This is a genomic window from Marivita sp. (assembly GCF_020055675.1).
Lineage (GTDB): Bacteria > Pseudomonadota > Alphaproteobacteria > Rhodobacterales > Rhodobacteraceae > Marivita.
Map to the genome: position 1 here is coordinate 1 of NZ_JAIPUS010000005.1, position 110942 is coordinate 110942.

General features: G+C 61.3%; 116 protein-coding genes, 1 tRNA gene and 2 pseudogenes (1 of these 119 running past the window's edge). 46 read left to right on the top strand and 73 right to left on the bottom strand.

Annotated elements, in window-relative coordinates; translation table 11 throughout:
* Window positions 1-375: 375 nt before the first annotated feature.
* The 4 genes from msrQ to LCF59_RS05135 all read right to left on the bottom strand — a co-directional run bounded on the left by msrQ (window position 376) and on the right by LCF59_RS05135 (window position 3983).
* The gene (gene msrQ / locus LCF59_RS05120) at window positions 376-990 is read right to left on the bottom strand and encodes a protein-methionine-sulfoxide reductase heme-binding subunit MsrQ (RefSeq protein ID WP_292286263.1); all 615 of its coding nucleotides are present in this window, start codon (window positions 988-990) and stop codon (window positions 376-378) included.
* Window positions 991-1896, bottom strand: coding sequence for a protein-methionine-sulfoxide reductase catalytic subunit MsrP (gene msrP, locus LCF59_RS05125; protein ID WP_292286264.1), 906 nt, complete (start codon window positions 1894-1896; stop codon window positions 991-993).
* Window positions 1897-2186: 290 nt separating this feature from the next.
* Window positions 2187-2342: a hypothetical protein gene (locus LCF59_RS05130; RefSeq protein WP_292286266.1), complete on the bottom strand. Its 156-nt coding sequence runs from the start codon at window positions 2340-2342 to the stop codon at window positions 2187-2189.
* Window positions 2343-2486: 144 nt separating this feature from the next.
* The gene (locus LCF59_RS05135; RefSeq protein ID WP_292286269.1) at window positions 2487-3983 is read right to left on the bottom strand and encodes an FMN-binding glutamate synthase family protein; all 1497 of its coding nucleotides are present in this window, start codon (window positions 3981-3983) and stop codon (window positions 2487-2489) included.
* A 305-nt stretch (window positions 3984-4288) separates the two neighbouring features.
* Here LCF59_RS05135 and LCF59_RS05140 point away from each other — a divergent pair, with 305 nt between their 5' ends.
* From LCF59_RS05140 to LCF59_RS05150, 3 genes are all read left to right on the top strand, one after another.
* Window positions 4289-4774 carry a fasciclin domain-containing protein gene (locus tag LCF59_RS05140; RefSeq protein ID WP_292286270.1) on the top strand — a complete coding sequence of 162 codons (486 nt, stop codon included), beginning with the start codon at window positions 4289-4291 and terminating at the stop codon, window positions 4772-4774.
* A gap of 146 nt (window positions 4775-4920) precedes the next feature.
* A complete protein-coding gene (locus tag LCF59_RS05145; protein ID WP_292286272.1) occupies window positions 4921-5754 on the top strand; it encodes a ParB N-terminal domain-containing protein in 834 nt (277 codons plus the stop codon).
* A 69-nt stretch (window positions 5755-5823) separates the two neighbouring features.
* A complete protein-coding gene (locus LCF59_RS05150) occupies window positions 5824-6558 on the top strand; it encodes a BglII/BstYI family type II restriction endonuclease (protein ID WP_292286274.1) in 735 nt (244 codons plus the stop codon).
* Window positions 6559-6587: 29 nt separating this feature from the next.
* On the opposite strand, the gene LCF59_RS05155 is transcribed toward LCF59_RS05150, so the two are convergent.
* From LCF59_RS05155 to LCF59_RS05170, 4 genes are all read right to left on the bottom strand, one after another.
* Complete coding sequence (locus tag LCF59_RS05155) at window positions 6588-7244, bottom strand: MT-A70 family methyltransferase (protein ID WP_292286276.1); 657 nt, start codon at window positions 7242-7244, stop codon at window positions 6588-6590.
* Window positions 7245-7542: 298 nt separating this feature from the next.
* The gene (gene clpB / locus LCF59_RS05160) at window positions 7543-10158 is read right to left on the bottom strand and encodes an ATP-dependent chaperone ClpB (protein WP_292286278.1); all 2616 of its coding nucleotides are present in this window, start codon (window positions 10156-10158) and stop codon (window positions 7543-7545) included.
* Window positions 10159-10295: 137 nt separating this feature from the next.
* Window positions 10296-10544 carry a hypothetical protein gene (locus LCF59_RS05165; protein ID WP_292286280.1) on the bottom strand — a complete coding sequence of 83 codons (249 nt, stop codon included), beginning with the start codon at window positions 10542-10544 and terminating at the stop codon, window positions 10296-10298.
* Window positions 10544-10954 (bottom strand): hypothetical protein, encoded by a 411-nt coding sequence (locus LCF59_RS05170; protein WP_292286282.1) that lies wholly within the window; start codon window positions 10952-10954, stop codon window positions 10544-10546. The genes LCF59_RS05165 and LCF59_RS05170 overlap by 1 nt, the downstream gene beginning before the upstream one ends.
* Window positions 10955-11060: 106 nt before the next feature.
* Here LCF59_RS05170 and pyrF point away from each other — a divergent pair, with 106 nt between their 5' ends.
* Together pyrF and LCF59_RS05180 are read left to right on the top strand one after the other, a co-directional pair.
* On the top strand, window positions 11061-11750 hold the full coding sequence (gene pyrF / locus LCF59_RS05175) for an orotidine-5'-phosphate decarboxylase (RefSeq protein ID WP_292286284.1): 690 nt from the start codon (window positions 11061-11063) through the stop codon (window positions 11748-11750).
* Window positions 11751-11888: 138 nt separating this feature from the next.
* The gene (locus LCF59_RS05180; protein ID WP_292286285.1) at window positions 11889-13142 is read left to right on the top strand and encodes a DNA polymerase IV; all 1254 of its coding nucleotides are present in this window, start codon (window positions 11889-11891) and stop codon (window positions 13140-13142) included.
* Window positions 13143-13228: 86 nt separating this feature from the next.
* Here the strand turns inward: LCF59_RS05180 and LCF59_RS05185 are convergent, their stop codons facing one another.
* Genes LCF59_RS05185 through LCF59_RS05210 form a run of 6 tightly spaced genes read right to left on the bottom strand, consistent with a single transcriptional unit; the run spans window position 13229 to window position 18209 of the window.
* On the bottom strand, window positions 13229-13546 hold the full coding sequence (locus LCF59_RS05185) for a DUF3775 domain-containing protein (RefSeq protein WP_292286287.1): 318 nt from the start codon (window positions 13544-13546) through the stop codon (window positions 13229-13231).
* Window positions 13547-13606: 60 nt separating this feature from the next.
* Entirely contained in the window at window positions 13607-14338 is a 732-nt protein-coding gene (locus tag LCF59_RS05190; RefSeq protein WP_292286289.1) for an SDR family oxidoreductase, read from the bottom strand.
* Window positions 14335-14901 (bottom strand): DUF3833 family protein, encoded by a 567-nt coding sequence (locus LCF59_RS05195; RefSeq protein WP_292286291.1) that lies wholly within the window; start codon window positions 14899-14901, stop codon window positions 14335-14337. Before LCF59_RS05195 ends, LCF59_RS05190 begins: the two co-directional genes overlap by 4 nt.
* Window positions 14902-14905: 4 nt before the next feature.
* Window positions 14906-16159 carry an MFS transporter gene (locus tag LCF59_RS05200; RefSeq protein WP_292286292.1) on the bottom strand — a complete coding sequence of 418 codons (1254 nt, stop codon included), beginning with the start codon at window positions 16157-16159 and terminating at the stop codon, window positions 14906-14908.
* On the bottom strand, window positions 16159-16914 hold the full coding sequence (locus LCF59_RS05205; RefSeq protein ID WP_292286294.1) for a DUF1365 domain-containing protein: 756 nt from the start codon (window positions 16912-16914) through the stop codon (window positions 16159-16161). Before LCF59_RS05205 ends, LCF59_RS05200 begins: the two co-directional genes overlap by 1 nt.
* Window positions 16911-18209 (bottom strand): NAD(P)/FAD-dependent oxidoreductase, encoded by a 1299-nt coding sequence (locus LCF59_RS05210; protein ID WP_292286296.1) that lies wholly within the window; start codon window positions 18207-18209, stop codon window positions 16911-16913. Before LCF59_RS05210 ends, LCF59_RS05205 begins: the two co-directional genes overlap by 4 nt.
* Before the next feature lie 117 nt (window positions 18210-18326).
* Here LCF59_RS05210 and LCF59_RS05215 point away from each other — a divergent pair, with 117 nt between their 5' ends.
* The 3 genes from LCF59_RS05215 to LCF59_RS05225 are packed head-to-tail and all read left to right on the top strand — an operon-like array spanning window position 18327 to window position 19867.
* Window positions 18327-18983 carry a sigma-70 family RNA polymerase sigma factor gene (locus tag LCF59_RS05215; protein WP_292286298.1) on the top strand — a complete coding sequence of 219 codons (657 nt, stop codon included), beginning with the start codon at window positions 18327-18329 and terminating at the stop codon, window positions 18981-18983.
* Between the two features lie 8 nt (window positions 18984-18991).
* Window positions 18992-19645, top strand: a complete 654-nt coding sequence (locus LCF59_RS05220) for a ChrR family anti-sigma-E factor (protein WP_292286300.1) — start codon at window positions 18992-18994, stop codon at window positions 19643-19645.
* A gap of 15 nt (window positions 19646-19660) precedes the next feature.
* Complete coding sequence (locus LCF59_RS05225) at window positions 19661-19867, top strand: hypothetical protein (RefSeq protein WP_292286302.1); 207 nt, start codon at window positions 19661-19663, stop codon at window positions 19865-19867.
* An 84-nt stretch (window positions 19868-19951) separates the two neighbouring features.
* Here the strand turns inward: LCF59_RS05225 and lpdA are convergent, their stop codons facing one another.
* The 9 genes and pseudogenes from lpdA to LCF59_RS05270 form a co-directional block, all read right to left on the bottom strand.
* Window positions 19952-21739, bottom strand: a complete 1788-nt coding sequence (gene lpdA, locus LCF59_RS05230) for a dihydrolipoyl dehydrogenase (protein WP_292286304.1) — start codon at window positions 21737-21739, stop codon at window positions 19952-19954.
* Between the two features lie 12 nt (window positions 21740-21751).
* Window positions 21752-23050: pseudogene (aceF, locus tag LCF59_RS05235) on the bottom strand (dihydrolipoyllysine-residue acetyltransferase); the annotation flags it as partial.
* Window positions 23051-23054: 4 nt separating this feature from the next.
* Window positions 23055-25715 carry a pyruvate dehydrogenase (acetyl-transferring), homodimeric type gene (aceE, locus tag LCF59_RS05240; protein WP_292286306.1) on the bottom strand — a complete coding sequence of 887 codons (2661 nt, stop codon included), beginning with the start codon at window positions 25713-25715 and terminating at the stop codon, window positions 23055-23057.
* A gap of 395 nt (window positions 25716-26110) precedes the next feature.
* Entirely contained in the window at window positions 26111-26899 is a 789-nt protein-coding gene (locus LCF59_RS05245) for an exodeoxyribonuclease III (protein ID WP_292286308.1), read from the bottom strand.
* Between the two features lie 144 nt (window positions 26900-27043).
* Window positions 27044-27949, bottom strand: coding sequence for a LysR family transcriptional regulator (locus LCF59_RS05250; RefSeq protein WP_292286310.1), 906 nt, complete (start codon window positions 27947-27949; stop codon window positions 27044-27046).
* Between the two features lie 168 nt (window positions 27950-28117).
* Window positions 28118-28678 carry a type 1 glutamine amidotransferase domain-containing protein gene (locus LCF59_RS05255; protein ID WP_292286312.1) on the bottom strand — a complete coding sequence of 187 codons (561 nt, stop codon included), beginning with the start codon at window positions 28676-28678 and terminating at the stop codon, window positions 28118-28120.
* Between the two features lie 87 nt (window positions 28679-28765).
* The gene (locus tag LCF59_RS05260; protein WP_292286315.1) at window positions 28766-30793 is read right to left on the bottom strand and encodes an NADPH-dependent 2,4-dienoyl-CoA reductase; all 2028 of its coding nucleotides are present in this window, start codon (window positions 30791-30793) and stop codon (window positions 28766-28768) included.
* A gap of 79 nt (window positions 30794-30872) precedes the next feature.
* Window positions 30873-32054, bottom strand: coding sequence for a TIGR03862 family flavoprotein (locus LCF59_RS05265; RefSeq protein ID WP_292286317.1), 1182 nt, complete (start codon window positions 32052-32054; stop codon window positions 30873-30875).
* Window positions 32051-33379: a mechanosensitive ion channel domain-containing protein gene (locus tag LCF59_RS05270; RefSeq protein WP_292286319.1), complete on the bottom strand. Its 1329-nt coding sequence runs from the start codon at window positions 33377-33379 to the stop codon at window positions 32051-32053. Before LCF59_RS05270 ends, LCF59_RS05265 begins: the two co-directional genes overlap by 4 nt.
* 91 nt (window positions 33380-33470) lie before the next feature.
* On the opposite strand from LCF59_RS05270, the gene LCF59_RS05275 reads away from it, so the two are divergent.
* Window positions 33471-33776, top strand: coding sequence for an HNH endonuclease (locus LCF59_RS05275; RefSeq protein ID WP_292286321.1), 306 nt, complete (start codon window positions 33471-33473; stop codon window positions 33774-33776).
* 167 nt (window positions 33777-33943) lie between these two features.
* Here LCF59_RS05275 and LCF59_RS05280 read toward each other — a convergent pair whose 3' ends face one another.
* From LCF59_RS05280 to ubiA, 3 genes are read right to left on the bottom strand one after another with little or no spacing between them, the layout of a single operon-like run.
* Window positions 33944-34270 (bottom strand): hypothetical protein, encoded by a 327-nt coding sequence (locus LCF59_RS05280; protein ID WP_292286323.1) that lies wholly within the window; start codon window positions 34268-34270, stop codon window positions 33944-33946.
* Window positions 34257-36173 (bottom strand): OmpA family protein, encoded by a 1917-nt coding sequence (locus LCF59_RS05285; RefSeq protein ID WP_292286325.1) that lies wholly within the window; start codon window positions 36171-36173, stop codon window positions 34257-34259. Before LCF59_RS05285 ends, LCF59_RS05280 begins: the two co-directional genes overlap by 14 nt.
* Before the next feature lie 60 nt (window positions 36174-36233).
* Entirely contained in the window at window positions 36234-37199 is a 966-nt protein-coding gene (gene ubiA, locus LCF59_RS05290) for a 4-hydroxybenzoate octaprenyltransferase (RefSeq protein ID WP_292286326.1), read from the bottom strand.
* 12 nt (window positions 37200-37211) lie between these two features.
* On the opposite strand from ubiA, the gene LCF59_RS05295 reads away from it, so the two are divergent.
* The 3 genes from LCF59_RS05295 (at window position 37212) to LCF59_RS05305 (ending at window position 39960) form a co-directional block, all read left to right on the top strand.
* Entirely contained in the window at window positions 37212-37931 is a 720-nt protein-coding gene (locus LCF59_RS05295) for a 16S rRNA (uracil(1498)-N(3))-methyltransferase (protein WP_292286328.1), read from the top strand.
* A 64-nt stretch (window positions 37932-37995) separates the two neighbouring features.
* Window positions 37996-38526 (top strand): hypothetical protein, encoded by a 531-nt coding sequence (locus LCF59_RS05300; RefSeq protein WP_292286329.1) that lies wholly within the window; start codon window positions 37996-37998, stop codon window positions 38524-38526.
* Between the two features lie 63 nt (window positions 38527-38589).
* The gene (locus LCF59_RS05305; protein ID WP_292286331.1) at window positions 38590-39960 is read left to right on the top strand and encodes a glutamate--cysteine ligase; all 1371 of its coding nucleotides are present in this window, start codon (window positions 38590-38592) and stop codon (window positions 39958-39960) included.
* A gap of 60 nt (window positions 39961-40020) precedes the next feature.
* Here LCF59_RS05305 and LCF59_RS05310 read toward each other — a convergent pair whose 3' ends face one another.
* The 3 genes from LCF59_RS05310 to LCF59_RS05320 form a co-directional block, all read right to left on the bottom strand.
* Window positions 40021-41598 (bottom strand): gamma-glutamyltransferase family protein, encoded by a 1578-nt coding sequence (locus LCF59_RS05310; protein ID WP_292286333.1) that lies wholly within the window; start codon window positions 41596-41598, stop codon window positions 40021-40023.
* A gap of 335 nt (window positions 41599-41933) precedes the next feature.
* Window positions 41934-42362, bottom strand: a complete 429-nt coding sequence (locus tag LCF59_RS05315) for an ATP-binding protein (protein WP_292286335.1) — start codon at window positions 42360-42362, stop codon at window positions 41934-41936.
* Window positions 42343-42681 carry an STAS domain-containing protein gene (locus LCF59_RS05320; RefSeq protein ID WP_292286338.1) on the bottom strand — a complete coding sequence of 113 codons (339 nt, stop codon included), beginning with the start codon at window positions 42679-42681 and terminating at the stop codon, window positions 42343-42345. Before LCF59_RS05320 ends, LCF59_RS05315 begins: the two co-directional genes overlap by 20 nt.
* A gap of 167 nt (window positions 42682-42848) precedes the next feature.
* On the opposite strand from LCF59_RS05320, the pseudogene LCF59_RS05325 reads away from it, so the two are divergent.
* From LCF59_RS05325 to LCF59_RS05340, 4 genes and pseudogenes are all read left to right on the top strand, one after another.
* A pseudogene (locus LCF59_RS05325) lies at window positions 42849-43022 on the top strand (hypothetical protein); the annotation flags it as partial.
* Window positions 43023-43064: 42 nt separating this feature from the next.
* Window positions 43065-43520, top strand: a complete 456-nt coding sequence (locus LCF59_RS05330) for a GAF domain-containing protein (RefSeq protein WP_292286340.1) — start codon at window positions 43065-43067, stop codon at window positions 43518-43520.
* 289 nt (window positions 43521-43809) lie between these two features.
* Window positions 43810-44433 carry a LysE family translocator gene (locus LCF59_RS05335; RefSeq protein WP_292286342.1) on the top strand — a complete coding sequence of 208 codons (624 nt, stop codon included), beginning with the start codon at window positions 43810-43812 and terminating at the stop codon, window positions 44431-44433.
* A 157-nt stretch (window positions 44434-44590) separates the two neighbouring features.
* Window positions 44591-45235, top strand: coding sequence for an RluA family pseudouridine synthase (locus LCF59_RS05340; protein WP_292286343.1), 645 nt, complete (start codon window positions 44591-44593; stop codon window positions 45233-45235).
* Window positions 45236-45343: 108 nt separating this feature from the next.
* On the opposite strand, the gene LCF59_RS05345 is transcribed toward LCF59_RS05340, so the two are convergent.
* Complete coding sequence (locus LCF59_RS05345) at window positions 45344-46783, bottom strand: aldehyde dehydrogenase family protein (protein WP_292286345.1); 1440 nt, start codon at window positions 46781-46783, stop codon at window positions 45344-45346.
* A 129-nt stretch (window positions 46784-46912) separates the two neighbouring features.
* Here LCF59_RS05345 and LCF59_RS05350 point away from each other — a divergent pair, with 129 nt between their 5' ends.
* Window positions 46913-47566 carry a peroxiredoxin gene (locus LCF59_RS05350; RefSeq protein WP_292286347.1) on the top strand — a complete coding sequence of 218 codons (654 nt, stop codon included), beginning with the start codon at window positions 46913-46915 and terminating at the stop codon, window positions 47564-47566.
* Between the two features lie 33 nt (window positions 47567-47599).
* Here the strand turns inward: LCF59_RS05350 and LCF59_RS05355 are convergent, their stop codons facing one another.
* The 4 genes from LCF59_RS05355 to LCF59_RS05370 are packed head-to-tail and all read right to left on the bottom strand — an operon-like array spanning window position 47600 to window position 50543.
* Entirely contained in the window at window positions 47600-48547 is a 948-nt protein-coding gene (locus LCF59_RS05355; RefSeq protein ID WP_292286349.1) for an OmpA family protein, read from the bottom strand.
* Window positions 48519-49091: a peroxidase-related enzyme gene (locus tag LCF59_RS05360; RefSeq protein ID WP_292286350.1), complete on the bottom strand. Its 573-nt coding sequence runs from the start codon at window positions 49089-49091 to the stop codon at window positions 48519-48521. The genes LCF59_RS05355 and LCF59_RS05360 overlap by 29 nt, the downstream gene beginning before the upstream one ends.
* Window positions 49060-49824: a GNAT family N-acetyltransferase gene (locus LCF59_RS05365; protein ID WP_292286351.1), complete on the bottom strand. Its 765-nt coding sequence runs from the start codon at window positions 49822-49824 to the stop codon at window positions 49060-49062. Before LCF59_RS05365 ends, LCF59_RS05360 begins: the two co-directional genes overlap by 32 nt.
* Complete coding sequence (locus tag LCF59_RS05370) at window positions 49821-50543, bottom strand: molybdopterin-binding protein (RefSeq protein WP_292286352.1); 723 nt, start codon at window positions 50541-50543, stop codon at window positions 49821-49823. Before LCF59_RS05370 ends, LCF59_RS05365 begins: the two co-directional genes overlap by 4 nt.
* A 46-nt stretch (window positions 50544-50589) precedes the next feature.
* Here LCF59_RS05370 and sfsA point away from each other — a divergent pair, with 46 nt between their 5' ends.
* The 5 genes from sfsA to LCF59_RS05395 all read left to right on the top strand — a co-directional run bounded on the left by sfsA (window position 50590) and on the right by LCF59_RS05395 (window position 54706).
* On the top strand, window positions 50590-51306 hold the full coding sequence (gene sfsA, locus LCF59_RS05375) for a DNA/RNA nuclease SfsA (RefSeq protein WP_292286354.1): 717 nt from the start codon (window positions 50590-50592) through the stop codon (window positions 51304-51306).
* A gap of 67 nt (window positions 51307-51373) precedes the next feature.
* Window positions 51374-52192, top strand: a complete 819-nt coding sequence (map, locus tag LCF59_RS05380) for a type I methionyl aminopeptidase (protein WP_292286356.1) — start codon at window positions 51374-51376, stop codon at window positions 52190-52192.
* Between the two features lie 167 nt (window positions 52193-52359).
* Complete coding sequence (gene hisC, locus LCF59_RS05385) at window positions 52360-53445, top strand: histidinol-phosphate transaminase (protein ID WP_292286358.1); 1086 nt, start codon at window positions 52360-52362, stop codon at window positions 53443-53445.
* Window positions 53442-54353, top strand: coding sequence for a prephenate/arogenate dehydrogenase family protein (locus tag LCF59_RS05390; RefSeq protein WP_292286360.1), 912 nt, complete (start codon window positions 53442-53444; stop codon window positions 54351-54353). The genes hisC and LCF59_RS05390 overlap by 4 nt, the downstream gene beginning before the upstream one ends.
* A gap of 146 nt (window positions 54354-54499) precedes the next feature.
* On the top strand, window positions 54500-54706 hold the full coding sequence (locus tag LCF59_RS05395) for an extensin family protein (RefSeq protein WP_367273354.1): 207 nt from the start codon (window positions 54500-54502) through the stop codon (window positions 54704-54706).
* A gap of 1 nt (window position 54707) precedes the next feature.
* Here the strand turns inward: LCF59_RS05395 and fliP are convergent, their stop codons facing one another.
* From fliP to fliF, 4 genes are read right to left on the bottom strand one after another with little or no spacing between them, the layout of a single operon-like run.
* On the bottom strand, window positions 54708-55436 hold the full coding sequence (fliP, locus tag LCF59_RS05400; protein ID WP_292286376.1) for a flagellar type III secretion system pore protein FliP: 729 nt from the start codon (window positions 55434-55436) through the stop codon (window positions 54708-54710).
* 3 nt (window positions 55437-55439) lie between these two features.
* A complete protein-coding gene (locus LCF59_RS05405; protein WP_292286377.1) occupies window positions 55440-55733 on the bottom strand; it encodes a FliM/FliN family flagellar motor switch protein in 294 nt (97 codons plus the stop codon).
* Complete coding sequence (locus LCF59_RS05410) at window positions 55726-56328, bottom strand: ABC transporter ATP-binding protein (protein WP_292286378.1); 603 nt, start codon at window positions 56326-56328, stop codon at window positions 55726-55728. The genes LCF59_RS05405 and LCF59_RS05410 overlap by 8 nt, the downstream gene beginning before the upstream one ends.
* A complete protein-coding gene (fliF, locus tag LCF59_RS05415) occupies window positions 56325-57917 on the bottom strand; it encodes a flagellar basal-body MS-ring/collar protein FliF (protein WP_292286379.1) in 1593 nt (530 codons plus the stop codon). The genes LCF59_RS05410 and fliF overlap by 4 nt, the downstream gene beginning before the upstream one ends.
* Before the next feature lie 122 nt (window positions 57918-58039).
* Here fliF and fliL point away from each other — a divergent pair, with 122 nt between their 5' ends.
* The 4 genes from fliL to LCF59_RS05435 are packed head-to-tail and all read left to right on the top strand — an operon-like array spanning window position 58040 to window position 59818.
* Window positions 58040-58537 carry a flagellar basal body-associated FliL family protein gene (gene fliL, locus LCF59_RS05420; protein ID WP_292286380.1) on the top strand — a complete coding sequence of 166 codons (498 nt, stop codon included), beginning with the start codon at window positions 58040-58042 and terminating at the stop codon, window positions 58535-58537.
* An 8-nt stretch (window positions 58538-58545) separates the two neighbouring features.
* A complete protein-coding gene (locus LCF59_RS05425; RefSeq protein ID WP_292286381.1) occupies window positions 58546-58905 on the top strand; it encodes a hypothetical protein in 360 nt (119 codons plus the stop codon).
* Window positions 58902-59510 carry a hypothetical protein gene (locus LCF59_RS05430; RefSeq protein WP_292286382.1) on the top strand — a complete coding sequence of 203 codons (609 nt, stop codon included), beginning with the start codon at window positions 58902-58904 and terminating at the stop codon, window positions 59508-59510. The genes LCF59_RS05425 and LCF59_RS05430 overlap by 4 nt, the downstream gene beginning before the upstream one ends.
* A 23-nt stretch (window positions 59511-59533) precedes the next feature.
* Complete coding sequence (locus LCF59_RS05435) at window positions 59534-59818, top strand: hypothetical protein (protein WP_292286383.1); 285 nt, start codon at window positions 59534-59536, stop codon at window positions 59816-59818.
* Window positions 59819-59884: 66 nt separating this feature from the next.
* Here LCF59_RS05435 and LCF59_RS05440 read toward each other — a convergent pair.
* Window positions 59885-59961: transfer RNA gene (locus LCF59_RS05440), tRNA-Arg, on the bottom strand.
* Window positions 59962-60091: 130 nt separating this feature from the next.
* Between LCF59_RS05440 and LCF59_RS05445 the strand changes: the two genes are divergently transcribed.
* Window positions 60092-61114, top strand: coding sequence for a LacI family DNA-binding transcriptional regulator (locus LCF59_RS05445; RefSeq protein WP_292286525.1), 1023 nt, complete (start codon window positions 60092-60094; stop codon window positions 61112-61114).
* Between the two features lie 49 nt (window positions 61115-61163).
* Here the strand turns inward: LCF59_RS05445 and LCF59_RS05450 are convergent, their stop codons facing one another.
* The 6 genes from LCF59_RS05450 to LCF59_RS05475 form a co-directional block, all read right to left on the bottom strand.
* Complete coding sequence (locus LCF59_RS05450) at window positions 61164-62150, bottom strand: ABC transporter substrate-binding protein (protein ID WP_292286384.1); 987 nt, start codon at window positions 62148-62150, stop codon at window positions 61164-61166.
* Between the two features lie 30 nt (window positions 62151-62180).
* Window positions 62181-63029 (bottom strand): ABC transporter permease, encoded by an 849-nt coding sequence (locus LCF59_RS05455; RefSeq protein WP_292286385.1) that lies wholly within the window; start codon window positions 63027-63029, stop codon window positions 62181-62183.
* On the bottom strand, window positions 63026-63958 hold the full coding sequence (locus LCF59_RS05460) for an ABC transporter permease (protein WP_292286387.1): 933 nt from the start codon (window positions 63956-63958) through the stop codon (window positions 63026-63028). The genes LCF59_RS05455 and LCF59_RS05460 overlap by 4 nt, the downstream gene beginning before the upstream one ends.
* 6 nt (window positions 63959-63964) lie before the next feature.
* A complete protein-coding gene (locus LCF59_RS05465; RefSeq protein ID WP_292286388.1) occupies window positions 63965-64786 on the bottom strand; it encodes an ABC transporter ATP-binding protein in 822 nt (273 codons plus the stop codon).
* Window positions 64786-66240, bottom strand: a complete 1455-nt coding sequence (hydA, locus tag LCF59_RS05470) for a dihydropyrimidinase (protein ID WP_292286390.1) — start codon at window positions 66238-66240, stop codon at window positions 64786-64788. The genes LCF59_RS05465 and hydA overlap by 1 nt, the downstream gene beginning before the upstream one ends.
* 93 nt (window positions 66241-66333) lie before the next feature.
* Window positions 66334-67584 carry a Zn-dependent hydrolase gene (locus tag LCF59_RS05475; protein ID WP_292286392.1) on the bottom strand — a complete coding sequence of 417 codons (1251 nt, stop codon included), beginning with the start codon at window positions 67582-67584 and terminating at the stop codon, window positions 66334-66336.
* Between the two features lie 185 nt (window positions 67585-67769).
* On the opposite strand from LCF59_RS05475, the gene LCF59_RS05480 reads away from it, so the two are divergent.
* Window positions 67770-68384, top strand: a complete 615-nt coding sequence (locus LCF59_RS05480; protein WP_292286394.1) for a TetR family transcriptional regulator C-terminal domain-containing protein — start codon at window positions 67770-67772, stop codon at window positions 68382-68384.
* A 317-nt stretch (window positions 68385-68701) separates the two neighbouring features.
* Here the strand turns inward: LCF59_RS05480 and preA are convergent, their stop codons facing one another.
* Together preA and LCF59_RS05490 are read right to left on the bottom strand one after the other, a co-directional pair.
* The gene (preA, locus tag LCF59_RS05485; protein ID WP_292286396.1) at window positions 68702-70009 is read right to left on the bottom strand and encodes an NAD-dependent dihydropyrimidine dehydrogenase subunit PreA; all 1308 of its coding nucleotides are present in this window, start codon (window positions 70007-70009) and stop codon (window positions 68702-68704) included.
* 16 nt (window positions 70010-70025) lie between these two features.
* Window positions 70026-71351: an NAD(P)-dependent oxidoreductase gene (locus LCF59_RS05490; RefSeq protein WP_292286398.1), complete on the bottom strand. Its 1326-nt coding sequence runs from the start codon at window positions 71349-71351 to the stop codon at window positions 70026-70028.
* A gap of 217 nt (window positions 71352-71568) precedes the next feature.
* Here LCF59_RS05490 and LCF59_RS05495 point away from each other — a divergent pair, with 217 nt between their 5' ends.
* A complete protein-coding gene (locus tag LCF59_RS05495; protein ID WP_292286400.1) occupies window positions 71569-71784 on the top strand; it encodes a DUF1127 domain-containing protein in 216 nt (71 codons plus the stop codon).
* Window positions 71785-71934: 150 nt separating this feature from the next.
* Here LCF59_RS05495 and rpsD read toward each other — a convergent pair whose 3' ends face one another.
* Window positions 71935-72555, bottom strand: a complete 621-nt coding sequence (gene rpsD, locus LCF59_RS05500; protein ID WP_292286402.1) for a 30S ribosomal protein S4 — start codon at window positions 72553-72555, stop codon at window positions 71935-71937.
* 225 nt (window positions 72556-72780) lie between these two features.
* Here rpsD and LCF59_RS05505 point away from each other — a divergent pair, with 225 nt between their 5' ends.
* The 4 genes from LCF59_RS05505 (at window position 72781) to LCF59_RS05520 (ending at window position 76960) form a co-directional block, all read left to right on the top strand.
* Window positions 72781-73608, top strand: a complete 828-nt coding sequence (locus LCF59_RS05505; RefSeq protein ID WP_292286404.1) for an EAL domain-containing protein — start codon at window positions 72781-72783, stop codon at window positions 73606-73608.
* A 176-nt stretch (window positions 73609-73784) separates the two neighbouring features.
* On the top strand, window positions 73785-74960 hold the full coding sequence (locus LCF59_RS05510) for an acetyl-CoA C-acetyltransferase (RefSeq protein WP_292286406.1): 1176 nt from the start codon (window positions 73785-73787) through the stop codon (window positions 74958-74960).
* Between the two features lie 156 nt (window positions 74961-75116).
* Window positions 75117-75839, top strand: coding sequence for an acetoacetyl-CoA reductase (gene phbB / locus LCF59_RS05515; RefSeq protein ID WP_292286408.1), 723 nt, complete (start codon window positions 75117-75119; stop codon window positions 75837-75839).
* Between the two features lie 188 nt (window positions 75840-76027).
* Window positions 76028-76960, top strand: coding sequence for a VOC family protein (locus LCF59_RS05520; RefSeq protein WP_292286410.1), 933 nt, complete (start codon window positions 76028-76030; stop codon window positions 76958-76960).
* Window positions 76961-77061: 101 nt separating this feature from the next.
* On the opposite strand, the gene LCF59_RS05525 is transcribed toward LCF59_RS05520, so the two are convergent.
* The 3 genes from LCF59_RS05525 to LCF59_RS05535 form a co-directional block, all read right to left on the bottom strand.
* Complete coding sequence (locus tag LCF59_RS05525) at window positions 77062-77223, bottom strand: DUF465 domain-containing protein (RefSeq protein ID WP_292286411.1); 162 nt, start codon at window positions 77221-77223, stop codon at window positions 77062-77064.
* Between the two features lie 105 nt (window positions 77224-77328).
* Window positions 77329-78111 carry a methyltransferase gene (locus LCF59_RS05530; protein ID WP_292286413.1) on the bottom strand — a complete coding sequence of 261 codons (783 nt, stop codon included), beginning with the start codon at window positions 78109-78111 and terminating at the stop codon, window positions 77329-77331.
* A complete protein-coding gene (locus LCF59_RS05535; RefSeq protein ID WP_292286415.1) occupies window positions 78101-78316 on the bottom strand; it encodes a DUF2007 domain-containing protein in 216 nt (71 codons plus the stop codon). The genes LCF59_RS05530 and LCF59_RS05535 overlap by 11 nt, the downstream gene beginning before the upstream one ends.
* A gap of 59 nt (window positions 78317-78375) precedes the next feature.
* On the opposite strand from LCF59_RS05535, the gene LCF59_RS05540 reads away from it, so the two are divergent.
* On the top strand, window positions 78376-79371 hold the full coding sequence (locus tag LCF59_RS05540) for a polyprenyl synthetase family protein (protein WP_292286417.1): 996 nt from the start codon (window positions 78376-78378) through the stop codon (window positions 79369-79371).
* Here LCF59_RS05540 and LCF59_RS05545 read toward each other — a convergent pair.
* The 4 genes from LCF59_RS05545 to LCF59_RS05560 form a co-directional block, all read right to left on the bottom strand.
* A complete protein-coding gene (locus LCF59_RS05545) occupies window positions 79364-80266 on the bottom strand; it encodes a 4-(cytidine 5'-diphospho)-2-C-methyl-D-erythritol kinase (protein ID WP_292286419.1) in 903 nt (300 codons plus the stop codon). The two genes, LCF59_RS05540 and LCF59_RS05545, sit on opposite strands and share 8 nt — an antisense overlap.
* Window positions 80253-81977, bottom strand: a complete 1725-nt coding sequence (locus LCF59_RS05550; RefSeq protein WP_292286420.1) for a tetratricopeptide repeat protein — start codon at window positions 81975-81977, stop codon at window positions 80253-80255. The genes LCF59_RS05545 and LCF59_RS05550 overlap by 14 nt, the downstream gene beginning before the upstream one ends.
* Window positions 81978-82076: 99 nt before the next feature.
* On the bottom strand, window positions 82077-83726 hold the full coding sequence (locus LCF59_RS05555; protein WP_292286422.1) for an electron transfer flavoprotein-ubiquinone oxidoreductase: 1650 nt from the start codon (window positions 83724-83726) through the stop codon (window positions 82077-82079).
* A gap of 108 nt (window positions 83727-83834) precedes the next feature.
* Window positions 83835-84506 carry a FadR/GntR family transcriptional regulator gene (locus LCF59_RS05560; RefSeq protein ID WP_292286424.1) on the bottom strand — a complete coding sequence of 224 codons (672 nt, stop codon included), beginning with the start codon at window positions 84504-84506 and terminating at the stop codon, window positions 83835-83837.
* Window positions 84507-84592: 86 nt separating this feature from the next.
* On the opposite strand from LCF59_RS05560, the gene LCF59_RS05565 reads away from it, so the two are divergent.
* From LCF59_RS05565 to LCF59_RS05575, 3 genes are all read left to right on the top strand, one after another.
* A complete protein-coding gene (locus LCF59_RS05565; RefSeq protein WP_292286426.1) occupies window positions 84593-85339 on the top strand; it encodes a sulfite exporter TauE/SafE family protein in 747 nt (248 codons plus the stop codon).
* Window positions 85340-85474: 135 nt separating this feature from the next.
* Window positions 85475-85945, top strand: a complete 471-nt coding sequence (greA, locus tag LCF59_RS05570) for a transcription elongation factor GreA (protein ID WP_292286428.1) — start codon at window positions 85475-85477, stop codon at window positions 85943-85945.
* 16 nt (window positions 85946-85961) lie between these two features.
* Window positions 85962-86969, top strand: a complete 1008-nt coding sequence (locus LCF59_RS05575; RefSeq protein ID WP_292286430.1) for a hypothetical protein — start codon at window positions 85962-85964, stop codon at window positions 86967-86969.
* 111 nt (window positions 86970-87080) lie between these two features.
* Here LCF59_RS05575 and glp read toward each other — a convergent pair whose 3' ends face one another.
* Genes glp through LCF59_RS05595 form a run of 4 tightly spaced genes read right to left on the bottom strand, consistent with a single transcriptional unit; the run spans window position 87081 to window position 91190 of the window.
* Window positions 87081-89198 (bottom strand): gephyrin-like molybdotransferase Glp, encoded by a 2118-nt coding sequence (gene glp / locus LCF59_RS05580; protein WP_292286432.1) that lies wholly within the window; start codon window positions 89196-89198, stop codon window positions 87081-87083.
* Window positions 89195-89686, bottom strand: coding sequence for a molybdopterin-guanine dinucleotide biosynthesis protein B (mobB, locus tag LCF59_RS05585; RefSeq protein WP_292286434.1), 492 nt, complete (start codon window positions 89684-89686; stop codon window positions 89195-89197). Before mobB ends, glp begins: the two co-directional genes overlap by 4 nt.
* Window positions 89683-90315 (bottom strand): molybdenum cofactor guanylyltransferase MobA, encoded by a 633-nt coding sequence (gene mobA / locus LCF59_RS05590; protein WP_292286435.1) that lies wholly within the window; start codon window positions 90313-90315, stop codon window positions 89683-89685. Before mobA ends, mobB begins: the two co-directional genes overlap by 4 nt.
* Window positions 90312-91190 (bottom strand): formate dehydrogenase accessory sulfurtransferase FdhD, encoded by an 879-nt coding sequence (locus LCF59_RS05595; RefSeq protein ID WP_292286436.1) that lies wholly within the window; start codon window positions 91188-91190, stop codon window positions 90312-90314. The genes mobA and LCF59_RS05595 overlap by 4 nt, the downstream gene beginning before the upstream one ends.
* A gap of 80 nt (window positions 91191-91270) precedes the next feature.
* Between LCF59_RS05595 and LCF59_RS05600 the strand changes: the two genes are divergently transcribed.
* Both LCF59_RS05600 and LCF59_RS05605 read left to right on the top strand, forming a co-directional pair.
* Window positions 91271-91960, top strand: a complete 690-nt coding sequence (locus tag LCF59_RS05600) for an AzlC family ABC transporter permease (RefSeq protein ID WP_292286438.1) — start codon at window positions 91271-91273, stop codon at window positions 91958-91960.
* Window positions 91957-92280, top strand: a complete 324-nt coding sequence (locus LCF59_RS05605) for an AzlD domain-containing protein (protein WP_292286440.1) — start codon at window positions 91957-91959, stop codon at window positions 92278-92280. Before LCF59_RS05600 ends, LCF59_RS05605 begins: the two co-directional genes overlap by 4 nt.
* 6 nt (window positions 92281-92286) lie before the next feature.
* On the opposite strand, the gene LCF59_RS05610 is transcribed toward LCF59_RS05605, so the two are convergent.
* The 4 genes from LCF59_RS05610 to mutL form a co-directional block, all read right to left on the bottom strand.
* On the bottom strand, window positions 92287-92913 hold the full coding sequence (locus LCF59_RS05610; RefSeq protein ID WP_292286442.1) for a hypothetical protein: 627 nt from the start codon (window positions 92911-92913) through the stop codon (window positions 92287-92289).
* A 20-nt stretch (window positions 92914-92933) separates the two neighbouring features.
* Window positions 92934-93068, bottom strand: coding sequence for an aa3-type cytochrome c oxidase subunit IV (locus tag LCF59_RS05615; RefSeq protein ID WP_292286444.1), 135 nt, complete (start codon window positions 93066-93068; stop codon window positions 92934-92936).
* A gap of 359 nt (window positions 93069-93427) precedes the next feature.
* Entirely contained in the window at window positions 93428-94594 is a 1167-nt protein-coding gene (locus tag LCF59_RS05620; protein ID WP_292286446.1) for a DNA recombination protein RmuC, read from the bottom strand.
* Window positions 94591-96429 carry a DNA mismatch repair endonuclease MutL gene (mutL, locus tag LCF59_RS05625; protein ID WP_292286448.1) on the bottom strand — a complete coding sequence of 613 codons (1839 nt, stop codon included), beginning with the start codon at window positions 96427-96429 and terminating at the stop codon, window positions 94591-94593. Before mutL ends, LCF59_RS05620 begins: the two co-directional genes overlap by 4 nt.
* 181 nt (window positions 96430-96610) lie before the next feature.
* Between mutL and LCF59_RS05630 the strand changes: the two genes are divergently transcribed.
* From LCF59_RS05630 to LCF59_RS05645, 4 genes are read left to right on the top strand one after another with little or no spacing between them, the layout of a single operon-like run.
* Entirely contained in the window at window positions 96611-97537 is a 927-nt protein-coding gene (locus LCF59_RS05630; protein ID WP_292286450.1) for an AEC family transporter, read from the top strand.
* A 13-nt stretch (window positions 97538-97550) separates the two neighbouring features.
* On the top strand, window positions 97551-98381 hold the full coding sequence (fghA, locus tag LCF59_RS05635; protein WP_292286451.1) for an S-formylglutathione hydrolase: 831 nt from the start codon (window positions 97551-97553) through the stop codon (window positions 98379-98381).
* Window positions 98378-98839 carry a YaiI/YqxD family protein gene (locus LCF59_RS05640; RefSeq protein ID WP_292286453.1) on the top strand — a complete coding sequence of 154 codons (462 nt, stop codon included), beginning with the start codon at window positions 98378-98380 and terminating at the stop codon, window positions 98837-98839. The genes fghA and LCF59_RS05640 overlap by 4 nt, the downstream gene beginning before the upstream one ends.
* A 23-nt stretch (window positions 98840-98862) precedes the next feature.
* Window positions 98863-99780 (top strand): ornithine cyclodeaminase, encoded by a 918-nt coding sequence (locus LCF59_RS05645; protein WP_292286455.1) that lies wholly within the window; start codon window positions 98863-98865, stop codon window positions 99778-99780.
* A gap of 62 nt (window positions 99781-99842) precedes the next feature.
* Here the strand turns inward: LCF59_RS05645 and LCF59_RS05650 are convergent, their stop codons facing one another.
* The 4 genes from LCF59_RS05650 to LCF59_RS05665 all read right to left on the bottom strand — a co-directional run bounded on the left by LCF59_RS05650 (window position 99843) and on the right by LCF59_RS05665 (window position 103798).
* A complete protein-coding gene (locus tag LCF59_RS05650) occupies window positions 99843-101087 on the bottom strand; it encodes an MFS transporter (protein ID WP_292286457.1) in 1245 nt (414 codons plus the stop codon).
* 26 nt (window positions 101088-101113) lie between these two features.
* A complete protein-coding gene (locus LCF59_RS05655; protein ID WP_292286459.1) occupies window positions 101114-101968 on the bottom strand; it encodes an NlpC/P60 family protein in 855 nt (284 codons plus the stop codon).
* Entirely contained in the window at window positions 101968-103353 is a 1386-nt protein-coding gene (locus tag LCF59_RS05660; RefSeq protein WP_292286461.1) for a M17 family metallopeptidase, read from the bottom strand. Before LCF59_RS05660 ends, LCF59_RS05655 begins: the two co-directional genes overlap by 1 nt.
* 61 nt (window positions 103354-103414) lie before the next feature.
* Entirely contained in the window at window positions 103415-103798 is a 384-nt protein-coding gene (locus tag LCF59_RS05665; RefSeq protein ID WP_292286463.1) for a hypothetical protein, read from the bottom strand.
* A gap of 144 nt (window positions 103799-103942) precedes the next feature.
* Here LCF59_RS05665 and LCF59_RS05670 point away from each other — a divergent pair, with 144 nt between their 5' ends.
* On the top strand, window positions 103943-104593 hold the full coding sequence (locus tag LCF59_RS05670) for a carbonic anhydrase (protein ID WP_292286465.1): 651 nt from the start codon (window positions 103943-103945) through the stop codon (window positions 104591-104593).
* On the opposite strand, the gene LCF59_RS05675 is transcribed toward LCF59_RS05670, so the two are convergent.
* From LCF59_RS05675 to LCF59_RS05685, 3 genes are all read right to left on the bottom strand, one after another.
* Entirely contained in the window at window positions 104594-104875 is a 282-nt protein-coding gene (locus tag LCF59_RS05675) for a hypothetical protein (RefSeq protein WP_292286466.1), read from the bottom strand.
* Between the two features lie 274 nt (window positions 104876-105149).
* Window positions 105150-106172, bottom strand: a complete 1023-nt coding sequence (locus LCF59_RS05680) for an aspartate-semialdehyde dehydrogenase (RefSeq protein WP_292286468.1) — start codon at window positions 106170-106172, stop codon at window positions 105150-105152.
* Window positions 106173-106286: 114 nt separating this feature from the next.
* A complete protein-coding gene (locus tag LCF59_RS05685; protein WP_292286470.1) occupies window positions 106287-107129 on the bottom strand; it encodes a TIGR00730 family Rossman fold protein in 843 nt (280 codons plus the stop codon).
* A 174-nt stretch (window positions 107130-107303) separates the two neighbouring features.
* Here LCF59_RS05685 and dapD point away from each other — a divergent pair, with 174 nt between their 5' ends.
* Entirely contained in the window at window positions 107304-108131 is an 828-nt protein-coding gene (gene dapD / locus LCF59_RS05690; RefSeq protein WP_292286472.1) for a 2,3,4,5-tetrahydropyridine-2,6-dicarboxylate N-succinyltransferase, read from the top strand.
* 27 nt (window positions 108132-108158) lie between these two features.
* On the opposite strand, the gene LCF59_RS05695 is transcribed toward dapD, so the two are convergent.
* Window positions 108159-108554 (bottom strand): rhodanese-like domain-containing protein, encoded by a 396-nt coding sequence (locus LCF59_RS05695; protein WP_292286474.1) that lies wholly within the window; start codon window positions 108552-108554, stop codon window positions 108159-108161.
* A gap of 116 nt (window positions 108555-108670) precedes the next feature.
* On the opposite strand from LCF59_RS05695, the gene LCF59_RS05700 reads away from it, so the two are divergent.
* Window positions 108671-109021, top strand: coding sequence for a hypothetical protein (locus LCF59_RS05700; protein ID WP_292286476.1), 351 nt, complete (start codon window positions 108671-108673; stop codon window positions 109019-109021).
* A 10-nt stretch (window positions 109022-109031) separates the two neighbouring features.
* On the opposite strand, the gene LCF59_RS05705 is transcribed toward LCF59_RS05700, so the two are convergent.
* Window positions 109032-110111: a Hint domain-containing protein gene (locus LCF59_RS05705; protein WP_292286478.1), complete on the bottom strand. Its 1080-nt coding sequence runs from the start codon at window positions 110109-110111 to the stop codon at window positions 109032-109034.
* Window positions 110108-110942, bottom strand: partial view of a Hint domain-containing protein gene (locus tag LCF59_RS05710; RefSeq protein ID WP_292286480.1) — the 3' portion only. The gene runs 764 nt beyond the window's last position; the window shows 835 of its 1599 coding nt (coding positions 765-1599); its start codon lies beyond the right edge, outside the window; it ends in the stop codon at window positions 110108-110110. The genes LCF59_RS05705 and LCF59_RS05710 overlap by 4 nt, the downstream gene beginning before the upstream one ends.

Sequence of the window (110942 nt, forward strand, 5' to 3'; positions counted from 1 at the left end):
TATCTCTTCAGATATTATCAATGTCAAAGAGCAACCCAGAAACAAAACCAGACCAGTGCGCCCTAACCGCGGCGCGCCCGCCCTGACAAACCCCTGAATTATCCGCCTTCCGTTCCAACCGACACAAAGCCCGTCGTCCCTTCCACCGTACCAACAACCACCTCAGCGCCGCCGGTGAAGGGGGTTCTACGGTTAGTGCAGAGACTCCGCAAGCAAAAAAATCACCCAATCTGCACTTTTTTCAGCTTTTCGATTCCCTCGTGAAATCATGCGTTTGGCGCAACTTTCGACCCCTCAGGAGCGCGTTGGCGTAATTCTTGCCGGCGCTTGCCTAGATTTGGTGCAAAATGCGAAGACCGCTACAAGAGGTGCGGGTCAGGCCTGCGTGATACGGCCCCATCCCGGCCGGGACGCGGGGCGAATCCGGCTGATGAGAAGGCCGATGATGACAAGCGCGTACAGAACGGGTTCCCATTGGACCCCCTTGACCAGCAGCACGAAATGCAGCGCTCCAAGCAGGGCGGCAGGATAGATCAGCCAATGCAGCTTGCGCCATGTCCGCGTACCCAGCCGGCGCAGGCTGTAGTCATTCGAGGTCACGGCCAATGGCAGCATCATGACAAACGCCGCCATACCGACCGTGATGTACCACCGCTTGACGATATCGGCCCAGACGTTCTGGAACTGCACGTCCAGCACCAGCCATGTCAGCAGATGCGCCAGCAGGTAAAAGAAGGTGATCACCCCGATGGCGCGGCGGAAACGCATAAGGTTGAGGCCTGCCCAGCGCCGCAACGGTGTCACCGCAAGCCCCGCGATCAGCAGCCACAGCGCCCAGAGGCCAAGCTGATGTTCGATCCGTTTCGCCGGATCGACGCCAAGACCCCCGGTCAGACCGAGATAATAGATCCAGGCCACCGGCAGCGGGGCCAGGATATAAAGCGTCCAGGGCGGTACACGCCGCAGCGCGGTGTTCAGCGCGTCAACCACTCAGAAGAACTTCTGCAGGTCCATGCCGTCATAGAGGCTGGCCACCTCGTCCTCGTAGCCATTGAACATCAGCGTCGGCTTTCGCTTGGCAAACAGCCCGCCGCCAAGCCTGCGTTCGGTGGCCTGCGACCAGCGGGGATGATCCACCTTTGGGTTCACATTGCTGTAAAAGCCGTATTCGCGCGGGTTGGCGACATTCCAGCTTGCCGGCGGTTCGTCCTCGACCAGTGACATCCGCACGATCGATTTGATCGACTTGAAGCCATATTTCCATGGCACCACCAACCGCATCGGTGCGCCGTTCTGTTTCGGGATGTCCCGGCCATAGATACCTGTGGCCACCATCGTCAGCGGATGCATCGCCTCGTCCAGCCGCAGGCCTTCGACATAGGGCCACTCCAGAACCGGGCGCGAAACCCCCGGCATTTCGTCCGGCCGCAGCACGGTTTCAAAGGCGACGTATTTCGCGGCGGATTGAACGCCGACCCAATCCAGCAAATCGGCCAGCTCGAACCCGTTCCAGGGCACAACCATTGACCACGCCTCGACACAGCGGAACCGGTATATGCGCTCCTCAAGCGTCATCTGGCTCAGGATGTCGGCAAAGCTGTAATCGCCGGGCTTGTCCACCAAGCCGTCGATCCGCACCGTCCACGGGTCGATCGTCAGCGCATCGGCGTATCGCGGGGGATCTTCCTTGCCGGTGCCAAACTCGTAATAATTGCAGTAATTGCTGATTTCTTCGAATGTGTTCGGTTCGAGCCCGTCCTGCGCGCGGGCGGCCATCGGCAGCGCCCCGGCAATCCCACCAGCAGCCATCCCTGCCATCAGCTGCCGCCGGTTCAGAAAGGTGGAATACGGTGTGACATCCTCGGCTGTCAGGGTGTTGGTCCAACGATACGCCATGAGATCCTCATTCTGGTTCTCAGGAATATATAGCGGGAGATACGGTTACGGCCAAACAAACTTGACTCACGTCTGCGTGGTGGGATCGGGACCATCGGCGCGGTGATATTTGTTGCGTCACGGGTCAGACGCGTCCACGTCGCGGGCGTCAGGGTCCAGCCATCACGCGACATCCCGTGAGCCCGGGTGACCTCACCTTCGGCGGATGTCGGACCGGGGGAAGGACGGGGTACCGCGCCCGCCCCTCGGCTATGCCCTTGCACGTCAAGGCAGCGCCCGGACCCCCGACCCTATGCCATTATGAGAAAGACAATGATCAGGCTGACGACGAGATAGACAAAGGTATTGACCATCCATCTGATCAAGGCCGCTTCGCCTTCCGGGTCGACACCAAGACGTTCACACACCTTGGTTCCCGGCCATAGAAATGCTTCGGACAATGTCATTTCGGCCCTCTCTCTTTTCGATGCTTCGATACGCATCGCTACTCTGTTTAACCGTGCATTTCAAAAGCCAAATATCGGTTTTCGCGGGTTTTGGCCGATCGCCGCTGCCGGTGTCGTTTTTGGCGCGCGCGACGCGGCGACCTCTCAGGTGTGCCGCGATGCCGCGTCCGATGCGGGCCACAAGTCCGACATCAGGATCGTGCGGCCATCCGGCTGGACCACCCGCACGTGGTCGCGCCGCATCAGGCGCGGCTCCGCCACGCCCACCGAATGGGCGATGGTTTCGACCTCCTTGATGATCTCCTGTGCATAGGCCGCCACCCGCAACTCCTTGTCCTCGACCACCAGCCCTGCCTGAAAGCGCGGGTTGTGCGTCGTGATCCCGGTGGGACAGGTGTTCCGGTTGCATTTGAGCGCCTGGATGCAGCCCAGCGAAAACATGAAGCCCCGAGCATTGGTCACGAAATCCGCCCCGGTCGCCAACGCCCAGGCCACGTCACCGGGATTGACGAGCTTGCCGCTTGCCACCAGCGGAACGCGCCCGCGCAGACCGCTGGCATTGCGCAGATTGGCCACCATCGGCAGCGCTTCGCGGATACTCATGCCCACAAGGTCGATCAGCGGCATCGGTGCGGCCCCCGTGCCTCCCTCGCCCCCGTCCAGCGTAATGAAATCCGGGGCCGAGTCCTCTCCCCGATCGCGGATCGCGTCGAACAGCCCGGCCACGCCCTGCTCGGAGCCGACACACATCTTGATCCCGGTCGGCTTGCCCGTGACCTCGCGCACCCGGTCGATCATGTCCAGAAGGTCGCTCCATGCGTCCACTTCGACATGCCGGTTGGGCGAGATGCTGTCCCGGCCCACCGGAATGCCGCGCACACGGGCGATTTCTGGCGTGACCTTGTCCGCCGGCAGAATGCCGCCTTTTCCGGGCTTCGCGCCCTGGCTCAGCTTGATCTCGAACAGGCGCACGGTGGTATGTGCCGCGACGGCGCGCAGCTTGTCTTCGTCCAGGTTCCCCGCCGCATCACGCACACCGTATTTCGCCGTACCGATCTGAAAGACGATGTCGCAGCCGCCCTCGAGGTGGTAGTCGGACAAGCCGCCTTCGCCGGTGTTCATCCAAAGACCCGCCCGCTTGGCCCCGCGGCTCAACGCCCGCACCGCCGGCCTGGAAATCGCGCCATAGCTCATCCCCGAGATATTGAAGAACGATGTGGCCGTATAAGGCACGCGCGCGCCCGGCCCGATCACCATGGGCCCGGAGCTGGCGAACTGGTCATCCACCGGTGGAAACGCCGCGTTCACGAACAGCGGTGTCCCCACGATCGCCGTGTTGCGGGTCGATCCGAAGGCAACCATGCTGCCATGCCCTTCAGAGGACCGCTTCACCCACTCCCGCTGGGCACGGTTGAACGGCAATTCCTCTCGATCCATCGCGAAGAAATACTGGCGGAAGAACTCGCCGAGCATGGAAAACAGCCCCCGGAACCGCCCCAGGACCGGATAGTTGCGCCGGATCGCGTCGCTGGTCTGGGTCCGGTCGACCACGCCCAGAACCACCGCCACCAAAAGGGCAACCCCGATCACCCCAACCAGAAGAATCGCCAGGAACTGCAACGCATACATCGCGACGTCCATAACACCTCACCCTTGCCAGGACCGGCAGACGGCCCCCGAATACTGTCCGCACCACCTGCCACGAAAGCCTAGCGCACGAAACGCCCACAGGGAAAATTTGCCCTGAAAAGACGCCCGTCGATAACGGAAGACTGACAGGAGATCACAACAAGTTAACTTGATTCCGCGAAAGCCACGGGCTTAGCCCGCACACCGATATGGTCAAGCGGCATCGGCGGAAACCCCCGCAGATCCAAACCCGTCCCGGACACGTTTCAGAGGTGGATGTGCAAACCACATCGTAACTTCTCGAAAGGACGACCAACATGTTTCGTAAGACAACACTCGCCCTGACAACCGCAGCCACCATGATGGCCAGCACCGCGTTCGCCGGCGGCCACTCCAAGGATATCGTGGACACCGCCGTCGAGGCAGGGTCCTTCACCACGCTTGTCGCCGCTGTCGACGCGGCAGGTCTCGTCGAGACGCTCAAGAGCGAAGGCCCCTTCACCGTCTTCGCACCGACCGACGACGCGTTTGCCGCCCTGCCCGAGGGCACGGTCGAGGAACTGCTGATGCCCGAGAACAAGGATCAGCTCACGTCGATCCTGACCTACCACGTCGTACCGGGCAAGGTGATGTCCACCGACCTCTCCGACGACATGCAAGCCGAAACCGTGCAGGGCGATACCGTGACAATCGACCTTGATGACGGCGTGATGGTGGACGGTGCCAATGTGACCACAGCCGATATCGAAACCTCCAACGGCGTCATCCACGTGATCGACGCCGTGATCATGCCGGACATGTAATCCCGCAGATCACGACCCGGATCAGGGCGGCCCGCGGGCCGCCCTTTTTACCCGCCGCAATCCTTTCCGAAATCCAAACACAGCGTCCCGCGCAACACCTCCCGGACTGCGCGTATACTGCCCGCCTCAGTTGGAAAGGGCAGACCATGCAACATGACGTACAGACCATCACCCTCACCGATATCGACGCCGACGCGCTGCCAAGGGACCGCGTCGCCCAGGACCCGCAGGCCGATGCCGAGCTGCAAATGTCGATTCTGCGCCACGGCCTCAGACAACCGATCGAGCTTTGGCCACGCCCCGACAGCCCCGGCCGCTACGGGCTGATCTCGGGCCATCGCCGCCTTTCGGCGCTCCGTGCGCTCGAATTCGAAACCATCCCGGCCTTCGTGCGTGCCCCCGAGAGCGTCGCCGATGCGCTCGCTGTCATGGTGACGGAAAACGAAATCCGCACACAGATCTCGCCTTGGGAAAAGGGCACGCTGCTCCAGACCTGCCTTCACGATCGGATCTTCGACACGCCGGACGCCGCCATAGACGCGCTCTTCCCGGCGCTCTCGCGCCAGAAACGCGGCAGGCTGCGCAGCATCATGCTCGTGGTCGACAGCTTCGACGGTCTTTTCACCACGCCCGAAGCCTTGTCCACAGCCCGGATCGAACAGCTTGCCTCGGCCCTGCGCGCGGGATGGGAGGATCTGCTGCTGCACGCCCTTCCGGCCGCACAGACGAACTCGCTTGCCTCGCAATGGGCCGCGTTGGAGCCCGTGCTGATCGAGGCGCTGTCACCCGAGCACGGCACCGCCGCCCCCGGCACCCGGCGCGCTCCGCGGCGGATGGTCGAATTGCGCCACGGGCTGACCATCCGCCGCGAACTCACCCGTTCAGGCTGGGTGCTGCGCTTCACCGGTCCCGATGCCCGATCGCCGGGCCTGATCGACGACGTCATGGATTACGTCGAGCAGATGTTTGTCCCGCAATAAACCGGGCCGGGTGGGCGGGTTTGCCCACCCTCGGCTTGCAGTCCCGCCTGCGTCGTCTAGTGTCCTTGCATGTTCGACAGCCTGCGCCAGAAGGGATTTGATATCGCCGCCCGCAATCACGCGGCGGCGATTCTTTCGGCCGATTTCCCGCGTATCGCCGGAGAGCTGGAAACTGCGCTGCACAACCTGTCGATTCCGGCGGAAGAACTGATCGGATCCGGCGGTGGCGAAGCGGCCTCGACCCAGCGCCTGCGCAAACGGCTTTATGCCGAACATTGGCCCAAGCATAATTTCGATTTCCGCCTGATCGTCGACGGGCACGAAACCGTGTCCAACAGCCACGAGATCGACCATGTCCGCCGTACCGAAGCCGGGACAATCGCGCTCGAAATCGAATGGAACAACAAAGATCCGTTCTTCGACCGCGATCTGGAAAATTTCCAGAGGCTGCACGCCCAATCGGCGATCTCTGTCGGCATCCTCATCACGCGCGGCGCCAGCCTTCAGGACACGATGCGCGGGATCATTCGCCGCTGCATCGAAAAGCACGGTATCCTGGACGAGTCCGACATGGTGTCACGTTTCGGCATGAAGGACCGCACGACGCGCCAGCGCGACAAGGTGCACCGGCTGACCGATCAGCAAACGCCCTTTGCCGAGGCGTTCTCGAAACAGTTCGTCAGCGACAAGTTCGGCGCGGCGACCACCCATTGGCAAAAGCTCGAAGACCGGATCGACCGCGGCGTCGGCAACCCCTGCCCGCTGCTGCTCATCGGCCTGCCCGCCTCGATCATCGCCGAATAACGCGGCGACGTCACACGGACCCGATGCGTTTATTCCGCGGCGACCCCGGAATTGTGCTTGTAGGTTTTCCACGTGGGTTTGTAATCGTCGCTTGCCTGGTTGCCCCAAACGGTCCAACCGGGGCGCACACCGCGCCCGAAAAGCTCCAGATACGGCCCCCAGGAGCAATTCTCGATAATCGTGTATTGCTCATCCGGTTTGCGGCTGTGTTCGCGCTTGCGCGTCTTGAGCACATCCCCGTCAGGCTCATCGGCCTCGATATAGTTCACCTGGCTGCGCCCCGGTCCCAGGGTGCGCACATCCTTGCCGCGCACGCCGAACAGCAGGATTTCGGTCACGTTGCGGAAATAGAATCCGACGCCGCGCCCGTCCGGGCCGCCATCCTTGCGCACTTTTTCCCAGACGATGTTCGACTTGTATTCGAAGCCCCAGGCGTTCAGCACCTGCAATCCTTCGGGCAACAGCGCATTCGGCACCCAGAGATAGCAATGCGCCCGGTCCTCCAGATGCTCGGCCACCGGCAGCGCGCAGATGTCCGCCAGCGTCATTGTCGGATAGCGCGCCAGCCGTTTATGTTCGGGCGCCACCTTGCCGGTCCGGTTCTGGAACCGCCAGGGCGGATCGGCCATGACAGTGGCAAAACGGTCGTCGCCAAGAAAATCGCGCAGATCGTCCACAGCAGTCATGACTCACCTCTCGTTGTGGGGTCGTTCCTGTCTAGATCAATATTTTGTATCGGGCAAACAAAGATGCGTCCTCCTGAAGGCCAGTAAAGCCGGAAAGATCCTAAGATTCGGCAAACGCGGCAGGACACACGCCAGGCGCTTTGCAAAACGTCATCGCCCGACACGACGGAAATCCTTAACACTTTCTGAACCAGTCCCCATAACCCATTGATTTTCCGTGCCGGGCACGCTGTCCCACGCGTGGGACGCAAAAAAGGCGGGGCAACCCCCGCCTTCTCTCGCTACAAGAACAACGATTCTAGTGGACGACCGCATCATCCGGCCGCGGCCGGCTCGAAGCGGCCACCCGATCCCCGATGATGAGCCCGTCGGACCCGACTGACACCGGAACGAGATCCCCGTCCGAGATATCCCCGGCCAACAGCATCTCTGCCATCGGATCCTGGAGCGCCCGCTGGATCACCCGTTTCAGGGGCCGTGCGCCAAAGACCGGATCATAGCCTTCATCGGCCAGCCATTTCCGCGCATCATCGTCGAGCTGCAACTCGATCTTGCGTGCCGCCAGCCGTTTCAGCAGCCGCGCCATCTGGATGTCCACGATGCCATGCATATCCTCGCGCTTGAGCCGGTCGAAGATCACGGTCTCGTCCAGACGATTGAGGAACTCGGGCCGGAAATGCGCCCGAACCGCGTCCATCACGTCCTGTTTCGCCTGCACCGGGTCCGCCCTGTCGGGCAACTGCGACAGCGCCTGCGATCCGAGGTTTGAGGTCAGCACGATCAGCGTCTGCTTGAAGTCCACCGTGCGGCCCTGGCCATCGGTCAGAACCCCGTCATCCAGAACCTGGAGCAGAACGTTGAACACATCCGGATGCGCCTTTTCGACCTCGTCGAACAACACCACCTGGTACGGACGCCGCCGCACGGCTTCGGTCAGGACACCGCCCTCGTCATAGCCGACATAGCCCGGGGGCGCCCCGATCAGGCGCGCCACGGAATGCTTCTCCATGAACTCCGACATGTCGATGCGCACCATCGCGTTGTCATCATCAAAGAGAAACTCCGCCACCGCCTTGGTCAGCTCGGTCTTGCCCACACCGGTCGGTCCAAGAAACAGGAACGACCCAAGCGGCCGGTTCTCGTCGTTGAGCCCGGCACGCGCGCGGCGCACGGCGTTGGCAATGGCTTTGACAGCCTGGTCCTGACCGATGACACGCTTGTGCAGACCTTCTTCCATGCGGAGCAGCTTCTCGCGTTCCCCTTCCAGCATTTTCGATGTCGGGACTCCCGTCCAGCGCTCCACGACGCCAGCGATCTGTTCGGGGCGGACAGCCTCTTCGACCATCACGTCGTCATCCTGCTCTTCTGCCTCGGACAGCTGTTTCTCAAGCTGCGGGATCACGCCGTAAGACAGCTCACCAGCTTTGCCGAGGTTGCCCTCGCGCTTGGCGATTTCAAGCTCGGCGCGGGCGCGATCCAGCTGTTCCTTGACATCACGGGCAGAGGCGAGCTTGTCCCGTTCGGCCTGCCATTTCGCGGTCATCTCGGAGGATTGCTCTTGCAGGTCCGCCAAGTCCCTTTCCAGCTTCTCCAGTCGATCCTTGGAGGCTTGATCATCCTCAAGCCGCAGCGCCTCGACCTCGATCTGTTTTTGCAGAATATCGCGGTCCAGCGCATCCAGCTCCTCTGGTTTTGAATCCACCTCCATCCGCAAACGCGAGGCGGCTTCATCCATCAGGTCGATTGCCTTGTCCGGCAAAAAGCGGTCCGTGATGTAGCGATGCGACAAGGTTGCCGCCGCAACCAGGGCACTGTCCGAAATCCGAACACCGTGGTGCAACTCGTATTTTTCCTTGATGCCGCGCAGGATGCTGATCGTGTCTTCGACCGTTGGCTCCTGGACCACAACAGGCTGGAACCGGCGGGCCAGTGCCGCATCCTTTTCCACATGTTTGCGATACTCGTCCAGCGTGGTGGCGCCGACACAGTGCAGTTCCCCGCGTGCGAGCGCCGGTTTGAGCAGGTTCGACGCATCCATCGCGCCATCGGCTTTGCCGGCGCCGACCAGCGTGTGCATTTCATCGATGAACAAGATGATTTCACCTGCTGCGGAGGTCACTTCCGACAAGATGCCCTTCAGCCGTTCCTCGAATTCACCGCGATATTTCGCACCGGCGATGAGCGCGCCCATGTCGAGCGCGAGAAGCCGCTTGTTGCGCAACGATTCAGGCACGTCTCCGTCGATGATCCGAAGGGCCAGCCCTTCGGCAATCGCGGTTTTCCCGACACCCGGTTCACCGATCAGCACAGGGTTGTTCTTGGTCCGGCGCGACAAGACCTGCATGGCGCGGCGAATCTCGTCGTCGCGACCGATGATCGGGTCGATCTTGCCCTCGCGCGCACGCTCCGTCAGGTCGAGCGTGAATTTCTTCAGCGCCTCGTACTGATCCTCTGCGCTGGCGCTGTCCGCCGTGCGCCCTTTGCGAATGTCGTTGATCGCGGAGTTGAGCTCTTGTGCTGTGACCGCCCCCGCTTCCAACGCCTCTTTTGCCGGGCTTTTCACCATGACAAGCGCCATGAGAATCCGCTCGACGGGAACAAAGCTGTCCCCGGCTTTCTTGGCAATCTTTTCGGCTTCGTCCAGAACCTTGCCGGACGCGGAGTCAAGATACACTTGCCCTGTATCACCCGACACTTTGGGCACTTTGGCCAGCTTCCCGTCTAGCGCCTGGACAACCCTCTCCGGCGCGCCGCCGGCACGCTGGATGAGGTTGGACGCCAACCCCTGTTCGTCGTCCATCAGCGCCTTGAGGATGTGTTCCGGGGCAAGCTTCTGATGGCTTTCCCGCATTGCGATCGTCTGAGCGGCCTGAATAAATCCGCGCGACCGTTCCGTGAACTTCTCCAAGTTCATGGCTTTCTCCTTTTGTTAAGCACCCCTTTTTCTGAAACGCCCGAGATCGGCACGTCCCTGACAGGGCCTTCCTGCAAAGAAATGGGGACAGGGCAGCCGAGGTTCAAGATGTCCGATCCGCGCCCACTGTCGAGACGCTATTCGAGAATGGTTTCGTTGTCCCTGTATTCCGGGCCGGAAGGTGTCGGCACCACGGCGCTGTCGGTGTCAGGGTCCACAACCTCTGACGGTTCCGTATCCGGGGCCACGCCGGTGTCCAACGGGTCGGTGTCGATCTGCTGCGGCTCGGGCGCGACGGGGCCCCCCGTTGGCCGCCCGAGCCACAGCATTGCGCCCACAAGGGCGACGAAGCCCAAGGGAATCAGAACAAATAGATACCGCTTCATCAGGAGCCTCCTTGTGCCTGCACGGTTCCGGTCTCATTGCTGATCGATCCGTCCTCGCGTGAAATCACGTCTGACGGATCCAGAACGCGGTTGTCGTCGTCCGCCACCGTGTTTTCCGGCGCAGCACGCGTGATCCCCGTGAGGTCGGTCGCATCGGCGCTGCCGTCGATCACGGCACCAGCGTCCCGTTCGATGGGAAAGCCCTCTTCGACGACCGCGCCAGCCCCGTCGGGATTGCTCCCGGCACCGGTCGGAGCCTGGCTCATTCCGTCAGTATAAGGGTTGGTCGCCAACGTGCGCCCGGTGCCCGAATACCAGAGGGCGGTTGCGATAAGAAGAGCGACCGAAGCGAGGATTGCCACGGGACGCGCGAGGTTCTTGGCATGGCTGTCTCTCGGGAAATCCGACATGGCTACCTCCTTTGCTACGGATCCAACCACTGCGCCCGAAGGTTGTTCCTTGACCTGAAGCCGCACCCTTGTAAGACGGGGCAGCCTTGACAGAGGGAACACCAAGATGTCCGATGACCGTCTGATTGTTGCGCTCGATGTCCCAAACGCGCTGGCCGGTCTGGAATTGGCCGGTACGCTTGGCGACACGGTGTCATTCTACAAGATCGGCCTGGGGATGCTCACCGGGGGCGGCTTGGCGCTTGCCAATGAACTCAAGCAGGATCACGGCAAACGCATATTCCTGGACATGAAGCTTTTCGACATTGGCGCAACGGTCGAAGCGGCCGTGCGCGGTTTGGCCCAGTTCGATCTGGATTTCCTGACTGTGCACGGCGATCCGCATGTCGTGCGGGCGGCCGTGGAAGGGGCCTCGGGGTCGTCCCTGAAGATCCTCGCGGTGACTGTCCTGACATCGCTGGAACGCAGCGATCTGGATGACGCGCTGATCCGCGACGGGTCGGTGCCCGATCTGGTGACAGAGCGCGCGGGCCGCGCGTTTGATGCCGGGGCGGACGGCGTGATCGCCTCTCCCAACGAGGCTGCGACGATCCGGGCGCTTTCGGAAGCGGCGGGCCGGTTGATCGTGACACCCGGCGTACGACCAGCCGGAACCGACCTGGGGGACCAGAAGCGCGTCGCGACCCCGGCCAACGCGATTGCAAACGGCGCCGATCACATCGTGGTTGGACGCCCCGTCTGGAAGGCGGAAAATCCGCGCGCGGCGGCGCAGGGCATCGTGAACGAAATCGCCTGACGTCAGTCAGTGTCACTGGCGCGCTGACCCGTTTAGCAGGACACTATCATGACCTGCGCACGTGCATCCGGATGATCCACTCTTTTGTCTGCCGCCCGCCGGGTGTACCCTGATGCTGTTCGTTCGGATACCCCAGCCATGCCTGCCCTGTGCCGCGATTGCCTGACCGAATTCGACGCTGGACGGCGTTGCCCGGCGTGCCGCTCGCCGCGCGTGATCGCCCATGCCGAGCTCTATGACCTGAGCATCGCGCATATGGATTGCGACGCGTTCTATGCGTCGGTGGAAAAACGCGACAATCCAGAGCTCGCGGACAAACCAGTGATCATCGGCGGTGGCCGGCGTGGCGTGGTGTCGACGGCCTGCTATGTCGCGCGGATCCGGGGGGTCCGGTCGGCGATGCCGATGTTCCAGGCGCTCAAGCTATGCCCCGACGCAGTAATCGTGAAGCCAAGGATGGAGACCTATGTCGAGGCCTCGCGCGCCATTCGGCAATTGATGGAAGAGCTGACCCCGTCGATCGAGCCGCTGTCACTGGACGAGGCATTCATCGACCTGACCGGCACCGCGCGGCTGCACGGCCATCCGCCGGCGGTGATGCTGGCACGGCTGGTCAAGCGCATGCGCGAGGAATTGCGGATCAGCGGCTCCATCGGGCTGAGCCACAACAAGTTCCTGGCCAAGATCGCCTCCGATCTCGACAAACCGCGTGGCTTTTCAGTGATCGGCAAGGCCGAGACCGAGGCCTTCCTGCGGCCCAAGTCCGTCCGGATGATCTGGGGCGTCGGTACGGCGACGCAAGAGGCGCTGGACCGCGCCGGGATCCGGACCTTCGACGACCTGCTGCGCTGGGAACTTGACGACCTGACCCGCCGCTTCGGCAGCATGGGTCACCGGTTGTGGCACCTTGCCCGCGGGCAGGACCGGCGCCGCGTGTCTGCTCATGCGCCGATGAAGTCGATCTCGAATGAGTCCACGTTCCACGAGGATACAAACGATCCGGACCTGCTGGATGGCCACTTGTGGCGCATGTGCGAAAAGGTGGCGGACCGGGCCAAGGCAAAGGGTCTGGCCGGGCGCGTGGTGACGCTCAAACTCAAGAAATCGAATTTTACACTGGTGACGAAACGCACCTCGCTTGCCGATCCGACCCAGATCGCCGACCGCATTTATCGCACGGCGCGGGCCCTGTTCGATCAAGTGGGAGAGCAGGGACCCTACCGGCTGCTCGGGGCCGGGATCAGCGATCTGAGCGCGGCAGACGGTGCGGATGTCTCCGGCGACCTGCTGGACCCGGACGGCAGGCAACGCGCCAGGGCGGAACGCGCCACCGACGCAATCCGCGAAAGATACGGACCCGACGCGATCCTCAAGGGTCGCGCCCTGCGCTGACGCGCGTCACGCACATTCGGGAAGCGCTTTGCGCACCTCGGACGTGGCTTGTCAAAACGTAAGAGGAGGGCGCAATTCGGACCCGGCTACATCAGCTTGTTTTCCTCGTCGATGGCTGAAATGCCCAGCGCATCCAGCCCCGCTTCGAGGTTGTCGGCCAGATGCGGCGTGCCGATCAGGTAGTCCGCAGTCGGAGTGGTCGCCTCACTGATCGCGGTCCGGAACGCCTCGTCCCATTCATCAACCTCGAACGCGCCGCGCCCGATCCACATGATGGCGACAAGAGCTGCCTGCTCCTCTTCGTCCATCCTGTCGACAAAGCCGCGCATTTCACCTTCGGCACGATCCAGCTCGCGGGCCATGACGATAACTGCAGCCACCTTGTTTGCACTGATATGTTCCATGCCGTTCCTCCGGGTCCATTGCGTTCACAATGGATCCGAAGCGCAGGCGCGACATTGATCTCACGCAAATAGCCGGTAATAGAGCCAGTCCGGCAAGAACTGGCTGCCCCGGAACACCCATGAAAACAGGGTGGGAAAGCTGCGCTTGAAGGACTCGGTGTTCATATGTTCGAACACTTGCTGAGCGGCCTGTTCCGGTTCCATGATGAAAGGCATGTTGAAATCGTTCTTGTCTGTCAGGCGGGTCCGGACAAACCCGGGATTGACCAGTTGCACCTTTACATTGGTCTTGTGCAGGTCGGCATAGAGCGATTCCGCAAGCGTCATCACGGCGGCCTTCGACGCGGTATAGGCTGCGGCACCGGGCAGCCCCCGAAAGCCTGAAAGCGATCCTGTCAGGACGATGTGCCCCCTGTCCTGTTGCACGAATTCAGGAACCACGACCCCCATCAGGCGCATTGCACCGGTGAAGTTCACATCGGCCATCATGGTGGCCTGTGCCGCGTCCCAGTTCTTCGCACCGAAGGGCCAATACACTCCGGCAAGCTGAACGACACCGTCGATCTGGCCCGCGGCAGCGAACGCGGCTTTGATCGACTCCGTGTCGGATACATCCACCGTCACCACTTTGGCACGACCAGGAAGCGCCTCGGCAAGATCGTGAAGCTTGTCTTCGCTTCGGGCCGACAAGACGAGCTCGACGCCCGCCGCGCTCATCTTGTGCGCCAACGCCTCGCCAAGACCTTCGCTAGCCCCGACCAACCAATACCGTTTGCCCGCCCATTCACTCACACTGCTTCCTTTCTTCGCATCGTGGCCACCAATTCGGCCACCTTGATTCCGTATTTGCGGAACTGACTGCGGTTCACGATCGTTCCGTTCGGTGCAAGGTACATCCAGTCCGTGGTATCCAGAATGTGACCGCCCTGTGCCTTTGGCAATTTGTATCTGTATTTCAGTTGCACGGTCGGACCGCTTTGAACTCCCCGGCCTTCACCGACAACATCCTCCGCCAGCGCACGGATGTTCCCATCATTGCCCAGCGTCAGCTTCCATTCGCGCAAGACTTCGTCACCGTTATCATAGGTAAACCGTTCCGTCATGACACCCTGATTACCATTCCATTCGGCCATGAAGTCACCGACAAACCGCGAGGTTACCCGCCCGGTCGGCCCATAGACCACCCCTTCGCAGACAATCGGCCCGTTCAGATGGGTGCGCAGATCGAAGGGCTCGCCCGGCGCGTTGGCATAATCGGCAGGGGATTGGCCGTGAAATCCGAAATACCGTGTTCTGAGGTATCCGAAAATGAGCATCAGGCCTGCTCCGAGGAGTACGAGAAGGACAGTCTCCATGATGTCATTCCTTTCCAATCGGTGTTGCGACCAAAAGGCCGATCGCCACCAGTTTCAAAGCACAGGGCACTCCTGCGTAAAGCAACGTCAATGTCGTCAACGCCACGTCGCTGTTGTCCTCCCCGGAGACAAAGCCGCTGGCCTCCAGGATCGGCAAGAGAGCGATCGCGGCGAAGGCCAAGGTGAACTTGGACACGAACCCCCAGAGCGCGAAACCCTCCGAAGCGTTGGGCGCCACCTCTGCCATGCGCCGGGCAAAGACCGCCGGCAGCAGCGTCAGGTCCGCACCAACTGCCGCCCCCGAGGCAAGACAGATCAGCGCGAACCAGATCGTGTCGCCGCGTCCCAGCATCATCGCGAAACTGAACGCCACAATCGCCAGTATCATCGCAGCCAGCAGCGCCGGCTTGGAGCCTGTACGCTCTGCCAAAGCGCCCCACGCCGGCGCAGCGGCGGCCGCGGCGACAAAGAACAAGAGAAGCAGCGGCCCTTCCCACCCCGGGGCATCCAGCCGGCTTTCGACAAAGAACAGGAACAATGTCGAACTGACAGCGACGGGGGCGGCATTCACCAAGGCTATCATCAACAACCGGCGCGAGATCTTGTCGCGCAAAACGATGCCGAACCCGGCAGAGGGCTCGGTTGTCGCGCCTCGCCATTCGTTGTGCATGGCGATACCCGCGACCAGGCAGGCAAGTGCAAACAAAGCGGCGTATGCGTGGAACTCGGGAATGGCCACAGCAAGGAACACCGACGGCATGACAGACGCGACGCAAACACCCAAAAGCGCCCCGGTCTCGCGCCAGCGCGCCACGCGCAGGTGGCCCGACTCTCCTGGCATTGTCTGCGCCTTCTGCACACCGCGGGCGTAGAAATTGATGGTCAGGAAACTGAACGCGGAAAACACCAGTGTCAGCATGACCGCGAACCACAGGATCGGGTCTGTCGGCGGCGTAACAGCGAAAAGCCCAAGCATTGCCGCGGCCATGATCGCAAGGGTGATCGCAACCGCAAGCCCCTGGAATCGCCGGACGGCCACGGCCAGTTTGCCAAGCAGGGGATCTTGCACGACATCGAGAAGGCGCAGCCCGAACAGGACCGATCCAAGCGCGGCCAGGCTCACGCCGTATTCATCGACATAGAATTTCGGTGCATGAATGTAGATCGGCAATCCCGCCGCAGCGAGAACCGCAGCGAACACGGCATAGCCACCAAGATTCTGTCGGGCCTCCGCAAGGTTCTGCTGAACCGACACCATTACTGGCTGACTTCTTCCATCGGCGGTTCGGGGCGTTTGCGATAGCGCGATCCCTTCCACCACAGCTTGAGCGCCTGCCAATGGATCAACGCCAAAACCCGGCGGGATCCGAAGGGACGGCGCAAGAGTGACCGCAGGATGGATCGATTGGTAATCGGCCTGCGCGGCCCTGTCAGCGTCGCGATCAGACCACCGGATCTCCGGGAATAATCGATCCAGATCCCGATCTGGTCATCCCGGATGTCGAACCGGAATTCATACCCGCCTTCAACCGGCTGAAACGGCGAGACGTGGAAAATCTTGGTCGCCTGCAACCTGTCAGTCGGCATGATCGGCGCATCGTGCGGCTTTTTGCAGAGGTAGGAATGCCTGTCGCCAAAGGTATTCGAGACCTCGGCAATTACGGCAACAAGGTTCTCTTTGACGTCGTAAGCCAACCAGAAGGATACCGGATTGAAGACATGACCCAGAACCCGCGGCTGCGCGAGCAGCACCAACCGCGCCGGGGCATGTACCTGATGCGCATCCAGAACCTCACGCGCCCATGCGGCGCCACGCCCGTCACCCGGCGTGCCGCCATGATCGCGGTCCTGAAGGCTGGCGACATTGCCCGTGTTGCGGGAAAAGAGCCACGGCGTTTTCGCCTCGGCCTCGGCGTCCAGCATCACGTAGTCGATGGAATAGCGGAACGCATTTTCTGTCCCACCCTTGCGACCGTGATAGGTGTGGCCAACGATATGATCGACGGCTGTCATTCTGCGGCCACAGCCGCGGCGCTGCGTGCGCGGATCGCCTCGACGACGTCCACCGCGCTGCCAAGACCGTCCTCGTGAAAGCCGTTCTTCATCCACGCCCCACAGAACCATGTCCGGTGCGTCCCGTTCATGTCGCGCACAATTTCCTGGGCGGCCAACGCATCAAGGTCATAGACCGGATGTCGCAGGGTGCATTCATCATAGATCAGCTCATCGCGGATCGGGCGCGTGCTGTTGAGCGTGACAAAATGCGGGTCGGCCTCGGGGATCGGTTGCAGGCTGTTCATCCAGTAGGTCAGGTCAATGGCGTTCATCTCTTTGCTGGCGCTTTCGGTGTAGTTCCAGGACGACCAGCAAATCCGCTTTTTCGGCATGACCGCTGCATCCGCATGCAAGACGACGCGGTTCGGCTGGTACTGGATCGCCTCCAAGGCGCGTTTTTCCAACGGTGTCGCATCAGACAAAAGGCGCAACGTGTCATCGGAATGGGTGGCAAAGACCACCTCGTCGAATTGTTCCCAGTCGCCCCCCTGCGCCTTGATCTCGACACCCTCTATGCTGCGGCGCACAGCGTCAATCGGCGCACCGGATCTGAGTGTCGCGCCACGCGTCCGCAAGGCCGCCTCCAGCCGGCGCACATATTCGACAGAGCCGCCTTGAACCGTGTACCACTGGTGCTGGCCGGTATAGGACAAAAGCGCGTGGTTCTCCATGAACTGCACAAGCGCGTGCGCCGGAAAATCCATCACCTTTTCCGTCGGTGTCGACCAGATCGCACCCGTCAGCGGAAGCAGGTAATAGTTCTGGAACCATGGACCAGTGCCCAGCTGATCCAGAAAATCCCCAAGACCGAGGTTCCGATCGCGGGTCGCATCCAGCGCGCGGCTGTTGAACCGCTTGATGTCCCGCAGCATTCGCAGGAATTTCGGGTTCACCGCGTTCTTTTTCTGCGCGAAAATCGACGCCACGCTTGCCAGCGCGTATTCGATCCGACCGCCATCTAGGCTGGCTCCAAAGCTCATGTTGCTTTTGGTGACAGGCACATCCAACGTCTTGAACAGCCGGGCAAGATGCGGGTAATTGGCATAGTTGAACACGATGAACCCGGTATCAACCGGCTGATCTGCGTTCTTGCCAGCCATGATCGTCCGGGCATGCCCGCCCAATCGCGGCTCTGCTTCGAACAAGGTGACGTTGTGGTCTTCGGACAGCATATACGCTGCTCCCATCCCCGAAATCCCTGCGCCAATGACGGCAATCTTCTTGGGGTCGCTGGCGCGTGCTTCAAATGGCATGGGCGTCTCTCTGGCTCTTGTGTCTAGTTTTGTTTACGCTGGACCGTCGCGACCGGATGACAAAAGAAAAAGAAAACTTCTTTTGATCCAGACCCAAGGCCCTCGCGTACTCTCTTCATGATGTCTACTGCCGTGCTTTCGTCCGACTGCGACCCTGCGCCCGTTGCCAACAGGCGCGAAATAAGGGACCTGTCGCACGAAGCTGGTGACGGAAAGAAGACTTTGACCAACGGAACGCCGAACAGCATCGGGCCTTGGGTGGAAGAACTCGTGGCCATACGGGACCTGCGTGACGAAACCGCGTTTGTGCGTGTGTTTGAACATTTCGGACCGCGCGTAAAGGCGTTTTTGATGAAGGCAGGAATGGATTCGGCCTTGGCCGAGGAATGCGCGCAAGAAGCGCTCGTGACCGTATGGAACAAATCGCATCTCTACGATGCATCGCGGGCAAGTCCATCGACCTGGATTTTCACGATCGCCCGGAACAAGAAAATCGACGTGCTGCGAAAACAAAAACGGCCTGAACCCGAAGACCTGGTCTGGGGGCCCCAAGCGGAGCCCGAGCAGGAAGACATTATCGGGTTGCAACAGGAGAGCGAGCACCTGGGACGCGCCTTGCGCGACCTGCCATCCAAACAACGGGACCTAATTGAAAAAGCCTATTTCGGGGAACTGTCGCACAGCGAAATCGCGGAACAGACAGGTTTGCCTCTTGGCACGATCAAATCCCGCATCAGATTAGCGCTGGAACGACTGCGCCACCAAATGAAGTGATGATTGCCATGACCATTAAACACCATCTGCCTGACGAGTTGCTTATGGCCTATTCGGCAGGCGAACTATCCGAAGCCGTCAATCTTATCTTGGCAACGCATATTTCGCTGTGTGATGACTGTCGTGCCGCTCTCGCCGGGTATGATGCCGTAGGAGGGGCTGTTCTGGACAGATGCGACAGCGTGCCAATGTCGGCGAGCAGCTTGAACTCGGTGCTTGAATTGATCCACGCACAGGACAGCACAGCGCAAGAAAAAGAATTCCGCGTCCCTGCCAGCGACAGGACACTGCCGGAACCGCTTGCCGCTTATGTCGGGGGCGACTTGGATAGCGTGCACTGGCGGCCGGTCGGCATGGGCGTGAAACAAGCGATCCTGCCCACATCCTCGGATGCAACCGCGCGATTGCTTTATATTCCCGCGGGCACCGCGATCCCGGATCACAGCCACAGCGGGTTGGAACTGACACTGGTTCTTCAGGGCGCGTTTCAGGATGACGATGGTTATTTTGGCCGTGGTGATATCGAGGTGGCAAGCGAGAACCTGCACCATACGCCCGTGGCGGATATCTCGGAGGATTGCATCTGCCTTGCCGTGACCGATGCACCGCTGAAATTCAAAGGCTGGATGCCCCGGATGGCTCAGCCATTCCTCGGGATATAAGCAGCAGCGCCCGGAATGCAGGCGAAATCGATCCTGATCCTTGGTCTGCTTCTATTGGGTATGGCAGGCATTTGCGGTCTAGCAGAGGCAATCTTCTTCGGCGGGTCGGTTAATGAGGCGGGCGTCGTTCAGCAAAGCCTTTTGCTGCCGCTGGCCTTTATCTTCGCAGCGATGGCGATCACGGCTTTTGTCTTCGCACTTCTGCGCGTCTTTCTGAAGTAAAGACCCGAACAGGCTTCCTTGCGACCGAAATACCTCGGCAGAGGCGTCGGGGGCCAAGCCCCCATCCCCTTGGTTTTCATCCGCTCATGATGCCTTTTTCTTCTTCGGTGGCATCAGGTCCGTGATCGTTCCCTCGAACATCTCGGCAGCGAAATTCACGGTTTCCGACAAGGTCGGGTGCGGGTGGATCGTGTGACCAAGATCGACCGCATCTGCGCCCATCTCGATGGCCAGCGCCACTTCGGAGATCAGATCGCCCGCGTTGGTGCCAACGATGCAACCACCGATCACGCGGTCATCCGCCGGATCGAACAGGAGCTTCGTGATCCCCTCGTTCCGCGCGTTGGACAAGGACCGGCCCGAGGCCGCCCAAGGGAAGACACCTTTTTCATAGCTGATGCCGTTCGCCTTGGCCTCGGTTTCGGTCAGACCGCACCAGGCAACTTCCGGATCGGTATAGGCAACCGACGGGATCAGCGCGGCGTCGAAGAACCGCTTCTCACCGGCACAGACCTCGGCCGCGACCTTTCCTTCATGTACCGCCTTATGCGCCAGCATCGGCTGGCCCACCACGTCACCGATGGCGAAAATATGCTCCACACCGGTGCGCTGCTGGTTGTCCACCGCAATAAAGCCGCGCTCGTCCACCGCGACACCGGCCTTCTCGGCGTCGATCAGCTTGCCGTTCGGCTTGCGTCCGACAGCGACCAGCACCTTGTCGAAGGTATCGCTGAAGCTCTCGCCTTTCTCATCCTCGAATGTCACCTTGAGACCGGTCTTCTGCGCCTCGACATTCGTGACCTTGGTCTTGAGAAAGATGTTCTCGTATCGCCCATCGATGCGTTTGTGCAGCGGTTTGACGATATCCTTGTCAGCCCCCGGCATCAGCTGATCCATGAATTCCACGACCGTGATCTTGGAACCCAGAGCATCGTACACGCAGGCCATTTCCAGCCCGATGATGCCACCGCCAAGAACAAGCATCCGCTTCGGGATATCCTTCAAGGCCAAAGCACCGGTGCTGTCGATCACCCGCTCATCATTATGCGGGATAAAGGGCAGGTTCACCGGCTCGGACCCGGCCGCAATGATGCATTGGTCAAAGCTCACGTTGGTTTTGCCATCATCGCCGACAACTTCGATCATGTTCGGCCCGGTGAAGGTGCCATAGCCCTGCGCGACCTTGACCTTGCGGCCCTTGGCCAGCCCCCCCAGACCGCCAGTCAACTGGCCGATCACGTCATCCTTGAATTTGCGGAGCTCATCGAGATCGATTTTGGGTTTGCCGAAGCTCACGCCATGCGCGTTCATGTCTTCGGCCTCGGTGATCACCTTGGCCACATGCAAGAGCGCCTTGGACGGGATACAGCCAACATTGAGGCAGACACCCCCCAGATCGGGATACTTTTCGATCAGGACAACGCTCTTGCCCAGGTCGGCCGCCCGGAACGCGGCGGAATAGCCGCCGGGACCAGACCCCAGGACGACGACCTCTGCGTGGACATCGCCTTTGCCCGATGCGTTGCCGGTCGCCTGCACCGCTTGCGGCGCGTCATCCTGTGGCGGCGACCCGCGGCCGCCATATCCGCCCTTGACCTCGCCGCCCTGCCCCGTTGCATCCTTCGCCGGTGCATCATTGGCGTCAGCGCCTTCGAAGACCATGATGACGTCGCCTTCGGAAACAGTGTCACCTTCCTTGACCTTGATCTCGGTGATCTTTCCGGCCGAGGGGGATGGCACTTCCATCGTCGCCTTGTCCGATTCCAGCTCGATCAGGGGGTCTTCTTCGCTGACCGTGTCGCCGACGCTGACCAGGACGGTCACGACGGGAATGTCGGTGAAATCCCCGATATCGGGTACTTTAACATCCATCGGTTCGCTCCCTTACCACATCAACTTGCGCATATCGCCCAAGAGCGTCTTGAGCGTCACGCAGAAGCGCGCGGCCAAGGCACCATCGACGGCACGGTGATCATAGGACAGGCTCAACGGCTGCATCAGCCGTGGCTCGAACTCCTCGCCATTCCAGACCGGCGCCATCTTGGACCGGGTGAGACCCAGGATCGCCACCTCGGGCGCGTTCACGATCGGGGTAAAGCTGGTGCCGCCGATGCCCCCCAGCGACGAAATGGTAAAGGTCGCGCCCTGCATGTCCTTGGATTTCAGCTCGCCATCGCGTGCCGCCTTGGACAGGGTCATCAGCTCTTTCGAGATATCGACGAGCCCCTTGCGGTCCGCGTCCTTGATCACGGGCACCATCAGGCCGTTCGGCGTGTCCGCAGCAAAGCCGATGTTGTAGAAATCCTTCTTGATCAGCTTGTCACCATCGGGGTGGATCGACGAATTGAACTCCCAATGCTGCTTCAGTGCAGAGACCGAAGCCTTGATGACGAACGAAAGAAGCGTCACGCGATAGCCGTCTTCCTTGGCCATCGTGTCCATTTCCTTGCGGTATTTATCAAGCTCGGTGATGTCCGCCTCGTCGTTATGCGTGACATGCGGAATGTTGAGCCAGGAGCGGTGAAGCGCAGGACCGGACAGTTTCTTGATCCGGCTCATCTCCACGTCTTCGGTCGGGCCAAACTTTGAAAAATCCACCGCCGGGATCGGCGGGATACCCATGCCGCCTTGCGCGGCACCACCAGAGGCCGCCGCCGGAACGGTCTGCGCCTTGAGCGCCTTTTCCACGTCCTCGCGCAGGATACGGCCCTTGCGACCCGAGCCGTTGACCTTTGTCAGGTCCACCTCGACCCGGCGGGCGTAAGCGCGGACAGAGGGCGAGGCGTGAACCTTGCCAAACCCGGCATCCGTTTTGGCGGGCTTGGGCTGTGCAGAGGCCGTGTCAGCCTGTTTCGAAGGTGCGCTGTCTTGGGTTTTCGCCGGCTCGGACTTGGGTTCGGATTTGGGTTCTTCCTTTGGCGCATCATCGGATTCTTCCCCGTCCAGAACGAGTATCAACGATCCTTCGGACACGGAGTCGCCTTCGGAAACCTTGATCTCTTTCACGACACCAGCCGCCGAGCTGGGCACTTCCATCGTCGCCTTGTCGGACTCCAATTCAACGATCGGATCCTCCTCGGCAATCGTGTCGCCCACGCTCACCAGGATGCTGACAATCGGCACATCGGTGAAATCGCCGATATCCGGCACTTTTACATCAATAGTCATGTTCTTTTTCTCCTCCCGCTTACACCAGACGCGGGTTCGGCTTTTCGCCGTCGATGTCGTATTTCTTCAAAGCAGCCTTGAGGTCTTTGTCGGTCACCGCGCCCTCGCGGTAGAGGTCGACCATCGCGGCGGCGGCAATGTGGTTCGCGTCAACCTCGAAGAAGCGCCGCAGGTTCAGGCGGCTATCGGAGCGGCCAAAGCCATCGGTCCCCAGCACCGTGAACCGCCCCGGCACAAAGCCCCGGATCTGTTCGGCGTAATTCTTGATATAATCGGTCGCCGCGATCACCGGCCCCTTGGCGCCGTCAAGCAGTTGCGTGACATAAGGCACCTTTTCTTCGCCCAGCGGGTTCAGACGGTTGTGGCGCAGACAGTCCTGCCCCTCGCGCGCCAGTTCGTTGAGCGAGGTGGCGGACCAGATATCCGAGGTGACGCCGAAATCCTCCTTCAGCATCTCGGACGCCTTGATCGCCTGCACCAGGATCGTGCCCGACCCCATCAGGTTCACATGCTTCTTGCCGGGCCGCGCGGTTTTACGCATCCGGTAAAGGCCCTTGATGATACCCTCTTCGGACCCCATCGGCATTTCGGGATGCTGATAATTCTCGTTCATCAGGGTCAGGTAGAAATACACATCCTCCTGATCGACGAACATGCGCTGCAATCCATGCCGCACAATCACGGCGACCTCGTAACTGAAGGTCGGATCGTAGGTGATGCAGTTCGGAATGGTGCTGGCGAGCACATGACTGTGCCCATCCTCGTGCTGCAATCCTTCGCCGTTCAGCGTGGTCCGGCCAGCGGTTCCACCCAGCATGAAGCCGCGCGCGCGGCTGTCGCCGGCGGCCCAGGCCAGATCGCCGATCCGCTGGAAACCGAACATCGAATAGTAGATGTAGAACGGGATCATCGGCACGCCGTGATTGGAATAGGATGTCGCCGCCGCGATCCAATCCGCCATTGCGCCCGCTTCGTTGATGCCTTCCTGAAGCACCTGGCCGCTTTTGGATTCCTTGTAATACATCATCTGATCGCGGTCTTCGGGCGTATAGCTCTGCCCGAGGGGGTTATAGATCCCCACTGACCGGAAAAGACCCTCCATCCCGAAGGTCCGGCTTTCATCCGGCACGATCGGAACCACGTTCTGGCCGATCTGCTTGTCCCGCAACAGAGTCGTCAGGATGCGCACAAAGGCCATGGTGGTCGAAATCTCGCGATCCCCGGTGCTTTCGAGCTGCCCCTTGAATTTGTCAAGCGACGGGATCTCCAGCTTCGGCGTATCGCGCCATTCGCGCTTGGGGAACGCGCCGCCCAATTCCTTGCGCCGATCGGACATGTACGCCTTCTGCGCATTGTTCAGGCTGACAAAGGGAATGTCCTTTTCCAGCTCTTTGTCGGTCACCGGGATCCGGAAGCGATCCCGCATCGCCTTGAGCTGGTCAAGCTGCATCTTCTTTTGCTGGTGGGTCGTGTTCTGGCCTTCGCCAGCCGTGCCCATGCCGTAGCCTTTGACGGTCTTGACCAGCAAGCAGGTCGGCTGGCCCTCCGCCTGTGTTGCCCGCAAAAACGCATTGTAGACCTTCTTGGGATCATGGCCGCCGCGCCGCAGCGCCCAGATCTGATCGTCGGTCCAATCCTCGACCAGAGCCGCCGTTTCCGGATACTTTCCAAAGAAATGTTCGCGGATATAGGCGCCATCCTTTGATTTGAAGGTCTGGTAATCGCCGTCGATGGTCTCATCCATCAACTGGCGCAGCTTGCCGCTGGCATCCTTTTCCAGCAATTCGTCCCAGCCACGCCCCCAGAGCAGTTTGATCACATCCCAGCCTGCGCCACGGAACCCGCCTTCGAGTTCCTGGACAATCTTGGAGTTGCCGCGCACCGGCCCGTCCAGACGTTGCAGGTTGCAATTGACGACAAAAATCAAGTTGTCCAGCCCCTCGCGCGCCGCAAGGCTGATCGCGCCAAGGCTTTCCGGCTCGTCCATCTCGCCATCACCAAGGAAACACCAGATCTTGCGATCACCCGCGTCGATGAGGCCCCGGTTGTGCATGTATTTCATGAACCGCGCCTGGTAGATCGCCATGAGCGGCCCCAGACCCATCGAAACGGTCGGGAACTGCCAGTAATCCGGCATGAGCCATGGGTGCGGATAGGATGACAGACCGCCGCCATCGACTTCGGAGCGGAACGCCTCGAGCTGTTCGGTGCTGATCCGGCCTTCCATGAAGGACCGCGCGTAAATGCCCGGAATCACGTGGCCCTGGAAAAACACAAGGTCGCCCCCATGGATCGCCGATTTGGACCGCCAGAAATGGTTGAGGCCGATATCGTAAAGCGCCGCAGACGACGCGAACGACGCGATATGCCCGCCGTACTCGCTGCTTTCCTTGTTCCGCTTGACGACTGTCGCCATCGCGTTCCAGCGATTGATCGTCCGGATGCGCCACTCCATCTCGGTATCGCCCGGCATGTCGACTTCGTCGTCGGGATCAATCGTGTTCTGGTAAGGTGTCGTGGCCGAAAACGGTAATCTCGCACCGTGCGCGCGGGCTTGCTGCACCGCTTTGTCCAGCAGGAAATGCGCGCGATCCGCGCCGTCCCGCAGAATGACGTCCTCTACGGCGTCTTTCCATTCCTGGGACTCGACCGTGTCGATATCGTTCGGGGTGTCTTTCATATGCCCTCTTCCCTTGGCCAGACCATTCAGGCCTTTAGTTTACACCTGAACCAATTCCATGGAACAATTGGTCTGTTCGTTTCAACGCGGATTTACCATGCAGGGTCCCCTTAAGGCAGGCGTCCCCGGGCATAGCGTCCATGCATCCGGCGCATATCGTTATAATTCAACATTAAACAAAATATCCTCCCATAAACATCACAGCTCACAGTACGCATTGCGTGTCACGGCCTGCAGGCCTTGACACCAAAGCTCCTTTTTGCACCGCACAGCGTATCGCTTGTGCGATTCATCCCTTTCCGACCCATAGTAAGCGACACAGACCCAGTGTCCTGCAAGCCCCCATTGCCGAAAACCGCGCCAATGAAGCGACCCGCGTGAGAGGCGTGTCAGGATTACAGATCAAAACTGGCAAAGACCGGCGCATGATCACTTGGCTTTTCCCAGCCGCGCACATTGCGCAGAACCCGGCTGGAATGGCCCGCATTGGAGATATCCGACGTCGCCCAGACATGGTCCAGCCGCCGCCCCTTGTCCGCAGCATCCCAATCCTTGGCGCGGTAGCTCCACCAGGAGTAAAGCTGTCCTTCGGGGATATCCTGTCGGGTGATGTCCACCCAGGCACCGGCCTCCTGCGTGTCTGCAAGATGCGCCACCTCGATGGGCGTGTGGCTCACCACCTTGAGTAATTTCTTGTGGGACCACACGTCGTCCTCGCGCGGGGCAATGTTCAAATCTCCGACGAGGATCGATTTTTCGGGCCGCGCGGTCCGGAACCAGTCGCGCATATCGGTCAGGTAATCGAGCTTCTGGCCAAACTTCTCGTTCACCGTGCGGTCAGCGACATCGCCGCCCGCCGGAACGTAGAAATTGTGAATCGTTACACCATTTTCCAGTTGCCCGGCCACGTGGCGTGCATGGCCAAGGCTTGCAAAGTCCTGATCGCCCACGTCCGCGATCGGCAGCTTGGACAGGATCGCGACACCATTGTATCCTTTTTGCCCCCGCGCAACAATGTGGCCATAGCCAAGCGCGCGGAACTGATCCATCGGGATCTTGTCGACCGGGCTTTTGCACTCCTGCAAGCACAGCACATCCGGTGCCTCTTCGGTCAAGAGCCGCGCAACAAGCCCTTCGCGCAATCGCACCGAATTGATGTTCCAGGTGGCAAGGGTGAAGGGCATCGGGCATCTCCGGCAATCTCGGCGTCGCCCGACATTGCCTGTGCCAGCCTCATGTCGCAACCCGGAAACCACGACGAAAAAACGCCCCGGACCTTGGCACCCGGGGCGTCAGTTGTGCCTGCAGACAGACAAGGGAAGTTGTTCCTACCAGTCCTTCGGACCTTTCTCGGCGAATTGATGCACAAGAAAATCAATGAACGCTCGAACCTTCGGCTGTGTGAACCGGCCCGGCGGGTAGACCGCATAGATGCCCTGCGTGTCGATGGGCAGATCGGGCATGGCATCCTCGACCAGCCCCTGTTCCATCGCATCCGCATAAAGAAAGGACGGCAAATATGCGATTCCCAGACCCGCCACGCAGGCGTTGAGCAGCGACTGACCGTCATTCACCGACAGCCAGCCCGCCGTGCGCACCTGGCGCTTTTCGCCGGACGGGGCCGTCACTTTCCAGACATTGCCGCTCGACTGGTTGGAATAATGCAAGAGCTTGTGTTCGTTCAGATCATCGATCCGTCGCGGCCGGCCGTATTTCTCGAAATAGGCGGGAGAGGCGATCATTCGTTTCGTTGTCTCGGTCAGCTTGCGGGCGCGCAGGGTACTGTCCTCCAACTCACCGATCCGCACCGCCATGTCGAACCCTTCCGAGATCAACTCCACGTATCGGTTGTTCAAGACCATGTTCACCGTGATGTCCGAGAAATCCGCGAGGAACTCGCCCAGCACCGGCGACAAATGGTTCACACCGAAATCTGTCGCAACACTGATCCGCAACAACCCCGAAGGCGCCGATTGCATGGACGTGACAAGCGCATCCGCTTCTCCCGCATCGTTGAGCACACGTCGCGCCCGGTCGTAATAGGCCAGCCCGATTTCCGTCGGGCTGACGCGCCGCGTCGTCCGGTTCAATAGTCGCGCGCCAAGACGCGCCTCAAGGCTTGAAACATGCTTGGAGACAGCAGATTTTGAAATGCCCATCTTTTTGGCCGCGTCGGTGAATCCACCCTGGTCCACAACCGTGGCAAAGGCCTCCATTTCGGTAAGACGGTCCATACGTATCCCTCGTGTTCATTGCCACGGGTATGGCGACCAAATCTGGCGCGACTTTGACGAGGAGCCGACAATATCTGGGTTTTCTTGGACAGTGTCACGAAGACGGAAACAACCATCGACACGAAAAGCCGGGCGCATTGGCCCGGCTTTCAAGGTTTTGCAATCGAGTCACGCAGCCTTGCGCTGGTGGGTGCCTTCCTCGATTTCCTCCACGATCTTGCCGACGAACGCCTTGAGGTCGTCCGGCTTGCGGCTGGTCACGATCCCCTGGTCGGCAACGACCTCTGCATCTTTCCAGGCCGCACCGGCGTTTGTCACATCGGTCTTGATCGAATGATAGGAGGTGGCATCGCGCCCCTTGAGGATGCCCGCTTCCAGCAGAACCCATGGCGCATGGCACACGGCGGCGAGTGTCTTGCCTTGATCGTGAAAGGCTTTCACCAGTTCCAGAACGTCTTCATCGACGCGCAGCAGGTCGGGGTTGATCTGACCGCCGGGGATGACAAGCGCATCGTAATCATCCGCGTTTACCTCGGAGATCCTGGTATCGGCCTCGGCCTCGCGGCCCCAGTCGCTGCCTTCCCAGCCCTTGATGGACTTGCCGTCCAGAGTTGCCACATGCAGCGTGGCTCCTTTCGCCCGCAGTTGGTCGCGGGGGAATTCAAGCTCGGACTGTTCAAAGCCATGGGTCGAAATGAGTAGGATTTTCGCGTCATTGATTGCCGGCATGATTGGCCTCCTGATGAGATGAATGTCCAAGCCGGGCGTCCTGCCCCGCCATCTGTTCGGCCAACGCATCAACTGAAACGCCGTTCCCTAAAGCATCGCCGCCAACCGGGTGCCTTGGTCGATGGCCCGTTTCGCATCCAATTCCGCCGCCACATCCGCACCGCCAATCACATGGCAGGCAATGCCTTTCGCCTCGAGCGCATCCGCCAATGACCGCTCGGGCACTTGGCCGGCACAAAGAACGACCGTGTCGCATTCCATGAGCTCGGGGCGCTCTCGGGTCTCACCATGGGAAATATGCAGCCCCTGCGCGTCGATCCGTTCATAATTCACGCCGGACTTCATCTGGACGTCTTTCATTTTCAGGCTCATCCGGTGAATCCAGCCGGTTGTCTTGCCCAAACGCCTGCCGGGTTTTTCCGACTTGCGCTGGAGCAGCGCCACCTGCCGCACAGGCGGCTCGGGCTGCGCGCCCTCTGGATCCAGCCCCGACCGCGCCTCTGCCGGATCGGTGACACCCCACTCGCGCATCCAGTCCGGCAGGCTTTCTGTCGGGCTTTCGCGGTCGTGTACAAGGTATTCCGACACGTCGAACCCGATTCCCCCGGCCCCGATCACGGCTACACGTCTGCCCACCTCGGCCTTGCCGCGCAGCACATCGACATAGCCCACCACGTTCGGCCCCTCCTGACCGGGGATCTGCGGATCGCGCGGCAGAACGCCGGTGGCGATGATCACCTCGTCGAAATCTACAAGATCCTCGGCCGACACATACGTGCCCAGCACAACCGACACGCCGGTTTCGGCCAACATCGTCTGGTACCACTCAACAAAGCCCCGGAACTCTTCCTTTCCAGGAATCTGCTTGGCCATGTTCAACTGACCGCCAATCGCGTCCTCCTTGTCGAACACCGTCACCTGATGGCCACGCTGCGCCGCCGTGATCGCCGCCGACAGCCCCGCCGGTCCCGCTCCGACAATAGCCACGGTCTTGGGTGTGTCCGCGAGCGCAATCACCAGCTCGGTTTCGTGGCAGGCTTTTGGATTCACCAGGCAGGAACTGATCTTCATCTGGAACGTGTGATCCAGACACGCCTGATTGCAGGCGATGCAGGGCGCGATCTGTGCCGCCTTGCCCGTTGCCGCCTTCGCAACGAAATCCGGATCGGACAGAAACGGTCGCGCCATGCTGACCATGTCGGCGCACCCGTTGGCCAGCACCTGCTCGGCCACGTCGGGCGTGTTGATCCGGTTCGACGTGATCACCGGAATGCCCACCTTGCCCATCAGCTTTTTCGTCACCCAAGCAAAGGCCGCGCGCGGCACGCTGGTGGCGATCGTCGGGATGCGCGCTTCGTGCCAGCCGATACCGGTGTTGAGAATCGTCGCCCCGGCCTGTTCAATCGCCTGCGCCAATTGCACGACTTCGTCATGCGTTGACCCGTTGGGCACCAGGTCGATCATCGACAGCCGGTAGATCAAGATGAACTGAGGTCCCACCGCCGCGCGCACGCGGCGCACCACTTCGATGGGCAGGCGCATCCGGTTCTCGTACGATCCACCCCAGCGATCCGTACGTTTGTTGGTATGCGTGACAAGGAACTGGTTGAGGAAATACCCCTCCGACCCCATCACCTCGACCCCGTCGTAACCAGCCTCTTGCGCGCGTTCCGCAGCCGTTACGATGTCCGAGATCTGCTTTTCGATCCCGGCGGCGTCCAGCTCGGTTGGCCGAAAGGGGGAGATCGGGGATTTGATCGGCGAGGGAGCAACGCATTCCTTGCCATAGGCATAACGCCCGGCATGCAGGATCTGCATCGCGATCTTGCCGCCAGCGTCATGCACCCGGTCCGTCACCATCCGGTGATTGGCGATGTCCTGATCGGTGAACAGCCCCGATGCGCCGGGAAACACGCCGCCTTCGCGGTTGGGGGCCATTCCGCCCGTCACAATCAGGCCGACCCCCCCGCGGGCACGGGTTGCATAGAACTCGGCAACCCGGTTCCAGTCGCCGGTCTCTTCCAGATTGGTGTGCATCGACCCCATCAGCACGCGGTTCTTCAGCGTCGTGAACCCGAGGTCGAGCGGTGCCAGCATGTGCGGATAGTCGGTCATGGCGGAACTCCTCTGATAGGGTCACCTGACACGCGCGAAGTTGACGTGTCACGCCCCAACGTCACGTCACGGATTTACATTACGGGCGGTCGTAGTCCGCTGCGTGTCGCCCGGCCCAAAGGCCTGTCGCGAAACAGGCGGTGAGCAGATACCCCCCGGTCGGTGCATCCCAGTCAAGCATTTCACCTGCACAGAAAGTGCCGGGACGGTCGCGCAACATCAACGTGTCGTCAAGCGCATCGAAAGACAGACCACCGGCCGTGCTGATCGCTTCGTCCAGGGGCCGCAATCCTGCGTGCGGCAGAGGCAGCGCCTTGAGCCATTGCGCAAGCTCGCCGAATGCCACCGGCTTGCCCTTGGTCACTTCGTTCCAGAGCGCAATTTTGATCGGCGGCAGGCGCAGCGTATTGCGCAGGATCTTCGCCATGCCTTTCCTGGCTGTATCGGGCAGTTTGGCTGTCACCTCCTCGATTGACAGGTCGGGCAGCAAATCAACCGTCAGCGTTGCCCCCTCGGTGCGCAGCGCCGCGGCCAGCGTATAAATTCCGCCCCCCTCCAGACCATTGGCCGACAGGACCGCTTCCCCGCGCGACACCAGGTCCCCCGCGCGCCATGCCACGGATTTGATCGGCTGACCGAAATGCGGAGTCATGTGTTCGGTCCAGTTGACGCGCAGCCCCACGTTCGATGGCGCAAACGGGGTCACGCCGATCCCGTGTCCCGCGAAACGCGCGGCCCATTGGCCATCCGACCCAAGCCGCGCCCAGCTTGCCCCGCCCAGCGCAAACACCGTGACGCGCGGCGTCAGCACCCGGGGGCCTTCGGGCGTGTCGAAATGGTGGGCGTTGCGGTCCCAATCCAGCCAGCGCCACCGCGTGTGACGTTCCAGCCCCAAGGCGTCCAAGCGATCGAGCCACGCCCGCAAAAGCGGCGACGCTTTCATCGCGTGCGGGAAAAGCCGCCCGGTTGATCCGGCGAAGGTCGCCTGCCCCAGACCTTCCGTCCAGGCGCGCACCTCTTCGGGGCCGAAAGCCTTGAGGCAGGCGCGCATCGTCGGAGACAGACCTTTGCCGTATGATGCGAGGAACGGGCCAAGCGCCTGCATCCTTGTCAGGTTCAGGCCGGACTTTCCCGCCATCAAGAACTTGCGCCCGAGCGATGGCTTTGCTTCGACCAGCGTCACGGTGCGTCCTGCCGTCAAAAGCGCCTCTGCCGCCATCAGCCCCGCCGGGCCACCGCCGATCACAAGCGCGTCTGTCATTCCGCTGCGGGGGCATTGCGCATTTCGATGACGCGATGCGGATAGGGGATTTCGATCTTGTGCTCCTTGAGCGCGTTCCAGATCAGGAACAGCACGTCCGAGGCATATCGGTTCTTCCCGTCATCGATGCCGTTGACCCAGAACTCGACCCCGAAGTCGATGCCGCTGTCGCCAAAACCGCGCAACTCCACGTCGGGTGGCTCGGGCGCGTCCAGCACACCGGGATGTTTCGCAACAGCCGCCGCGATGATGTCGGGCACAAGGTTGATGTCGGTGTCATAGCTGACCGAGAAATCCACTTCGATCCGGTTGGCGCTGCCCTGGTCGGAATAGTTGATGACCCGCGTGGTGATGAAATCCTCGTTCGGAACAACGATCCAACGACCGTCAAAGGTTTCGAGGATCATCGCGCGGGCAGTTGTCTTGACGATGGTCCCCGCCTCGCCGTTGTCGAGTTCGACGAAATCCCCGACGGTCGCCTGTCCTTCGAGCAGCAGGATCACCCCCGAGATGTAGTTCGACGCGATCTTCTGCAGCCCGAACCCCAGGCCGACACCAATCGCACCGCCGAGAACAGCAAGCGAGGTTAGCGGCACGCCCATGATGTTCATCAGGAGCAGAAACGCGATACCGAAGATCAAAAGCTCCGCCGCTTTTGCAGCAAGCTGCCGTGTCGCGGGCCGCATCTCTTGCTGGCGATTGATGTAGGAGGCCGACTGGTCGTTCGACCACCGCCCGGCCCAGAACAGGATCGCACCCGCAATCAACCCGCGCAACAGCGCCATGACCGAGAACGAGATGTTGCCCAAGGACACTGTCGTCGCGCTCAGCTTTTCGGTCAAGAGATCCAGAAGCCCGACAGCGTGCAGCGCCATCGCCGGCAAGAGCACGTAGCGGCCCAGCAGCTTGAGGAACGGATCGGTCACGATATCGCGCACGAGAACCCGCGCGGCAAGAAACAGGAACAAGCGTTTGCCAAATGCGATCACCGTGCCGGTCTCAAACACCGACCGCACCACCTGTTCCCCGATCGCGGCCAGCGCATAGGCGATCAAAGGCATCAACAGAGGCACAACCCTAAGTGCGAACCGGCGAATCGCGGCGAGGACACTTGTGCTGCCCTCAAGCGGGGTCAGAAGCCGCGCCAGGGCCGGGCGCAGCTTGCGCGCGATGGTCAACGCCGCAAGATAGGCCACGACAAGAATCGCGAATTGCGACCAGGCCGCCGGGGACAGAAGCCAGGTCAGTGCGATCTCATAGCCTTGAAGCGCAAATCCAGCCGCCTTTTGCACGACCGGAGGCTGTGCCGACAAATCCCATTGCATGACCGACCCCTTGAATCATTACCATACTGTCGCAGCTAAATGCCCTGAGCCATGCCTTTGCACAAGCCTCTCGCATCGGAGACCTGCCCCTGTGACAAACCCCGACCCGATCTGTCCGCTATGTTTGCGCCCGATCCCGCAGGGTGTGCGGCAAAGCCATCACCACCTGATACCCAAGCTCAAGGGCGGCAAAGGCGGCGAGACGATCCTCGTGCATCACATTTGCCATCAAGAGGTCCACGCCACCCTGACAGAATCGGAACTGGCCCGCGACTATAACACCCCCGGGGCGCTGCGCACGCATCCAAGACTGGCCACGTTTTTCCGTTGGGTCTCCAAACGCCCGCCGGACTTTCACAGCCGCAGCACCGGAGGTCGGCGCAAACGCAAAAGATAGGTCCATCTTGGCTCTATTGGGTCGCAGGCGCACGCTCCGGACCGGACCCGTCATGGAATGACGCGAAGCCTGGGCGTCGGCCCAAGGGAAAGCCTGACCGGGACGAGATCGGGACCGTTCGGGACCTCTACGCGGGTTTCGATCAGGAATTCACAGGCGCGGTGGGCCTAGCCGACATTCATCCTGTCCAACTGCGCGCGCATCTGTTCGGCATCCTGGCGTGCGTCACGCAGACCTTCCATCGCGGCCGACAGCTCTGCTTCTGTCTGGGCTAGCTGGTTCGTCAGCTCTGCCTCGCGCTGCTGCAGGTAGGTGATCGCCTGGTCGCGGGTTTCCTCGGCCTCGTGCAGTTCCTGGCTCATCCGTTCAAGCTGATCCATGTCGGCCTGGCTGACCCGTGTGAACCGATGCACCAGCCAATTGGCGAACCACCCAAGGCAGAACGCGACAAAAAGAATGATCGCGGTTGTGATGACAAACTCAGTCCTGTTCATCGCTGGACCCCTCTGCGTCTTCGCCGTTCTCTGTTTCATCTGTTGACGCGGATTGTTCAACGCTTTCCAGCGTGGTTTCCGTCTCTTCGACAGGTTCGGGGCGGCGCAACTTGAATTCGATCCGCCGGTTGGCTTCGCGGCCCGCTTCGGTGTCGTTGCTGGCGATGGGCTGTTCCTCGCCATAGCCGATCACTTCATAGCTTGCGGTAAGCACCCGCCGCTGCCGCAACGCGTTCACAACGGCCTGCGCGCGCTCCTGGCTCAATTGCTGGTTCATCGATTCGCGACCCTGGCTGTCGGTGTGCCCGGCAATGACCAGGGGGATATCCCCGCAAAGCTGCAAGAGCTCGGCAATTTCGTCCATGATGTCCCGCGTGGCAAGGTCGAGCGTCGCGGATCCCGGTTCGAAGGTGATCTTTCGATCGCCGATTATCTCGACGATCATTGCTTCGCATTCCTCCGGCGTGGGGATGCCAAGAGCCGGGTCCAGTTTCTCCTGGTAGGTCACGGCGATTTCGAAGTCCTCGCTCTCACCCAGCTTGTCCGCCAGCAGCCCGGAGATTTCGGAGCCGGCATCCTGATTGCCCGTATTGCCGGTCACCGACAGCGCGTCTTCCGTGACAATGACCGCCCCGTTCGAGAGCTGCGAAAGCGCCTCGATCCCTGCGAGAACACGGTTCGACCAATCAGCGGGCAGGGTGTCGTCCACCCGCGCGGTCGTGCGCACGGCGGTCGATCCGAAAGCCGCGCGGGCAAAGCTGTCTGCCGTCTGCCGTGCGATCGTGCTGTTGATCCGTCCGCGCAGCTGGACATTGCCTTCGGGGCTGCGCGTGGCAGTGAACTCCGCGATCTCTTCGGGCGCGTCCGATGGCGGCTCGGGCAAGGTTGCCTCAAGCACGAACACCTCGGGCAGGTCGTTTTCCAACTCGCCGACAACGCGGTCGAACACCGCCTGTTCGGTTCCTTGCAGCGCGAAAAGTGCCACATCTGCATCCGCAAACGTGATCGTCCCGCCCCCCATTTCAGAGATCGCTTCGATCCCCAACGCTGCCGCGTCGCTCCACTGGCTGGTGGGCGCGCCAAGTCCAAGACGGCACTGCACCTTGTCCTCCAGACCCGCGTCGGCAGCGGCGGAAAAAATCTGTGCCCGGGCGTCCTTGGTCGGGGCCGTGCAGGCATCGAACCGGGCACCTTCAGCATCGCTGATAAAGCGCAGCGTGTACGGCGAGATCACCGGGCGCGGCGCAGTGAGTTCCAGCGCAAGGCGCACGTCATCGCCTGCGCGGCGGGCCAGATCGGCCTCGACCTTGCGGCGCGTGTCCTCGTTCGCAACCGCGCCTTTCACGGTCACGCTCCCGGCCTCGATAGAGATCTTGGAACGGTCCAGAACCTCCAGGATCGACACCGCGTAATCCAGCGCGTCGTCCCAGCCTTCGGGCACCGGGTAATCCGCCACTTCAAGGAAATCGGACAGGGGCGTATCCGGCACGGCGCGGGCGATGTCTTGCATCAGTTGTTCGCGATTGGTCGCGGTTGGCAACAGTCCGATCAGCGAGACCCCGGCGTCATTGCGCAAAAGCTCGATCGAAAACCGCGGCGGCGCAATCTTGTTGGTGTCGTAAATATCGATCTGGTCGATGACCCGCGCCGTGTCCACCACGCGGCCCGCCGCACTCAGCGCCTGAAAGCGGGCTGCCTCGTTCGGGGCGGTGCCGATCAGAAAGACATGCAGCCCGTCGGTATCCACATCCGCCCAGATCAACGCATCACGATCCAGTTCGGTGCGCACGTCCTTGGCCGAGATTTCCTCGATTGCCCCTGCGGCAACCCATGCCACGCCAAGGCTAAAAACCGCGGCAGCGGCAAACGCGGAGATCAGAATAAAAAGAGAAGACAGGCGCATCAGCGTTCCACGTCAGTCGAAGTTGTTCAAGGCGATACGCCCCAGCGCCCGCAAGTGCAATCACACGAGGACCGATGCGGCAAAAAACAGCGCGGCCAGCAAACCGGCATCCCGATTGGACCGGAACAGCGCCAAAAGCCGGTCATGGTCTTCCAGTTTCAACCGTCGCAACTGCCACATCATGTGCCAGCCCATCGCCCAGGGACCGCCCAGCGCCAGCACCAGCGACAGGATCTCGCCCTGCGGCGCGGCAAGAAGAATCGCGACACCCATCAGCGCGACCGCGAGCACCAGGAACCCGTTCAAATATTTCGGCGTGTCCTCGGCGAACAGCCGCGCTGTCGACTTCACCCCGATCAGCGCGTCATCTTCCTTGTCCTGATGCGCGTAGATCGTGTCGTAGAACAGCGTCCATGCCATCCCGGCAAGATAGAGGAATACGGCCGGCCAACCCAGCGCGCCGGTATGTGCCGTCCACGCCAGCAAAGCGCCCCAATTGAACGCGATGCCAAGAAAGATCTGCGGCCACCAGGTGAACCGCTTGGCAAACGGGTAGATCGCCACCGGAACAAGCGCGACAATCCCCAGCACGATCGCCTGCACCGGAAAGGTCAAAAGGATACAGAACGCCACCAGCGACTGGACCACCGCCCAGACCAGCGCCTGCCGCGCGGTCACCTGGCCCGACGGGATCGGTCGCGACGCGGTGCGCGCCACCGATCCGTCGATGTCGCGATCGGTGATGTCGTTCCAAGTACAGCCCGCACCCCGCATCAGAAACGCGCCGATGCCGCACCCCAGAATGATCCACGCATCAAACGGCCGCGCGTGACCAGTGTGGAACATCGCCAGCAGCACACCCCAGACGCAGGGCAGATAGAGCAACCACGTACCAATCGGCCGGTCCGCCCGGCTCAGCCGAAGATAGGGTCGCGTCCACGCCGGGGCGCGCCTGTCGACCCAATTCCCCTTCACGGCATCGGCGACAGCGCCGTTCCGGTCTGGTGTTGTCTGCGGGCCGCGCATATGTGTTGCTCCATGAGTGCGAAGGTCAGACTTTTTGTAGAGCAGCCCCTCGGTCCGGCACAACCCGTCGCGCTGACGCGGGAGCAGGCGCACTATCTCTTTGGCGTCATGCGGCTTGGCCCAGGCGCGCAGGTCGCGCTGTTCAACGGCGAAGACGGCGAATGGCAGTCCGACGTGGTCGAGGCCGGAAAACGCAAGGGTGTTCTTGTGTGCCGGCAGCAATCGCAACAGCAATCCCGGCCCCCGGACCTCTGGCTGCTCTTCGCGCCGATAAAGAAAGCGCGCACGGATTTCATCGTTGAGAAAGCCACCGAGATGGGCGCACGCCGCATCATCCCGGTCCAGACCGACTTCACCAATTCCGAACGTGTCCGGCAGGACCGCCTGCACGCACACGCCAAGGAGGCGGCGGAACAATGCGGCGGCACTTTCGTGCCGGAGGTGGCCGACCTGACCAAGCTGGACGCACTGCTTGCGGGCTGGGACAGCCAGCGTCGCATTGCCTTTTGCGATGAAACACTGGCGGGTGCGTCCGGCCCGCTACCCGATACACCCGGTCCGTGGGCTATCCTGATCGGACCGGAGGGCGGGTTCTCCGACGCCGAACGCCGACGCCTGCACGCCATGGACGCCGCCTTTGCGATCAGCCTCGGTCCGCGGATCCTGCGCGCCGACACCGCCGCGGTCGCCGCGCTCACCCTCTGGCAATCAACGCTCGGAGACTGGAGATGAGCCATTTTCGATCGACCGAAAATCCCACATCCTTGGAAGGATGTGGCCCCCGGGGGAACCCGTGATGAGCTTTATCCGGCCCGATGTCCAAGACGCCTTGAAACGCTGGCGCGAGGCGCTGATCGGTGGGGCGGTCATGCTGGTGGGTCTGTACTGGGTGTTCGGTGTCAGCCCGGGCTTGCTCACCTATATCGGATATCTTGCGCTCTTTCTCGGGGCTGCGCTGTTTTTTGCCGGGCTGCAACGGGGCCGCGCCCGCATCGGCGGCGGCGGACCCGGTGTCGTGCAAATCGTTGAGCGGCGCATCGGCTATTTCGGCCCGCTCGACGGCGGCATGGTCGATCTGGAGGCCATTACCTCCATCCGGCTCGACCCGACACAGCATCCACGCCACTGGATCATCGCGCAGGACACCGGACCGGCCCTTCACATCCCAGTGAACGCCGAAGGCGCCGACATGCTCTTTGACACCTTCGCAAGCCTTCCGGGTCTCAGCCCCGGTCGCATCACCGCCACTTTGAATGATGACGGCACGGCGCCAATTGTGCTGTGGCGCAGATCAGACCTTGAGAAACGCATCGCGCGCCTGCATTGACACCCTGCGAAATCCGGCCCAAGGCTGGCCGAATTGATACTCGAGGCCGAGCGGAGGCACGCCATGTCCATCCCCCAAACCGGCGGCGGGCCGATCGAACATCCCGATCAGCTCGCGCAATATCTTGCCGAGGGCTGCAAGCCCAAGCAAGACTGGCGCATCGGTACCGAACACGAGAAATTCGGCTTCTGCAAGGATACGCTGCGCCCCCTGCCCTTCGAGGGGGACCGCTCGATCCTCGCCGTACTCAAGGGCTTGCGCGATGGTCACGGATGGGCACCGGTGATGGAAGGCGACCATCTGATCGGCCTTGAAAAGGACGGGGCGAATATCTCGCTCGAACCGGGGGGTCAGCTGGAACTCTCGGGCGCGCCGCTCGAAACCATTCACCAGACCTGTGACGAGGTGAACGATCACCTGCGCGACGTGAAGTCGATCTCCGACAAGATCGGTGTCGGCTTCATCGGCCTCGGCGCCGCCCCGATCTGGACCCATGACGAGATGCCGCTCATGCCCAAGGGCCGCTACAAGCTGATGGACGGCTACATGAAGAAAGTCGGCACCGCCGGCACCACCATGATGCGCCGCACCTGTACAGTTCAGGTAAACCTCGACTTTTCATCCGAGCCGGACATGGTGCAGAAAATGCGCGTCGCCCTGGCCCTGCAACCCGTGGCCAACGCGCTCTTTGCGACGTCGCCGTTCTTCGAGGGCAAGCTGAACGGCCACAAAAGCTGGCGGGGCCGGGTATGGCGGCATCTGGATGACGCGCGCACCGGCATGTTGCCCTTCGTCTTCGACGAGGGATTCGGCTTCGAAGCCTGGGTGCAATACGCGCTCGATGTGCCGATGTATTTCGTCTACCGCGACGGTGTGTACCACGATGCGCTGGGGCAGTCCTTTCGCGACTTTCTAAAGGGCGAACTGCCCGCCCTGCCGGGCGAAATGCCCACCCTGTCGGATTGGGCGGATCACCTGACCACGATCTTCCCCGAAGCCCGGCTCAAGAAATTCATCGAGATGCGCGGAGCCGATGGTGGCCCTTGGCGGCGACTCTGCGCCCTGCCGGCGTTCTGGGTCGGGCTGACCTATGACCAGACGGCGCTCGACGCGGCGTGGGACCTGGCGAAAGGCTGGGATGCCGAGACCCGCGAAGGCTTGCGCGTTGCCGCCTCCGTCGACGGGCTCCAGGCCAGGGTGAACGGTATCGACATGCGCGAGCTGGCCCAGGAGACGCTCAGGATTTCCGAAGCCGGCCTGGCAAACCGGGCTTATCCCGGAGCAGGCGGGCTCGTACCGGATGAGACCCATTTCCTCAACGCCTTGAAGGAAAGCGTGGAGACCGGAGAGACGCTGGCCGACGAACTGATCGACCGGTACAAGGGCGACTGGAACGGCGACCTGAGCCGCATCTATCGCGAATACAGCTACTGACCGGGCGCCCAAGCGGTTTCGAAACCGCTTGGGACGGCATTTCGAAATGCCGTCCCCCGCTCAATACCCAATCGCGCACCCGTCCTTGCGCGGGTCGGATGCCCCTTCCAGCACGCCGCTTTCATGGATCAGGATGGCCTGCGCACCGCCGATGGCAACCTCCGGCGTCTCGATCTCATGCCCCATCTGTGCAAGCGCCGTGCGGACATCGTCGCCGTAGCCGCGCTCCATCATCAGCTTTCCGTTCTCTGCGAAACAGCGTGGCGCATCCAATGCGGCCTGCGGATCCAGCCCGTAATCGGTCATGTTGGTGATCGCGCGCGCATGGCCTGTCGATTGGTATTGCCCGCCCATCACACCGAAGGGCATGGACACGCGGCCTGCATCCCGCAGCATCCCCGGAATGATCGTGTGCATCGGCCGCTTGCCGCCGCCGTACTCGTTTGGATGCCCGTCTTGCAGCGCGAACCCGGCGCCGCGGTTCTGGAACAGGATTCCGAATTTCTCGGATGCGATGCCCGACCCGAACCCGTGGAAGATCGAATAGATCAGGGAAACCGCCATCCGGTCCCTGTCTACCACGGTGATATAGATGGTGTCCTTGTGCACCGCTTCGCTCAGCGCCGCAGGCCCCGGCATTGCGCGCTTCGGGTCGATCAGCGCCGCCAGCCGCTTTGCCGTGTCCATGGACAGCATGTGATCGAGCCGGGTCATGTGATCGGGGTCAGCCACGAAGCGGTTACGCGCGTCATAGGCCAGCTTGGTCGCCTCGGCCTCGATATGCGCGCGCTGCGCCCCGAACGGATCCATCGCGGCAAGATCGAACTGCGACAGGATATTCAACATCAGGATCGCCGTAGCCCCCTGACCGTTCGGCGCATGCTCAAGCAGCTCGCGCCCCTTGTAGGTCCCGCTGATCGGCGCCCCGATCGTGGCTTCGGTCGCGGCGAAATCCGCCGCCGTGTGCACGCCGCCCAGCGCATTCAGCGTGGCCAGCATATCTTCGGCAACCTCGCCGGTGTAAAACCCGTCACGTCCCTGTTTGGCGATCCGCTTCAACACATCGGCCTGCCCCGGCAAGCGGAACAGATCGCCCCGCGTCGGCGTCCGGCCGTTGTCCAGGAAATGTGTTCGCGCATGACCCTGCAAAAGACCCGCGCTCTGGCTCCAGTCCCAGGCCACGCGATCCGCCACAGGCAATCCGGCCTCCATGAGGTGAATGGCCGGGGCCAGGCTGCCAGCCAGGCCCAACCGTCCCCAGCGGTCCGACATGGTACAAAATGCATCAACCGCGCCGGGGATGGTCACCGCCTCCGGACCGTGCAGCGGCACCGCGTCCAGTTTCCGCGCGCGCAGATCTTGTGCCTGCGCCGCCGCCGGAGCGCGCCCTGATCCGTTCACCCCGATGACATCGTCGCCTCCCGCAGGCGAGACCAGCGCAAAGCAATCCCCGCCGATCCCGGTCATCGCCGGTTCTGCCAACCCGAGGAGGACCGCACCCGCGATCGCGGCATCCACGGCATTCCCGCCACGCCTGAGGATGTCGATGGCCGCCGCTGCTGCCACGGGATGCGACGTGGCACACATGCCGTCTGTTGCCATCACCGCGGACCGGCCCGGCATCTGAAAATCACGCATTGGAGACCCCCCTATCAGTTGCGGCCACAATAGGCAGGCAACCGGTCAGGTCAATCGCATCATCAAGCAAGGAGGGGGGTGAGTACCTCGACGCCGCACGCTGGGTGGGGGCTGTTGATGGCGCGACGCCGAGGTGAAGCTATTAGCAGCTACCCTTGCAATATCCCCTCAAACCACGACCAAAGTTCGGAGCGAATACGGCCTTATTGCGACCTTTGAGGAATTTCGCGCAACAGAACCCATTGGAAGAGCGTGATTATTTCAATTTCGAAGACAAGGCTGCCAAAATTGCAGCCATTGGACCTGCGCCCGCGCAATCGAAACCCAGGACACCCTCAGATGTCCAGGATAATGGACAACCGATTCTGTCCGCCCTCGCGCAGATACCCGATGTCGCGCACCAGCGCCCGGATCAGCAACCAGCCATATCCCCCTTCGCTCAGATCGGAGGGGTCCGGCGCCGTGCCATCCGTCACCCGGCCAAACGGCAGCGCCACCCCCCAATCCACGAGCGTCACGCGCAGCACGGAGTCGGTCAATTCCAACCGCAGCGCAACGGCTCCCAGACCATAGGTCGGATACGCATGTTCCGCGATATTGTTGAGCGCTTCCGCCACGACAATCCACAAATTTTCTTGCGCCGTTTCGGCCCGCGTCCCCACCAAAGCCATCTGGATCCGCGACAGGATTTCCGGCGTGACGGGGTCGAGCGCCGGCAGGCACAGTTGCAGCAAGAGGTCGGCGTCAGCGTTTCTTTGTGCCAATTGCCTGATCCGCCGTCTCGTGGATCGCAAACACCGTGTCCATCCGTGTCAAGCGAAACACCTTTTGAACGATCGGCTGCAATGCCGCGAGATCAAGGCTTTGCCCCGGGCGCAATTGCTTCATCGACGCGACAACCGCGCCAAGACCACTCGAATCGATAAATTCCACCTGTTCGAGGTCGAGGATGAACCGCCCCTCTTGTCGAAGTGTCAGATGACGCATCTCCTCCTTGAACTGGAGCGCGACGGGCGCATCGATACGCGGGGCGTTCACCCGGATGACGGTGGCGGTGGGATAGGTGTCGACGTGCAGGTCCATAATGCCTCGGGGGTTTGTTGCGCCGGTCACCCTAGACGCCAATCCTTACCATACGGTATGCAAACCCAAGACGTTTAAACGAAAGACCAGGTGCCTGATGTTGCAATCACTGGTGCGGCATGGACTCTACGACAAATGCGCCATACCTGCTGTCAAAGTTGCGCAATTGCGCACGGATCGGGCACGGGCCGGTGATCGGCGCCTCGGGCGCGCGGATCATTGTCACATTGCTCAACGCGCTTGAAACGCGGGGTCTGACGCGCGGCATTGCCGCGATTTGCATGAGTGGCGGCGAAGGCACCGCGATCGCAACCGAACGGCCTTTTTTCTTTTGGGGCTGAAAACAACTTGGGGACGTGGGGCGGGCTCCCGCGCGGGGCAACATGACGGATTATCCAACGCTTGCAAAAACGATTGCGTCTCTCACCAAGGGTGAAACCGACGCGGTCGCTCTCATGGCCACGGTCGTTTGCGAAGTGCATCATTCAGATGATCGCTTCGACTGGACAGGCTTTTACCGGGTCACAGGCCCGCAAATGCTCAAGATCGGCCCTTATCAAGGCGGTCACGGCTGCTTGCAGATCCCCTTTTCGCGCGGCGTTTGCGGCGCGGCGGCCCGTTCGGGGGAAATACAGCTTGTCCCGGATGTCGGCTCCTTCCCCGGCCATATCGCCTGCGCGTCAAGCACGCGGTCGGAACTTGTTTTACCGGTCTGGAATGCAAAGAACCGCCTGTTGGGCGTATTCGATATCGACAGCGACCAACCCGATGCGTTCGCGCCCGCGGATGCCGATGCCCTCGCCGATATCCTGAAATCGGTCTTTGCGCCCGTTGCATGACCCTGGCACAGAGGTCCGACACGCCAACCGTTGCAAAGAGCGCGTTGTCGCGGCACGGCGAATACCGCTTTGGGTGCGTGCTGTATCACGGGACACGCGTCTTGCTTACCCGGCGGGCCGCTGCAAGACTGATCGCATGAAACCAGCAGACCGGCCTTCGAGCCGCCATCCGATAACGGCGACGGAACGTCTTCGGACGCTTGGACGCGATGCACCAAGGCGGTCCTTGCAATATCAAACGGCCACGATCGATGCGGGCTCTCCCGCGCGATCCAACAGGAGCTGATCCATGCTCGAGCTTGCCGCCGCGATCCCGCCCCTGACCTATATCACCCTCATGGGCGCGGCCCTGCTGCTTTATATCACGCCGGGGGCCGACATGATGTTCACCCTGGCCAGCGGCCTGCGCGGGGGCGCGCGCTCCGGCATCGCCGCAGCGGCGGGAATCGGCTTCGGGGTCATGGGACATGTCCTCATCGCCGCCGCCGGCCTTGCCGTTCTTCTGGTCACCTACCCGATCGCCTATGACGTGCTGCGCTACGCCGGGGCCGCTTACCTGCTCTGGCTGGCCTGGCACAGCTGGACCGATACCACCGACCCGGCCCGCCGACACGGCCGTGGCGACACTTGGCGCGCCCTGCGCCGAGGCTTTCTGACCAATATCCTCAACCCGAAGGTCGGCCTCTTCGTCCTGGCTTTCCTGCCACAATTCGCCGATCCGACCATCGGCCCCATCTGGCAGCAAATCCTTCTGCTCGGGACATTGCTGGCGCTGGGAGAGCTTGCCGCTTACTGCCTGCTCGGGGCCTTCGCTGGGTTCCTCGCCAGCCGCCTCACCCGGGCGTCCCGCCGGCTCAACAAAGCCGCCGCGCTCGTGTTCGGCGGGCTTGCCCTCCGTCTTGCCCTCGATTGACAGTCCGCGCCTTGTTCAGAACAAATCGTGCCCCGAAAGCCGCTGATCGACAAGCGGCGATGTGATCAACCGGGAGGGAACGCTTGTGCCCCGTTCCTGTTTTCGTCCGAAAACAGGAATGCTTGTCCCGCCTCTACAAGCTGCGTAGACCCGCATCATGACCGATTACACGCCACCTGACACGCCATTGGATCTGCTTTACGCGGACCACGAGATCCTCGTTGTCAACAAGCCGGCAGGCTTGCTCTCTGTACCTGGCAAGGGAGCCCAGCTGGCAGATTGCCTGATTGCCAGGCTGGAGGTGGCCTATCCGCAGGTTCTGCTGGTGCATCGGCTGGATCGGGACACATCAGGGGTGATGGTTTTTGCGCTCACGGCCCATGCGCAGCGGCATCTGGGGCTGCAATTCGAGAAACGGTACACGAAAAAAACTTACCTGGCGCGCGTGGCGGGGCGATTGGCGCGGAAAACCGGAACAATCGATCTGCCTCTGATCGTGGATTGGCCGAACCGGCCGCTGCAGAAAGTCGATCACCAAGCCGGAAAACCGGCGCTCACCGAGTGGCGGGTGATGCGGGCGTCGGATGCAGAAAGCCGGGTGCAGCTCTACCCGCGAACCGGGCGCAGCCACCAGTTGCGGGTGCATATGTTGGCGCTTGGGCATCCGATCCTTGGCGATCCGCTTTATGCGCCCGAAACAGCGGAGGCCTATCCGCGGATGATGTTGCATGCGCTAGAATTGCGGTTTCGCCATCCGGATGGCGGTGCCGGTGTCAAATTCCGGGCAAAGCCGCCGTTCTGACTGTTTTTGGGCACCGACGCGTCCGATCCGCGCAGCCAGAGACTGCGCGGATAGCATATCTGGAAAGAGAAGACGCAAGAACTCTGCGCCTTTTCAGACCCGTCCCGATCACTCGGCGGCCCAGCCGGAGACCGCCTTGACTTCAAGAAAGTCCTCTATTCCCCAGACGCCGCCTTCGCGGCCATTGCCCGATTGCTTCATGCCGCCGAACGGCGCGCCGGCCGACCGGCTTTGACCATTCATCTCAACCATGCCCGCGCGCAATTGGCGGGCCATGCGGTGGCGCCGGGCGTCATCCTGGGACTGAACATAGTTGGTCAGCCCATAAACCGTGTCGTTGGCGATCTCGACCGCGTCTTCCTCGGTGTCGAATTTCAGGATCGACAAGACCGGGCCGAAGATCTCCTCGCGCGCGATCGTCATGTCGTTGGTGACATCGGCAAAGACCGTGGGTCGGACATAGTAGCCCTTGTTCAGACCTTCGGGGCGGCCGGTACCACCGGTGACCAACCGGGCGCCTTCGTCGATGCCGGTCTGGATCAGGTCCTGGACTTTCTGCCACTGCATTGCATTGACGACCGGGCCGATATGGCGGCCTTCCTGCGCGGCGGGGCCAACGCTGACCTGTGCAGCGATCTCGCCCGCTTCTTCAACGACACGATCATAGATTGACGCTTCAACCAGCATGCGGCTGGGCGCGTTGCAGGACTGGCCGGTGTTGTTCATCATGTGCAACACACCGCGTTTGACAGCCTTTTCGTCGGCATCGGCGAAGATCAGGTTGGCGCCCTTGCCGCCCAGTTCGAGATGAACCCGTTTGAGCGTGTCGGCGGCGGATTTCGAGATCAGCTTGCCTGCCCGCGACGAGCCAGTGAAGCTGACCATGTCGATATCGGGATGCGCCGAAAGCTGACTGCCAACACCAGCGCCATCCCCGTTCACGAGGTTGAACACCCCCGGCGGGAACCCGGCCTCATGCACCATTTCGGCGAACAGAAGGGCATTGAGGGGGCTTTCCTCGGACGGTTTCAGCACCATCGTGCAGCCCGCGACGGCAGCCGCGCCGACCTTGAGCGTGACCTGGTTCATCGGCCAGTTCCACGGCGTGATGAGCGCGCAAACGCCTACCGCCTCGTAGATGATCCGATCGTTCGGCGCGTGATCGCCAAGGGGGCGATCGAAGTCGAAGGATTTGGCGGCGTCGATGAAGTTCTGCAAGTGGAACGCGCCGGCGCCGGCCTGGCTGGTGCGGGCAAGATCAACGGGGGCGCCCATCTCCATGCTGATGGCCTGCCCCATATCCGTGCTGCGCGATTTGTAGATGTCGAGCAGTCGTTCCAGGCAACCGATGCGCTCGGCGGGCGGCGTGGCCATCCAGCCGGGCAATGCGGCTTTTGCGGCGGCCACGGCGGCATCCGTATCGGCTGCACCACCCAGGGAAATCACCGCGCAGGGTTCCTCGGTGGACGGATCGATGACGTGGTGCTCCCGACCCTCCATGCAGTCCACCCATTCGCCGTTGATGTAGAACTGGCGTTTCTCGATCATCTGTGTATCTCCCTGTCGAGGATTTCAGACGACACTGTGTCACCCCCCAAATGGGGTCGCAAGGGGTGCAAACATCAGATGCTCTGCATATGTAAATGACGACTGAAACCTGCAAAAGGAGGCGATTTCATGAGCCTGCGCATCAATGACGAAATTCCGAACCTGACCGTCGAAACCGACCAGGGCACACTGCAATTGCATGACTGGATCGGCGATAGCTGGGCCATCCTGTTTTCGCATCCAAAGGATTTCACCCCCGTCTGCACCACCGAATTCGGCGCCGTGGCGCAACTGGCCGACGAATGGGAAAAGCGCGGCACCAAGGTGATGGGTATTTCCGTCGACGGTGTCGAAGACCACAAGAAATGGAAGGGCGACATCGAATCGACCTCCGGGTCCAAGGCGGGCTTTCCGATCATCGCCGACGAGGATCTGACCGTGGCCAAGGCGTTTGACATGCTGCCCGCCGAATACGCGCTGCCTGATGGCCGCACACCGGCGGACAGCGCCACCGTGCGCGTGGTGTTCATCATCGGGCCGGACAAGAAGCTGAAGCTGTCGATGACCTATCCGATGACGGTGGGTCGGAACTTTGCCGAAGTGCTTCGGGCGCTGGACGCGCTTCAGACCTCGGCGCGGGAGAACGTGGCGACGCCGGCGAACTGGACCGTGGGCCAGGACGTGATCGTGCCGACCTCGGTCAGCGATGCGGACGCCATCGCCAAATATGGCAAGATCGATACCGTCCTGCCGTACCTGCGCAAGGCCAAGCTGGCGTCTTAAGCCCACATCGGGCGGGGCCGCGTTCGGCCCCGCTTATTCGGCCGGGGTCAGAACCGCCTCGACCCGGCGGTTCGCCTCGCGTCCGGCGACCGTAAGGTTCGTGGCACGGGGCGACAGGTAGCCGACCCCGTCAGATAATACTTGCGTCGGCGCCACCCCACGCGAGACGACGTAAGCGCGGACCGCTTGGGCGCGCTTGCGCGACAAGGCAACATTGGCCTCGAGCGATCCCGTGGCATCGGTATGGCCGACAAACGTGATCTGGCGTTCCGGGTTGGACACCAGATAGGACGCCACCGCATCCAGAGATTGTACCGGGCCACCGCCAAGCGCGGCTGCGCCGCTCGCAAAATCGAGATCGGCCAGAACAACATGGCCCGCACGTTCCAGTTGGGCCACCACATCACCCACCTCTTCCGGGATGGCCATGGCAGGCGCATCCGTGACCGATATGGCGGGACGTCCCGGTGGGCCAACCTCGATCAGTTGCACGAAAACGGTTCCGCCGTCACGGCTGACGAGAAGGCCAAGCGCCTGTGTCGCGTCCGCGGACTTGGCCGAAAGGAAGCGATAGTCCGTAAGATCGACATACATGTTCGGTGCCTGCAGGACGTCGATACCAAAGCGGAAGTCGAAGCCGCCACAATTGCGCGCGATACACTCGAAGATGATTTCAAAGCCGTCCTCCTCGAGCTGGTCGCGGATCGGAAGCATAACCTGTCCGGTTGTGATGCCCGCGCCGGAAACACGCCACGCCGTGCGCCGCACTTCGCCTTCCAGCGTTGCTACCGGCACGCCCTTGCTCTCGGTCCAGGGCGCGATGGGAAGATCATAACTGCCCGCGGCTGTGACCCGCGACACGGTCTCCCGCGCGCCGATGGGCAGGGCCAGCTCAAGCGCTGCCACGGGGCTGGACACGGCCAGCAGAGCGGCAAGCCCCAGTGCCGCCCGGTCAGCGCGACTGAGCGTGATACTCGTCATTGGGGCGCATATCGGTGGCACTGGCCACGCGGTTGGTCATGTTGAAGAAGGCGGCAACGGTCACGATGTCCCAGATGTCGCGATCGGAAAAGCCCGCCTCGCGCAGCGCCGCGCGGTCGATCTCGGCAACTTCGGCGCTGGTTTTCGTGACCTTCTCGGCAAAGGCCAACATCGCACGCTGGCGGAGATCGAGAGCCGCCACGCGCCAATTCATCACGAGCATTTCGCCCAGTTTCGGATCACCGGATAACGCACGCACGGCAGCACCATGCGCGGTGAGGCAATAGAAACATTTGTTGATCGAACTGACGACCACCGCGATCATCTCGCGCTCCAGTTTGCTCAGCCCGCTGCCAGCGAGCATCAGGTCGTTATACATCGCGGTGAAGGCGTTGAGCTTGTCGATATCGAAGGCATAGGCGCGCAGCACGTTAGGCACCATGCCCAGCTTGTCCTGACAGACATCGAAGTAGGCTTGCGTCTCCGGCGGGAGCGGTTCCGCGATCGGCAGGTTAAGTGCCGTCGGACGTGTGTCTTTGGTCATGCGGTTTCGCTCGTGTTGGGCAAATGCGGTAGTGGTACTGTCCCACAACCTGCATGCCGAGGGAAGCGTAGAGCCCATTGGCACCGTCGTTTGCCTGTGTGCAAAGCACGCTCATCCAAACCGCCCCATTGGCCTTGGCCCAATGCGCCGCCTGCCGCATGATCCAGGCTGCGAGGCCCTTTCGCCGATTTTGCGGCGTGATTTCGAGCGCGTGCGCCATCGCGATCCCCTCCCAAATCGCGCAATAGGCGGCGCCGGCGGGTTTGTCGTTGATCCGTCCGAGCAGGCCCGTTTTGGGCGCGTCAGCCCGGTCCATCACGGCGATTCGGTCGCGGCCGATGCCACCGGTGGCCCAAATGTCACGCATGATCGCCAAAGGTTCCCATACAGCGAAGGCGGTGACGCGGGGCACGGTTTTGTCCGTCAAACGATCGATCGGGCAGAGCCAAAGATTCACCGGATCGACGATCTTGTATCCGCGCGCGTCCAACGCGGCGTCCAAGGCCGTTTCGCCCGCGCGGATCATGAACAATGCATCCTGCCCCAGCATCCGCATCGCGGTTTCCGCCGCTGCCAAATCCTCTTCACGCCAATCACCAGCAGCCGTCGCGGCACTGACCCGCTTTCCACCTCCGGCCCCATTGCGCAGTATCCACGGACCAGCGGGCAGCCTGTCGGCCGGGGGCCATGTCGCCTCTGTCACGGCGTACAGGGTCTGGATGTCGGGTCTCACACGCCAAACATGTCGACCAGCCGCGACATCGCATGATCCACTTGGCCGCCGTCGGTGCCGCGCACGACAACATTCGAGCCATACGCGCCGTTCTGCTGAAAAGGGTAGGACCCGAACGACAGATCGGGAAATTCCTGCGCGATCTGGGCCAATGGACCTGCGATATCGCCTTCGCCGCGATCCACGCGCAGGGTTTGCGACAGGATCGGCGCACCGCCTGTCAACGTTGGAATGACACTGGCGACCATCGCCTGGAAAACCGTCGGCACGCCAGCCATGACATGCACGTTGCCGATGGAGAACCCCGGCGCGACAGACACCGGATTTTCGATCAGTGTCGCCCCATCGGGGATGCGCGCCATACGCTTGCGGGCATCGTTGAACTCTTTGCCGCTGCTGGTGTAATAGGCTTGAAGCAGATCGCGGGCGTCGTCGCGCACGTCAATGTGCACACCGAAGGCTTCCGCAACGCAATCGGCGGTAATGTCATCATGCGTTGGCCCGATACCACCCGAGGTAATGACCGTGCCATATCTTTCGCGCAGGTCGGTCAGGGCTGACACGATGGCCGCCCGGTCATCGCTGACAATCCGCACCTCGCGCAAGTCGATGCCCACTTTCGTCAGCTCCTGCGCCAGGTGGTGCATGTTTGCGTCACGCGTGCGGCCCGACAGGATTTCGTCGCCGATCACCAGCATGGCCGCGCTTGGATTGGGCATGTCTGTCTCCTTGAACCTTCATTTTTGTCAGGTATAGGCGGCGACCATGCGCTTTCAAACCCCTCTTGTTCCCGGTGTCCTGGTCCGACGGTACAAACGGTTCCTGGCCGACGTGACCCTTGAGGATGGGCAGCAGGTCACGGCGCATTGCGCCAATCCCGGATCGATGACGGGACTGGCCGTTCCAGGGAGCCGGGTGTGGCTGGAGCCGAACGACGATCCGAAGAAAAAGCTCAAGTTCGGATGGCGGCTTGTCGAACATGGCAACGGTCATTTCACCGGGGTCGATACGGCGGTCCCGAACCGGATGCTGCGCAGCGCGCTCGAGGCGCAAGAGGTGCCGGGTCTGACCGGTCATGACACCCTGCGCGCCGAGGTGCCCTATGGCGAAAAGAGCCGGATCGATTTTCTCCTGTCGCAAATCGGCCTGCCGGACACCTATGTCGAGGTGAAATCCGTCACCCTGATGCGCCAGACCGGGCTTGCCGAATTCCCTGACAGCGTCACGGCGCGCGGTACGAAACATCTGCACGAGTTGACTGAAATGACCCGCCTTGGCCACCGCGCCGTCATGCTGTATCTCGTGCAACGCACCGATTGTGACCGCCTGACGCTGGCCCGTGATATCGACCCGGCCTATGCAGCTGCCTGGCTGCGCGGGACGCGGGCGGGCGTCGAAACCATCGCGATTGGCTGCAAGATCACACCCGATGCGATAACGCTCGGTGACCCAATGCGGATGATCGCGCCTGAACCTGCGTGAAACCGCCCTCTGGCAAAATCCGGTTCGGCGGTCTAATACTCGCAAAAAATACTATCGGAGTTCGACCTTGTTTACCAATGCTGACGGTCGCCTGACACGCGAAGGTATCCGCATTCACGAGCCGTCCGATTTCGCCGGGATGCGCAAGGCCGGAGATCTGGCCGCGCGCATTCTTGATGATGTGGCGGACTTGATCGATGTGGGGCAAACAACAGAAGCCATAGATGATTTCATCCGCATGCGGGTTGAAGACGCCGGCGCAACCTCGGCCACGATTGGCTACAAGGGCTATCAGCACGCGAGCTGCATCAGCGTGAATCATGTTGTCTGTCACGGCATCCCCGGCGATAAAAAGCTGAAAGACGGCGACATACTGAACATTGACGTGACGGTAATCGTCGATGGCTGGTTTGGCGACACAAGCCGCATGTATGTTGCCGGCAAGCTGAGCCGCAAGGCTGAGCGGCTGATCCAGGTCACACACGACGCCCTGTTCCACGGGATCGAGGCTGCGAGGCCGGGCAACACCTTCGGCGACATCGGCCATGCGATCCAGACCTTTGTGGAGGCGAACCGCATGTCCGTGGTCCGCGACTTCTGCGGTCATGGGCTTGGCCGGGTGTTCCACGCGCCGCCCAACGTCCTGCATTACGGGCGCGCCGGTACGGGCCCGCGGCTCGAAGAGGGCATGTTCTTTACCATCGAACCGATGGTCAACCTGGGACGCCCTGAAACCAAGGTGCTTGCCGATGATTGGACCGCTGTGACACGCGACAAATCCCTGTCCGCACAATTCGAGCATTCAATCGGGATCACTTCTGACGGGTGCGAGGTGTTCACCCCGTCCCCTGCGCAGCGGTTTCATCCGACATATCGGCAAAGCTGATCACGCTGGGGCACCCAAGCGCCCTGGCCACTGGACAGCTGCGTTCGGGTGCCGTCCAAATCCGCCCGTCTCGGGCGTCCGGGTTGCTTTAACCCAAGACTGGGTTGGTTTGTCGCTTTCCCTTGGCCGGCAGCACCGCTAAACCGTTGGGCATATCGGAGGCACAGATGACCAAGATCACTCCACAACCCGGCATCATGGATATCGCGCTGTATGTTGGCGGAAAATCCCATGTCGACGGCGTATCCAACGTGGTGAAACTCAGCTCGAACGAAAATCCGTTCGGGCCAAGCCCGGCTGCGCAGGAGGCGGTGCGCCGGTCCGTTCTGGACCTGCATAGATATCCGTCCACCGACCATGCCGGCCTGCGCACGGCCATTGCCGAGGTGCACGGATTGGAGCCCGACCAGATCATCTGCGGCGTTGGCTCGGACGAGATCATCACCTTCCTGTGTCAGGCTTATGCCGGGCCGGGTGACGAGGTGATCCACACCGAACACGGCTTCGCGCTTTACAAGATCTGTGCCCTGGCCGCCGGGGCCACCCCGGTCGAGGTGGCCGAGCAGGAGCGCGTCACCGATGTAGACGCGATCCTGTCTGCATGTACGGACAAGACGCGGCTGGTGTTTGTTGCCAATCCGAACAACCCGACCGGCACCATGATCGGTCTGGCCGAGGTTGAACGTCTGGCCGAAAACCTGCCACCGCAGGCCTTGCTGGTTCTGGACGGGGCCTATGCCGAATTCGTCGATGGCTATGACGGTGGGGCCAAGCTTGTTCATGCGCGGGACAATGTCGTGATGACGCGCACATTTTCGAAGATCTATGGGCTGGGCGGTCTACGCATCGGGTGGGGCTATGGCCCGCGAGACGTCATAGATGTGCTCAACCGCGTGCGTGGCCCATTCAACCTGTCCGGCACCGCACTCGCCGCGGCCGAGGCGGCTGTGCGGGATACCGCCTATGTCGAAAAATGTCGCCTCGAGAACACGCGCATGCGCAGTTGGCTGGCCGAGGCGCTTGCCGAACACGGGGTACCGTCCGACACGTCCATGGCGAACTTCATTCTTGCCCGGCTCTCCGATGAAGCCGAAGCAGACGCCTGTAACCTTTACCTCCAGAAACAGGGTCTGATCGTGCGTCAGGTCGGGTCGTACAATTTGCCCAACGCCTTGCGTATCACCGTCGGAGACGAGGCGAGCTGCCGCCGCGTGGCGCATGCAATCGGCCAGTTCAAGGCAGGTCCCCGATGAGCCCGATTTATGACCGCGTGGCCCTGATCGGGCTGGGCCTGATCGCGTCGTCAATGTTCTGGGGGATGAAGCGGGACGGGCTTGCCGGTCACGTGACCGGCTATGCGCGCAGCTCCGAAACGCGCGACACCGCGCGTCGGATCGGCCTGTGCGACACGATCTGTGACACCGCGGCCGAAGCCGTAAAGGACGCGGACCTGGTTGTGCTGGCCGTGCCGGTCGGTGTCATGGGCCAGGTCGCAAAGGAAATCGGGCCGCATCTCAAACCCGGCGCCACGCTGACCGATGTCGGATCGGTCAAACGGCAGGTGATCGAGGACGTGTCGCCACATATTTCCGAAACGGTGCATTTCGTTCCGGCGCACCCGCTGGCCGGGACCGAGCATTCCGGGCCCGAATCAGGGTTCGCCAGTCTTTTTGACAAGCGTTGGTGTCTGCTTGTGCCTCCCGAAGGCACCGATTCCGCGGCGATCGACAGACTGGGCCAGTTCTGGGAAGGATTGGGATCGTTCACCGACGTGATGGAGCCAGACCATCACGATCTGGTGCTTGCCGTGACCTCGCATTGTCCGCACCTCATCGCCTATACCATGGTCGGCGTTGCCGATGATCTGCGTCGCGTGACCGATAGCGAAGTGATCAAGTATTCCGCCGCAGGTTTCCGGGACTTCACGCGGATTGCCGCGTCTGATCCGACCATGTGGCGGGACGTGTTCCTGACGAACAAGGACGCCACTCTCGAGATCCTCGGCCGCTTCACAGAAGAGTTGTTCGCGCTTCAGCGGGCGATCCGACAAGGCGATGGTGCGTTCCTGCATGAGTATTTTACACGCACCCGGGCAATCCGACGTGGTATCATCGAAGCGGGGCAGGACACGGCGGCTCCCGACTTTGGGCGCTCAAGATAAAGAAATGGCATGCGGTTGATCAGTGCCTTGGTTTGTACTGGTGACCGTATCCCACGCGTGTCTGGCGGGTCCTGAAACCTCATTGAGACCACAGGCACGCGCCGGGCGCGAAGATCAGTGAACACGGCAAGGGCCGCGCGGCCGACATCACGGGCTTTCAGTTGCGGGATGGGACCCGACTTACCTTGCTGCGTGATTGGGACCGGCGCGGAACCGGCTCGATCCTGTGCAAGATGCACGACCGCGCCTGCGGGGTTTTTGGCACGGTCCTCGGCCCGGAGTCGAACCGCTTCCACCGGGACCATTTCCACTTTGACACCGCAGGCTACCGCAGCGGATCGTTCCGCCGGTGATCTATTGGTAGGACCGCACAAGGCTTTGCGCGACCAAGGCCCAGCCATTCGCCACCACGAAAAACGCCAGCTTGAACGGCAAAGACACGATCGCTGGTGGAACCATCATCATCCCCATCGACATGAGGACCGCCGCCACCACCAAGTCGATGATGAGGAACGGCAGGAAGATCATGAAACCGACCTGAAATGCGCGCGACAGTTCGGATAGCAAGAAAGAGGAAACCAGAATTGAAAGAGGCGTGTCAGCATTGGGCGGCTCCAGGATCAGATCGCTCCTGAGCTGTCCGAGTATCGCAAATGTATCGGGATCGACCTGCGCCGCCATGAACACGCGAAACGGCTGGAACCCCCGTTCAAACGCCTCTTCGGTGCCCAGCTCATCATTCAATAGCGGATCAATCCCGAGGGCCCAGGCATCGAGAAGGACAGGTTCCATGACAAAGAAGGTCAGGAAAAGCGCGATGCTCACGATCAGCATGTTCGGCGGTGATTGCTGAAGACCAATAGCCTGCCTCAAGATGGACAAAACCGTGATGATGAATGGAAAACATGTCACAGTGATGACGATTCCCGGTGCGATGCTCAGCACGGTGACCAGCGCGATAAGTTGCAGGGTGGTCGCCGTGACCGACCCGCTCTCGCCAAAGTCGAGCGAAAAGCTCTGGGCCGAAGCAGAGCTTCCCACGAGAAGGCCGATCAGCAGCGTCAATACCAGAAACTGTTTCACCGTCTAATCACTTGAAGCGCCAAAGTCATTCACATCGATCAACCGCACGCTCAATTGCCCGTGCTGTTCTGCCGAGTCGTTGATTTCCAGGACACCCGTCCCGATCAGACGATCACCGACATAAAGTTCGACTGGATCCTCGACGCGCTTGTCGAGCAACAAAACAGATCCTTCTTCCAGTTGCAGAAAATCGCGCACCAATGGGCGCGCGCGCCCAACAGAGACCGTGACTTCGATTGGAACGGTCGTGAAGGTGGCGTCCGTTTTGGTATTTGACGACTCTTTCAGGTTATCCATGTGCGCGACGCTCCGTCTGATCGTAAAGGACCGCATGAACGGCATCGGTGATCTGTCTCGACACATCGGGGAGGTCGATGGACATTTCTTTGCCGCCCAAACGAAGCTCGGCCTGACCCTCCGAAAGCAACGGTGCCTCCGTAACTGTCACTGGAAGGCTGCAAGACGCTGCATTCACCAGATGCGAGACCTGATCCACCGCACCGGTGGCGACCGAAATTTCGACCTGCGTCGTGCCCATGTCGCGTGCAATCTGGGATAGCTGGTCTACCACATGTCCGCCCAGGGTATCCCGCGCCAAGACGGGCAGCATCTTTTGCAGTATTTCTTCAAACAGCGGTGTCAGATTCGCCAATACCTGCGCATGAACCTCATGATAGGTGAAGGAGAGGTCCTGCAAATTCTGCGCCAACCCCTCGGACACATGCGCGACGTCCTCTTCCTTTGCCTTGATCGCGTCATCCCATCCGGCGCGATACCCTGTATCGAATGCCTCCAGTCGCTCTGTCTCGAGCATTTCATCTGAAACGGCCGCTCGACGGGAAGTGGGCGCTGGTGTGCCAAAATTCTCAAGAAAGGTGCTCAGAGTGGTCATCGCAGATCCTCGGGATTGGGTTCGTCCAGCCAGCTTCGCAGGACCTCTACAGTTTCGTCTCGCCGGTCCTCGATCAGTGATTTGAGACGCCCCACAGCATCCGCCGGCGCGGCAGTGCCGGACTGGTTCGCCTGATCGGCAACAGCAGGCAGATTGACCTCGCCGTCATCAGGTTCGATCGTACCGCTCAGAACCGGCAAGTCAGACGACAGGTCTGCATTGTCAGGCGCAGGCAAACCGTCAGGACGCGAAGACGCCAGCAACAAGGGACGAACGACGAACAGCCCCAGAACGATTGAAACGATAGCCAGAACAGCGATCTGGAAAAGTGACATCCTGTCGAACTGACCAACGAACCAGCCCGGTTCCGCTGGCAGGGTGCCACGAGGTTCCACCGGTTCAAAAGACAACGACCTAAGAGTGATGACGTCACCCCGCGCCTCGTTGTAGCCCACGGCGGATGCAACCAGATCCCGCAAGGCCGACAGTTCCTCATCCGGCACTGGGACAAAACTCTGCACACCCTGATCGTCGACCTCGGTCTTTCCGTTCACCATGACAGCCACGGTGAGCCGTTTTATTGCACCGGGAGCTTTTATGATTTCCCGTGTTGTTTGTGACACTTCGTAATTCAAGCGCTCACGGGTTTCGCTGCTCTTTCGCGTCTCGGTTTCACTCTCGTTCGCATCTCCATCCGGAAGGTTGGATGCAACCGTCACTGCGCCCGGCCCGGTGTTTTCCGATTGATCAGATCGTTCCTCGCTATCAGAACTTATGACGAATCTGCTGTCAGGATCAAACCTGCGCTCTGTTATGGACTCGGTGTCAGTGACTGCATCCACGCTGACTTCGACAACGGCGTTTCCCGGGCCGACCCGCGCTTCGATCATTCGCAACACACGTTCGCGCAGGGCTTCTGTCCGGTCCTGTTCGCTGGCGGCGCTGAAGCCCGGGCCGTCGTCCGACAAAAGTCCTGACTGAGCGTCGATCACCGAAACCTCAGCAGGCTCGAGTCCCGCGACAGCCGATGCCACAAGGTGCCGTATCGCCTCGACTTTCGCGCGATCAATCGTCCCGGCCCGCGCCGTCACATGGACTGACGCGCTTGGCGCAAGATCACGTCTGAACGGGTTCTCACTTCCGGTGGCAATGTGAACCCGCGCATTTCCGATATCGGGCGACGCGACAATGGTCCGCGCCAATTCTCCTTCCTTCGCACGTAAATAGGCGGCATCAAACATTTGCGATGTCGTGCCGAAACCGGTGAGCGAATCAAGCAATTCGTAGCCCTGCCCAGAGCTTGCAGGCAGCCCTTCGCTAGCCAGCGTCAACCGAAGTTCATCGCGCGCCGCATCCGATACGAACACCGATGTGCCACGCACCTCGAATGCTGCTCCGCGCTGCTGCAAGGCCTGAACCACCTCGCCCGCCGCCTCCGGTTCAAGGCCGGAATAAAGAAGCGCCATCCGTGGCTGCGTGACAAGACGCGACATGCCGACAACCGCGAGAAAGATCGCGAGCGTCGCGCCGACAACGACCATTTTTCGCATGACGGTCAAATTTCGCCAGACTGGAAATATTTGCTGCACCGATACCCTCCGAAGTCAAAACACTCTGTTTCGTTGACAGGGTCGTTATTGCCGCATCGCGTTAACAATCGGTTAGTGCCTGATCGCTAAGTACGAGACCACAGATTTGGAAATGGGTACATATGGCGGCTGCTGAACAAATGGAATCCGACGCCAACGTATCGGACAGGAGTCCATCTAAGATTTGGCTTATACTGTCCGTGCTTCTCTGCGTTGTTGGCGGCGCTGCGGGTTATTTCGGCGTCTCGAGCGGACTTGTCCCGTTTGGCGCATCCGAAACACGCGACAGATCAGCGGCACCGGCGCCGGTGGAGCGGCCGAATGTTGCATTCGTGGACATTCCAACGCTGGTCATCACTTTGCCTCCGGAAGCACAGAACGAGCACCTACGTTTTGCGGGTCAAATTGAAGTGCCGTCGAAATACAAAAGCGACGTCGAATACCTGATGCCACGTATTCAGGACATGATGAACGGCTACCTGCGCGCTTTGACGGTCGAGGATATCGAAGGTCCCGGTGCATTGTTCAAAATAAGGCTGCACATGTTTCGGCGGATCATCATGGTGGTCGGCCTGGGCAAAGCCAACAGCCTGCTTGTGACAGAATTTATCTTGAAATGAGGGAATCAATGGATCTGGTCGCGGATATCCTCCTTGTCGCGGGCGCACTGGGCGCCGGACTGTACTGTTTTGTTCTGGCACGTCGCCTGTCGCGGTTTACTGACCTTGAAAATGGCGTCGGTGCCGCGGTCGCTGTGCTGTCGGCGCAGGTGACGGACCTTCAACATGCGCTCGATTCTGCGCAAAAGACCGCCACCCATTCGAGCGACAGCCTCGAAGACCTGACAACCCGCGCCGAAGATGCGGCGAAGCGGTTGGAATTGATGGTGGCGTCTTTGCATGATCTCCCGCCATCTCCGCCGGGGGTCGAAAAATCATCGGTGAAAAATGGGCCGGTCTTCTCGCGTCACGGAGGAAACTCACAATGAAGGCAACAAAGATACCCTCCGGGAAACGAAAGAAAAGAACATCAAAAGGTACCCTCACCATCATTGGCGCACTGCTTCTCATGTCCGCCACACTGCGGTTGGCAACCGAAGCGGGACAAGTGATCGCAAGCGAAGACATTGGCGCCCCGACCACAGAAAATGGCCGCCAAGCGTCGATGAGGGATTTGGCGCGTCCAGAGCAGATGGATGCCGCGATTGAAGCCATCAAGGCGCGCGAAGCCAAGTTGATCGACCGCGAAGCCGAAATTGATGAACGCGAGGCCAGCGTTTCGCAAGCCGAGGCAACAATCAAAGCCGAATTGGAAAAACTGAAGACCGCAGAGGAGAACCTGAAGCGAACGATTGAACAGGCATCTTCCGCATCCGAAGACGATATTTCCCAATTGACCGATGTTTACGCCACGATGAAACCCAAACAGGCAGCGGCCCTATTCGAGCAGATGGATTCGAATTTTGCTGCGGGGTTCCTTGCCCGGATGGCCGCGGACAATGCTGCGCGTATCATGGCAGGGATGACACCGGAAAAGGCCTATGAGATCAGTGTCGTTCTGGCTGGTCGCAATGCCGATATACCGCTTGATTGATTGCATTCCAATTTGACATAGGAATGCGTGACGGCAATCAGCGACAGCCAAAAACGTGCCGGAATGCAGTGGCCAACGATCCAGATTTATCCCAAGGACAACACAAAATGCGGCATTGCCGAGCGGCAGATGTGCAGATTTTATATGGGGCAGAATACCAAAAAGGTAGCGTTGGCGAAAGCTATCATGCTTTCAACGGTCCGTCCCGGCACTTGTCGGGTCTGGGTGGTTCCAGCCAGCATTTACCTGAGATTTCGGCCATCGCCCGCAGCAACATGGGAAAAAGCGCCTTTGGCATCAGCGTCTGACGACGCGCACAAATCGGCCGACGCTCTGTTCGTGACGTAGGACAACGATGTTATTTCAGGCAATTTTGGCGATCCCGGCAGGATTCGAACCTGCAACCTGCCCCTTAGGAGGGGGCTGCTCTATCCAGTTGAGCCACGGGACCGTCCAGCATCGGCATAGCGTCTGGACGCGCCGTTGTCATCTGCCAGATCGAATTTTCATCACCTCCGCAATTGCTTGCTGGTGCGTCAAAGATGGGGATAATGTCCGGCAACAGTATTGGGATGATGCCATTGGCCAGTGACGATACCCGACCTCTTACCCTTCGCGATGTGTCCGAAGCCTCGGGAGTGTCAGAGATGACGGTCAGCCGCGTGCTGCGCAATCGGGGCGATGTTTCGCTCGCAACCCGCGAGAAAGTACTGTCGGCGGCAAAATCGCTTGGTTATGTGCCGAACAAGATCGCGGGCGCTTTGGCAAGCCAGAGGGTCAACCTGGTCGCGGTCATCATTCCAAGCCTGCGCAACATGGTTTTTCCAGAGGTCATGTCTGGCATCAGCGCCGTTCTGGAGGAGACCGAATTACAGCCTGTCGTCGGTGTCACCGATTACCTGCCGGAAAAAGAAGAACGCGTTCTTTACGAGATGCTGTCGTGGCGCCCATCAGGCGTGATCATCGCGGGGCTGGAACATACGGACGCGTCGCGGGCGATGTTGCGGGCCAGCGGGATCCCGGTGGTCGAGATCATGGATGTGGACGGGACGCCGATCGATTCGGTGGTGGGCATTTCCCACCGGCGGGCCGGTCGCAAGATGGCCGAAGCGATTTTGAAGGCCGGATATGAAAGGATCGGTTTTCTAGGCACCAAGATGCCGCTAGATCACCGTGCACGAAAGCGGTTCGAAGGGTTCACCGGCGCTTTGGCGAAGAACAGGGTGGAGGTTGCGGATCAGGAGTTTTACTCGGGTGGGTCCGCTCTGGCCAAGGGCGCAGAGATGACCAAAGCGATTCTCGACCGGGATCCTGATTTGGATTTCCTGTATTATTCCAACGACATGATCGCGGCCGGCGGGTTACTGTCACTGCTCGAAAAGGGCACGGAGATTCCCAACAAGATCGGGCTTGCGGGGTTCAATGGCGTTGAATTGTTGGAAGGTCTACCACGTCAATTGGCAACGATGGATGCCTGCCGGACCGAAATTGGGATCAAGGCCGCAGAGATTATTTCTGACCGGGTCAACACCCGAGGCACAGATGCCGCCAAGGTCGTCGAATTGACGCCGAAGATCAGCTATGGAGATACTCTGCGAAGATGAGAGGAAGGGCCTCAAAGGGCCCTTCTTGTGTTCCGTTTGGCAATACGCGTCAGTTCAGCGCATCGGACACCTCGTGCGTCCAAGCAGAATTGCCGGGATCGGCGGTAATCACCGGGTCCGATCCGCCGGCCAGCAGGGTTTCGACCGTGCGCTCAAAATCTTCCGGGGCCAAGGCGCCGTTCGATCCCGCGGTCAGCTTGGCCACTTCGTCCATCATGCGCTTTTGGTGTTTTTCGGACTGCGCGCCGGTCTCGTCATATTCGAGAACGATCATCGCCGCGTCATCCGGGTTTTCCTCGGCCCATTTCCAACCTTTCATCGACGCGGCCACGAAGCGTTGCATCTTGTCGACAAACTCAGGATCGTCCAAGCGGTCTTCGAGAACGTAAAGCCCGTCTTCCAAGGTCGCGACACCCTGATCTTCGTACTTGAAGGTTACCAGCTCATCCGCGCTGACACCGGCATCGATCACCTGCCAGTATTCGTTATAGGTCATTGTCGAAATGCAGTCCGCCTGGCGTTGCAACAGCGGATCCACGTTGAAGCCTTGTTTGAGCACCTCGACACCGGACTCGCTCTTGCCATCGGTGGAGATGCCCATCGCGCTCATCCACGACAGGAACGGGAATTCGTTGCCGAAGAACCAGACCCCCAGCGTGCGGTTCTTGAGGTCGTCCGGCGTTTCGATCCCCGCATCTTTCCAGCAGGTGAGCATCATGCCAGAGCTTTTGAAAGGCTGTGCGATATTGACCAGGGGCAGGCCCTTTTCCCGCGCAGCCAGCGCGGCAGGCATCCACTCTACAGTCACATCGGCCCCGCCTCCGGCAATCACCTGCGTTGGCGCGATGTCCGGGCCGCCGGGTTTGATCGTCACATCCAGATCGGCCTCATCGTAATAGCCGTTTTCCAACGCGACGTAATAGCCCGCGAACTGAGCCTGCGTGACCCACTTCAGTTGCAAAGTCACGTCATCTGCCGCCCAGGCCGGCGCCGCCAGTCCTAGTGCAGCCGCGATACCAAGTAGTTTCGTCGTCATGGTTTACCTCCAAGTTGGCATTTTCATTTTTCAGGTTTGGCGATGCGACGGATGCCAGAACGTCGCTCGCCGTTCGATCCACGCGACGAGCCCGTAGAACGCCGTCCCGGCCATGGCCGCGACCGCGATCTCGGCCCAGACCAAGTCAATCGACAGGCTGCCGACGCCGGTCGAAATGCGAAATCCCATACCCCGCGTGGGAGACCCGAAGTACTCGGCAACGATGGCGCCGATCAGGGCAAGTGTTGTCGCGATTTTCAGACCATTGAACACGAACGGAAGCGCGGCAGGCAGGCGCAACTTCACCAATGTGTCGAAATAAGTCGCAGCATAGGTACGCATCAGGTCACGCTGCATGGCATCCGTTTCCCGCAAGCCCTGCACCGTATTCACAAGGATCGGGAAAAACACCATGACGACGACCACCGCCGCCTTGGACTGCCAGTCAAAACCGAACCAACTCACAAGGATGGGCGCGATGCCGACGATGGGCAGGGCTGCCACGAAATTTCCAATCGGCAAGAGCCCCTTTGTCAAAAACACGGATCGGTCTATCAGGATTGCTGTGAAAAAGGCCGCCAGCACGCCGATCGCAAAGCCGGACAAGGCGCCTTTCAGAACGGTTTGGCGGAAGTCCTGCCACAGGATATCGGTCGAGTTGGCAAATGTCTGCGCCACGTCAGACGGCGCCGGAAGGATCACAGGCGACACGCCAAAACCCCGGACGATGCCTTCCCACAGCATGATCAATGTCAGGCCGAAGAGAGCAGGAATGGCCACCCGCACAACCTTACTATTGCGCCACCGCGAATTGGCCAAGACCGCGTTGGCGGCCCATGCAGCGATCCAGAACGCAAGAGCGAACAGCAACCAATTCATGCCTGCATCCCCATCCGTCGCAGCGTGACCCTTTGGGCAAAATCCAGAAACGTCACCAAGCCCCCGGCCAATATCGCGGCCGCGAAGAGCGCGGCCCAGATCGCGAGCGGCGTGCCGAACTGGTCCCCGATCAGGATACGGGCTCCGAGGCCGGAAATGGCCCCTGTCGGCAATTCACCGACGATTGTTCCGACCAGAGCAGCCGCGATTCCGATCTTGAGCGACGTGAACAGGTACGGCATGGACGCCGGCAAGCGAAGCTTCAGAAACACATGCAGGCCCGACGCCGAGTAGGTGCGCAACAAATCGAGCTGCGCCGCACCCGGCGAGCGCAATCCCTTCACCATGCCCACCAACACCGGGAAGTAGCACAGATAGGCCGAGATAATCGCCTTGGGCACGCCGCGCCCTTCTATCCCGACCTGGCTGGATAGAACGATGATCATCGGGGCGAGGGCAACGATCGGAACTGTCTGGCTGATGATCGCCCAAGGCATCAGGCTCATGCTCACAACGCGGCTATAGACAATCGCAATTGCCCCGGCCATTCCCAGCACGATCCCGAGGAAAAACCCCCAGAGCGTCGATTGCAGCGTGATCCAGCCGTGATAGATCAGCGATCGTTTCGACATTGCTCGCCCGCTGAGCGCCATCTCGCCCGTGGACTTCCAAAGCTCGCGGCCAACCTGCACCGGCGTCGGCAATCGAGGACGATCAAGGCTGTAGCCTTGGGCGACGTGACCGGGGTTGTCGATCATCAACCGCCAGATCGGCTGTTCGAAACGGTCAACGGATGCCGGTGGCACCACCTCTGCTCCGGACCTTTCCGCCACGTCCAGCGCGCCACGGAGGTTCATCGGTGCCACGGCAGCGTACCAGATCGCCACGATGGCGGAGAGAACCGCCAGTATGGGCAAGCTGTTCTTCATACGGCGTCAATCATCATAGGCATGCCCTGCCCGAAGCCCGTCGCGCACGCGATGCGCGACTTGCAAGAATTCAGGCGTATCACGAATATCCAATGGCCGTTCGGCAGGCAGCGGGCTTTCTATGATGTCAGTGATCCGCCCGGGGCGTGGGCTCATCACCACGATCTTGGTGGAGAGATACACCGCTTCGGGGATCGAATGTGTCACAAAGCCAATGGTCTTTTCCGTGCGTGCCCAAAGCTCGAGCAATTGTTCGTTCAAGTGATCGCGCACGATTTCGTCAAGCGCGCCAAACGGCTCATCCATCAGAAGTATGTCGGCATCGAATGCCAACGCCCGCGCAATCGAGGCCCGCTGCTGCATCCCGCCGGAAAGCTGCCACGGGTATTTCTTGCCGAAATTCGACAGTTCCACGAGGTCCAGCACCCGTGCGATTCGTTCGTTCTGCTCGGATTTGGAGTAGCCCATGATCTCCAGGGGCAAGGCGATGTTCTTCTCGATTGTGCGCCAGGGATAAAGCCCCGCCGCCTGAAACACATAACCATAGGCCCGCGCGCGCCGTGCCGCATCCGGCGTCATGCCGTTCACGGTGAGTTGTCCGCCGGTCGGGGTCTCCAGCGCAGCGATGCAGCGGAGAAACGTGGTCTTGCCACAGCCAGACGGTCCAATGAAACTGACGAATTCGCCCTTGTCGATTTCGATATCAATGCCTGACAAGGCATGCACCGGTCCGTCGTTTGTCTGGAAGGTCAGATCAAGATTGCTCGCCGAAATGACCGGGCTACGCGGACTTCGGTCAGGAACCGAAGACTTTGCCAACTGCTGCATCAAACCCCCGTCGCCGGGATCCCCGAGCGGTCCACTGGGCGCGGCGCGGTCAGCTCTTTCCATGTCGACAGCGCGCGGTTCACCGTGCCATTGCCGGACCGCTTCACGAATTGGCCATGCCCTTCCTGCGAGCGCATTTCGCCGTCATGCACCGCTACATGCCCACGGCTGAGCGTGAAACGCGGCAAGCCCTTGACGTGTTTGCCTTCGAACACGTTGTAATCGATGGCGGATTGCTGGTTGGCCGCCGTGATCGTCTTTTCCTTGTTCGGGTCCCAGACCACCAGATCGGCATCGGACCCAACCAGAACGGCGCCCTTCCTAGGATAGCAATTCAGGATCTTTGCGGCGTTTGTCGATGTCACGGCGACAAATTCGTTCAGCGTTAGCCGACCGGTTGCAACCCCATGTGTCCAGAGCATCGGCAAGCGGTCTTCGAGCCCACCCGTGCCGTTCGGGATTTTGGAGAAATCACCCAGGCCATAGCGCTTCTGCTCCGTCGAGAATGCGCAATGGTCGGTGGCGACCACGGACAACGTGCCTGATTGCAGACCCGCCCACAGGCTGTCCTGATGCGTCTTGTTTCTAAACGGCGGCGACATCACGCGACGCGCGGAATGGTCCCAATCTTCGTGGAAATACTCGCTTTCATCCAGCGTTAAATGCTGGATCAGCGGCTCGCCCCAGACGCGCTTGCCCTGCATCTTGGCGCGCCGGATCGCTTCGTGGGATTCCTCGCAAGAGGTATGCACGACATAAAGCGGCACGCCCGCCATATCGGCGATCATGATGGCACGGTTCGTCGCCTCACCCTCGACCTGAGTGGGACGTGAATAGGCGTGCCCTTCGGGTCCGGTATTGCCCTCAGCCAAAAGCTTGGCCGTCAATTCAGCGACCACGTCCCCATTTTCTGCATGGACCATCGCGATCCCGCCCAATTCGGACAACCGGTTGAAAGACGCGAAAAGCTCATCGTCATTGACCATGAGCGCGCCCTTGTAGGCCATGAAGTGCTTGAACGTGTTGATGCCACGATCCTGAATGACGGATTGCATGTCGTTGAAAACCTGCTCACCCCACCATGTCACCGCCATGTGGAACGAATAATCACAGTGCGCGAGGGTCGACTTGTTGTCCCACCGCTTGAGCGCGTCATGCAGGCCTTCTCCCTGGCTTGGCAGACAGAAGTCGACGACCATCGTTGTCCCACCTGCCAGCGCCGCGCGCGTGCCCGAGTCGAAATTATCGGTGGAATAGGTGCCCATGAATGGCATCTCGAGATGCACATGCGGGTCAATACCACCGGGCATGACATAGCAGCCGGTCGCATCCAGAACCTCATCACCTTTCAAGCCTTTGCCGATCTCGGCGATCACCCCGTTCTCGATCAGAACATCTGCCTCGTAGGTCAGGTCCGCCGTGACAACCGTTCCGTTCTTGATCACTGTGGTCATGATATCCCTCTTTGCTGTCCGCGTCTGGACGTCTTTGGATCCCGAATACCTCGGGGAAACCGCGCAAGGCGCGACGGGGGCAGCGCCCCCGACCTAGCTGACGATCTCAGCCGTCTCGACGACGGCATGAAACAGGACATCCGTCCCAGCCGTCGCCCATTCCTTGGAAATCTCTTCCGACTCATTATGCGACAGCCCGTCAACGCAGGGGCACATCACCATCGCCGTGGGGGCCACATCATTGATCCAGCAGGCATCGTGCCCCGCGCCGGAGACAATATCCATATGGCTGTAGCCCAACCGCTCCGCCGCGCTGCGGATCGCGCTGACGCAGCCCTCATCAAAGGCCGGCGGATCGAATTGTCCAACGATATGGCTGTCGAAGGACACCCCGATTTCCTCGCAAAGTTTCGGTGCGCGGTCCATGAACTCGTCGACCATCCCGTTCAACTTTTCGAGCAGATGCGTGCGCATATCGACCGTGAACACCGCCTTGCCCGGAATGATATTGCGGCTGTTGGGCAAGACATCGACATGCCCGATCGCACCGACCGCGTTGGGCTGGTTCTTCATCGCGATTTCGTGCACCAATTCTGTGATCAGCGCCAAACCGCGGCCTGCATTCTTGCGCATGTGCATCGGCGTCGATCCGGTGTGGCTTTCCTTGCCGGTCACGGTACACTCGATCCAGCGCAGGCCCTGGCCGTGAGTGACAACGCCAACATCCTTGCCCTCGGCCTCAAGGATCGGACCCTGTTCAATGTGCAGCTCGAAGAACGCGTGCATCTTGCGGTCGCCGACCTTTTCCGAGCCTTTCCAACCAATCCGCTCAAGCTCTTCACCAAATCTCTTGCCCTTTGCATCCTCTCGATCATAGGCCCAGTGCAGGTCATGCTTGCCCGCGAACACACCGGATGCCAGCATCGCCGGGGCAAACCGTGTCCCCTCTTCGTTGGTCCAGTTCGTCACGATGATCGGGTGACTGGTCTTGATCCCGAGATCGTTCAAGGAGCGCAGGATTTCCAATCCGCCCAGAACGCCGAGCACCCCGTCGTACTTGCCTCCGGTCGGTTGAGTGTCGAGATGCGAGCCGACATAGACCGGAAGCGCATCGGGGTCCGTCCCCTCGCGCCGGGCGAACATGTTGCCGATCTCGTCGAGGCCCATGGTACAGCCGGCGTCTTCGCACCATTTTTGAAACAATGCGCGGCCTTCGGCGTCTTCGTCGGTGAGTGTCTGACGGTTGTTCCCACCCGCCACGCCCGGCCCGATCCTGGCCATTTCCATCAAGCTGTCCCACAGCCGATCCCCGTTGATCCGCAGGTTTTCTCCGGGTGCCGCCATGCCTGTCCCCTTTTGCCGCTGGCCCATGCTGTGCGGCTCTCCTGGAAGGCCCACAGATTTTACCAATTGGTAAAGTTACGATTGCAACGCACTTCTGGCCTGTCAAGCTATGTTATGGAAAGTTCGCCCTCGTCCCGACCGGGACAAAGCCAGTGCCCTGAAATGCAGCAAGGAAGAAACCAACCGTGACGCAACCGGCCCGAAAGCCCAGCCGTATCCAGATCGAAAACCGTCAACGCATCCGCGACGCCGCGCTCGGGCTCTTTGCCACACACGGGTTTCGCGGCACGACGCTTGACCAGATCGCCGGGGCGTGCGGCATGCACAAACCCAATCTGATCTATTATTACGACAGCAAGGAGGCGATCCATATCGACCTTCTGAACACGCTGATGACGGAATGGCTCAGCCCGCTGGACGCAATGGATCCGGAGGGTGATCCGCTTGAAGAAATTCTGGAGTATATCCGCAAAAAGATGGAGATGAGTCGGCTTTATCCACGCGAATCGCGACTCTTTGCCAACGAAATCGTGCAAGGCGCGCCCCGCATGCTGCCGCATCTGGAACGCACGCTGAAACCGTTGTTCGACCAACAATGCAAGATCCTCGAAGACTGGATGGCGGCGGGAAAACTGGCAAGAATGCATCCCGCACACCTGATTTTTTCAATCTGGGCAGTGACCCAGCATTACGCGGATTTCGAAGCACAGATCGCGGTCCTATTGCCCGGCCAAGACCGATTCGCGGACGGCGCTGACCAGTTTGTCGAAACGATGTTTCGGAAACTGCTGACGCCATAGCGCGAACCCCGCAGTCTTGCTGTCTGGATCCTGGCCGAATGCGGGCAAATGTCTTGCAATGACAGATGATTCGATTCTACGCGCCCTCCCCCGGTTGACCGCGCCTTGGCGCGATCAGTCGGTCAATTCACGAGCGGCCAAGCAAAATGGCCTCTTGCAGCGCAAAAAACAACATTCGGCGCGACATCGGGATCACTCTGCCGGTCGCCGAAATGCGGACCCATGAGTTTTCGCCTAAACGAGGTCAGCGATGAATACATCATCGTTTGCCACCGAACACCGGTTCGACACCTCTGCCAGACAAGGGGAACTCCATCCTACTCCGCTGCCGTCTTGACCGCCGGGTTGTTCGGGTGGCTCGTCCAGTCTGCGTGCTCTTCAGCAACAACCTGACCGGTCCGCTCATCGAGGGCCCCCGTCGGCAACTCCTCCATCGTGATGCACTCCTCAACCGGACAGACATTGACACACAGGTTGCAGGCGACACATTCATCGTCCTTGACCGTGAAGACCCGATCCTCTGACATTGCAATCGCCTGGTGGGATGTGTCCTCGCACGCCGCGTAGCACCGGCCACACTGGATACAGAGGTCCTGATCGATCCGTGCCTTGGTCACGTAATTCAGGTTCAGGTTCTGCCAGTCGCTGATATTGGGGACTGCCCGCCCGACGAGTTGTGACGTCGATCCCATCTCCTTTTCGTCCATGTACTGTGACAGGCCCGAGATCATTTCCTGAACGATCTTGAAGCCGTATGTCATCGCCGCAGTGCAGACCTGCACATTGCCAGCCCCCAGCGCCATGAACTCTGCCGCGTCTTTCCACGTTGTCACACCGCCAATACCCGAGATCGGCAGCCCCCGCGTTTCGGGCGTCCGGGCGATTTCGGCCACCATGTTCAAGGCAATCGGCTTGACCGCCGGCCCGCAATACCCGCCATGCGCGCCCTTGCCGTCAATCGTCGGCTCTGGCGCAAAAAGATCGAGATCGACCGACGTGATCGAATTGATCGTGTTGATCAGGCTCACCGCGTCAGCCCCACCCTCGAGCGCGGCCATTGCGGGCTTTCGCACATCGGTAATGTTTGGCGTCAGCTTCACGATGCAGGGCATCCGGGTGTTTTGCTTCACCCAGCGGGTCACCATGGTGATGTATTCGGGCACCTGCCCCACGGCGCTGCCCATACCGCGCTCGGACATGCCATGCGGACAGCCGAAATTCAGCTCCACACCATCCGCCCCGGTCTCTTCGACCAGAGGTAGAATGGCTTTCCACGCCGCTTCCTCGCAAGGCACCATGAGCGAAACGATCATCGCGCGGTCCGGGTAGTCGCGCTTGACCGCCTTGATCTCGCGCAGATTCACCTCCAGCGGGCGGTCGGTGATCAGCTCGATATTGTTCAGTCCGAGAAGCCGCCGATCCGCCCCCCAGATCGCACCGTAGCGCGGACCGTTCACGTTGACGATGGGGGGGCCGTCTTCTCCCAGAGTTTTCCAGACCACGCCGCCCCAGCCAGCCTCAAAGGCGCGGCGGACGTTGTATTCCTTGTCGGTGGGCGGCGCGGAGGCCAGCCAGAATGGGTTCGGGCTCTTGATGCCCACAAAATCGGTCGTCAGGTCAGCCATCTCGGCACCTCCCGGATCAGGCGCGCGTCAACGCGGCGTGAATATCTTCTGCGGCATCACGGCCTTCGGCGACGGCCGACACGGTCAGGTCGTCTCCGCCGACGGCGCAATCGCCCCCGGCCCAGACACCGGGGACCGAGGTACGCCCTGGACCTGTGACCGCGATTTTGCGGCCCTCCAGATCGGGCAGGTTGTCTCCGATCAGCGTTTGCCCGATCGCCTTGAAGACCTGGTCGGCCGCCAGGCGGAATGTCTCGCCCGTCGGTTCAAGCGAATCGTCGGTGAATTCGAACTCGATCTCGCGGACCATCCCGTTGCCATGCACCGCGACGGGTGACGCGTTGGTGATGATCCGCACGCCCTTGGCCGCAGCGAGATCCTGTTCCCAGACGCTCGCGTTCATACGGTCGCGCCCCCGCCTGTACACAAGTGTCACGTTCAGCGCGCCCAGAAGTTTGGACTGAACAGCAGCGTCCACGGCCGTCATGCCGCCACCGATCACGACCACGTCGCGCCCCACTGGCAGAGTGGCCAGATCGGCAGTCTGCCGCAGGTCCGCAATGAAATTGACGGCGTCCAGCACACCCGTTTTTTCCTCACCCGGAGTGGAAAGCGAATTGACGCCGCCCAATCCCATGCCAAGAAAAACAGCATCATGGTCCGCCTGCAGATCGGCCATCTCCACGTCCCGGCCCAAGGCGATCTCGTTGCGGATCTCGATGCCCCCGATCTGCAACAGCCAGTCCACTTCGCGGGCTGCGAAATCCTCGGTCGTCTTGTAGGCGGCGATGCCGTATTCATTCAGACCACCCGCCTTGGGGCGCGCGTCGAACACCACCACGTCATGCCCATTCATGGCCAACCGGTGCGCACATGCCAGCCCGGCCGGTCCGGCCCCGACGACGGCAACCGTCTTGCCAGTCGGGGCCGCCCGGGAGAAAGGATGCACACCTTGCGCCATCAGCGTGTCGGTCGCATGGCGCTGCAAACGGCCGATCTGCACGGGTTCGCCCTCTGCCGCTTCGCGCACACAGGCCTCTTCACACAGCGTTTCGGTGGGACAGACACGGGCGCACATGCCACCCAGGATATTTTGCGTCAGAATCGTTTTTGCCGCCGCTTCGGGGGTGTCCGTTGCGATTTGGCGAATGAACAGGGGAATGTCGATTTCGGTCGGGCAGGCGGTGATGCACGGCGCGTCATGGCAAAAATAACAACGATCCGCGGCAACAAACGCCTCGTGCTCGGTCAGGGGCGCGTGCAAATCCTTGAAACCTTCGTTCAAGTCTTCCGCGTCCAATCGGCCCGGAATAATGCCTTCTTTCAATGCTCTGGCGTCCATTGTCGTCTCCAAGATCAGCGTGAGCCACGCGGAAACGCTGTCATGGGCCAAAAATTTTATCAACTGGTAAAATTTTGGAATGGGCATTTTCCACCCGATGCCGCAGCGCAGCGTTATGCGCTACGGTTGTGGCGGGTATTCCAAAGCAAAGCTACTGACCATGATTTCAAAGACTTAGATATGCATGAGTAGAAATTGAGCAATTCAAAGGCATACCATGGCACATACACAGACATTCCAGGGTCAAAAGCCCAGCTTCCTGGCCAACCTGATCGAGGGTCTGACCCGTGGCATGGGGCAGGTGATGGACGCAAATTCCCGGATTCGCGAAGTCGAACGGCTTCAGATGCTGTCGGACGAGTCGCTGGCCGCCAAAGGCATCAAGCGCGAAGAGATCACGCGGCACGTGTTCCGGGATGTGTTCTGGATGTAATCCGGCACCCAACCCCGGTGATCCGAAAAAGGGCGGCGCAAATTGCGCTGCCTTTTTTTATTGCCTGGTTCACACTGCGGCAAAAGAAAAAGCCGCCCCGAAGAGCGGCTTTGATCTTGTACGGATCGCACGTCTGAAACGTACGGACCCTTAGTTCTGCGCGTAGTATTCGATGACGAGGTTCGGTTCCATGATCACCGGGTACGGCACATCACTGAATGCCGGAGTGCGCACGAATTTCGCGACCATCTTGGAGTGATCCACCTCGAGGTAATCCGGCACATCACGCTCTGCCAGTTGCGTGGCTTCGATCAGCGCAGCGATCTGCTTGGACTTCTCGCGCACCTCGATGACATCGCCTTCCTTGACCCGGTAGGACGGGATGTTCACGCGCTTGCCGTTGACCATGACGTGACCGTGGTTGACGAACTGGCGCGCGGCAAAAACGGTCGCGACGAACTTGGCGCGGTAGACAACCGCGTCGAGGCGGCTCTCCAGAAGACCAATGAGAAGCTCACCGGTGTCGCCGCGCAGACGTTCGGCTTCGGCAAAGATGCGGCGGAATTGCTTTTCGGTCAGATCACCGTAGTAGCCCTTGAGCTTCTGCTTGGCGCGCAGCTGAAGACCAAAGTCGGACGTCTTGCCCTTGCGGCGCTGGCCATGCTGTCCGGGGCCATATTCGCGCCGGTTGACCGGGGATTTCGGACGACCCCAAATGTTTTCACCCATCCGGCGATCGATTTTGTACTTGGCAGACGTGCGTTTGGTCACGGCTGATCTCCTTCTTGAAACGACGCCTTGAACGGCGACTGTGAAGGGCGTTGTCCTCTTGAGGCCGAACCCCATGACAGGCATCCCCTTGCGGGGGCCACCAACACCAACGAAGCCGCGTTTATATGGCAGCGGGTTTCAGAGTCAACACGCGAAATGCGTGCCTGTCTTAAACCTTGTTTAACAGGCTTGTCGCAGGGTGATCGGGCACAGCCGGGAGAGACCATGACTCAGCGCGCGACACCGAAGGCCATTGGCCCATCAGCTCTGGATATGGCGGCGCAGCGCCGGGATCAGAATATCCTGACGCTGGTGGAAACCGCGGTCGCGCACAGGGAGGTGAAACTGGCATTTCAACCGATCGTCCACGCACGGCAACAGACCCATACCGCGTTATACGAAGGGTTGATCCGCGTCGTCGATCCAACGGGCCGCATCATTCCGGCAGCCCAGTTCATCGAGGCGATCGAAGAACGGGAATCCGGGCGCTTGCTCGATTGCCTCGCGCTGGAACACGGACTGCGCACTCTGGCCAAGAACCCCGGTATACGCCTCGCGATCAACCTGTCGGCGCGATCCATCGGGTACCCCAAATGGCGCAAGGTGCTCGACCGGGGCCTGTCGCGCGACCCATCCGCAGCCAACCGGCTGGTTCTTGAAATCACGGAAGCCTCGGCAATGCTGGTGCCCGAGCTTGTGGTGCAAGCCATGCGCGATCTGCAACAACGCGGCATCTGCTTTGCGCTGGATGATTTCGGCGCGGGCTACACTGCTTTGCGATATCTCAGAGAGTTCCAGTTCGACATTCTCAAGATTGACGGTCAGTTCATTCGCGGCGTCGCCACCGATCCGGACAACCAGGTTCTGACCCGTGCAATCATCGCGATCGCCAAGCAGTTCGATATGTACACTGTCGCCGAATTCGTCGAATGCCAGCGTGATGCGCTGGCGCTTGCCGACCTCGGAGTGGATTTCCTGCAGGGTTACTACTTCGCCGCGCCGACGATCACCCCGCCATGGCGTCCTGCTCACGACGGCGGCCCCATGCATTGACCTGCCCGGCATATGTCGACGCTGCGACAGTTTTATCCGCGTGAGACACCCTGTCCGGTATGCGACGGTGCACCATTGCTGTAACAGGGCACGAGAAAGGGTCTGGGGCTACGGGCGCAAATGCGCAATAATTGCCGTGGAATCACGACTGGACCACGACATTGCTGGAGGGACATATGACCAACGTCGTTATCGCATCCGCTGCACGAACGGCCGTTGGGTCGTTCGGCGGCTCTTTCGCAAACACACCCGCACATGATCTGGGAACAGCCGTTCTGAATGCGCTGGTTGATCGTGCGGGAATCGAAAAAGACGCCGTCTCGGAAACGATCCTTGGCCAAGTTCTGACAGCAGCGCAGGGTCAGAACCCGGCCCGTCAAGCGCATGTCAACGCCGGCCTGCCGCTGGAAAGCGCAGCCTGGGGGATCAACCAGGTTTGCGGGTCCGGCCTGCGCGCCGTGGCGCTTGGCGCGCAGCACATCATGCTGGGCGATGCCGAAATTGTCTGCGCCGGCGGTCAGGAAAACATGTCCATGGCGCCGCATGCCGCGAATCTGCGTCAGGGTCACAAGATGGGCGATATGAAATATATCGACACCATGATCCGCGATGGCCTGTGGGATGCATTCAATGGCTATCACATGGGTCAGACGGCAGAAAACGTTGCAGAGAAATGGCAGATCAGCCGCGCCCAGCAGGATGAATTTGCCGTCGCCAGCCAGAACAAGGCCGAAGCGGCGCAGAATGCGGGCAAGTTCGACGACGAAATCATCGCCTTTACCGTCAAGACCCGCAAGGGTGAGACCGTGGTCGGCAAGGACGAGTACATCCGCCACGGAGCGACACTGGAGTCTCTGCAAAAGCTGCGCCCGGCCTTCACAAAGGACGGGTCGGTGACGGCAGCGAATGCCTCGGGCCTGAACGATGGCGCCGCCGGTGTCCTGCTCATGTCCGCCGAAAACGCGGAAAAGCGCGGCGTCAAACCAATTGCGCGGATCGCATCCTACGCGACCGCGGGTCTGGACCCCTCGATCATGGGTGTCGGCCCGATCCATGCATCGCGCAAGGCGCTGGACAAAGCCGGATGGTCGGTTGGCGATCTTGACCTCGTCGAGGCGAATGAGGCTTTCGCGGCCCAGGCCTGTGCCGTGAACAAGGACATGGGATGGGACCCCGAGATCGTGAACGTGAACGGCGGCGCCATTGCCATCGGACACCCGATCGGCGCATCTGGCGCGCGCGTGCTCAACACCCTGCTGTTCGAAATGCAGCGGCGCGATGCCAAGAAGGGTCTTGCCACACTGTGTATCGGCGGCGGCATGGGCGTGGCCCTCTGCGTCGAGCGGGATTGATCGCGGATCGGCTTGGTGAATATCAGGGGCGCGGTTATGCGCCCCTTTTTGTTCGTGCACCAAAAATAGGTCACGAACTGCGCGCAACTTTGTTGCGTAGACACATATAAATCTATAACAACATTACCTGAAAGAAACACTTGAGAGGAGACCCCCATGGCCCGTGTAGCACTTGTCACCGGCGGCAGCCGCGGTATCGGCGAAGCAATTTCGAAAGCCCTGAAAGCGGATGGTTACGAGGTGGCAGCCACCTATGCCGGGAACGACGAAAAGGCCGCGAAATTCACCGATGAAACCGGGATCAAGACGTACAAGTGGAACGTTGCCGATTACGATGCGTCAAAGGCCGGTATTGAACAGGTCGAAGCGGATCTGGGGCCGATCGATGTGGTTGTTGCCAATGCGGGCATCACCCGCGACGCGCCGTTCCACAAGATGACGCCGGACCAGTGGAACGAGGTGATCGACACCAACCTAACCGGCGTGTTCAACACCGTGCACCCCGTCTGGCCCGGCATGCGCGAGCGCAAATTTGGCCGCATCATCGTGATTTCGTCGGTCAACGGGCAAAAGGGCCAGTTCGCGCAGGTCAACTATGCCGCGACCAAGGCGGGTGATCTGGGCATCATCAAATCGCTGGCGCAAGAAGGCGCGCGCGCGGGCATCACAGCCAACGCAATCTGCCCCGGGTATATCGCGACGGAAATGGTCATGGCCGTGCCGGAAAAGGTGCGCGAGGCGATCATCGGCCAGATCCCTGCCGGCCGTTTGGGCGAACCCGAGGAAATCGCGCGGTGCGTGAAGTTCCTCGCCTCCGAGGACGCGGGTTTCATCAACGGCTCCACGATCTCGGCCAACGGGGCACAGTTCTTCACCTGAGACAGGGCGTCGAGAGATTGAAAGCGGCCCGCCACACTGGCGGGCCTTTCTTATTTTGGTAAGCTTCTGCCGGCGGTATGTGCCAAAATGCACAGAAACGGCGCGTATACCGGTATTTATGTGCATCAAATTGCAGTTAGGTAAGGGTACGAACCGGGCGCTGCCCAACCCAATTTCGGAGAGCAGACATGCTGAACCAGATCAACGGACTGCACCACATCACATCCATGGCCAGCGACGCGCAGTCGAATAATGATTTCTTTACCAAGACGCTGGGCCTGCGGCGTGTCAAGAAAACCGTGAATTTCGATGCGCCCGAAGTGTATCACCTCTATTATGGTGACGCGGTCGGCACCCCCGGCAGTGTCATGACTTATTTCCCGTTTCCGAATGCTAGACGCGGTCGGCCCGGCACGGGTGAGGTTGCCGTCACGGTTTTTGCTGTGCCGAGGGCAAGCCTTGGGTTCTGGCAGGAGCGGCTGACGCAGCGTGGCGTGACGAACATCCGGATCGAGACCAGGTTTGGCGAGAATCGTCTGGGCTTTGACGGCCCGGATGGAGAGAGGTTTGCCCTGGTCGAAACCGAGGACGACCCACGTGACCCTTGGACGGAGAATGGACTCAGCGGGGATGTTGCCATTCGCGGATTTCACAGCGCCGATATGCGGCTCAAGGACACGGGCGCGAGCGCCGAATTGCTGCGTTTCATGGGGTATGAAGCGTTGGACCAGCAGGAGAATGTCACGCGGTTCCACATCCCCGGTGGCAACGCGGCGAACGTGATCGACATTACCCAGGTGGACGCACCCTCGGCGGAACAAGGGGCTGGTTCGGTGCATCACATCGCGTTTTCCGTCGACAACCGCGCGGCACAGAAAGACGTGCTCAGCGCGTTGCGGGATACCGGTTATGATGTAACACCGGTGATCGACCGCGATTATTTCTATGCGATCTACTTTCGCACGCCGGGCGGCGTTCTGTTCGAAGTGGCGACAAATGAGCCTGGCTTTACGCGCGACGAGGACACCGCGCACCTGGGAGAGGCATTGAAACTGCCAAGCCAGCACGAGCACCTGAGACCGGTTTTGGAGGAAAAATACCTCGACCCGATCAGGGATTGAGCCTCAGGATCAATTCCCCACCGCGTTGGAGACGGTTGGACTGTTCTGACACAATCCGTTCTGAAACAAAAAGCCCGAGCAGTGACCCGGGCCAATCGTTATCAAGAGAGACGGTCGATCTCTTCCTTCAGTCGAAGTTTCTGCTTTTTCAGGGTCGAGATCGCGAGGTCATCGACACCTGGCGCTTTCTGGGCCTGTTCGACCTTTTCAGACAGGCGTTGATGCTTTCGCTTCAGTTCCTGAAGGTGTGAAGTCAAGCTCATGAAGTCCTCCTGTTACTGATTGGATCTTCAGTGCAGCATAATTTTACAATTCTGTCACGCGGCATCCGCAGTCTCGGTAAATTCCCGCTGTCGAAAAAGGCCGTATCAGCGGGTTTGGTCCGGGAACGGCAATGAGCGCGGCGAACGCAAAACACGGGAAACCAGTGCGGTATATGATTCGCCATCATGGTCATGGCTGTCGCCGCGGTGCAACACGAGCGGAGGATGCGACAAAAACGCCGCACGGCGAGTCTTGCGCGCACGCAAAAGGACCAGGCGGGCGGGACGCGCGCTGCGCGAGTGAATGGGCCAAAGCTCAAGCGCCCCGAGTGTCGCGTGAAACGCACTCATCAATTCGGGGAGCCTGTCCGCCCGCTGGATGAAGGTTGCCGTGCCGCCAGGCTTGAGCCGTTTGGACGCCACGCGCACCCATTTCACCAGAGGCAGGGCACCAGACCGGGACAGCGCGCGATCCTCTGCAACAGGCGCCTTGGCGCGAAAATCCTCGAAGTAAGGAGGATTGGCGATGACATGGTCGAAGCGTTGGTCCTTGACTGCCGCCGGCAACTCCAGGAGGTCAGAACAATGTATCGTCCCGGCAAGGCCGTTGTCATCAAGGTTGCGCTGCGCGAGCTTTGCATAGGCTGGCTGAATTTCGACACCCGTACAGATGACGCCCGGCACCCGTACGCCGAGGCAGGCCAGGGCAACACCGCCACCGCAGCCCAGCTCGAGCAAGGTATCACCCGCCTTTGCCGGAACCGTGGCCGCCATCAGCACCGGGTCGGCCCCCGCACGGTACCCCGTCCGTGGCTGCCAGAGACGCACCGCACCGCCGAGGAAATCGTCACGGGTCAGGTCGTCTGGCGCGAATGGATCATTCCTCAAATGTGACCCCGTATTCGCGCAGCACGCGCCGTGCCTGATCAAGCTCATCCGACCGCACCATGAGCCGGCGCGGCAAGATGCCGATGGAGCCTTCGAGGATGCTCATATTTACGTCCAATTCAAAGCTGGCTATACCCTCGTCCTCAAGAACGGCGCGGGCGAGCGGTATAAGAGTGATATCATTGGTGCGTAATAGCTCTTCCATGTGCATGATGTAGGAACACTGGGCCAGGTTTGTCGAGCCTTGCCGAAGGAATGGTGATCATGTTGGATAAATCATTACGCAAACCGCATGATCGGCTGGCGGATGAACTGGCGGGCGACCTGGCGGAGGTGAACACGCTGATCCGTGCGCGGATGGCGTCGGAGCACGCGCCGCGCATCCCGGAAGTCACAGCGCATCTGGTCGAAGCGGGCGGCAAGCGGTTGCGGCCGATGCTGACTCTCGCGGCGGCGCGCATGTGCGGCTATGCGGGGGCGAATCACCTCAAGCTGGCCGCGACCGTGGAGTTCATCCACACCGCGACATTGCTGCATGACGACGTGGTGGATGAAAGCGCGAAACGGCGTGGACGACCCACTGCGAACCTTCTCTGGGACAACAAGTCGAGCGTTCTGGTTGGCGATTACCTGTTTGCACGGTCGTTCCAACTTATGGTGGAGACAGGCAATCTTCGAGTGCTCGACATCCTGTCAAACGCGGCAGCCACCATTGCCGAAGGCGAAGTGTTGCAATTGTCGGCGGCGCAGGATCTGCGGACGACGGAAGACATCTACCTGCAAGTCGTGCGGGGCAAGACAGCGGCGCTGTTCTCTGCCGCGACCGAGGTGGGCGGCGTGATCGCCGGCATGGACGACTCGCGTGTGCAGGCGCTGTTCGATTACGGCGACGCGCTGGGGATCGCGTTCCAGATCGTCGATGACCTGCTCGATTACTGGGGGTCCGATGCAACCGGCAAGAACGTGGGAGACGATTTCCGCGAACGCAAATTGACCCTTCCTGTGATCAAGGCCGTGGCGCTGGCCGACGAGACAGAGCGTGCCTTCTGGCAACGCACGATCGCCAAGGGCAAGCAAGAGGATGGCGATCTCGACCATGCAATCGCGCTCTTGAACGCGCATGGCACTTTGGACGCCACGCGCGCCGAAGCAAATGCCTGGATCGCCAAGGCCCGCAAGTCGTTGGCGATGCTGCCCGACCATCCAATCAGGGACATGCTGGACGATCTGGCCGATTACGTGGTGGCACGGGTCAACTGACCCGTGGCAGGGCTGCGGTGAACTGGTCGGCCAGAACGCAGCCTGCAACCCACCAATCGGGATATGTGTCGTACAGCCTGCGTGCAGCCTCTTTTGCCGCTGTTTCGGTTTCGAACAAGCCGAAACATGTGGCGCCCGAGCCCGACATGCGCGCCAGCCCACAGCCATCCTGGGCTCCCAGCACATCCAGCACATCGGCAATGGCTGGCTGCACCGTCAGGGCGGGCGGCTCAAGATCGTTGCGCATATCCCCAAGCCAGTCGATCAGCGCAGCCGCGTCTGCAAATTCGGGAATGCTGTCCGGCATCGGCGGATTGGTCTTTGACCCCAGTGCCTTGAACACGGACGGCGTCGACAGGGGACGCCTTGGATTGACCAGCACCGCGTAAAGCGTCGGAAGCGTCACGACATCAAGCTGATCGCCGATACCTCTGGCGCGCATGGGCTTGCAGGCAAGGCACATCGGCACATCGGCCCCGAGGCTCGTCAGGTCTTTCAAGTGCTGCCCAAGCAGGTCCTGGGACGCAGACGCCAAGGCATCGGTGCGGGTATCGTCAAGACAGACCATTCCACGCCAGGCCGCCGCCGCATCTGCCGATCCGCCACCGACCCCGGAGGCAGGCGGCAGGTTCTTTTCCAACCGCAGCGCCGCACCGTCCTGCTGAACCATTGCCGCTGCACGCAAGGCGAGGTTGTCCATGTCCGCCGGAACGCCCGCCGCTTCGGGACCTTCGACCGTCAGCGACAGGGCATTGCCGGAAACGATCTCCAGCCGATCCCCGACCGAGGCAAATGTGACCAGCGAATCCAGCAAATGATAGCCATCAGCGCGTTGGCCGGTCACATGAAGGGTCAGGTTGATCTTGGCAGGTGCAAATACGTCAACCCTCGTCATTCGCAACCTGAAGCGGCGGCGCACCTTCTTCGGCCAGCACCTGATCCAGCCCCACTTCCAGCTTGGCGCGGATGCGGTCAGCGTCGACGTCCTCGGCGGAGGAGCCGTAGATGACAAAGGACAGCGCCCGGCGCCATTGGAACCGCGCCTCGGTCTTGCGTCCGACAGCCCAGTATACGTCGCCGAGATGGTCGTTCACGATGGGATCGACGGGCAACAGTTCCGCAGCGCGCTCCATGTGGCCGACGGCTTCTTCGTAGCGGCCCAACCGATACAGCACCCATCCAAGGCTATCGATGATATAGCCACTGTCCGGGCGGGCGGCGGCGGCGCGTTCGATCATGTCGAGCGCCTCATCCAGCTTTTCCTGTCGTTCGACAAGGGAATAGCCAAGATAATTCAGGGCCTGGGGCTGTTCCGGGTTCAAGTCGAGCGCGGTTCGAAAATCTGACTCGGCTTCGTCCCAGCGCTCGAGCCGTTCATAGCTGATTGCCCTGGCATAATACAGGAACCATTGGTTCTTGCTTTTTTCCTCGAACAGGTCGATCGCCCTCGTATAGGCCGAAACCGCGCCGTCATAGCGCTCAAGCTGCCGCAACGTGTCACCCAGCGTGGAATGGACGATGGGTTGGTCACCATGTGTCCTGGCAAGGCGTTGAAGCACTTCGACGGCTGCGTCGATCTTGTCACTGTCTCGCAGCGCGGCGGCGCGGCCAAGTTCGGCAGCGTGATAGGCCGGGTGATCAACCGGCACCTTGACATAGGCTTCTACGGCCAGATCGGGCTGCTGCATGTCGTCAAGAAGGCCGGCCGACATCAGGATCGCATCGACATGATCCGGGCGCAGGTATTCCGTGATCCGGGTATAGAGCAGCGTGAATTCGCCATTGGCTTCGTCCGCAAGAGCCGCAGCGAGCGTGTAGAAGACCTCTGCCAGACCGTCGCGCGCGCCACTGATACGGCTGAAGGGCAGCGTTTCGCCCGCCTCCAGCGCGGCCTTCATCGCGCCAAGGCCAGGATCCAGATCCGCCCCGAAGGCAGTTTCCATCAACTCAAGCGCGTCAGCAGTGCGGTCCAGCTGGCTGAGAACCTCGACATGCGCCATGACACCGCGCCGGGTGATCTGCATTCCACCGGTGCCCGCGTTTTCCAGGATTGCCGCGGCGCTTTCGAAATCGCCGACCGACGCCAGCGCCAGCGCCTTGTGGTAAAGCGAGAAGTTCCTCAGGCCCTCCTCGTTGGACAGCTCATCAAACTGCACGAGGGCCGAGGACATATCGCCAAGACCAAGTTGCGCCCATGCCGTGAGCAGCCCGTCGACCAGAGGGCCAACACCGCGATCCTGCTTGATCCGCGCTATCAGGGCTTCGTAGTCCTCGGCCTTGGCGTGCCGCGCGACCAGCGCCATATGCGCAACTTGGCTGCGGTGGCCATCATTGACCAGTGTATCGGCCAGCGTCGCGGCGCGATCGATATCACCAAGCGAAATTTCCGCCAGCACCGCGCGTTCCAGGATCGTCGGGTTTTCCGGATCGTGTATCACGGCCTGACCGTAGTGCTTTGCCGCCGCCGCGATATCACCATCAAAGCTGGCTTGCCGCCCCGCGAGGTAATCACCGGACAGGCTGTTGGCGAAAGCGCCTGCCGGAGCGGCCATGCAAAAGACGATGGCGGCTGGTCCCAAAAGACGCTTCATGCGTGCGCGAGCCATGTAATTCTCCTTGAAAGGCGGGTTTGCAGAAAGCCTACCGCGCGCCCGGAAGCCGTGCAATACAAGCCGAAGGCCGCGCGTGCGCCCAGCCTTTGTATTTTACATGTTCGGGTAATTCGGCCCATCCCCGCCCTGCGGCACCGTCCAGACGATATTTTGGCTCGGGTCCTTTATATCGCAGGTCTTGCAGTGAACGCAGTTCTGGAAATTGATGACGAATTTCTCGTCGCCCTTGTCGTCGGTCACGAATTCGTAAACCCCGGCCGGACAATAGCGGGCCGACGGCCCGGCGTATTTCGGCAGGTTTACCGCCACCGGGATCGACGCGTCCTTGAGCTTGAGATGCGAAGGCTGGCTTTCCTCGTGGTTGGTGGCCGCGAAAGACACATTGGTCAGACGGTCGAAGGACAGCTTGCCGTCCGGCCTGGGATAGTCGATCGGTTCGAATTTCGACGCCTCGCCCGTTGCCTCGGCATCGGATTTGCCATGGCCCAGTGTGCCGAAGAGGGAAAAGCCCAGGGTGTTGGTCCACATGTCGAATCCGCCCAGCGTCAGCGACGCGGTCAGCCCGTATTTCGACCACAGCGGTTTGACATTGCGCACCTTTTGAAGGTCCTGACCGATGGCGCCCTCGCGCACTTCGGTTTCATAGTCGCTCAGTTCGTCCGCTGCGCGACCCTCTTGGATCGCGGCATACGCAGCCTCGGCCGCGGCCTTGCCGGACAGCATCGCGTTGTGGTTGCCCTTGATGCGCGGCACGTTGACCATGCCGACCGAACAGCCCAGGAGCGCCACACCGGGCGCCACCATCTTGGGCATCGACTGGAAGCCACCTTCCGCGATCGCCCGCGCGCCATATGCCACGCGCTTGCCGCCTTCCAGCAGGTCCTTGACCATCGGGTGATGCTTGAAGCGCTGGAATTCCATGTAGGGATACACGTGCGGGTTCTCGTAGTTCAGATGCACCACGAAGCCGACATAAACCTGGTTGTTGTCCAGGTGGTAGATGAAGGACCCACCCCCCGCGTTCGCGCCAAGCGGCCAGCCCATCGTGTGCATGACCCGGCCCGCCTTGTGCTTGTCCGGATCAATCTCCCAGATCTCCTTCATCCCGAGACCGAATTTCTGCGGTTCCTTGCCCTTGGACAGATCGAATTTCTCGATCACCTCTTTGGACAGGCTGCCGCGCACGCCTTCGCCGAGGAACACGTATTTGCCGTGCAGTTCCATCCCCGGCTCATAGCCCGGCCCCGGCGTGCCATCGGCTTGCCGCCCGAACTCCCCGGCCACGACGCCTTTGACGCCGCCATTCTCGCCGTAAACGACCTCGGAGCAGGACATGCCGGGGAAAACCTCGACCCCCAGCTCTTCGGCGTGTTCGGCCATCCAACGGCAGACATTGCCCATCGAAACGATGTAATTGCCGTGGTTGTTCATCAACGGGGGCATCGGAAAATTCGGAATGCGCACCTTGCCGGCCTCGCCGAGCATGTAGAAGCTGTCCTCGGTCACCGGCACGTTGAGCGGCGCGCCCTTGTCCTTCCAGTCGGGGATCAGCGCATCAAGACCACAGGGATCGAGCACCGCACCCGACAGGATATGCGCCCCGACCTCGGAGCCTTTTTCCAGCACCACAACGTCGAGGTCGGCATCCAGCTGCTTCAGACGGATCGCGGCAGACAGCCCTGCCGGTCCGGCTCCCACGATGACCACATCATATTCCATCGCTTCACGCGCATGTTCGCTCATGTCGGTCTCTTTCCTGAAAGTCCTCAAAAAACTTTCCAGATGAGGTAACGTGACGCCCCCCAAGGGTCAATTGCGACACCGCGTTAAAGCGCGGCTGCGGGGCGCAGATCAGTCTGTGCGCAGCATCGCTGTGCGAACAGTCCTCAAATGGGCGCGCATTTCCGCCTCCGCGGTATCCGGCGCCCCCTCCGCGATGGCTGCGGCGATACGCGCGTGCTGGTCGCTGTGCAGCCCCGTGAACTCGGCCACCCCGACACGCCGATAGGTCCGGCCCCATTCGTGCTGCCATGCACGGCGGCGGCGGACGTCCGACAAATACGCCAGGACACCCTGAAGAACCGGGTTCGCGGCAAGCTCCGCAACCGCGCGGTGAAAGGCGCTGTCGGCCTGTTCGCAGGCCGCTGGATCGCGCGCGATGCGCCCCTCTTCGACATGGCGCATCAGGCGGCTCGTGTCATCGCGTGACGCGATCTGCGCTGCCGCGGCCGCCACCGAGGGCTCGATCACGATCCGCGCCTCAAGAAGATCGGCAGGTGAAGACACCTCGATCAACAACTTGTCGCGCACCGGGGCATCGCGGGGCTTTGGCCCCCGGAACGTCCCCTGTCCGACATGCCGCCAGACAAGGCCCTCCTCTGCCAGCGCAGCAAGCGCGCTTCGCAGGGTCTGGCGACTGCACCCGATCCGCCCCGCAAGCGCCCTTTCGGCTGGCAGGCGCGCGCCCGCCTCGCAGCCGTCAAGACAGGCGCGCAGGGCTGCCAGGGCATCTGATTGTTTCACCCGGTGACTTTCAGTTCAGACCAATTTGCAGACCAATCTCTTATCCGTCACTGGCTCACACCGCAAATCTTTCCAAGGAAATACACATGTTCGATATCGGTGTTTTGATCGTCGCGGGACTGGCGGCGGGGATGCTCAACGCGATCGCGGGAGGCGGAACCTTCATCAGCTTTCCTGCCCTTGTCTGGGTCGGCGTGCCGCCGGTCATGGCCAACGCCACCGCGACGCTGACCGCGCTGCCCGGCTACCTGAGCAGCGCATGGGCCTATCGTCACGATATCGAAACGCAAGACCCCCTGCCGATCCTCAACCTGTTGATGATCGCGGCCATTGGCGGGCTGGCCGGCGCAGGCTCGCTGCTGATCACCAGCCAGTCGGTGTTCTCCGCGCTGGTGCCGTGGCTCTTGCTGCTGGGAACCCTGGTGTTCGGCCTTGGCCCCTACGCGATGACGCACCTGAACCTGGCAGCCAAACCACCCAGGGTGGTTGCGATCGGCGTAATGCTGAGCGTGTCCATCTATGGTGGGTATTTCAACGGCGGTTTGGGGATCATGCTCCTGGCCGCGTTCGGACTGATGGGCATGACCAACCTGCATGGCATGATCGGGCTCAAGAACATTATCTCGGCACTTTTGTCCGTGGTATCGGTGATCGCCTATTCGGTGGCTGGCCTGATCGCGTGGGACGCGGCGCTGGTCCTCGCGCTGGCGCAATTCGGCGGCGGGTATCTTGGCGCACGCGCCGCATTGCGGATCACCGATCCAACGAAACTCCGTTGGGCGATCACCGGGATCGGCATTATCATGACAGCAATCTTCTTCATGCGCGCCTGAGCGCCCAAATGGCGCAAAGCTGCTTGCGTTCCATGGGCTTTCAAGGCCACTCTTGCCCGGACGGGACAAAAATGTTTGACCGCCCAGGCGTGCGAACCTCCAGAACTGCGCAGCGACAACGACGAGGACTGCCCCATGGAAAAGCTACCAATGACCCGCGCGGGCCACGCCGCGCTGGAAACGGAATTGAAAACGCTCAAGTCCGAAGAACGCCCCGCTATCATCCAGGCGATAGCCGAGGCGCGGGAGCTGGGGGACCTCAAGGAAAACGCCGAGTACCATTCGGCGCGCGAAAAGCAGGGCTTCATCGAGGGGCGCATCAAGGAACTGGAAGGCGTGCTGAGCCTTGTCGAAGTGATCGACCCCACCAAGCTTTCCGGTCCGATCAAGTTCGGCGCCACGGTCACCCTGGTGGACGAGGACACGGATGAGGAAAAGACCTGGCAGATCGTCGGTGAGCACGAAGCGAATATCGAGAAAGGGCTTTTGAACATCAAATCCCCGATCGCCCGCGCCCTGATCAGCAAGGAAGAAGGCGACAGTGTCGAAGTGCGCACCCCCGGCGGCGACAAATCCTACGAAGTTCTGAAAATAGACTATATCTGATCGCGCGGACCCCGCTATGACCAAGAAAGACGATGCACAGGCCGGCGCCGCCCCGGTCCGGTCCCGCCCCGGCGACACTGCCAGCGGGTTGAGCGGGATCGAACTGACAGCTGCGGCGCTCAGCCTGTTGTGGCTGGTGATCTCCGCTGCGTTTTTCCTGTTTTCGGGCAATGAAGGCGCGGACGGGCTGCGCTTTTTGCTGACGATGATGGTGATCTTTCTTCCCGTCGGGATGATCTGGGTCGCAGCACTCGCCGCGCGGGCGGCCCGCATCATGCGCGAGGAAAGCGCGAGGCTGCAAACCGCGATCGACGCGATCCGCCACGCCTATATCTCTCAGAACCAGGCGGGCGGGCGGGATCAGCAGCCGCATCCATCCATCGTGAAAAAGCTCGACGAGATCTCCGAGGCGCAGAAAAAGACGGAAACGGCGCTGACGATGTTCACCTCGACCCGCGCCGCGCAGATCGCCGTGCAGGCGGCCGCGCCCGATCCGGCAACCGGTGATCAACCCACCTTGGCGCTTGGCACACCGGCCGACGCGTTGCAGCCGCCGTTGTCCAACGCGGATTTCGTCCGCGCGCTGCATTTTCCCGAAACCGCCGAGGACCAGGAGGGTTTCAACGCTTTGCGCCGGGCGCTCAGGGATCGCCCGTCCGCCCAGCTGGTCCAGGCCGCACAGGACGTTTTGACCCTGCTCAGCCAGGACGGCATCTACATGGATGATCTGCGCCCCGACATGGCCCGCCCGGAACTCTGGCGCCGCTTTGCCAAAGGGGAACGCGGGCGCACCATCGCCGCGCTGGGCGGCGTGCGCGACCGCTCGTCGCTGGCCCTGGCGGCAGGCCGGATGAAACAGGACCCGATCTTTCGCGATGCTGCGCACCATTTTCTCCGCCTGTTCGACAAGGGTTTTGCCAGGTTCGAGGAAACGGCCACGGATTCCGAGATCTCGGATCTCGCCGGGACCCGCACGGCGCGGGCCTTCATGCTCCTGGGCCGCGTGACCGGAACCTTCGACTGAACCCAGCTCCCCCGTGTTCGGGCGTCAAATTCCCTCGGGGTCTTGCGGGCAGAGCCGCCGATTCGTTTGCGTTGCCGGAAACTCCGGATGCGCCAGCACATCCACACAAGTTCAGAAAAACGACTTGAATGGAATATACCGGACCGGGTCCCCAGGGCGCACATGCAGGGCTTCATCGGGCAATTCGACAAGCCCCTCAGCCCAGGACAGCCCGCTGATCCGGCCGGATCCTTCGGATTTGAACGCCTCGACCTGCCCGTCCCTGATCCGCGCGCGCAGGTATTCGCGCCGCCCCGGTTTCTTGCGCTTTTCGAAACCTGCCGGAACGCGAAACCCCTGCGGGTCCTGCCAGCCGGCCCCCGCCAGAAGACCCATCGCCGGGCGCGCAAAGATCAGCGTGCAGACCAGCGCCGCAACCGGGTTTCCAGGCAACCCGAATACCGGCTTGCCCTGCCAGAGGCCCAGCGCAAGTGGCCGCCCCGGTTTCAGCGCGATGCGCCATTCCTGCATCGCGCCGCTGTCGCGCAAAAGCGCCGAGACATGATCTTCGTCGCCGGCCGAGGCGCCGCCAGAGGTCAGGATCACATCCGCGTCCAGCGCGGCCGCATCCAACGCGCCGCGCACCGCCGCGCGATCGTCAGGCACACGGCCCCGATCGCGTGGTTCGAACCCGAAGCCCGCACAAAGGCTCAGCAACATCGGCCGATTGGCATCAAATATCTCACCTTCGGCCGCAGTCGTCCCGGGCTCCACGATTTCATCCCCAGTGGACAGGACTGCCACACGCAATCTCGCGCGCACGGGCACGTCGCCAATCCCTACGGCCGCCGCGAGGGCGAGATCAGCAGGCGTCAGAACGCGCCCAGCGCCCAGCGCCATATCGCCCCTGATCAGGTCCTCTCCGGCCTTTCGCGTGTTCGCGCCGCGCTTCAACGGCCCGTGAAACGCCACCTGCCCCGGGCCGGTCCGCACGTCTTCGTCGAGAACCACGGTATCCACGCCAACCGGCAGATCGGCCCCCGTCAGCACCCTTATCGCGTGGCCCGGCGGCACCGGCGCCGCGTAGGGTGTCCCGGCCGCGGCGCGCCCTTCGACCAACGGCAAAACCTGCGGTCCATCACCAATGCCTGCCCCGGCAAAGCCATAGCCGTCCACCGCCGTGTTCGGGTGCGGCGGGTTCGACCGCTTAGCCATCATATCCCGCGCCAACACCCGCCCAGCCGCCTGCATGAGCGGCACCTGTTCGACGCCGACAACAGGGGTCAGCCGGTCGCGCAACATGGCGAGCGCGTCGTCCACCGGGGTCCAGTCGACCCCGGCGGGAAGGGCGAAGCAATCGTTGCGCAGAGGCGGTGGCCTCAGTTCATCCGCCCCGCGCGCGGCGGCGACAAGCTCTGCCTCGTGACCCGCACCAAGGATCCAAGCCTCTTCCATCGCCTCGGGTCCGAAATTTGACAGCAACGCATCAAGGCGTGCGGCACCGATCCGGTCGAGCGCACCGGCAAGCCGCGTCACCTGCACCCGGTCTCTTATTACGTCATCATCAACCTCCTTCACCGCAGCCTCGATCAGGCCCGGCCAGACCTCTGCGAAAACGGTCTGCGCTTGCGCTGTGTCCTCAAACGGCCAGACGGCGACCCCCTCACGTCGCCGCAACCGGGCAAGCATGGGCAGGCCCATCAGCGATTGGCTTCCCACGGTTGGATTAAAGAACAGTTGAAAACAGGAAGACGATGCCTTGGCCGCCCGATCACACCTTCGCCGCTCGGCCACTTGATCAAAGCGGATCCCGGCCTTGCGATAGGGCAGATCGGGCCAGCCGGTCTCGGACGGCTTTCCCCAGAATGGCCCCGGACCATCGAACAGTCGGTTGAGTGTCTCGGCCACGTCGAAGCGGTTGTTCTTCCCCTCTTTGTTGTCCGTGATCCGTGCCTCAAGCCAGTCCCAGAACAACAGCGGATCGTTTGATCCGGTGACCCGGCCGACGAAACCGCTTGGATATCCAAACGGGAAATCGAAGCCGATCAGGACACGCCGACCGGCCTGTGCCTCGCTGTCGATAAACGCCTCCAGCCAGGCCTCTGCCTCGGTTCGCGCGCGGCAATAAACCGGCTCCTGCGCCACGCCGCCGGTCACGACACCGAACCAGATCGCGTCTCGCGAGGGCCGTTTCGGCGCCCGCTTGCCCGCCGACCAATCGACAATCGCAATCGTGTCGAAGCCGGTCAAAGCCCCACCTCGGCCAAGATGAAATCCGCAATCCCTGCCGTGTTGTTCAGATCGAACACCGGACGATCCAGATCGAGCGCGATATCGCTCGCCACGGCGCGGATCGTCGGATCACAGGGCGCGATCAAGGCATGTCCCGTCTCGGCACGATGTGCCTCGACCTTGGGATGCCGGTCGCGCTTGTAGCCTTCCACCAGCACCAGGTCGACCGGCGCCAGTTTGGCCAGCAGCGCGTCCAGCGTCGGTTCCTCTGCGTCGCGCACTTCGTGCATCAGGGCAAAGCGCTTGCGCGAAGCCAGCAGCACTTCGGACGCGCCTGCGACGCGGTGGCGGTGGCTGTCCTTGCCGGGGTGGTCCACATCAAAACTGTGATGCGCGTGTTTGACCGTCGAGACGCTCAACCCGCGTGCCGTGATGTCGGCCACCAGCCGCTCCATCAGCCCTGTCTTGCCCGCGTTCTTCCAGCCGGTGACCCCGTAAAGCCTCATGCCATCGCCTTTGCCGCTTCGAGATCTTCCGGCGTATTCACGTTGAAGAACGGATCACACGTGTCAGTGAGGAACACCGCCTCGCGGCCACCGTGTTTTTCTGTCCAGACCACGACTTTCTTGATTCCCTCCTCCAGCGCCGCGCGCAGATCGGTCCGCAGGGCGACGGGCCAGAGACCGAATGTCGGGTGCCGGATCAGGCCGGACCTGCTCATCGACTTGGTGCGTTCGGCGCCCCGTGGTGTCGCCGCAAGAACCAGCGGTTGCGCCATGCCCTCGGCCGTTTCCTCCAGATGCGCCACCAGCGTTCTGGGAAAAAACGGTGTGTCCGCTGCCACGGTAACAATGTTATCAGCGCCTTGCGTCGCCGCCCAGTCAAGCCCGGCCAGCACTCCCGCCAACGGCCCCGGTCTGCCGGCAATGCTGTCGGGCACCACTGGCAGCCCGAACATGGCAAAGCGTTCCGGATCACCATTGGCGTTGAGCGCCATCGCGCCCACCTGCGGCTGCAAGCGGTCGATGACCTGCTGTAACAGCGTCTGACCGCCGATCTCGAGCAACGCCTTGTCGCCGCCGCCCATCCGGCTCGCACGCCCACCGGCAAGGATCACCCCCAGAGACCGGGTCATTCGGCGCTCTTTCTGCGGGACTTGCGGCTCTCGTCGGGCACCGTATCCGGGTCGATGTCGCGCACAAGACGATCCTCACCAGCCAGGCAGACGAACCGCTTGCCCCGCATCCGCCCGATACAGGTCAGCCCGACCTGCCGCGCGATCTCGACCCCCCAGGCGGTGAACCCTGAGCGCGAGGCGAGCACCGGAATGCCCATCAGCGCCGTCTTGATCACCATCTCGGAGGTCAGCCGGCCGGTGGTGTAGAGGATCTTGTCCTGCGGGCTGATGCCCTCGCGAAACATCCAACCCGCGATCTTGTCGACCGCGTTGTGACGCCCGACATCCTCCATGTAGACCAAGGGCCGATCCTGCTCACAGAGCACCGTACCGTGGATCGCCCCCGCTTCGAGGTAAAGCGACGGTGTCCTGTTGATCTTGTGTGCAAGCGCATAGAGCCAGGAGGTGCGCAGTTCGGCCTGCGGCAGCACGACATTCTCCAGGCCCTCCATCATGTCGCCGAAGACGGTTCCAACAGCACAACCGCTGGTGCGGGTTTTCTTGCGGACCTTGTCCTCATAGCTCGTCTGGCGGTCTGTCCGCACCACGACGACCTCCAGATCGTCGTCGTAATCGACCTGCGAGACAACATCATCGGCCAGGAGCATCCCCTGATTGCGCAGGAACCCCACGGCAAGGTATTCCGGGTAATCACCGATCGTCATCGCGGTGACGATTTCCTGGCTGTTGAGATAGATCGTCAGGGGACGCTCCTCGACCACGCTGATCTCGGTCTCGGCCCCCATGTGATCGGACCCCACGACACGGCGCGTCAGCCGGGACGCACCCGGATCGGGGGCTATTAGATAGTCGCGCAGCGCATCGTCAGGCATTGATTGCATCTTTCTTCGTCCAAGGCTACGCCGGCTCTGTTCAAAACAGACGAGGCACAGTGATGGCGGCAGGATCCGCAATGTCAAGCTACTGGCGCGGTCTTCGTGACGGGGCCCCGTTCCTCCTCGTCATCATCCCGTTTTCCATGCTATTCGGCGTTCTTGCAAACGAAGCCGGGCTACCGCTGCACGAAACACTGGGATTTTCGGTGGTCGTCATCGCCGGGGCGGCACAGTTCACCGCGCTTCAGCTTCTGAACGAGAACGCCCCGACCCTTGTGGTGATTGCTTCGGCGCTGGCGGTGAACCTCCGCATGGCGATGTATTCGGCCTCGATCACGCCGCACTTGGGGCGATTGCCGCTGTGGAAACGCGGGATCGTGGCGTATTTCCTTGTCGATCAAACCTATGCGCAAGCGGTCCTCGATTACGAAAAGACCCCGAACCAAACAACCATCGAGAAATTCGCCTATTTCATGGGTGTCATGAGCCCGATCTGCCCGCCCTGGTACGTCTTCACCGTTGTTGGTGCGCTGGTGGGTGAAACCATTCCCGAAAATCTTGGCCTGGATTTCGCGCTGCCCATTGCGTTTCTGGCGATGGTCGGCCCGATGATGCGCACCCCGGCGCACCGGATCGCGGCGCTGGTCGCGGTGATCCTCGCGCTGGCTTTTGCGTGGCTGCCCTTCAACACGGGCCTCCTTGTGGCCGGGCTGGGCGGCATGATCGCAGGCGCACAGGCAGAAATTCGGCTGGGGAGCGCATCATGAGCGGGTCTACCGAAGTCTGGGTCGTCATCGTGGCACTGGGACTGGGCAGCTTTGGCCTGCGCTTCGTTTTCCTGGGTCTGGTCGGGGATCGCGCGATGCCCGACTGGTTTTTGCGGCACCTGCGGTACACCGCGGTGGCTGTGCTGCCAGCCCTTGTTGCGCCGCTCGTGGTCTGGCCCAACGCCACGGATGGCGATCCCGACCCGGCCCGTCTTGCCGCCGCAATAGCGACCGTGTCGGTCGGGTATCTCACCAAGAACGTGATTGCGGGGATGGGCGTTGGCGCGGCCATCCTGATCGGGCTGACCGCGCTGCTCTGACCCGGATCAATCGGGGTCGATAACCATCTCGAACTTGGCGATGGCAACGGATTTGTCATCGTCGTCATTCTCGGACAACCGGGTCGTGGTCACGCCGGGCAGGTCTTCGACCTGATTCATCAGGTTTTTCGGAAACCAGGTCGACCGGATCGATTCGAACCCCGGCAATTGGCGCAAAAGTCCCGATGTGCTGACCGTGCATCGCGCCGATCCCACGCGGCCGTTGGACATGGCAAGGCTCAGCGCCTGCTCTGCCACTGCCGGTGACACCTCGATCCGCTGGATGACCACGTGATAGGTCTCCCGGGCATGGGCGCGGGCATAGAAATCAGCGACCGACGGTGTGACACCGTAAAGCACGTCTCCCCGCTCGGGCACCGCGGAAAGGCGCACAGTACCCGCGGGATCAAAGATGACCCGCTGCGAGCCGTTGATCATCAGGCTGCTATGCGCCCCCGCCTTCGACCGGTTGTTGATCATCGTGTAAAGCGTGATCGCCGGTGGGCCATCGTGCTGATACGCCGCGCGCGCCACCGCCTCGGGCGAAGAATCCGGGCCGGAGTCGACACTTGCACCGCAGCCGATCAGACCCAGCAGGGCCAGGCCCGCAAACACACGCAAGAAAAGGGACATTTTCAGCCTTGGATCAAGGGTTACGCGTTGAAGATCGCGAGGAAGATCAGGATCCCGATTGACACGAGAGCAACCCGTCCCGACCAGAGGATGAATCCGTCAAACGTCTTCTCCTGCTCCGTTGTGTCCATCGAACCGTGCTTGTGTTCAGCCATTTGAGACATCCCTTGCAAATGTTTTCCAGTCGCTACCCGATTTGCCCGACCCTGTCACCCTTGCCAAGCGCGCAGTGTGTCGCGGCCCGGTCGAAAATGCCGCTGCACGTCCAACTGCCCGAGCACGTCGCACAAAAAGCCGGGACCGGTTTGCGCACCCAGTGGGAGACTTCACACCAGATTGAAGACAGTCGCGAGACGGCAAATGAGCGCGACACGTTAACAACAGGTTAATAGGATCGGAGTGGACCCATTGTTTCGCGCGCGAAACAGTTTGAGCCGGTTCCGCTCTTGGCGAACAAACCATCCGGGGGACGGGGCGAGACGAAAACGGGCAGAGCCCAAGGGGTGTTGCTGATCTATTCCCCCGAAGGTTTGGCCAGTGGCACGACTGCGGCTGCCCCCTCGTTGGACAATTCCTCAAAGTCGAAATTGTCCAGCCGCCGGGCCCGACGTCCGGCCTTGTCAGCGCTGATCTTGATATCCGCGATATCCTTGGCCGCCTGACCGAAATGTCGGTCCAGGTTCTCCACACGGTTGCCCAGCCGGTCCACATCGGCATAGAGCAGTCCCAGTTCCTTGCGGATGGCCCCGGCCTGTTCCTGCATCCGCGCATCCTTGAGAATCGCGCGCATCGTGTTCAAGGTTGCCATGCAGGTGGTCGGCGACACGATCCAGACCCGCGCCGCGAACCCGTCGCGCACCACTTCGGGAAAATTCGCGTGCAATTCGGCATAGACTGCCTCGGAGGGCAGGAAAAGCAGCGCCCCGTCAGCGGTTTCACCTTCGATGATGTATTTCTCCGAAATATCCTTGATGTGCTTTCGCAGCGAAAGCCGTAGCTGCTGCGCCGCACGGTTCAACTGGTCCTGCGTTTCGGCCTTGCGAAGCAGTTCATAGGCTTCCAGGGGAAACTTGCTGTCGATCGCGATCGGCCCCGGCGGGTTGGGCAGATGGATCAGGCAATCCGCGCGCTTGCCGTTCGACAACGTCGCTTGCATCGTGAAACTGTCACTCGGCAAAGCCTTGCTGACGATATCGGTGAGCTGGATTTCCCCGAACGCCCCGCGCGTCTGCTTGTTCGACAGGATGTCCTGAAGCGACAGCACGTCGCCCGACAGCTTGGTGATATTCTCCTGCGCCTTGTCGATGCTCTTGAGCCTTTGCTGCAATTCCCCGAGCGACTGCGCCGTGTTGCGCGCGGAGCCGTGCAGGTTCTCGTTCATCTGGCTTTGCACCTGCGCAAGCCGCCGCTCCATCAATTGCATCATCGCGGTCTGGCTCTGTGTCTGCGCTTCGGAGACATGGGTCAGCCCGCCCGACAGCCGCTCCTGTCCGTCGCTGAGGTTCTGCACCCGCTGTCCCACCTGCGCCAACTGGTAAACCAGCGGCTCACTGAGTTTCGCCGCGCGACGGGCCGAGTGCAGCGACAACAGGAGCAAGACCAACACCAGCCCACCGAGCGCCAGCGCCAGGAGCGTTACGGGATCGCCGAGATCCAATGTGAGATCACCGATCTGCATCATGTGCGCCCGAACAGCCGTTCGATGTCGGACAACTTCAGTTCGACATAGGTGGGTCGGCCGTGGTTGCACTGGCCGGAATAGGGCGTCGCTTCCATCTCTCGCAAGAGTGCGTTCATCTCTTCGCCGCGCATCTGGCGACCCGACCGGATGGAGCCATGACAGGCGACACGGCTCAGGATCGCCTCGATCCGGTCCTGCACGGCGCGCGCCTCGCCCGCCTCGTCCAGCTCATCAAGGATGTCGCGCAGCAGGGCGTCGGAATTGACCTCGCCCAGAATCGCCGGGGTTTCGCGCACGACGACAGCCCCGTTGCCGAAAGGCTCGACGGTGAGGCCCATCCGGGCCAGATCGTCCGCGATGTCGTGCAGGCGGGCGCTGTCTGCCTCGCTCATCTCGACCACGTCGGGGATCAGAAGCGCTTGGGCCGGGACACCGGTTTCGGCCATCTGGGCTTTGAGCTTTTCGTAAACCAGCCGTTCATGCGCGGCATGCTGGTCGACGATGACGATGCCATCCTCGGTCTGGGCGATGATGTAATTCTCGTGCACCTGACCACGCGCGGCACCAAGCGGCAGCGGCTCTTGTGGTGTCTCGTCGATCTCTGGCGCGCCCGTGTCGACACGACCGGAATAGCTGTTTTGCATTTCGGCAAAGCCCGGCGATTGCGCGGTATAGGCCGTCTGTTTCGCAGCGAAACTCGGGCGGTCCATCTGGTAGACGCGGGTCGGGCCGTCTTGTGGCGCCTCGGGGCGCATCGCGCCGAACGTGGCGCCTGCCACGGTTGTCGAAGCGCGGTGGCCCGCCTCGGCCAGGGCGTGCCGCAGGGCGGACACGACCAGTCCACGCACGAGGCCCGGTTCGCGGAACCGCACCTCGGATTTCGCAGGATGCACGTTGACATCGACCTTGTGCGGATCGCAGTCGACAAACAATGCAACTGCCGGGTGACGGTCGCGGCTGAGGAAATCGGCATAGGCCCCGCGCAGCGCGCCGATCAGAAGCTTGTCGCGCACCGGCCGGCCATTGACGAAAAAATACTGCGCCACCGCCGCACCGCGCGAATAGGTCGGCAGGCCCGCAAGGCCAGTAAGGTGGATGCCCTCGCGCTCGGCGTCGATCGGTACGGCATTGTCGATGAACTCGCGGCCCATCACCTGCCCCAAGCGTCCGCGAAGCGCGTCGAAGAGATCGCCCGTCACCGCGTCCGCGCGGAATGTCACGCGGCCTTCACCGCCACCGGACACGTCGCGCAGAGCAAAGCTGACCGCTGGTTCCGCCATCGCGAGGCGTTTGAGCACATCCGAGATCGCCTGCATCTCGGCCCGGTCCGAGCGAAGGAACTTCAGCCGCGCCGGCGTCGCGAAAAACAGGTTTCGCAGCGTGACAACCGTTCCCCTGGACAGCGCCGCAGGCTTGACCGGATCGGGCGTTCCGCCGGTCATGCCAAGTTCGGCCCCGTCATGGTCCGCCGCGCGGCTCGTCAGGGTCAGGCGACCGACGGCCCCCAAAGACGCCAATGCCTCGCCCCGAAAGCCGAAGCTGTGGATGTTAAGAAGGTCTGCCCCGTCGATCTTGGACGTGGCGTGACGCGCCAGCGCCATCGGCAATTCGTCCGGCGGGATGCCGCAACCATCGTCGGTGACGCGGATCAGCGTCTTGCCACCATCGGCAATGGCCACCTCGATCCGTGTGGCCCCGGCATCAATGGCATTCTCGACCAACTCCTTGACCGCCGAAGCAGGGCGCTCAACGACCTCTCCTGCCGCGATGCGATTGATGGCGCTTTCCTCAAGCTGTTGAATAGAGGCGCGTATATGGGGAGCGTAAGAATTCATGCCACGAGATGTAGCATGGGGATCGCGATTCTTCCATGCCAGATTGATCCAATGACCGCCTGAAAAAGCGGGTCAGACGACCCCAGAACGACGTTGTGACGAGGGCACCGGCCAGTCCCGGCCCCGGATCGCGCGCACCGTCAGAATTGACCCCGCCTGCCGGCATGGTAACACGGTACATATGCTGAATATTTTTCTTCAGACCCTGCCGTTTTTCGCCTTGATTGCCGTTGGTTACGGCGCAGGCAAAACAGGCTTCTTCACCGAGGAAGCGACCGCCTACCTGACCAAGTTCGTGTTCTATTTCGCATTGTCGGCAATGCTGTTCCGGTTCTCGGCCAATCTGTCGCTGGCCGAGATTTTCGACTGGCGCATCGCGGCGGGGTACCTGTGGGGCACGGCCTTTGTCTATGGGATCGCGATGGCGGTTGGGTTCCTGCGCGGGATGAACACCGAAACCGCCGCCTTCGAAGGACAGGTTGCGGCGATAGGCAATACGGGGTTCCTCGGTGTGCCGATGCTGGCGCTCTTGATGGGACAAGACGCGGTAGGACCGATCATCCTCGCGCTGACGATTGACCTCGTGGTATTTTCGTCGCTGATCGTGATCCTGGTCGTCGGATCACGCGAGGGTCGCATGACGCTTGGCATTTTCAAGACGGTCGGGGTCGGGCTGCTCAAGAACCCGATGATCGTGTCGATCGTGCTTGGTTTTCTCGTTTCGGCCACCGGGGCACCCATCCCCGATCCGGTCAATGAGTTCCTGGCGACCCTGGGCGCCGCGGCGACACCCGGTGCGCTTTTTGCCATTGGGGCATCCTTGGCCGGCAAGACGGCTGAGCGTATGACCATCGCCGGATGGCTGAGCTTCTGCAAACTGGTGATCCACCCCGCGGCCGTCGCCTTCGGGGTGTTTCTTCTGTTCCCGGCAGACCCATACAAGGCCGGGGTTGTCGTCGCAGCAGCGGCGCTGCCGGTGGCGGGGAACGTGTTCATCCTCGCGCAACATTACAACGTCGCCCCGCAAAGGGTGTCAGCGGCGATTCTGATCTCGACAACGCTGAGCATCGTGACAGTGTCTTTCGTGATCAGTCAGGTTCTGATTTAGGAAAGGCGAGCTTATGAAAGCGGTTTCGGAAAACAAGTGCTTTGGCGGCGTTCAGGGGGTGTATTCGCATGCCTCTGATGCGTGTGGGTGTGACATGACATTCGGTCTCTACCTGCCGCCGCAGGCCGGTAACGGGCCGGTGCCGATGCTGTGGTACCTGTCCGGTCTGACCTGCACACACGAGAACGCCATGACAAAGGCCGCGGCACAGGGATTCGCGGCAGAGGCCGGCATCGCGCTGGTGTTCCCGGACACCTCACCGCGCGGCGAGGCGGTGGCCGATGACAACGCCTTCGATCTCGGCAAAGGCGCCGGCTTTTACGTGAACGCAACACAAGACCCTTGGGCGCCGCATTACAGGATGTGGGATTACCTGGCCGAGGAGCTGCCGGCCCTGTTGGGCGCAGAATTCGCCGTTGACCTGGATCGACAGGGGATCACCGGCCATTCTATGGGCGGTCATGGCGCGTTGACACTGGCGATGGCGCATCCAGGGCGCTTCGCATCGGTCTCGGCCTTTTCGCCGATTGCCAACCCAAGCCGGAGCGATTGGGGCCGCAAGCAGTTCTCGGCGTATCTGGGGGAGGACGACACGGCCTGGGCCAGGCATGACGCGACCCGCCAGATGGAGGCAGTCGGCTTTGACGGGCCGGTGCTGGTGGACCAGGGCGGGGATGACCAGTTCCTCGACCTGCTCAAGCCCGAAGCATTGAGCCAGGCGATGGCGGCGCGGCGACAGGACGGCGTGTTCCGCATGCAGAAGGGCTACGACCATTCGTATTTCTTTGTCTCGACCTTCATCCCCGATCATGTCGCCTTTCACGCCGACGCGTTGGGGCTGTGACACGGATTTTCGTGGATGCCGACGCCTGTCCGGTCAAATCCGAGGCAGAGCGGGTGGCGACGCGGCACAAGGCCAAGATGTACCTCGTGTCGAACGGCGGGTTGCGACTGTCCGACAACCCGCTTGTCGAGCTGGTCGTGGTCGCAGACGGCCCGGACGTGGCCGACATGTGGATCGCGGATCGCGCCGGGCCGGGGGACGTGGTGATCACCGGCGATATCCCGCTGGCGGCGCGCTGTGTCGACGCCGGCGCACGGGTGCTCAAACATGACGGAGAGCGGCTCGATGCGCGGAACGTGGGCCAGGCATTGGCAACGCGCGACCTGATGACCGACATTCGCGCCGCCGATCCGTTCCGACAGGGCGGCGGACGCGCGTTTTCCAAGACCGACCGGTCACGGTTCCTCGAGGCGCTGGAACGCGAGATGCGGGCCGCCGCGAGGGACGTGCCGCGTTGAAATCGCTGAACGGAGAGACAGCCATGACAACACCAGAGATCATTCCCTTTGCCGAAGGGGAGGCACAGCTGGACTGGATCGGCCTAACCGATGCGATTGCGGCAGGGCATGACCTGCCCAAGGCCGAGATCGCCGACAGCTTCCTCTACCGTGGGGGCGACACGCTTTTGAACCGGGCGGCGTGGATCGACGGGCTGGGGCTTGCAGTGAAATCGGCGACGATCTTTCCGGGCAATGCAGGGCTTGGCAAACCGGCAGTGAATGGCGGTGTTTCGGTCTATTCCGATACCGACGGAACATTGGCGGCGATCATCGACTTTCACCTCGTGACCAAGTGGAAGACCGCCGGCGACAGTCTTCTGGCGGCACGGCGGCTGGCGCGACCGGACAGCGCGGTGATCCTGATCGTGGGTGCCGGTACGGTGGCCCGGTCCTTGATCGACGCCTATGGCGCGGCCTTTCCCGGGGCGCGGTTCCTGGTCTGGAACCGGACTGCGGCGACCGCACGGGCGCTTGCGGACAGGTTCGATTCTGTTGCGGCGGTAGACGACCTTGCCGAAGCGGTCGGAGGCGCGGATATCGTCAGCTGTGCCACTATGTCGACCGATGCCGTGCTGCGCGGTGACTGGCTGCGGCCCGGCACACATGTGGACCTGATCGGAGCCTACCGGCCCGACATGCGCGAGGCGGATGATACCGCGCTGAGGCGGTCACGCCTGTTCGTGGATTCGCGGGACACCACGGTGGGCCATATTGGCGAAATCCGGGATCCGATTGAGAGGGGCGTGATCAAGGAGACGGATATCGTCGCAGATTACTACGATCCGGGCGCGTTTGAACGGCGCTCGGAAACCGAGATCACGCTGTTCAAGAATGGCGGCGGGGCGCATATGGACCTCATGGTGAGCCGCTACATCCTTGATCAATGGAAGGCGCGCTAGACGAGGCGAACACTCCGTCAACCCAACGTGATGGCCGTCGCGCTGACGCAAATCCGCCCCGGTCAGGCCGCAAGCGGAACCGGTTGGCGGTTTTCCCGGATCGGCAGATGAACAATGGCGCTGAACGCTCCGACGCCGACACCGATCCACCAGACCAACGTGTAGTCGCCGTAGATATCGTACATCCGCCCCCCCAGCCAAACGCCCATGAAACTGCCCAACTGGTGGCTGAAGAACACGATCCCATAGAGCGTGCCCATGTAGCGAAGCCCGTATATATGCGCGATCAGACCCGAGGTGAGCGGCACAGTGGCCAGCCAGAGAGACCCCATCGCAGCGGAAAACAGGATCACCGAGGTTGGTGTGATCGGGAACATGATGAACAGCGCCGCCACGATGGTGCGTGCCGTGTAGATGCCCGCCAGCAGGTATTTCTTGGACCACCTGTTTCCGGCCCATCCGGCGGCCAGCGTCCCGACGATATTCATCAGCCCTATGAGCGAAATCGACACCGCGCCCAGCGCCGATGTTGTCGTGATGCCGATCGAATAGAGCGCCCCGCCCGGTTGAATCGGGCCGCACAGCTCGGTCACGAAGGCCGGGAAATGCGCGGTGACGAAAGCCAACTGGTAGCCGCAGCTGAAAAACCCCAGAAAGATCAGCGCATAGGAGGGATCGCGGAAAGCCCGGACAAGGATGCTGCCCATGCTTTCCTCAAGCTCGGCCCGGCTGGCCGTGGGCGCGGGCGACCGCATCAAAGGCAGAACCAGCGTCACCGCGAGTATGATCACGGCGAACCAGAGGAAAACCATTTGCCAGCTCATCAGCGTGAGCATCCATTCGGCGACTGGCGCGCCGAACACTTGACCGCCGCTGCCGGCGGCCGTTGCGATGGCAAGGCTCATGGAGCGGTTTGCGTCCGAGCTGGCACGACCGACCACCGCAAGGATCACGCCAAAGCCGGTCCCCGCGACACCGAAGCCGACCAGGATTTCATAGACCTGATGCGCCTCGGGGGTGACGGCGAAGGACGACAGGACAAGCCCTGCTGCGTAGGTCAGCGCGCCCAGGACAATCGCCTTGCGGTCCCCGATCTTTTCGGCAAGCGCGCCGAACAGTGGTTGCCCGATGCCCCAGGCAAGGTTCTGGATCGCGATAGCGAGCGAGAATTCCGTGCGCAGCCAGCCGAATTCCTGCGCAATCGGGATCTGGAATACGCCAAAGCTCGCCCGGATCGCAAAGGATATCATGATGATGAGACACCCGCCGACAAGCACAGGCGTGAAGATGGTGGCGCGGGGCTGCATGGCTGTCTCCGGACGGCTCTGGCGATTCAAGACGACGCCAAACGCGCGTGACGCAGGATAGGACCATCGCCTTGCGCCTCGATGCGGGTGATCGCCTCTTGCAGCGGCTCCAACGCGGTGGCCATGTGATAGGCGTTGGCGTGCAGACATGTGTCGGGGTCGGAGACCCAGCCGACGTGGCCTTTCCAGAACAATAAATCCCCGCGCCGCGGTGGCACGCCTGGATCAAGTGTTGCTCCAAGCTGCGCCATCTGCTGATCGCTATCGCCGGGGCATGAGAGGCCGCAGGCCGTGCAGGCGAGCTGCACAAGCCCCGAGCAGTCGACGCCAAACGCGGTATTGCCGCCCCAGACGTAAGGCGTGCCGATCAGGCGGTACGCCACGGCCACGGGATCGGGTTCTACCTGGGTCGTCGCGGTGAGGTGGCCCGCCGGGACGTAAAGCTCCTGCCCCGCGCCCTGGATCGTGGCCCATTTGCCGGATATGCCGGTCACGCAAAGCTCGGATCCGAGAGACAGCGGCACATGGGTCGCTTGGGTCGCTTTGAAATCAGGCGTGCCGAGCGCCATCGTCTGCCGAGCAGAAACGCGGTGGGTCGCCGGCCAATCCATCGGCGCAAGCAGCGCTGCATCGATATATCCGGTGTATCCATCGTGCAGCGCGTAGCCGAAAGCCCACCCATCGGTTTCGCCAAGGACGTTGAACGCTTGCCCCCACAAAAGTTCCCGGTCCCGCGCGCCAGCCGGGGCTTTGCAAATCGCGACGGCAGGCGCGTGGATTACACGGTGCGGCGTGCCATCGGTGAAACGGTCAGCCTCTACCTGCCCGCGCAGCGTGCTGTGGGCGACGCTGTCATTGGACCAATGCGCCCGCCGATCCATCACGCGCCCATCAGGTCTGGCAGGGCCGCGAAAAGCGCGCGCGGACCCTGCATTGCACCGCCCTTGGGGCGACCGGGTGCCGCTTGGGGCTGCCAGCCATAAATGTCGAAATGGATAAAGCGGTCCTCCTCGGTCACGAACCGGCGCAGGAACAATGCAGCGGTGATTGCGCCGGCCAGCCCACCTTTCGGCGCATTGTCGAGATCGGCGATGCCCGGTTCGATCATGGCCTCGTAAGGGTCGTGTAATGGCAAACGCCAGACCGGATCGGCCATCTGCCGTGCCGCCGCGTCGAGTGACGTTGCCACGGTATCGTCATCGGTGAAATAAGGGGCCAGATCAGGGCCAACCGCGACGCGTGCCGCGCCTGTCAGGGTGGCCATCGACACGATCAGGTCGGGCTTTTCCTCGGCCGCGAAGGTCAGCGCGTCTGCAAGGACAAGTCGTCCTTCGGCATCGGTGTTGTTGATTTCAACCGTCAGGCCCTTGCGCGAGGTAAGGATGTCCTGCGGACGATAGCTGTTGGCGCTGACAGCGTTTTCCACCGCCGGGATAAGGACGCGCAAGCGGATCTGAAGGCCCGACGCCATGATCATGTGGGCGAGCCCCAGCACGTTGGCCGCGCCGCCCATATCCTTCTTCATCAGGCCCATTGACCCGGCCGGTTTGAGGTTCAGGCCGCCGGTGTCGAAACAGACGCCTTTGCCCACGAGCGTCAGGCGCGGGCCGCTCGTGCCCCATGACATGTCAATCAGCCGTGGCGCGCGATCCGCAGCGCGGCCCACCGTGTGGATCATCGGGAAATTCTGGTCGAGCAGCGCTTCGCCGGTTGTGACAGTGATCTTGGCGGCGTGCGTTTCGGCCAGCGATCTGGCCGCGGTTTCAAGCGCGTCCGGCCCCATGTCGGAGGCGGGTGTGTTGATCAGGTCGCGGGTGAGGAACTCGGCCTCGGCCAGGATGTTCACGCGGGCGGCATCGAGACCATCTGGCGCAACAAGCGTCGGACGCTCCGCAGAGTTTTCGTGATAGCGGTCGAAGCTGTAGCAGGCAAGCAGCCAGCCGAGCGCCTCTTGTTCGAGCTGATCCGCCGCGATCCCGCTGTCGATGCAGTAGGTGCCGGGTGCCAGTTTCGGCATCGCCGCAGCCAGGGCAAAGCGGTCCCGCCGACGCTGCGCCGGGGTGCCGTATCCGACAAGCGCCATGGCCGGGTGGCCCGCATCGTCGGGGATCATCAGCGCGGTGCCGATAGCCCCCTTGAAGCCGCTTGCCTCGACCCAGGTGCGGATGCGGTCGCTTTGCTGGGCGGACCAGAGGGCCACATCGTCTGCCCCCAGAACATGGATCGGCACCGCATCAGTGCCCGCAGGCGCGAGTGAAACTGTCATGAAACTCCCCTTTTGCGATTGAGGCGGAGGGTACGCGGATCGCGTTGGGCTGCAAGCGGAATCAGAGAGTCAGGTCCAACCCCATTTCGGCGCAGGACAACGCCATTTCCCCGCACCGCAAAAGCCGACACAGGGTTGCGGCCAGGGCCACAGGATCGGCGCGGTCGATACAAACGAGAACGTCCTTTCCAATGCCCGCGACACCCGGCAGCCCGATCTGATCGGCAATCGGGATCATGCCCCGGACGGATTTGTGCAACCCGTGCATATCGCTATCTGCGTAGGTTGCGCGGATGTGCGAGAACCGTGCACCCATGTCTTCAAGCGCGCGGCACAGGATGTTTTCGGCAACTTCGACCCCAAGATCACGGCTGAGACCGTTCAGGGTGTCCTCGTCGAAATGGGCGGCATCGCATGGCTGCAAAACCGAAATTTGTTCGGCCATAATCTTTCCTTTCTCACCCCGACCCGTGACCTCAATCGCATCCACATCTTTCCAACCCGTAACCCCGGCAGCGGTTTTTTCTCTCGAATTCCGATAAATTTCGACGTATCGGGTGGAGACGACCATAAAGAGGCGGAGGATTTCATGAACGCCGCGAAGCCGCTGCCTGCGTATCTTGTTCAACGCTATCAAGGCTGGAAGGCCACGACCTATTCGGACAACCGTGCCTGGTACAAGCGATTGGCGACCGAGGGGCAACGCCCACGCGCGATGGTGATCTCTTGCTGTGACAGCCGCGTGCATGTGACGTCGATCTTCGGCGCGGACCAGGGCGAATTCTTCATCCACCGCAACATCGCCAACCTTGTTCCGCCCTACGAACCCGACGGCGACCATCACGGGACGTCGGCCGCGATCGAATATGCGGTGACCGCGCTGCATGTTGCGCACCTGATCGTGCTGGGACATTCGCAATGCGGCGGCGTTCAGGGATGCCTGGACATGTGTTCGGGCAATGCACCGCATCTTGAAGAGCAATCGAGCTTTGTCGGCCGCTGGATGGATATTCTGCGTCCGGGATACGATCGCGTTTCAGCCTCGAACCATGCTGACGGGCAAGCGCGGGCGCTTGAAAAGGAATCCGTCATCGTGTCGCTCGAGAACCTGATGACCTTTCCGTTTATCCGCGAGGCGGTCGACTCGGATCAACTGACCCTGCATGGCCTCTGGACCGATATCGCCGAGGGTGGGCTGGAATTCTTCGATCCAAAGTCCCGATTGTTTCAACCGGTGTGATCAGTTGCTGAGCGTTGCCGTGTTCCCCGAACAGGCTGTCCGCAGCCTGGGTCGGCCAAGGCGGTCGGCAAGGCGGGACAGGGGCAGGCCGATCATCGTCCCGGTACACACGGCCTTGCCGTGGTCATCCACGACAACCAGGTGACCGGCGCGAAAGGTGATCTCGTACCCCTTGGTCTCGAGACGATTGCAAAGATCGCCCCAGCTTGTCGCCATTTCGAAATGCGGAAGAAGAACGCTGCGCAGCAGCATCGCGGTTTCGCTGTCGATCGGACGCGGCATGCCGGACTCTGTGTCGGCTGGGCGTCGGGCCGATTGGGCTACCATCGGAATACCTTTACTCTGTGTCGGATTTTCAGAGTGCGCGGCAAATACGGCAAGACTTTGGCACTCAGCCTGTGCGCGGCAGGGTGTGCAGATCACGCAACAGTCTGAGCGGCTGCGGGTGTTGGGCTGGGCTTCGGCGGCCCGAATGTTCCCGCTTTTCTGAAGTCAGCAGAGCGCATTCGGGTCCGTCGCCATTTCCGTGGCCATTGGGGACACCAATGGCCTTTGATCAGCCTTTCTTGAGCACTTCGCGGCCCAGGACCTCGGCGATCTGCACAGCGTTCAACGCGGCGCCTTTTCGCAGATTGTCGGACACGCACCAGAGGTTGATGCCATTGTCGATGGTCGGGTCCTGGCGAATGCGGCTGATGAAAGTGGCGAAATCGCCCACGCATTCCTTGGGCGTGACGTAGCCGCCGTCCTCGCGTTTGTCGATCACCATGATACCGGGCGATTCGCGCAGAATGTCGCGCGCTTCGTCCTCATCGAGGAAATCCTCGAACTCGATGTTGATCGCCTCGGAGTGGCCCACGAACACAGGCACGCGCACACAGGTCGCGGTGACCTTGATCGCCGTGTCGATGATCTTTTTCGTCTCTGCGACCATCTTCCATTCTTCCTTGGTCGAGCCATCCTCCAAGAAGACATCGATATGAGGGATCACGTTGAACGCGATGTCCTTGGGATAGACTTTCCGCTGATAGTCGTCGGTCGGATTGTAGACCGCCTTGGTCTGGTCCCAAAGCTCGTCGATCCCGTCCTTGCCAGAGCCGGAAACGGATTGGTACGTGCTGACCACAACCCGCTTGATCCGCGCGCGATCATGCAGCGGCTTGAGTGCAACGACCATCTGCGCAGTCGAGCAGTTCGGATTGGCGATGATGTTTTTCTTGGAGTAGCCGTGAATGGCTTGCGCGTTGCACTCCGGGACGATCAACGGCACGTCCGGGTCGTAGCGGTAGAGCGACGAGTTGTCGATCACGACACAGCCTGCCTTGGCCGCGATGGGCGCGTATTTCTTGGTTGCGTCCGATCCAATGGCGAACAGCGCGATATCCCAGCCGGAAAAATCGAACGTGTCCAGATCCTGCGTCTTCAGCGTCGCATCACCAAAGCTGACCTCGGTTCCCAGGGACCGGCGCGATGCAAGCACGGCGATCTCGTCCACGGGAAACTGGCGCTCGGCCAGGATGCTCAGCATTTCGCGGCCCACATTTCCGGTGGCACCGGCAACGACGACTCTGTAGCCCATGTGGCTCTCCTTTCGCTTGTCGGCGCTCTTGGTCTATCCGAACCCGACTGGGAGACGCTCTTACAGCACATGCTGCGCGTGCGAAAGGGGGTGCCGGGACCCAGCCACCCTCGTTTATCGGCCGGGAATGTCCGAACGCGGTGGGGCCGGCTCCCAGTTGTCGATGATATCGGCGGCCTCTTGCGCGGTGTCGACAAAGCGGAACAGATCAAGGTCCTGCGGGCTGATCGTGCCCGCATCGGCCAGCGCATCCCAGTTGATGATTTTGTTCCAGAACGCCTTGCCAAACAAGAGAAACGGCACACGGTCCATGCGGCCGGTCTGGATCAGAGTGAGGGATTCGAACATCTCGTCGAGCGTCCCAAAGCCACCGGGAAAGATGCAGACCGCGCGGGCGCGCATCAGGAAGTGCATTTTGCGGATGGCGAAGTAGTGGAAATTGAAACACAGCTCCGGCGTGACATATTCGTTCGGGGCTTGTTCATGCGGCAAGACGATATTGAGCCCGATAGACTCGCCCCCCTCATCGGACGCGCCGCGATTGCCAGCCTCCATCACGCCGGGGCCCCCTCCGGTGACGATGACGAATTCCCGGCTGTCAAGCGCCAGCGACTTGCGGGTCATGACCCGCGCGAATTCGCGCGCCTCGTCATAGAAATGGGACAGGCCTGCCAGTGTCTTGGTTCGGGCCTTGTCGGCATCGGCCGGGCGCGGAATCCGGGCGCCACCGAACAGGACGACAGTGCTCTCGATCCTGTGTTCATCGAACATCAGCTCCGGCTTGAGCAATTCGAGCTGCAACCGAACAGGGCGCAGTTCGTCGCGACACAGGAAATCGTCATCGGCGAAGGCCAGCCGATACGACTTCGAGCGTGTCTGCGGCGTGTCCGGCACGTGACTCGCCGTGCTGCGATCCAGGCCGGCGTCACGGAACGGGCTGTTGCGGGTGTCACTCATTTCTGCTGCTTTCTTGTTCGCGTGCGCCCAGACCTATAACGACGCATCGCAAGTGACCAGAGAGGTACCGCCGAACCGGACCTGGGATCAGAGCCTTGGCGCGTGCATTGCGCCCGGCCGCCCGGCGGCTTATAGGCAGGGCGACTTGATCAACCACGCAATGAGGAGCGCCGGATGTCCACTGCCCAGCTTGAAGCCGCCATCGAAGCCGCATGGGAAACGCGCGATACAATCACGCCCTCGACAGGCGGCGAAACACGCGACGCGATCGAGGATACGCTGAATGCTCTTGACAGCGGCAAGCTGCGCGTTGCCGAACGTCAGGACAATGGCGACTGGCAGGTCAACCAATGGGCCAAGAAAGCCGTGCTTCTGGGCTTCCGCATCAAGGACATGGAACAGCACGACAATGGCCCGCAAGGCGGCGGCTGGTGGGACAAGGTCGACAGCAAGTTCAAGGGCTGGGGCGACAACCAATGGCGCGCGGCAGGCTTTCGCGCGGTCCCAAACTGTGTCGTGCGCAAATCGGCCTATATTGCGCCGGGTGTGGTGCTGATGCCATCCTTCGTGAACCTTGGAGCCTATGTCGACACCGGCACGATGGTCGACACATGGGCCACCGTCGGATCCTGCGCGCAGATCGGCAAGAACGTGCATCTGTCGGGCGGTGTTGGCATCGGCGGTGTGCTTGAGCCGATGCAGGCGGGCCCGACGATCATCGAGGACAATTGCTTCATCGGTGCGCGCTCCGAAGTGGTCGAAGGCTGCATCATCCGCGAAGGCTCGGTTCTTGGCATGGGGGTCTTCATCGGGCAATCGACCAAGATCGTCGACCGCGAGACCGGTGAGGTCTTCATGGGCGAAGTGCCCCCCTATTCGGTGGTTGTCGCTGGCTCCATGCCCACCAAGAACAACCTCAGCCTTTATTGTGCCGTGATCGTGAAGCGAGTGGATGAGCGGACACGCTCCAAGACCGGCATCAACGAATTGTTGCGCGATTGATCCCTGGGGTGCGTGTCAGGACGCACCCTACGCTTTTTTCGCGGGTTTCTCCCCAACCGGACCGCCGGCCTTTTTCCAGCCGCCAAAGCCATCCGAGATGTGGCTGACATTGTTCAGCCCCATCTCCTGGGCGGCCTGCGCTGACAGAGCAGAGCGCCAGCCCGAGGCACAATAGAGTACGAAACGATCCTCCGACTGGAACTGCGGCTTGGCATAGGGGCTGTCCGGGTCTATCCAGAATTCCAGCATGCCGCGCGGGCAGTGGAACGCGCCTGGTATCATGCCCTCTCGCTCCAGCTCTCGTGGATCGCGCAGGTCGACAAATGTCACCCCGTCCTGGCCGTGCAGCGCCATCATTTCCGCAGCCGGGGCGTGGTCGACCGCCTCATTTGCTGCCGCGACCATGTTCTTGACCGATTTCATATGCGTTCCTCCCTGACGGGACCGTAATATGCGCACCGGCGCGCGTGCAACACCCCTCGACGTGGCGGGCCTTTCGTGGCACAGCCTGCGCGCATCTTTCCCAGATAGGCCGCAGCATGAGCGACAGCCCGAAGAAAGCCAAGAAACCGCATTCGGTATTTACTCTTGTCGTCGAAGTCGGGCGCAAGGCAGGGGACGGATTGCCCAAGGCCGCCACCGGCGCTGGCCTGATGTGCTACGCGTCAGGCGTAGACGAAGCCGAGGCAGTGCGCGAAACCGTGGCGATCCTGAAACAAGCCGACATGGCCCCGCTGGACGTGACCGGCTACGGCACTCTGGAGGAGCGCAAGACCCAGGGTCACGAGATCGAGGCGGACGAGATCGAATTGATGCAAAAGGCGCTTGATGAAAACGCAGTGATCGTCGCGCAGGTCACACCTTATTTCGGCGACAGGACTTCGGGTTAGGGTCCGGCCCCTAAGCTGCGCGCGCTTCGGCCAGAGAAATCGCCTCGAATGCGCGGAGCACCTTGTATCCTGAACGGTGATGTTCCGGCAAAAGCGCCCGTGGCAGGTCAGAAAGAATGGATGCGTCCAATTGCTCACGGTCGCGGCGCATCCGCCCGATATAGAGCGATTCCAATGCCGCATCCGGTGTTCGCACCGCATCGTGGTGGGGCAAAAGGATCTGATGATAGGTCGCAAAACGCGGTGCGGGTTCGTAATGTCCGGCATAACCGTTCACCAGTGCCGACGCCGGGATCAGCACCTCTTCGCGGCCGAAGAGGTATTCGACCTCCGGACCGCTGACCAACAGACGTTGATGGCGCGACACAACGATGTCCTGCGTCAGTCCGAAATACGGGGCCCGCAATCGCACCGGCCGGAACGATCCAAGGCTCGGCACCTCGCGTCTGGCGCTGTGCAGGACCGGCACCAATGCGCCATCCGCCGCGCGAACCACGTCGCCTTGGCGCAGCGATTTTGCCATGCGCATTCCCTGTGCGGTTTCCAACGGCACCGCAGGGGATAGCGTCGGCATCGGGCCAACGGGTTCGATCTCGGTCGAAAGCGCCACGAAGATCACATCCGGGTCGATCTCGGTCAGGCCCTGTGGACGCGCCACCGATGTCAGGTCGGCCAGAAACGGTGGGTGAGACATGATGAACTGGCGGATCAGGACATGTTCTGTTTCCGGCCGGGCCACAACAAGGCGCCCCTTGCGGGTCTGAAAATCCCAGCTGATCGTGATCTGCAACGTCTCGGTGCGCGCTTCACGGCCGCGTTCGATCACTTCGTGCACCACGTCATCGCCCTGCGACATGACCAGAACGACGCTGCCATGTGGCGTGGACATAAGCGAAAAACTGGCCGATACATGATCGTTGCGTTTGTAGGCGATCAGGGTCTGAGGCCGCGCATCCGGCGACAGCCGGGTTTCCAGAAGGACAGACCCGCGCGGAACGCACGCCTTGGGGCGGTGGGCCAGAACCTTTTCGACGTCATCGCGCAGCCACGCATCGCGGCCTTCACGATCCAGCAGCGCAAACCAGCTCATGCCGCTGCCCCGAAAAGCATCCTGGCCTCGTATTTCTTCAGGACCTGGCGCGCGGCATCGCCATACCCCTCTCCGGTTTCAAGATCCAGCTCGGGGAAAAGGCAGGCGATTTCATCGACCACCGCCGCATCAAACGTATCGACAGTCTGCGGACCGGGTAAAAAGCTCTCGGTGGCAAGACCGTTCGCCAACACGATCTCATGCTGGTCGAACAACAGATGGACATAGGTGACACGGCCCCCGTCGATCGTTTGCACCGTGCGACCATTCACGAGGTGTTTGGCCGCCACCAGAACTTCAGGCGTGCCGAAAACCAGATGGGCCAGCGGATCGCGGACAAGAATGCGATGCTGGGGCGACACCATGAGGGTTGCATGATCGCCGAAGGTGCCTCCGGCCACACGAACCGGCGCAAGATGCCCGGTCGCTGCAACCGTGCGCTGGCCGATCCAGCGCAGCGGTTGCAGCCCGTGATCCATGGTCAGGACCATGTCACCGGGGCAAAGCTGCTCGACCGGCACCTCACCCCTGTCCGTGTGGATCAGCGTGCCGGCAACGAAACAGGGAACGGTCGCGATCGTGACAAAGCCGGTATCAACCGCGCCGGTGGTGCTTTCGACATCATAGGTAAAGTTGATGGTTTCCATGTCATCATCGGCGGTTGCCGACAATGTGCCATCCGCGTTCAACGTCACGACCTGCCCGGTATTGAGCGTCACGCTGCTTCCCGCGGTCACGGCCGTGCCGTTGATGTGGGTGATCGTCAGGGTGCCGCCCGTCTCGTTCAGGTCGTTGTCCAGAACGTCGATGACCTTGGTTTTATTGGTGACC

Excerpts from the sequence above, each read along its gene's own strand:
- msrP (WP_292286264.1), bottom strand. The coding sequence starts at position 1,896 with ATGGCGTATCGTTGGACCAACACCCTGACAGCCGAGGATGTCACACCG.
- LCF59_RS05130 (WP_292286266.1), bottom strand. The coding sequence starts at position 2,342 with ATGACATTGTCCGAAGCATTTCTATGGCCGGGAACCAAGGTGTGTGAA.
- LCF59_RS05135 (WP_292286269.1), bottom strand. The coding sequence starts at position 3,983 with ATGGACGTCGCGATGTATGCGTTGCAGTTCCTGGCGATTCTTCTGGTT.
- LCF59_RS05140 (WP_292286270.1), top strand. The coding sequence starts at position 4,289 with ATGTTTCGTAAGACAACACTCGCCCTGACAACCGCAGCCACCATGATG.
- LCF59_RS05145 (WP_292286272.1), top strand. The coding sequence starts at position 4,921 with ATGCAACATGACGTACAGACCATCACCCTCACCGATATCGACGCCGAC.
- LCF59_RS05150 (WP_292286274.1), top strand. The coding sequence starts at position 5,824 with ATGTTCGACAGCCTGCGCCAGAAGGGATTTGATATCGCCGCCCGCAAT.
- LCF59_RS05155 (WP_292286276.1), bottom strand. The coding sequence starts at position 7,244 with ATGACTGCTGTGGACGATCTGCGCGATTTTCTTGGCGACGACCGTTTT.
- clpB (WP_292286278.1), bottom strand. The coding sequence starts at position 10,158 with ATGAACTTGGAGAAGTTCACGGAACGGTCGCGCGGATTTATTCAGGCC.
- LCF59_RS05165 (WP_292286280.1), bottom strand. The coding sequence starts at position 10,544 with ATGAAGCGGTATCTATTTGTTCTGATTCCCTTGGGCTTCGTCGCCCTT.
- LCF59_RS05170 (WP_292286282.1), bottom strand. The coding sequence starts at position 10,954 with ATGTCGGATTTCCCGAGAGACAGCCATGCCAAGAACCTCGCGCGTCCC.
- pyrF (WP_292286284.1), top strand. The coding sequence starts at position 11,061 with ATGTCCGATGACCGTCTGATTGTTGCGCTCGATGTCCCAAACGCGCTG.
- LCF59_RS05180 (WP_292286285.1), top strand. The coding sequence starts at position 11,889 with ATGCCTGCCCTGTGCCGCGATTGCCTGACCGAATTCGACGCTGGACGG.
- LCF59_RS05185 (WP_292286287.1), bottom strand. The coding sequence starts at position 13,546 with ATGGAACATATCAGTGCAAACAAGGTGGCTGCAGTTATCGTCATGGCC.
- LCF59_RS05195 (WP_292286291.1), bottom strand. The coding sequence starts at position 14,901 with ATGGAGACTGTCCTTCTCGTACTCCTCGGAGCAGGCCTGATGCTCATT.
- LCF59_RS05200 (WP_292286292.1), bottom strand. The coding sequence starts at position 16,159 with ATGGTGTCGGTTCAGCAGAACCTTGCGGAGGCCCGACAGAATCTTGGT.
- LCF59_RS05205 (WP_292286294.1), bottom strand. The coding sequence starts at position 16,914 with ATGACAGCCGTCGATCATATCGTTGGCCACACCTATCACGGTCGCAAG.
- LCF59_RS05210 (WP_292286296.1), bottom strand. The coding sequence starts at position 18,209 with ATGCCATTTGAAGCACGCGCCAGCGACCCCAAGAAGATTGCCGTCATT.
- LCF59_RS05215 (WP_292286298.1), top strand. The coding sequence starts at position 18,327 with ATGATGTCTACTGCCGTGCTTTCGTCCGACTGCGACCCTGCGCCCGTT.
- LCF59_RS05220 (WP_292286300.1), top strand. The coding sequence starts at position 18,992 with ATGACCATTAAACACCATCTGCCTGACGAGTTGCTTATGGCCTATTCG.
- LCF59_RS05225 (WP_292286302.1), top strand. The coding sequence starts at position 19,661 with ATGCAGGCGAAATCGATCCTGATCCTTGGTCTGCTTCTATTGGGTATG.
- lpdA (WP_292286304.1), bottom strand. The coding sequence starts at position 21,739 with ATGGATGTTAAAGTACCCGATATCGGGGATTTCACCGACATTCCCGTC.
- aceE (WP_292286306.1), bottom strand. The coding sequence starts at position 25,715 with ATGAAAGACACCCCGAACGATATCGACACGGTCGAGTCCCAGGAATGG.
- LCF59_RS05245 (WP_292286308.1), bottom strand. The coding sequence starts at position 26,899 with ATGCCCTTCACCCTTGCCACCTGGAACATCAATTCGGTGCGATTGCGC.
- LCF59_RS05250 (WP_292286310.1), bottom strand. The coding sequence starts at position 27,949 with ATGGACCGTCTTACCGAAATGGAGGCCTTTGCCACGGTTGTGGACCAG.
- LCF59_RS05255 (WP_292286312.1), bottom strand. The coding sequence starts at position 28,678 with ATGCCGGCAATCAATGACGCGAAAATCCTACTCATTTCGACCCATGGC.
- LCF59_RS05260 (WP_292286315.1), bottom strand. The coding sequence starts at position 30,793 with ATGACCGACTATCCGCACATGCTGGCACCGCTCGACCTCGGGTTCACG.
- LCF59_RS05265 (WP_292286317.1), bottom strand. The coding sequence starts at position 32,054 with ATGACAGACGCGCTTGTGATCGGCGGTGGCCCGGCGGGGCTGATGGCG.
- LCF59_RS05270 (WP_292286319.1), bottom strand. The coding sequence starts at position 33,379 with ATGCAATGGGATTTGTCGGCACAGCCTCCGGTCGTGCAAAAGGCGGCT.
- LCF59_RS05280 (WP_292286323.1), bottom strand. The coding sequence starts at position 34,270 with ATGAACAGGACTGAGTTTGTCATCACAACCGCGATCATTCTTTTTGTC.
- LCF59_RS05285 (WP_292286325.1), bottom strand. The coding sequence starts at position 36,173 with ATGCGCCTGTCTTCTCTTTTTATTCTGATCTCCGCGTTTGCCGCTGCC.
- ubiA (WP_292286326.1), bottom strand. The coding sequence starts at position 37,199 with ATGCGCGGCCCGCAGACAACACCAGACCGGAACGGCGCTGTCGCCGAT.
- LCF59_RS05295 (WP_292286328.1), top strand. The coding sequence starts at position 37,212 with ATGAGTGCGAAGGTCAGACTTTTTGTAGAGCAGCCCCTCGGTCCGGCA.
- LCF59_RS05300 (WP_292286329.1), top strand. The coding sequence starts at position 37,996 with ATGAGCTTTATCCGGCCCGATGTCCAAGACGCCTTGAAACGCTGGCGC.
- LCF59_RS05305 (WP_292286331.1), top strand. The coding sequence starts at position 38,590 with ATGTCCATCCCCCAAACCGGCGGCGGGCCGATCGAACATCCCGATCAG.
- LCF59_RS05310 (WP_292286333.1), bottom strand. The coding sequence starts at position 41,598 with ATGCGTGATTTTCAGATGCCGGGCCGGTCCGCGGTGATGGCAACAGAC.
- LCF59_RS05320 (WP_292286338.1), bottom strand. The coding sequence starts at position 42,681 with ATGGACCTGCACGTCGACACCTATCCCACCGCCACCGTCATCCGGGTG.
- LCF59_RS05330 (WP_292286340.1), top strand. The coding sequence starts at position 43,065 with ATGACGGATTATCCAACGCTTGCAAAAACGATTGCGTCTCTCACCAAG.
- LCF59_RS05335 (WP_292286342.1), top strand. The coding sequence starts at position 43,810 with ATGCTCGAGCTTGCCGCCGCGATCCCGCCCCTGACCTATATCACCCTC.
- LCF59_RS05340 (WP_292286343.1), top strand. The coding sequence starts at position 44,591 with ATGACCGATTACACGCCACCTGACACGCCATTGGATCTGCTTTACGCG.
- LCF59_RS05345 (WP_292286345.1), bottom strand. The coding sequence starts at position 46,783 with ATGATCGAGAAACGCCAGTTCTACATCAACGGCGAATGGGTGGACTGC.
- LCF59_RS05350 (WP_292286347.1), top strand. The coding sequence starts at position 46,913 with ATGAGCCTGCGCATCAATGACGAAATTCCGAACCTGACCGTCGAAACC.
- LCF59_RS05355 (WP_292286349.1), bottom strand. The coding sequence starts at position 48,547 with ATGACGAGTATCACGCTCAGTCGCGCTGACCGGGCGGCACTGGGGCTT.
- LCF59_RS05360 (WP_292286350.1), bottom strand. The coding sequence starts at position 49,091 with ATGACCAAAGACACACGTCCGACGGCACTTAACCTGCCGATCGCGGAA.
- LCF59_RS05370 (WP_292286352.1), bottom strand. The coding sequence starts at position 50,543 with ATGCCCAATCCAAGCGCGGCCATGCTGGTGATCGGCGACGAAATCCTG.
- sfsA (WP_292286354.1), top strand. The coding sequence starts at position 50,590 with ATGCGCTTTCAAACCCCTCTTGTTCCCGGTGTCCTGGTCCGACGGTAC.
- hisC (WP_292286358.1), top strand. The coding sequence starts at position 52,360 with ATGACCAAGATCACTCCACAACCCGGCATCATGGATATCGCGCTGTAT.
- LCF59_RS05390 (WP_292286360.1), top strand. The coding sequence starts at position 53,442 with ATGAGCCCGATTTATGACCGCGTGGCCCTGATCGGGCTGGGCCTGATC.
- LCF59_RS05405 (WP_292286377.1), bottom strand. The coding sequence starts at position 55,733 with ATGGATAACCTGAAAGAGTCGTCAAATACCAAAACGGACGCCACCTTC.
- LCF59_RS05410 (WP_292286378.1), bottom strand. The coding sequence starts at position 56,328 with ATGACCACTCTGAGCACCTTTCTTGAGAATTTTGGCACACCAGCGCCC.
- fliL (WP_292286380.1), top strand. The coding sequence starts at position 58,040 with ATGGCGGCTGCTGAACAAATGGAATCCGACGCCAACGTATCGGACAGG.
- LCF59_RS05425 (WP_292286381.1), top strand. The coding sequence starts at position 58,546 with ATGGATCTGGTCGCGGATATCCTCCTTGTCGCGGGCGCACTGGGCGCC.
- LCF59_RS05430 (WP_292286382.1), top strand. The coding sequence starts at position 58,902 with ATGAAGGCAACAAAGATACCCTCCGGGAAACGAAAGAAAAGAACATCA.
- LCF59_RS05435 (WP_292286383.1), top strand. The coding sequence starts at position 59,534 with ATGCGTGACGGCAATCAGCGACAGCCAAAAACGTGCCGGAATGCAGTG.
- LCF59_RS05450 (WP_292286384.1), bottom strand. The coding sequence starts at position 62,150 with ATGACGACGAAACTACTTGGTATCGCGGCTGCACTAGGACTGGCGGCG.
- LCF59_RS05455 (WP_292286385.1), bottom strand. The coding sequence starts at position 63,029 with ATGAATTGGTTGCTGTTCGCTCTTGCGTTCTGGATCGCTGCATGGGCC.
- LCF59_RS05460 (WP_292286387.1), bottom strand. The coding sequence starts at position 63,958 with ATGAAGAACAGCTTGCCCATACTGGCGGTTCTCTCCGCCATCGTGGCG.
- LCF59_RS05465 (WP_292286388.1), bottom strand. The coding sequence starts at position 64,786 with ATGCAGCAGTTGGCAAAGTCTTCGGTTCCTGACCGAAGTCCGCGTAGC.
- hydA (WP_292286390.1), bottom strand. The coding sequence starts at position 66,240 with ATGACCACAGTGATCAAGAACGGAACGGTTGTCACGGCGGACCTGACC.
- LCF59_RS05475 (WP_292286392.1), bottom strand. The coding sequence starts at position 67,584 with ATGGCGGCACCCGGAGAAAACCTGCGGATCAACGGGGATCGGCTGTGG.
- preA (WP_292286396.1), bottom strand. The coding sequence starts at position 70,009 with ATGGCTGACCTGACGACCGATTTTGTGGGCATCAAGAGCCCGAACCCA.
- LCF59_RS05490 (WP_292286398.1), bottom strand. The coding sequence starts at position 71,351 with ATGGACGCCAGAGCATTGAAAGAAGGCATTATTCCGGGCCGATTGGAC.
- LCF59_RS05495 (WP_292286400.1), top strand. The coding sequence starts at position 71,569 with ATGGCACATACACAGACATTCCAGGGTCAAAAGCCCAGCTTCCTGGCC.
- LCF59_RS05505 (WP_292286404.1), top strand. The coding sequence starts at position 72,781 with ATGACTCAGCGCGCGACACCGAAGGCCATTGGCCCATCAGCTCTGGAT.
- LCF59_RS05510 (WP_292286406.1), top strand. The coding sequence starts at position 73,785 with ATGACCAACGTCGTTATCGCATCCGCTGCACGAACGGCCGTTGGGTCG.
- phbB (WP_292286408.1), top strand. The coding sequence starts at position 75,117 with ATGGCCCGTGTAGCACTTGTCACCGGCGGCAGCCGCGGTATCGGCGAA.
- LCF59_RS05520 (WP_292286410.1), top strand. The coding sequence starts at position 76,028 with ATGCTGAACCAGATCAACGGACTGCACCACATCACATCCATGGCCAGC.
- LCF59_RS05525 (WP_292286411.1), bottom strand. The coding sequence starts at position 77,223 with ATGAGCTTGACTTCACACCTTCAGGAACTGAAGCGAAAGCATCAACGC.
- LCF59_RS05535 (WP_292286415.1), bottom strand. The coding sequence starts at position 78,316 with ATGGAAGAGCTATTACGCACCAATGATATCACTCTTATACCGCTCGCC.
- LCF59_RS05540 (WP_292286417.1), top strand. The coding sequence starts at position 78,376 with ATGTTGGATAAATCATTACGCAAACCGCATGATCGGCTGGCGGATGAA.
- LCF59_RS05545 (WP_292286419.1), bottom strand. The coding sequence starts at position 80,266 with ATGACGAGGGTTGACGTATTTGCACCTGCCAAGATCAACCTGACCCTT.
- LCF59_RS05550 (WP_292286420.1), bottom strand. The coding sequence starts at position 81,977 with ATGGCTCGCGCACGCATGAAGCGTCTTTTGGGACCAGCCGCCATCGTC.
- LCF59_RS05555 (WP_292286422.1), bottom strand. The coding sequence starts at position 83,726 with ATGAGCGAACATGCGCGTGAAGCGATGGAATATGATGTGGTCATCGTG.
- LCF59_RS05565 (WP_292286426.1), top strand. The coding sequence starts at position 84,593 with ATGTTCGATATCGGTGTTTTGATCGTCGCGGGACTGGCGGCGGGGATG.
- greA (WP_292286428.1), top strand. The coding sequence starts at position 85,475 with ATGGAAAAGCTACCAATGACCCGCGCGGGCCACGCCGCGCTGGAAACG.
- LCF59_RS05575 (WP_292286430.1), top strand. The coding sequence starts at position 85,962 with ATGACCAAGAAAGACGATGCACAGGCCGGCGCCGCCCCGGTCCGGTCC.
- mobB (WP_292286434.1), bottom strand. The coding sequence starts at position 89,686 with ATGAGGCTTTACGGGGTCACCGGCTGGAAGAACGCGGGCAAGACAGGG.
- mobA (WP_292286435.1), bottom strand. The coding sequence starts at position 90,315 with ATGACCCGGTCTCTGGGGGTGATCCTTGCCGGTGGGCGTGCGAGCCGG.
- LCF59_RS05595 (WP_292286436.1), bottom strand. The coding sequence starts at position 91,190 with ATGCCTGACGATGCGCTGCGCGACTATCTAATAGCCCCCGATCCGGGT.
- LCF59_RS05600 (WP_292286438.1), top strand. The coding sequence starts at position 91,271 with ATGTCAAGCTACTGGCGCGGTCTTCGTGACGGGGCCCCGTTCCTCCTC.
- LCF59_RS05605 (WP_292286440.1), top strand. The coding sequence starts at position 91,957 with ATGAGCGGGTCTACCGAAGTCTGGGTCGTCATCGTGGCACTGGGACTG.
- LCF59_RS05610 (WP_292286442.1), bottom strand. The coding sequence starts at position 92,913 with ATGTCCCTTTTCTTGCGTGTGTTTGCGGGCCTGGCCCTGCTGGGTCTG.
- LCF59_RS05615 (WP_292286444.1), bottom strand. The coding sequence starts at position 93,068 with ATGGCTGAACACAAGCACGGTTCGATGGACACAACGGAGCAGGAGAAG.
- LCF59_RS05620 (WP_292286446.1), bottom strand. The coding sequence starts at position 94,594 with ATGATGCAGATCGGTGATCTCACATTGGATCTCGGCGATCCCGTAACG.
- mutL (WP_292286448.1), bottom strand. The coding sequence starts at position 96,429 with ATGAATTCTTACGCTCCCCATATACGCGCCTCTATTCAACAGCTTGAG.
- LCF59_RS05630 (WP_292286450.1), top strand. The coding sequence starts at position 96,611 with ATGCTGAATATTTTTCTTCAGACCCTGCCGTTTTTCGCCTTGATTGCC.
- fghA (WP_292286451.1), top strand. The coding sequence starts at position 97,551 with ATGAAAGCGGTTTCGGAAAACAAGTGCTTTGGCGGCGTTCAGGGGGTG.
- LCF59_RS05645 (WP_292286455.1), top strand. The coding sequence starts at position 98,863 with ATGACAACACCAGAGATCATTCCCTTTGCCGAAGGGGAGGCACAGCTG.
- LCF59_RS05650 (WP_292286457.1), bottom strand. The coding sequence starts at position 101,087 with ATGCAGCCCCGCGCCACCATCTTCACGCCTGTGCTTGTCGGCGGGTGT.
- LCF59_RS05655 (WP_292286459.1), bottom strand. The coding sequence starts at position 101,968 with ATGGATCGGCGGGCGCATTGGTCCAATGACAGCGTCGCCCACAGCACG.
- LCF59_RS05660 (WP_292286461.1), bottom strand. The coding sequence starts at position 103,353 with ATGACAGTTTCACTCGCGCCTGCGGGCACTGATGCGGTGCCGATCCAT.
- LCF59_RS05665 (WP_292286463.1), bottom strand. The coding sequence starts at position 103,798 with ATGGCCGAACAAATTTCGGTTTTGCAGCCATGCGATGCCGCCCATTTC.
- LCF59_RS05670 (WP_292286465.1), top strand. The coding sequence starts at position 103,943 with ATGAACGCCGCGAAGCCGCTGCCTGCGTATCTTGTTCAACGCTATCAA.
- LCF59_RS05675 (WP_292286466.1), bottom strand. The coding sequence starts at position 104,875 with ATGCCGCGTCCGATCGACAGCGAAACCGCGATGCTGCTGCGCAGCGTT.
- LCF59_RS05680 (WP_292286468.1), bottom strand. The coding sequence starts at position 106,172 with ATGGGCTACAGAGTCGTCGTTGCCGGTGCCACCGGAAATGTGGGCCGC.
- LCF59_RS05685 (WP_292286470.1), bottom strand. The coding sequence starts at position 107,129 with ATGAGTGACACCCGCAACAGCCCGTTCCGTGACGCCGGCCTGGATCGC.
- dapD (WP_292286472.1), top strand. The coding sequence starts at position 107,304 with ATGTCCACTGCCCAGCTTGAAGCCGCCATCGAAGCCGCATGGGAAACG.
- LCF59_RS05695 (WP_292286474.1), bottom strand. The coding sequence starts at position 108,554 with ATGAAATCGGTCAAGAACATGGTCGCGGCAGCAAATGAGGCGGTCGAC.
- LCF59_RS05700 (WP_292286476.1), top strand. The coding sequence starts at position 108,671 with ATGAGCGACAGCCCGAAGAAAGCCAAGAAACCGCATTCGGTATTTACT.
- LCF59_RS05705 (WP_292286478.1), bottom strand. The coding sequence starts at position 110,111 with ATGAGCTGGTTTGCGCTGCTGGATCGTGAAGGCCGCGATGCGTGGCTG.